The sequence below is a fragment of the Sinorhizobium sp. BJ1 genome, from assembly GCF_002531555.1.
Lineage (GTDB): Bacteria > Pseudomonadota > Alphaproteobacteria > Rhizobiales > Rhizobiaceae > Sinorhizobium > Sinorhizobium fredii_B.
This window is the reverse complement of record NZ_NWTH01000008.1, coordinates 1-113847: the sequence shown is the minus strand read 5'-3', so window position 1 is coordinate 113847 and position 113847 is coordinate 1. Positions and strand designations below refer to the sequence as shown.

Annotated in this window: 102 protein-coding genes, 1 pseudogene and 1 riboswitch (1 of these 104 only partly in view); of the genes and pseudogenes, 52 read left to right on the top strand and 51 right to left on the bottom strand. The window is 63.4% G+C overall.

The features are described 5' to 3' along the window. A protein-coding gene (asnB, locus tag CO676_RS13770) for an asparagine synthase (glutamine-hydrolyzing) (RefSeq protein WP_097521457.1) crosses the window boundary here: on the bottom strand, positions 1–1276 show its 5' portion. The gene continues 662 nt to the left of window position 1, outside the view; 1276 of the gene's 1938 nt are visible here — the first part of the coding sequence; the start codon lies at positions 1274–1276; its stop codon lies off the left edge, out of view. Between the two features lie 352 nt (positions 1277–1628). On the opposite strand from asnB, the gene CO676_RS36765 reads away from it, so the two are divergent. The 3 genes and pseudogenes from CO676_RS36765 to CO676_RS13755 all read left to right on the top strand — a co-directional run. Further along, positions 1629–1751 carry a hypothetical protein gene (locus CO676_RS36765; protein ID WP_014762241.1) on the top strand — a complete coding sequence of 41 codons (123 nt, stop codon included), beginning with the start codon at positions 1629–1631 and terminating at the stop codon, positions 1749–1751. 382 nt (positions 1752–2133) lie between these two features. Then, positions 2134–2313, top strand: coding sequence for a hypothetical protein (locus tag CO676_RS13760; RefSeq protein WP_179875485.1), 180 nt, complete (start codon positions 2134–2136; stop codon positions 2311–2313). A 201-nt stretch (positions 2314–2514) separates the two neighbouring features. Then, positions 2515–3040, top strand: a pseudogene (locus tag CO676_RS13755) (efflux RND transporter permease subunit); the annotation flags it as partial. On the opposite strand, the gene uxuA reads toward CO676_RS13755, so the two are convergent. The 11 genes from uxuA to CO676_RS13700 all read right to left on the bottom strand — a co-directional run bounded on the left by uxuA (position 3041) and on the right by CO676_RS13700 (position 14780). Then, a complete protein-coding gene (uxuA, locus tag CO676_RS13750) occupies positions 3041–4237 on the bottom strand; it encodes a mannonate dehydratase (RefSeq protein WP_097521455.1) in 1197 nt (398 codons plus the stop codon). Positions 4238–4300: 63 nt separating this feature from the next. Next, positions 4301–5365: an L-idonate 5-dehydrogenase gene (locus CO676_RS13745; RefSeq protein ID WP_097521588.1), complete on the bottom strand. Its 1065-nt coding sequence runs from the start codon at positions 5363–5365 to the stop codon at positions 4301–4303. Further along, positions 5365–6771, bottom strand: coding sequence for a TRAP transporter large permease (locus CO676_RS13740; RefSeq protein ID WP_097521454.1), 1407 nt, complete (start codon positions 6769–6771; stop codon positions 5365–5367). The genes CO676_RS13745 and CO676_RS13740 overlap by 1 nt, the downstream gene beginning before the upstream one ends. A 3-nt stretch (positions 6772–6774) precedes the next feature. Then, a complete protein-coding gene (locus CO676_RS13735) occupies positions 6775–7347 on the bottom strand; it encodes a TRAP transporter small permease (protein ID WP_041415011.1) in 573 nt (190 codons plus the stop codon). 63 nt (positions 7348–7410) lie between these two features. After that, positions 7411–8385: a sialic acid TRAP transporter substrate-binding protein SiaP gene (locus tag CO676_RS13730; protein ID WP_014762248.1), complete on the bottom strand. Its 975-nt coding sequence runs from the start codon at positions 8383–8385 to the stop codon at positions 7411–7413. 39 nt (positions 8386–8424) lie between these two features. Then, positions 8425–9165 (bottom strand): FadR/GntR family transcriptional regulator, encoded by a 741-nt coding sequence (locus CO676_RS13725; protein ID WP_097521453.1) that lies wholly within the window; start codon positions 9163–9165, stop codon positions 8425–8427. Between the two features lie 299 nt (positions 9166–9464). Continuing rightward, entirely contained in the window at positions 9465–10100 is a 636-nt protein-coding gene (gene ribB / locus CO676_RS13720) for a 3,4-dihydroxy-2-butanone-4-phosphate synthase (RefSeq protein ID WP_097521452.1), read from the bottom strand. A 113-nt stretch (positions 10101–10213) separates the two neighbouring features. After that, a riboswitch (FMN riboswitch) is annotated at positions 10214–10362 on the bottom strand. Positions 10363–10422: 60 nt separating this feature from the next. Next, on the bottom strand, positions 10423–11211 hold the full coding sequence (locus CO676_RS13715; protein ID WP_097521451.1) for an SDR family oxidoreductase: 789 nt from the start codon (positions 11209–11211) through the stop codon (positions 10423–10425). A gap of 17 nt (positions 11212–11228) precedes the next feature. Next, entirely contained in the window at positions 11229–12716 is a 1488-nt protein-coding gene (locus CO676_RS13710) for a sugar ABC transporter ATP-binding protein (protein WP_097521450.1), read from the bottom strand. A 29-nt stretch (positions 12717–12745) separates the two neighbouring features. Further along, on the bottom strand, positions 12746–13684 hold the full coding sequence (locus CO676_RS13705; RefSeq protein WP_097521587.1) for a substrate-binding domain-containing protein: 939 nt from the start codon (positions 13682–13684) through the stop codon (positions 12746–12748). 121 nt (positions 13685–13805) lie between these two features. Continuing rightward, a complete protein-coding gene (locus tag CO676_RS13700) occupies positions 13806–14780 on the bottom strand; it encodes an ABC transporter permease (RefSeq protein WP_097521449.1) in 975 nt (324 codons plus the stop codon). Between the two features lie 196 nt (positions 14781–14976). Here CO676_RS13700 and CO676_RS13695 point away from each other — a divergent pair, with 196 nt between their 5' ends. The 5 genes from CO676_RS13695 (at position 14977) to CO676_RS13675 (ending at position 20112) form a co-directional block, all read left to right on the top strand. Further along, a complete protein-coding gene (locus CO676_RS13695) occupies positions 14977–15786 on the top strand; it encodes a transketolase (protein WP_097521448.1) in 810 nt (269 codons plus the stop codon). After that, entirely contained in the window at positions 15786–16754 is a 969-nt protein-coding gene (locus tag CO676_RS13690; protein ID WP_014762256.1) for a transketolase family protein, read from the top strand. Before CO676_RS13695 ends, CO676_RS13690 begins: the two co-directional genes overlap by 1 nt. Positions 16755–16833: 79 nt before the next feature. Continuing rightward, positions 16834–18303 (top strand): FGGY-family carbohydrate kinase, encoded by a 1470-nt coding sequence (locus CO676_RS13685; RefSeq protein WP_097521447.1) that lies wholly within the window; start codon positions 16834–16836, stop codon positions 18301–18303. A 21-nt stretch (positions 18304–18324) separates the two neighbouring features. Continuing rightward, complete coding sequence (locus tag CO676_RS13680) at positions 18325–19275, top strand: sugar-binding transcriptional regulator (protein ID WP_097521446.1); 951 nt, start codon at positions 18325–18327, stop codon at positions 19273–19275. Between the two features lie 51 nt (positions 19276–19326). Further along, positions 19327–20112 carry an SDR family oxidoreductase gene (locus tag CO676_RS13675; protein WP_097521445.1) on the top strand — a complete coding sequence of 262 codons (786 nt, stop codon included), beginning with the start codon at positions 19327–19329 and terminating at the stop codon, positions 20110–20112. Positions 20113–20129: 17 nt separating this feature from the next. On the opposite strand, the gene CO676_RS13670 is transcribed toward CO676_RS13675, so the two are convergent. Continuing rightward, positions 20130–23105 (bottom strand): NAD(P)-dependent oxidoreductase, encoded by a 2976-nt coding sequence (locus CO676_RS13670; RefSeq protein ID WP_097521444.1) that lies wholly within the window; start codon positions 23103–23105, stop codon positions 20130–20132. A gap of 305 nt (positions 23106–23410) precedes the next feature. Here CO676_RS13670 and CO676_RS13665 point away from each other — a divergent pair, with 305 nt between their 5' ends. The 4 genes from CO676_RS13665 (at position 23411) to CO676_RS13650 (ending at position 26196) form a co-directional block, all read left to right on the top strand. Continuing rightward, entirely contained in the window at positions 23411–23821 is a 411-nt protein-coding gene (locus CO676_RS13665; RefSeq protein WP_097521443.1) for a hypothetical protein, read from the top strand. A gap of 166 nt (positions 23822–23987) precedes the next feature. After that, positions 23988–24470, top strand: a complete 483-nt coding sequence (locus tag CO676_RS13660; RefSeq protein WP_097521442.1) for a VOC family protein — start codon at positions 23988–23990, stop codon at positions 24468–24470. Positions 24471–24587: 117 nt separating this feature from the next. After that, positions 24588–25505, top strand: a complete 918-nt coding sequence (locus CO676_RS13655; RefSeq protein ID WP_097521441.1) for an aldo/keto reductase — start codon at positions 24588–24590, stop codon at positions 25503–25505. 31 nt (positions 25506–25536) lie between these two features. Then, complete coding sequence (locus tag CO676_RS13650) at positions 25537–26196, top strand: DUF6064 family protein (RefSeq protein WP_097521440.1); 660 nt, start codon at positions 25537–25539, stop codon at positions 26194–26196. Positions 26197–26214: 18 nt separating this feature from the next. On the opposite strand, the gene CO676_RS13645 is transcribed toward CO676_RS13650, so the two are convergent. The 9 genes from CO676_RS13645 to CO676_RS13605 all read right to left on the bottom strand — a co-directional run bounded on the left by CO676_RS13645 (position 26215) and on the right by CO676_RS13605 (position 35262). Next, a complete protein-coding gene (locus tag CO676_RS13645) occupies positions 26215–27114 on the bottom strand; it encodes a carbohydrate ABC transporter permease (RefSeq protein ID WP_014331333.1) in 900 nt (299 codons plus the stop codon). Positions 27115–27129: 15 nt separating this feature from the next. Beyond that, positions 27130–28062 (bottom strand): sugar ABC transporter permease, encoded by a 933-nt coding sequence (locus CO676_RS13640; RefSeq protein ID WP_014762265.1) that lies wholly within the window; start codon positions 28060–28062, stop codon positions 27130–27132. A 99-nt stretch (positions 28063–28161) separates the two neighbouring features. Beyond that, positions 28162–29478 (bottom strand): ABC transporter substrate-binding protein, encoded by a 1317-nt coding sequence (locus tag CO676_RS13635; RefSeq protein WP_097521586.1) that lies wholly within the window; start codon positions 29476–29478, stop codon positions 28162–28164. 148 nt (positions 29479–29626) lie between these two features. Next, on the bottom strand, positions 29627–30694 hold the full coding sequence (gene ugpC, locus CO676_RS13630) for a sn-glycerol-3-phosphate ABC transporter ATP-binding protein UgpC (protein ID WP_097521439.1): 1068 nt from the start codon (positions 30692–30694) through the stop codon (positions 29627–29629). A gap of 68 nt (positions 30695–30762) precedes the next feature. After that, positions 30763–31539, bottom strand: a complete 777-nt coding sequence (locus CO676_RS13625) for an SDR family oxidoreductase (RefSeq protein ID WP_097521438.1) — start codon at positions 31537–31539, stop codon at positions 30763–30765. Position 31540: 1 nt separating this feature from the next. After that, positions 31541–32524 carry a D-erythronate dehydrogenase gene (gene denD / locus CO676_RS13620; RefSeq protein ID WP_097521437.1) on the bottom strand — a complete coding sequence of 328 codons (984 nt, stop codon included), beginning with the start codon at positions 32522–32524 and terminating at the stop codon, positions 31541–31543. A gap of 35 nt (positions 32525–32559) precedes the next feature. Then, positions 32560–33336, bottom strand: a complete 777-nt coding sequence (locus tag CO676_RS13615) for a FadR/GntR family transcriptional regulator (protein ID WP_097521436.1) — start codon at positions 33334–33336, stop codon at positions 32560–32562. 227 nt (positions 33337–33563) lie between these two features. Continuing rightward, positions 33564–34241, bottom strand: a complete 678-nt coding sequence (locus CO676_RS13610; protein WP_097521435.1) for an aldolase — start codon at positions 34239–34241, stop codon at positions 33564–33566. A gap of 16 nt (positions 34242–34257) precedes the next feature. Further along, positions 34258–35262, bottom strand: coding sequence for a LacI family DNA-binding transcriptional regulator (locus CO676_RS13605; RefSeq protein ID WP_097521434.1), 1005 nt, complete (start codon positions 35260–35262; stop codon positions 34258–34260). A 223-nt stretch (positions 35263–35485) separates the two neighbouring features. Here CO676_RS13605 and CO676_RS13600 point away from each other — a divergent pair, with 223 nt between their 5' ends. The 4 genes from CO676_RS13600 to otnK all read left to right on the top strand — a co-directional run bounded on the left by CO676_RS13600 (position 35486) and on the right by otnK (position 39876). After that, positions 35486–36802: an MFS transporter gene (locus CO676_RS13600; protein ID WP_097521433.1), complete on the top strand. Its 1317-nt coding sequence runs from the start codon at positions 35486–35488 to the stop codon at positions 36800–36802. 68 nt (positions 36803–36870) lie between these two features. After that, positions 36871–37803: an L-threonate dehydrogenase gene (gene ltnD / locus CO676_RS13595; protein ID WP_097521432.1), complete on the top strand. Its 933-nt coding sequence runs from the start codon at positions 36871–36873 to the stop codon at positions 37801–37803. A gap of 12 nt (positions 37804–37815) precedes the next feature. After that, on the top strand, positions 37816–38592 hold the full coding sequence (gene otnI / locus CO676_RS13590) for a 2-oxo-tetronate isomerase (RefSeq protein ID WP_097521431.1): 777 nt from the start codon (positions 37816–37818) through the stop codon (positions 38590–38592). 3 nt (positions 38593–38595) lie between these two features. Continuing rightward, positions 38596–39876, top strand: coding sequence for a 3-oxo-tetronate kinase (otnK, locus tag CO676_RS13585; RefSeq protein WP_097521430.1), 1281 nt, complete (start codon positions 38596–38598; stop codon positions 39874–39876). A 20-nt stretch (positions 39877–39896) separates the two neighbouring features. Here the strand turns inward: otnK and CO676_RS13580 are convergent, their stop codons facing one another. The 6 genes from CO676_RS13580 to gcl form a co-directional block, all read right to left on the bottom strand. Then, positions 39897–40829 (bottom strand): DUF930 domain-containing protein, encoded by a 933-nt coding sequence (locus CO676_RS13580; RefSeq protein WP_097521429.1) that lies wholly within the window; start codon positions 40827–40829, stop codon positions 39897–39899. A gap of 80 nt (positions 40830–40909) precedes the next feature. After that, on the bottom strand, positions 40910–41401 hold the full coding sequence (locus CO676_RS13575; protein ID WP_097521428.1) for an ureidoglycolate lyase: 492 nt from the start codon (positions 41399–41401) through the stop codon (positions 40910–40912). 40 nt (positions 41402–41441) lie between these two features. After that, positions 41442–42710, bottom strand: coding sequence for a glycerate kinase (locus CO676_RS13570; protein ID WP_097521427.1), 1269 nt, complete (start codon positions 42708–42710; stop codon positions 41442–41444). Between the two features lie 224 nt (positions 42711–42934). Continuing rightward, complete coding sequence (gene glxR, locus CO676_RS13565) at positions 42935–43819, bottom strand: 2-hydroxy-3-oxopropionate reductase (protein ID WP_097521426.1); 885 nt, start codon at positions 43817–43819, stop codon at positions 42935–42937. Between the two features lie 5 nt (positions 43820–43824). Continuing rightward, positions 43825–44640 (bottom strand): hydroxypyruvate isomerase, encoded by an 816-nt coding sequence (gene hyi, locus CO676_RS13560; RefSeq protein ID WP_097521425.1) that lies wholly within the window; start codon positions 44638–44640, stop codon positions 43825–43827. Between the two features lie 27 nt (positions 44641–44667). Further along, on the bottom strand, positions 44668–46452 hold the full coding sequence (gcl, locus tag CO676_RS13555) for a glyoxylate carboligase (RefSeq protein WP_097521424.1): 1785 nt from the start codon (positions 46450–46452) through the stop codon (positions 44668–44670). Between the two features lie 174 nt (positions 46453–46626). Here gcl and CO676_RS13550 point away from each other — a divergent pair, with 174 nt between their 5' ends. Next, a complete protein-coding gene (locus CO676_RS13550; protein WP_179875484.1) occupies positions 46627–47457 on the top strand; it encodes an IclR family transcriptional regulator in 831 nt (276 codons plus the stop codon). Between the two features lie 7 nt (positions 47458–47464). On the opposite strand, the gene CO676_RS13545 is transcribed toward CO676_RS13550, so the two are convergent. Continuing rightward, positions 47465–48340, bottom strand: a complete 876-nt coding sequence (locus CO676_RS13545; RefSeq protein ID WP_097521423.1) for a LysR substrate-binding domain-containing protein — start codon at positions 48338–48340, stop codon at positions 47465–47467. A 233-nt stretch (positions 48341–48573) separates the two neighbouring features. Here CO676_RS13545 and CO676_RS13540 point away from each other — a divergent pair, with 233 nt between their 5' ends. From CO676_RS13540 to CO676_RS35210, 13 genes are all read left to right on the top strand, one after another. After that, positions 48574–49932 carry a C4-dicarboxylate transporter DctA gene (locus CO676_RS13540; RefSeq protein ID WP_097521422.1) on the top strand — a complete coding sequence of 453 codons (1359 nt, stop codon included), beginning with the start codon at positions 48574–48576 and terminating at the stop codon, positions 49930–49932. Positions 49933–49976: 44 nt separating this feature from the next. Further along, on the top strand, positions 49977–50813 hold the full coding sequence (locus CO676_RS13535; RefSeq protein ID WP_097521421.1) for a bifunctional allantoicase/(S)-ureidoglycine aminohydrolase: 837 nt from the start codon (positions 49977–49979) through the stop codon (positions 50811–50813). 88 nt (positions 50814–50901) lie between these two features. Next, the gene (gene ligD, locus CO676_RS13530) at positions 50902–53364 is read left to right on the top strand and encodes a DNA ligase D (protein WP_097521420.1); all 2463 of its coding nucleotides are present in this window, start codon (positions 50902–50904) and stop codon (positions 53362–53364) included. Positions 53365–53393: 29 nt separating this feature from the next. After that, positions 53394–54275, top strand: a complete 882-nt coding sequence (locus CO676_RS13525) for a Ku protein (RefSeq protein ID WP_097521419.1) — start codon at positions 53394–53396, stop codon at positions 54273–54275. Further along, positions 54275–55363, top strand: a complete 1089-nt coding sequence (locus tag CO676_RS13520; RefSeq protein ID WP_014762289.1) for a tetratricopeptide repeat protein — start codon at positions 54275–54277, stop codon at positions 55361–55363. The genes CO676_RS13525 and CO676_RS13520 overlap by 1 nt, the downstream gene beginning before the upstream one ends. A 98-nt stretch (positions 55364–55461) precedes the next feature. Then, positions 55462–56100 carry an alpha/beta family hydrolase gene (locus tag CO676_RS13515; protein ID WP_014762290.1) on the top strand — a complete coding sequence of 213 codons (639 nt, stop codon included), beginning with the start codon at positions 55462–55464 and terminating at the stop codon, positions 56098–56100. A 7-nt stretch (positions 56101–56107) separates the two neighbouring features. Beyond that, positions 56108–56881: an exodeoxyribonuclease III gene (gene xth / locus CO676_RS13510; RefSeq protein ID WP_097521418.1), complete on the top strand. Its 774-nt coding sequence runs from the start codon at positions 56108–56110 to the stop codon at positions 56879–56881. A 79-nt stretch (positions 56882–56960) separates the two neighbouring features. After that, complete coding sequence (locus CO676_RS13505; RefSeq protein ID WP_014762292.1) at positions 56961–57848, top strand: NAD(P)-dependent oxidoreductase; 888 nt, start codon at positions 56961–56963, stop codon at positions 57846–57848. Between the two features lie 247 nt (positions 57849–58095). Further along, on the top strand, positions 58096–58905 hold the full coding sequence (locus tag CO676_RS13500) for a TIM barrel protein (RefSeq protein WP_097521417.1): 810 nt from the start codon (positions 58096–58098) through the stop codon (positions 58903–58905). Positions 58906–59140: 235 nt separating this feature from the next. Then, on the top strand, positions 59141–60070 hold the full coding sequence (locus tag CO676_RS13495) for a sugar ABC transporter substrate-binding protein (RefSeq protein WP_014762294.1): 930 nt from the start codon (positions 59141–59143) through the stop codon (positions 60068–60070). A gap of 143 nt (positions 60071–60213) precedes the next feature. Continuing rightward, positions 60214–61755 carry a sugar ABC transporter ATP-binding protein gene (locus CO676_RS13490; RefSeq protein WP_097521416.1) on the top strand — a complete coding sequence of 514 codons (1542 nt, stop codon included), beginning with the start codon at positions 60214–60216 and terminating at the stop codon, positions 61753–61755. A 35-nt stretch (positions 61756–61790) separates the two neighbouring features. After that, positions 61791–62816, top strand: coding sequence for an ABC transporter permease (locus tag CO676_RS13485; protein WP_014762296.1), 1026 nt, complete (start codon positions 61791–61793; stop codon positions 62814–62816). A gap of 201 nt (positions 62817–63017) precedes the next feature. Next, positions 63018–63161, top strand: coding sequence for a hypothetical protein (locus CO676_RS35210; protein ID WP_162832915.1), 144 nt, complete (start codon positions 63018–63020; stop codon positions 63159–63161). Between the two features lie 66 nt (positions 63162–63227). Here the strand turns inward: CO676_RS35210 and CO676_RS13480 are convergent, their stop codons facing one another. Both CO676_RS13480 and CO676_RS13475 read right to left on the bottom strand, forming a co-directional pair. After that, the gene (locus CO676_RS13480) at positions 63228–64604 is read right to left on the bottom strand and encodes a sensor histidine kinase (protein ID WP_014762298.1); all 1377 of its coding nucleotides are present in this window, start codon (positions 64602–64604) and stop codon (positions 63228–63230) included. Then, the gene (locus CO676_RS13475; protein WP_014762299.1) at positions 64601–65278 is read right to left on the bottom strand and encodes a response regulator transcription factor; all 678 of its coding nucleotides are present in this window, start codon (positions 65276–65278) and stop codon (positions 64601–64603) included. The genes CO676_RS13480 and CO676_RS13475 overlap by 4 nt, the downstream gene beginning before the upstream one ends. A 77-nt stretch (positions 65279–65355) precedes the next feature. On the opposite strand from CO676_RS13475, the gene CO676_RS13470 reads away from it, so the two are divergent. From CO676_RS13470 to CO676_RS13445, 5 genes are all read left to right on the top strand, one after another. Beyond that, positions 65356–66423, top strand: a complete 1068-nt coding sequence (locus CO676_RS13470; RefSeq protein ID WP_097521415.1) for an ABC transporter substrate-binding protein — start codon at positions 65356–65358, stop codon at positions 66421–66423. 235 nt (positions 66424–66658) lie between these two features. After that, the gene (locus CO676_RS13465; protein WP_014762302.1) at positions 66659–67603 is read left to right on the top strand and encodes a tripartite tricarboxylate transporter substrate binding protein; all 945 of its coding nucleotides are present in this window, start codon (positions 66659–66661) and stop codon (positions 67601–67603) included. Continuing rightward, a complete protein-coding gene (locus CO676_RS13460; protein ID WP_014762303.1) occupies positions 67600–68091 on the top strand; it encodes a tripartite tricarboxylate transporter TctB family protein in 492 nt (163 codons plus the stop codon). Before CO676_RS13465 ends, CO676_RS13460 begins: the two co-directional genes overlap by 4 nt. Before the next feature lie 14 nt (positions 68092–68105). Then, positions 68106–69623, top strand: a complete 1518-nt coding sequence (locus CO676_RS13455) for a tripartite tricarboxylate transporter permease (RefSeq protein ID WP_014762304.1) — start codon at positions 68106–68108, stop codon at positions 69621–69623. A gap of 200 nt (positions 69624–69823) precedes the next feature. Further along, on the top strand, positions 69824–69988 hold the full coding sequence (locus tag CO676_RS13445) for a hypothetical protein (protein ID WP_097521414.1): 165 nt from the start codon (positions 69824–69826) through the stop codon (positions 69986–69988). Between the two features lie 47 nt (positions 69989–70035). On the opposite strand, the gene CO676_RS13440 is transcribed toward CO676_RS13445, so the two are convergent. Continuing rightward, a complete protein-coding gene (locus CO676_RS13440) occupies positions 70036–73740 on the bottom strand; it encodes a FecR domain-containing protein (RefSeq protein ID WP_245424317.1) in 3705 nt (1234 codons plus the stop codon). Between the two features lie 126 nt (positions 73741–73866). Here CO676_RS13440 and CO676_RS13435 point away from each other — a divergent pair, with 126 nt between their 5' ends. Next, complete coding sequence (locus tag CO676_RS13435; RefSeq protein WP_097521413.1) at positions 73867–74646, top strand: TIGR01458 family HAD-type hydrolase; 780 nt, start codon at positions 73867–73869, stop codon at positions 74644–74646. A 50-nt stretch (positions 74647–74696) separates the two neighbouring features. On the opposite strand, the gene CO676_RS13430 is transcribed toward CO676_RS13435, so the two are convergent. Next, the gene (locus tag CO676_RS13430; protein ID WP_014762308.1) at positions 74697–75731 is read right to left on the bottom strand and encodes a glutamine synthetase beta-grasp domain-containing protein; all 1035 of its coding nucleotides are present in this window, start codon (positions 75729–75731) and stop codon (positions 74697–74699) included. A 507-nt stretch (positions 75732–76238) separates the two neighbouring features. Between CO676_RS13430 and CO676_RS13425 the strand changes: the two genes are divergently transcribed. Continuing rightward, a complete protein-coding gene (locus CO676_RS13425; protein ID WP_014762309.1) occupies positions 76239–76433 on the top strand; it encodes a DUF2735 domain-containing protein in 195 nt (64 codons plus the stop codon). A 43-nt stretch (positions 76434–76476) separates the two neighbouring features. Here the strand turns inward: CO676_RS13425 and CO676_RS13420 are convergent, their stop codons facing one another. From CO676_RS13420 to CO676_RS13380, 8 genes are all read right to left on the bottom strand, one after another. Then, positions 76477–77472: a ScyD/ScyE family protein gene (locus tag CO676_RS13420; protein ID WP_097521411.1), complete on the bottom strand. Its 996-nt coding sequence runs from the start codon at positions 77470–77472 to the stop codon at positions 76477–76479. Beyond that, a complete protein-coding gene (locus CO676_RS13415) occupies positions 77451–78176 on the bottom strand; it encodes an SUMF1/EgtB/PvdO family nonheme iron enzyme (RefSeq protein WP_041413983.1) in 726 nt (241 codons plus the stop codon). The genes CO676_RS13420 and CO676_RS13415 overlap by 22 nt, the downstream gene beginning before the upstream one ends. A 277-nt stretch (positions 78177–78453) precedes the next feature. Beyond that, positions 78454–79527, bottom strand: coding sequence for a sn-glycerol-3-phosphate ABC transporter ATP-binding protein UgpC (gene ugpC / locus CO676_RS13405; protein ID WP_097521409.1), 1074 nt, complete (start codon positions 79525–79527; stop codon positions 78454–78456). A 5-nt stretch (positions 79528–79532) separates the two neighbouring features. Continuing rightward, positions 79533–80393, bottom strand: coding sequence for a carbohydrate ABC transporter permease (locus tag CO676_RS13400; RefSeq protein ID WP_014762313.1), 861 nt, complete (start codon positions 80391–80393; stop codon positions 79533–79535). 4 nt (positions 80394–80397) lie between these two features. Then, on the bottom strand, positions 80398–81321 hold the full coding sequence (locus CO676_RS13395; protein WP_014762314.1) for a sugar ABC transporter permease: 924 nt from the start codon (positions 81319–81321) through the stop codon (positions 80398–80400). A 106-nt stretch (positions 81322–81427) separates the two neighbouring features. Beyond that, a complete protein-coding gene (locus tag CO676_RS13390; protein ID WP_097521408.1) occupies positions 81428–82687 on the bottom strand; it encodes an ABC transporter substrate-binding protein in 1260 nt (419 codons plus the stop codon). A 249-nt stretch (positions 82688–82936) separates the two neighbouring features. After that, positions 82937–84001, bottom strand: coding sequence for a glycosyltransferase family A protein (locus CO676_RS13385; RefSeq protein WP_097521407.1), 1065 nt, complete (start codon positions 83999–84001; stop codon positions 82937–82939). A 259-nt stretch (positions 84002–84260) separates the two neighbouring features. After that, on the bottom strand, positions 84261–84992 hold the full coding sequence (locus CO676_RS13380; protein WP_245424310.1) for a GntR family transcriptional regulator: 732 nt from the start codon (positions 84990–84992) through the stop codon (positions 84261–84263). Positions 84993–85046: 54 nt separating this feature from the next. On the opposite strand from CO676_RS13380, the gene CO676_RS13375 reads away from it, so the two are divergent. Beyond that, a complete protein-coding gene (locus tag CO676_RS13375) occupies positions 85047–86510 on the top strand; it encodes a mannitol dehydrogenase family protein (RefSeq protein ID WP_097521405.1) in 1464 nt (487 codons plus the stop codon). A gap of 76 nt (positions 86511–86586) precedes the next feature. On the opposite strand, the gene CO676_RS13370 is transcribed toward CO676_RS13375, so the two are convergent. The 3 genes from CO676_RS13370 to CO676_RS13360 all read right to left on the bottom strand — a co-directional run bounded on the left by CO676_RS13370 (position 86587) and on the right by CO676_RS13360 (position 91021). Next, complete coding sequence (locus CO676_RS13370) at positions 86587–87420, bottom strand: ATP-binding cassette domain-containing protein (RefSeq protein ID WP_097521404.1); 834 nt, start codon at positions 87418–87420, stop codon at positions 86587–86589. Then, the gene (locus tag CO676_RS13365; RefSeq protein WP_179875483.1) at positions 87413–89683 is read right to left on the bottom strand and encodes an ABC transporter permease; all 2271 of its coding nucleotides are present in this window, start codon (positions 89681–89683) and stop codon (positions 87413–87415) included. Before CO676_RS13365 ends, CO676_RS13370 begins: the two co-directional genes overlap by 8 nt. A 255-nt stretch (positions 89684–89938) precedes the next feature. After that, positions 89939–91021, bottom strand: coding sequence for a substrate-binding domain-containing protein (locus tag CO676_RS13360; RefSeq protein ID WP_097521403.1), 1083 nt, complete (start codon positions 91019–91021; stop codon positions 89939–89941). A gap of 417 nt (positions 91022–91438) precedes the next feature. On the opposite strand from CO676_RS13360, the gene CO676_RS13355 reads away from it, so the two are divergent. Together CO676_RS13355 and CO676_RS13350 are read left to right on the top strand one after the other, a co-directional pair. Then, entirely contained in the window at positions 91439–92188 is a 750-nt protein-coding gene (locus CO676_RS13355; RefSeq protein ID WP_097521402.1) for a carbonic anhydrase, read from the top strand. Positions 92189–92351: 163 nt separating this feature from the next. After that, positions 92352–93101, top strand: a complete 750-nt coding sequence (locus CO676_RS13350; RefSeq protein WP_014762324.1) for an SDR family oxidoreductase — start codon at positions 92352–92354, stop codon at positions 93099–93101. Positions 93102–93421: 320 nt separating this feature from the next. On the opposite strand, the gene mmsB is transcribed toward CO676_RS13350, so the two are convergent. From mmsB to CO676_RS13330, 4 genes are all read right to left on the bottom strand, one after another. Further along, positions 93422–94318 (bottom strand): 3-hydroxyisobutyrate dehydrogenase, encoded by an 897-nt coding sequence (gene mmsB, locus CO676_RS13345; protein ID WP_014762325.1) that lies wholly within the window; start codon positions 94316–94318, stop codon positions 93422–93424. 61 nt (positions 94319–94379) lie between these two features. Next, positions 94380–95447 (bottom strand): enoyl-CoA hydratase/isomerase family protein, encoded by a 1068-nt coding sequence (locus CO676_RS13340; RefSeq protein WP_097521401.1) that lies wholly within the window; start codon positions 95445–95447, stop codon positions 94380–94382. A 12-nt stretch (positions 95448–95459) separates the two neighbouring features. Beyond that, on the bottom strand, positions 95460–96602 hold the full coding sequence (locus CO676_RS13335) for an isobutyryl-CoA dehydrogenase (RefSeq protein ID WP_179875482.1): 1143 nt from the start codon (positions 96600–96602) through the stop codon (positions 95460–95462). A 127-nt stretch (positions 96603–96729) separates the two neighbouring features. Further along, positions 96730–98148, bottom strand: coding sequence for an XRE family transcriptional regulator (locus CO676_RS13330; protein WP_097521399.1), 1419 nt, complete (start codon positions 98146–98148; stop codon positions 96730–96732). 245 nt (positions 98149–98393) lie between these two features. On the opposite strand from CO676_RS13330, the gene CO676_RS13325 reads away from it, so the two are divergent. From CO676_RS13325 to CO676_RS13285, 8 genes are all read left to right on the top strand, one after another. Then, positions 98394–99926, top strand: a complete 1533-nt coding sequence (locus tag CO676_RS13325; protein WP_097521398.1) for an acyl-CoA carboxylase subunit beta — start codon at positions 98394–98396, stop codon at positions 99924–99926. Between the two features lie 8 nt (positions 99927–99934). Then, positions 99935–100219: a hypothetical protein gene (locus CO676_RS13320; protein WP_097521581.1), complete on the top strand. Its 285-nt coding sequence runs from the start codon at positions 99935–99937 to the stop codon at positions 100217–100219. A 29-nt stretch (positions 100220–100248) separates the two neighbouring features. After that, on the top strand, positions 100249–102252 hold the full coding sequence (locus tag CO676_RS13315) for an acetyl/propionyl/methylcrotonyl-CoA carboxylase subunit alpha (protein WP_179875481.1): 2004 nt from the start codon (positions 100249–100251) through the stop codon (positions 102250–102252). Between the two features lie 259 nt (positions 102253–102511). Then, positions 102512–104650: a methylmalonyl-CoA mutase gene (gene scpA / locus CO676_RS13305; protein ID WP_097521395.1), complete on the top strand. Its 2139-nt coding sequence runs from the start codon at positions 102512–102514 to the stop codon at positions 104648–104650. A 174-nt stretch (positions 104651–104824) separates the two neighbouring features. Continuing rightward, the gene (locus CO676_RS13300) at positions 104825–105616 is read left to right on the top strand and encodes a citryl-CoA lyase (protein ID WP_097521394.1); all 792 of its coding nucleotides are present in this window, start codon (positions 104825–104827) and stop codon (positions 105614–105616) included. Positions 105617–105618: 2 nt separating this feature from the next. Then, positions 105619–106929: an AMP-binding protein gene (locus tag CO676_RS13295; RefSeq protein WP_179875480.1), complete on the top strand. Its 1311-nt coding sequence runs from the start codon at positions 105619–105621 to the stop codon at positions 106927–106929. Between the two features lie 53 nt (positions 106930–106982). Then, positions 106983–107573 (top strand): VOC family protein, encoded by a 591-nt coding sequence (locus CO676_RS13290; RefSeq protein ID WP_097521579.1) that lies wholly within the window; start codon positions 106983–106985, stop codon positions 107571–107573. A gap of 48 nt (positions 107574–107621) precedes the next feature. Next, on the top strand, positions 107622–108308 hold the full coding sequence (locus tag CO676_RS13285; RefSeq protein WP_097521393.1) for a glutathione S-transferase family protein: 687 nt from the start codon (positions 107622–107624) through the stop codon (positions 108306–108308). Between the two features lie 9 nt (positions 108309–108317). On the opposite strand, the gene CO676_RS13280 is transcribed toward CO676_RS13285, so the two are convergent. Continuing rightward, on the bottom strand, positions 108318–108935 hold the full coding sequence (locus tag CO676_RS13280) for a hypothetical protein (protein WP_097521578.1): 618 nt from the start codon (positions 108933–108935) through the stop codon (positions 108318–108320). Positions 108936–108963: 28 nt separating this feature from the next. After that, the gene (locus CO676_RS13275) at positions 108964–110358 is read right to left on the bottom strand and encodes a selenium-binding family protein (protein ID WP_014762338.1); all 1395 of its coding nucleotides are present in this window, start codon (positions 110356–110358) and stop codon (positions 108964–108966) included. Positions 110359–110384: 26 nt separating this feature from the next. On the opposite strand from CO676_RS13275, the gene CO676_RS13270 reads away from it, so the two are divergent. After that, positions 110385–110786, top strand: a complete 402-nt coding sequence (locus tag CO676_RS13270; RefSeq protein ID WP_245424309.1) for a DUF1905 domain-containing protein — start codon at positions 110385–110387, stop codon at positions 110784–110786. Here the strand turns inward: CO676_RS13270 and phnF are convergent. Continuing rightward, positions 110783–111529: a phosphonate metabolism transcriptional regulator PhnF gene (phnF, locus tag CO676_RS13265; protein ID WP_097521577.1), complete on the bottom strand. Its 747-nt coding sequence runs from the start codon at positions 111527–111529 to the stop codon at positions 110783–110785. The two genes, CO676_RS13270 and phnF, sit on opposite strands and share 4 nt — an antisense overlap. An 88-nt stretch (positions 111530–111617) precedes the next feature. On the opposite strand from phnF, the gene phnG reads away from it, so the two are divergent. Genes phnG through CO676_RS13250 form a run of 3 tightly spaced genes read left to right on the top strand, consistent with a single transcriptional unit; the run spans position 111618 to position 113801 of the window. Next, on the top strand, positions 111618–112088 hold the full coding sequence (gene phnG / locus CO676_RS13260) for a phosphonate C-P lyase system protein PhnG (protein ID WP_097521392.1): 471 nt from the start codon (positions 111618–111620) through the stop codon (positions 112086–112088). Then, the gene (gene phnH, locus CO676_RS13255; RefSeq protein ID WP_097521391.1) at positions 112088–112690 is read left to right on the top strand and encodes a phosphonate C-P lyase system protein PhnH; all 603 of its coding nucleotides are present in this window, start codon (positions 112088–112090) and stop codon (positions 112688–112690) included. The genes phnG and phnH overlap by 1 nt, the downstream gene beginning before the upstream one ends. Positions 112691–112694: 4 nt before the next feature. Beyond that, positions 112695–113801, top strand: a complete 1107-nt coding sequence (locus tag CO676_RS13250) for a carbon-phosphorus lyase complex subunit PhnI (RefSeq protein WP_097521390.1) — start codon at positions 112695–112697, stop codon at positions 113799–113801. The last annotated feature ends 46 nt before the right edge of the window (positions 113802–113847 follow it).

Genomic DNA, 113847 nt, shown 5'->3' with positions numbered 1-113847 from the left:
CGTCGCCGGCGCCGAAAAAGGCGGCGAGATACTCCGGCGATTGCTGCTTGAGGCCCGGCAGATAGGGATAGAGCTTGCGGAAGAGATGCGGTCTGATGCGCGAGCCTGGCTGCCGTCCGCAGAAGCGGCGCACCCGGGCTTCCTTGAAGATGTCGTAGCCGGCGAACACCTCGTCGGCGCCCTCGCCGGTCAGCACGACCTTGAGCCCCGCCTCCCGAACCAGCCCGGACAATTGATAGAGGGGGGCCGGCGCCGTGCGGATGATCGGCCTCTCGGTGAAGCGGATGACGTCCGGAAAGGATTTTGCGATGTCGCCGGTGCGGCAAGCGATCGCGCTATGCTGCGTGCCGAGCGCCGCAGCCATTTCCAGCTGGAAGGCGCTTTCGTCGTGCTCGGCGCTGTCGAAGGTAACCGAGAAGGTCCGAAGCCGCTGCGGCGTCATGCCGGCGGCCAGCGCCGAGACGATCGAGGAATCGAGCCCGCCGGACAGATAGGCGCCGACCGGTACGTCGGCCCGCATGCGGATACGGGTCGCGTCGGTCAAGAGGGCGCGCAACTCCTCTGCGGCACTTCCTTCGTCCACGTAGACGGGCGGCTGATCCCGGTCCGGATATTGCAGTTGCCAGTAAGGTCTCGTCGTGACGCCATGCTGATCGACGATCATCAGGTGCGCCGGTTCAAGCTCGAGGATGTTGCGGAACGGCGTGCGCGGCGCGATCGGAGCCCAGAGGGTGAAGATCTGGTCGAGCGCGATCGGGTCGATCTCCGCCGAAACGCCAGGCACCTGAAGGAGCGCCTTGACCTCGGAAGCGAAGTAGAACGTGCCGCCATACGCGGTATAGAAAAGCGGGCGCACACCCATGCGGTCGCGCGCCAGTATCATCCGGCGGCAACGGGCATCCCAGATGGCGAAGGCGAAATCGCCGTTGAGCAACGACACGCACTCCTCGCCCATCTCGGCATAAAGGTGGAGGATGACTTCGGTGTCGCTCGCGGTGCGGAAGCGGCGGCCCTTGGCGCGAAGTTCGTCCCTGAGCTCCACATAGTTGAAGATTTCGCCGTTGAAGGCGATCGTCAGCTCGCCGCTCGCATCAGACATCGGCTGCTGGCCGTCGCCGAGCCCGACTATGGAAAGCCGCACATGGCCCAGCCCTGCTTCGGGCGCAATGAAAATGCCCTGCTCATCCGGCCCCCGATGCGCAATCGCGGCCGTCATGCTTTCGAGAAGCGCCCTTCCGTCCCGTATCGAACCAAAATAGCCGCTGAAACCACACATATGAAAATCGCTCTCACGCCCGCAACCGCGTTGAATGTATAGACGGAATGCGCGGAGCAAGAGTTAACCCGCTCTAGATTTCTCCAATGATGGTAAATAAATCAACTGGAGGCACATCGAATATTGATGATGGAGGAATTGTAATTCCGAGACTTCCCCGAGTATATAAATTTAACATTTATAGGTTTTTTGCTAAATTTATACTTAAAACGCCCCAGATGAACTGCGCACGATCAAGCCCCTTGATTCCATGGGCACCCGACGGAGCGCCGACGAAGAACGTGGTTTCCTTTTTATTAAGAAATTCGGTCCAATTTTCGCAGTCGAAGCGCAATATCGTTCGGAGCGCATGATGAGCTACGATTGGACCGGCGAACGCACGCGCCGGATGAAGATGATGAAATACGGCATCGCCATTGTGCTGACGGTTGGCCTGATTCTTGCTGCCACATCCTGGACCTTGCAGTCCATCTGACGATAGTGCCTCGCGCTCCCGCTGGCCTGATAGCAAGACACGGGCTTGGATATCTTTCTGTCTGTCCGATGTAACCTGTAGCTCGAATTATGTAAGTTCTAAACCTTGACGAGAGCCCCCTCCGGGAGTGGAATCCTGTCTGAGGCACACTGCCTGAGGCCGTCGAATCCGCACTCGCTGCGCGGCGGCCTCCCCAGTTCGAGGGGGCGATAGGTGGACCCGCCGCATAACCGATCAGCAGCTGCGTGGTTCACCTATTTGCCCCGGAATTGCAGCGGCGCGGCGCCACTGGCGTTCGGTAACAATTATCGGCCGCATCCGCAAATGGCACGGAACCAACAATAGCGTTTGCGTGTTTCCTGACGCAGCGCGAGGAGGTCATATGCAGCCAAGATTCATGTCGACGGAGGTGTTCCTGCGCTTCGAGAAGGAATGGCAGCACCTCCGTCGCGCCGTGCACAAGTTGGAGATCGAGGCCAATCGGCCTGATGAGCAAAATATTGACGACACGGCCGGCTCCGAACTTGCCGACCCGCTCGCGGGCCGGACAAAATCTTCGTAACCTATTGCAATAACACTAGACGCGCGCCCCGCTTCTTCTAGATGCTTGTTGCGCCATCGGTAGCCTCGTAGGTCTCCGATGCGCGCAGGAACGAGATCACCACGATCCCACTTCCGCGAAAGGAGCGCCGCCGATGTCTAGCCGGGTCCTCATCGCTACGGTTGCTGTGAGCTGCACGTTGGCCGGCATTGCCATGGCACCTGGCTTATCCTCGGCGCGATCCTGACGATTTATATCGTGCTTGGCATTCTCTACGAGAGCTTCATCCACCCGCTGACGATCCTTTCCGGCCTGCCGTTGGCAGCATGCGGGGCGCTCCTGGCGATCAGCCTTGGCGGCTTCGACCTTTCGATCATCGCAGTCATCGGGCTGTTGATGCTGATCGGCATCGTCAAGAAGAATGCGATCATGATGTTCGACGTAGCGCTCTCGCTGCAGCGCGACGGCCTCACTCCCCGAAATGCGATCCACCGGGCTTGCCTGATGCGGTTGCGGGCAGATCCTGATGACGTCCCTCGCCGCGCTGATGGGCACGCTACCTATCGCGCTCGGCAGCGGCGCCAGCGCAGAACTGCGCCAGCCGCTGGGCGTCGCCGTCGTCGGCGGCCTGCTCGTCTCGCCGCTGACGCTGTTCGTGACGCCGGTGATCTACCTCTACATGGAGGCCCTCGCGCGCGGCATCAAACGGCTGTTCGGGCCGCGAAGGCCGCAGACGGCCGTTTCGTGATCAGGACAGTCCGTGGGTGGCATGCGACAGGGCCCGTTCGATGCCGCGCAGTTCCGCCAGCCCCTTCAGCCGGCCGATCGCCGGGTAGCCGGGCTGGGCGCCGCGGGAGAGATCGTCGAGAATCTCCTGACCATGATCCGGCCGCATCGGAATCTGGTGATCCGCCCGTCCGGCGGCGCGCCGGCGCTTCTCCTCGACGAGCAGTTCGGCGATCACCGCCACCATGTCGGTGTCCCCCTCCAGATGCTCGTCCTCATAGAACGAACACGGCGTCCGCTCCTCCTCGCGGCGAACATTTCGGAGATGAGTGAAATGGATGCGTGGCGCGAACTGGCGGACCATCGCCGGCAGGTTGTTGGCGGCGCGAGCGCCGAGCGAGCCGGTGCAGAAGGTGACGCCATTGGCCGGGCTGTCGACCTCCCGCAGCATGAAGGCATAGTCCTCGGCGGTCGAGAGAATGCGCGGCAGGCCGAGCAGCGGCCATGGCGGATCATCGGGATGGGCGCAGATATTGATGCCGACCCGTTCGGCGACCGGCGTCACTTCGGCAAGGAAATCGACGAAGTGCCGTTGCAGCTTGTCACGGCCGACGCCGGCGTAGGTCTCTAAGTGCTCCCGAAGCTGCGGCAGGCTGTAGCCATCGGCGGAGCCCGGAAGCCCCGCGCCGATATTGCGGGAGAGGCCAAGCCGCCGCTCCTCGGTCATCTCGCGGAAGCGCCGCTCCGCTTCTTCGCGCGTTGCCGCGTCATAGTCTTCGACGGCGCCCGGCCGCTGCAGCAGATAGAGGTCGAAGGCGACAAAATCGATCCGGTCGAAGCGCATGGCCTTGGCGCCGTGACGGGTGGTCCAGCGCAGGTCGGTGCGCGTCCAATCGAGCACCGGCATGAAATTGTAGCAGACGGTACGAATACGGGCCGCCGCGAGGCGGCGCAATGTCTCCTGCCAATTGGCGACGTGCTCGCGCCAGGGACCGGTCTGCGTCTTGATGCTTTCCGACACCGGGACGCTTTCGACCACCTCCCACTCCAGGCCGCCCTCGCGCACCTCTCGCTGCCGCTTTTCGATCTCCTCGACCGGCCAGACGTCGCCGGTCGGGATGTGATGCAGGGCGCTGACGATGCCCTGCGCGCCGGCCTGCGCCGCGTCCTGGACACTCACCCGGTCGACCGGTCCGAACCACCGCCACGTATGTCGCATATGAACTCCTTCCGAGCGGGACGAAGTAAAGTGCGAGCGGTTTTCCGCCTGCATCCCGCTCTCTTAGAACCAGGACAGAAAAGTCAGTTGCACCTTGCAGGCTGCCGTGCGGTCGCCGGCCTGCTCGAAGGCGTGGACCGCCTGATCGATCGGGAACGCATGGGAAATGATCGGCCGGACATCGATTGTTCGGTCGGAGATGAGCGCGACGGCCTGAGCGAATTCATCGTGGAACCGCTGCGATCCAATCCACCGCAACTCCTTGCCGACGAGTGCATTGAGCGGCACGGTGATGTCGCCCGTGACCCCGACCTGTACGATCAGGCCGCGCGGCCGGACGGCAGCGATCGCCCCGCGCAGCGCCGGCTCGGCGGCGGAGCACTCGAAGACGACGTCGAACTGGCCCTTGTCGATCTCATATTCGGCCAGACCCGCCGGCTCGCGGCCGACGTTGACTACCCGCGTGGCGCCCATGGCGCTTGCGCGCCCGAGCGCCGCATCGGCGAGGTCGGTGACGACGATCGCCTCCGCTCCCGCGTGGCGGGCGGCCGCGACGACGAGCGCACCGATCGGCCCGGCCCCGGTAACGAGCACCTGTTTGCCGGTGAGGTCACCCGCCTGCGCAACCGCGTGAAGGCAGACGGCCAGCGGTTCCGCGCAGGCCGCCTCGCCGGCACTGACAAGAATCCCCGCCGCAAAACACTGGCGGGCCGGGACGATAAGCCAGTCACGGAACATGCCCTGCGTATGCGGCAAGCGCATCGCGCTGCCCATAAACTGCATGTTCAGGCAATGGATTGTCAGTCCTTCCTGGCAATAGCGGCAGGTGCCGCAGGGCTGGCTCGGATTGACCGCTACCAGCTCGCCGATCATGAGCCCGGAGACGCCAGCCCCGAGCGCTGCGACACGGCCCGCTGCTTCATGACCGGGGATGATCGGCTCCCGCACCCGGACGGGGCCGAAGCCGCCGTCCTGATAATAGTGCAGATCGGAGCCGCAAATGCCGCCGGTCGCCGTCTTCAAGAGGACCTCGCCTTCGCCGGGCTCGGCGACCTCCGTGACCTCCATTCGCAGGTCGCGCCGGCCGTAGAGCCGGGCGACACGCGCCTGCCTGATTGCTCCCACCATCATCGGATCAGCCCGACTGCACCAGGTAGCCACAGCGTGACCGCCGGGACGAAGGTGATCAGGATGAGTGCGATGAAGAGCGGCAGGAGCCAGGGCAGGATCGCCATGGTCGTCCGCTCGACCGAAAGCTTGGCCACCCGCGACAGCACGAAAAGCACCATGCCGAGCGGCGGGTGAAGCAGGCCAATCATCAGGTTGAGGGTCATTATCAGACCGAAATGCACCGGATCGATGCCGAATTGAGCCGTCAAGGGCAAGAGGATCGGCACGAGGATGGTGATCGCCGCGATCGTGTCCAGGAAGCAGCCGACGAACAGCATCAAGAGGTTCACCAGGATCAGGAACACCCACTTGTTGTCGGTGATGGTCAGGATCGCACCCGAGAGCAACTGGGCCGCCTGGCTGACGGTGAGCAGCCAGGCGAAGATCGAGGCGGCGGTGACGATGAACAGCACGGATGCGGTCGTCTCGATCGTGTCGAAGGTCGCCCGGGCAAGCGTCGACATCGTCATCGTCCGGTAGCGAACCAGACCGAGGAACAGCGACCAGAGAACGGCGGCCACGGCCGCTTCCGTCGGCGTGAACCAGCCCATCGTCATGCCGCCGATCAGGATGACCGGGGTCATCAGCGCCATGACCGCGGAGAAATCGAAGTACCAATCAAGCGCGAGGAGCGCGAGAAGGGCGAGGCCGACGGCGGCGTTCAACGAGAGGCCGGCCGACATCAGGAGATAGATGACGACAGGCACCGCAAGCACGACGACCACTTCGAGCGAAGCCGACAGCAGGCGCGTGATCTCGAAAGGCGTGTCCGAACCCCATCCTCGTTTGTAGGCAAAGACCGCCACCGTCAGCATCATCAGCACGGTCATCACCACGCCGGGCACGATGCCGGCCATGAACAGCGCGCCGATCGAGACGTTCGCCATCATGCCGTAGATGACGAAGGGCAGCGACGGCGGAAAGATCGGACCGAGCGTCGCCGACGCGGCGGTGACCCCGACGGCGGTTTCCACCGGATAGCCGTGATCTTTCATCGCCTTGATCTCGATCGTACCGATGCCGGCGGCATCGGCAAGCGCCGTGCCCGACATGCCGGAAAAGATCACCGAGCCGATGATGTTGACCTGCGCCAGCCCACCCTTCATCCAGCCGACGAGCGCAACGGCGAAGGAATAGATGCGGCCGGTGACGCCGGCTGAATTCATCAGGTTGCCGGCCAGGATGAAGAACGGCACCGCCAAGAGCGGAAAGCTCTCGACGCCGGCGATCATCCGCTGTGCCGCGATGATGTCGGGCGCGACATTGTAGAAGACCAGATAGAGCACCGACGCCACGGCCATGGAGATGGCGACGGGCACACCGACCACCATCAGCACCAGAAACGAACCAACGAGCAGGAGCATGGATCAGCCCTCGACCTTCTGGAATTCCTCGGGCTTTTCGAGAACCGAATAGCCGCGGCGTTGATTGGCGACGAAGACCTGGATCGAGCGGACCAGCATCATCACGAAGCCGGCCATCACGCTGTAGAAGACGATGTTGCGCGGCAGATCGACCGTCACCATGCGTTCATGGGCGACGATCGACACGTAGCGCCACATCAGCCAGCAGCCATAGGCAAAGAAGCCTATGCGCACGAGATCGACGAAGATCGCCATCGCCCGCGCCACCGGCCCCGGTAAATAGTGATAGAGCACGTCGACCTGGATGTGCCGCGAGACGCGCACGCACATGACGGAGCCCAGGAACACGACGCCGATCAGGCAATTGGTAGCGATCTCCTCCGTCCAGGCGTAGGAATCATTGAGCACGTAACGGGTGAAGAATTGCAGGAACACGCACCCCGTCATTATCCAGAAGATGGCGAGCGTCACCCAATCCTCGAAGGCATAGCTCGAAATATCCGCGGCGGGCGGGGCCTCGTCGAAGGAATGGGCAATTTCCTCCGGCGTCACTTGCAAGTGGACTTCCTGGGACATGGCGATCATCCGGCAAAGGGTTGGCGGATGCCGGCCGCATGGCGTGCGGCCGGCATCTAGGATTCACTTGACGGCGCGGATGGCCTCCCAGTCTTCCTTCTTGTAGCCGAAGTCCTCCAGCGCCACCTTCTCCATCACTGTCGACTCGAAATCAGCCTTGTCGACTTCGCTCACGTCGATGCCGCGCTCCTTGAAGGTCTTGACGAGAGCGTTCTCACGCTCCTCGATGATCTTGGTGCCGCGCTCGGCAGCCTCCTGCATCACCTCGGTGAAAATCTGCTTGTCGGCATCGGAAAGCTGCGACCACAGCGACTTCGAGACGACCGTGTTCAGGTGGTCGACAATGTGGCCGGTCAGGACGATATGCTTCTGCACTTCGAAGAACTTCTTCGCCTCGATCGTCGTCAGCGGATTTTCCTGGGCTTCGACCGTGCCATTCTGCAAAGCCAGATAGACCTCGGCGAACGCGATCGGCGTCGTATTGGCGCCGCAGGCCCGCGGCATGGCGAGATAGGCCGGGACATCGGGCACGCGCATCTTCAGGCCCTGCATGTCGGCGCATTTGGCGATCGGCCGGTTCGATGTGGTCTGGCGCGTGCCGTAATAGGTGACCGCGGTGATGTGGTTGCCGGAGGCCTCCTCGTAGCCCGCTGCCAGGCGCTTGAAGACATCGCTCTTGGTATAGGCGATCAGATGGGCGGGGTCGCGGAACGTATAGGGGAAATAGGTGACGCCGATCGGCGCATATTCGCGCGCCGCGAAACTCGAACCGGAAATGATGATATCGACCGTGCCGAGCTTCAAACCCTGGTTCAGATCCGCTTCCTTGCCGAGCTGCGAGGCCGGATAGACATCGACCTTGTAACGTCCCTCGGTGCGCTTGCCGATCTCCTCGGCGGCCCAGACCGATTCGGTATGGAACGGCTCAGAGGTCTCGTAGACATGCGCCCACTTGAGCACGGTCTGGGCCTGTGCGGCGAGGGCCGAACCAAGGATGGCGGCGGTTGCGCCGAATAGCGTTAATAGTCTGGCCTTCATCTTCTTTCTCCTCCCAAAGTGAAATCAATGCATGCTTTACTAATTTTCGGCACGCCTCCATGCGGCCGGTATCGTGCTGTCGGACGACTCCTCCCCGAAGCTGGCCGACAGGCGAAGCTGAGATTGATCGAGATGCGCGCGCATCGCGGCCCGTGCGGCAGCCGGATCGCCCGCGGCGATCGCATCGCGGATGGCGCGATGCTCCTCCATCGCGGCCCGCCAGGTCCCGGTGTTCTCGAAATAGCTGGCGAGCTTCTCGAAATAGGGCGTCATGCGCATGTCGTGGATGCTGCCGACGAAGCGGTTCAGCGTCTGATTGGCGATGATGCTCGAGACGATGACATGGAACTCGCGATCGATGGCGAGCGCCTGGCGCCGATCTTCGAGCGCGGCGGCCATCCGCGCGAGGTTGTCGTCGAGGACTTCGATATGTTCGGCGCGCGCCAGTCGGGCCGCCTCCTCGGCGATTGCGCATTCGACCACGGCCCGGGCCCTCAGCAATTCGAACGGACCCTCGAAATCCTCCGGCGGCACATCGGCCGAGGGGGCATGCCGCGCCGTGACATAGATGCCCGACCCCATGCGGATATCGATGAAGCCTTCGACCTCGAGCACGATCAGTGCTTCCCGAACGGTCGGGCGGGACACCCCCAGCTTCTGCGCAAGCTCCCGCTCAGCCGGAAGCCGGGAACCAGGCGCCAGTTCACCCCGTTCGATCAGGCCTCGCATCTGGTCCGCCACCTGCCGATACAGGCGGCGCGATTCCACGGCAGAGAACATCGCATCCTCGCTGCAGGCCACACGGCAGGTTCGCGGCTGGTGGCCAAGTGGTCATACCAATTGGCATAGAATACGCGCGGCGTTTCTAAAGTCAATTGTTGTTGTTGTTGTTCAAAACAACGGGGTTCGGCTCACTGCAGCGAAAAGGGCATCACCACGATTCCTGCCACTCCGGCGGGCATATGTGAGCTCGTTCCGCCAGATCGGCAAGCCGCGCGTGAGCCCGCGCCGCCGCTTGGCGGAGGATCCTTTGAACCGTTGGAGGTAGTGATTGCCTCCAAGGTGAACGCTGACCCGGATTACGCAGCCTGCGCCGCGTCAGCCGGCTGCTGGCCTCCAATATAGGCGATCAGGTCCCTGATGGTGATCAAGGGAAGCCGGTGCGTTTCAGTGAACAGGACGAGCTCGGGAAGCCGAGCCATCGTTCCATCGTCGTTGGCAACTTCGCAAATGACGCCCGATGGGGACCTGCCGGCGAGGCGTGCCAGGTCCACTGCGGCCTCCGTATGCCCCGGCCGGCCGCGCACACCCCTGGGATGCGCCCGCAACGGGAAGATATGCCCAGGCCGGGCGAAATCCGCCGGACGCGCAGCGGGATTCATGAGGGCTTGAACCGTCGCGGCCCGATCGGCTGCGGAAATCCCGGTGGTGGTTCCGGGCAGATAATCAACGGAGACTGTGAATGCAGTTTTATGCAGCTCGGTGTTTTGCGGAACCATGAGGGGAATTTCGAGCGCATCAAGACGCTCTCCTTCCATCGCAACGCAGATCAACCCACGGGCGTGCTTCATCATGAAAGCGATCGTTCCAGCCGTTACCGCGTCCGATGCCACGATGATGTCGCCTTCATTCTCCCGGTCCTCGTCATCGACGACGACGATTATGCCGCCGCGCGCCAGTGCCGCGATTGCGTCTTCAATTTTCGAGATTGCCATTCCATTTGCCTTTCAAGGGTAGCCAGCATTGGCGTTAAACCGCGGCGTTTCAGCCGCTATTCATCCCTTGGGCGAACAAGCCCGCGCCGCCCGGTAAGGAGCGGTTTTGCAGGCATTGTCCTCTTCCATCCGGACTGTAACCGTCGGCCCCGGCCTCTCACCGGGTCTGCTGACCCTCCACTATCTGTGGAAGCGCTGGCGGGCTCCCGGATCGCTCCGGATATCCGCCGGTGGGGATTTTCACCCCGCCCTGAGTACAAACGTAGATACGGAATTCCTGCGGTAAAAAGCAAGAGGCCGGCTCCGGCCGGCCTCGCGATATTTACCAGCAGCAGAAGCCACCATCGACCAGAAGGTCGACGCCGGTAACGAACGTCGCCGCATCCGAAAGAAGAAAAACGGCGGGCCCGACCATCTCGTCGACAGTCGCCATGCGCCGCATCGGCGTCTGCTCCTCGAAGAGCTTGGTCTGATGCACCATTTCCGGCCGCGTGTTCATCGGCGTGGCCGTGTAGCCGGGGCTGATCGTGTTCACGCGGATGCCGCGGCCCACCCATTCCATCGCCATCGATTTCGTCATATGGATGACGCCGGCCTTGGAGGCGTTGTAGTGGCATTGGTTCAGGCCACGGTTGACGATCACGCCGGACATCGAGGCGATGTTGACGATCGACCCGCGGCCGTTCTTCAGCATCGCCCTGGCTTCCGCCTGGCAGGACAGGAAAACGCCTTTCAAGTTGACGTCCATCATCGTCTGGAACTGGCTTTCCTCCATTTCCTCAGCCGGATTGGCATTGGCGATGCCGGCAGCGTTGACGGCGAGAGTGAGCGCGCCCAGCTCGACTTCCGTGCGGGCGACCGCCTCGTTGAGCGCCGCACCACTGGTCACGTCGGCGGCGATCTGGATGCTGCGGCACCCCGTGCTGGCGATGAATTCCGCCGTCTTCGCGAGCCCATCGTCGGTGCGGCGATCGAGCAGAGCAACCTCCGCCCCTAACTGCGCCAGCCCCATAGCGATGCGTTGGCCGATGCCGCTGCCAGCGCCCGTCACGAGGGCGACGTTTCCGGAGAGATCGAATAGCTTGGGCGCGTTGAGCGTGATTTCGGACATGATGACGTATTCCTCGTTTAGATGGTTGCCAGTTCCATGACCGAGACGTCGTTTGCCTCCTTGCGGTCGAGGATACCGGTCTGTCTGCCCTGTGCCATGACCATGATTCGATTTGAGACCCCGAGAACCTCTTCGAGATCGGAACTGACCACGATCACAGCGACGCCCTGGTGGGCGAGATCCATGACGAGATCGTAGATCGACGATCGAGCGCCGACGTCGATGCCGCGCGTCGGTTCGTCGAGCACCACGACCTGCGGCTTGCGCGCAAGCCATTTGGCGAGCACCACTTTCTGCTGGTTGCCGCCGGAAAGCTCGCCCGCGTTCTGGTGACCACGGCCTTTCACGCCGAACTTCCTGATGTACTCGTCGGCGAACTGGTGGAGACGGCGCGAGGAAATCCAGCCCTTGCGAGCGATTTCTCCGAAGTTGGCGTAGCCAATGTTCTCCGCGATCGAATGATCGAGCACCACGCCCTGAAGCTTGCGGTCCTCCGGCACGAGAACGATCCCATTGCGGATCGCGTCGATGGGCGAGCGGGGCGTGACGGCCTTGCCATGCAGGAGAACCTCGCCACCGGAAATCGGATCGGCGCCGGTCAAGGCGCGCACGAGTTCGGTGCGGCCGGCGCCCATGAGGCCGGCGATGCCGAACACTTCGCCCTTGCGGACTGAAAAGCTGATATTCCGGAATGCATTCGTCGGCGAGGTGAGGTTGCGCACGTCAAGCGTCACCTCTTCCTGAGGCGCCGGCAGGGCGGGGAACATGCGCTCGAGCGAACGCCCGACCATTGCCTCGACTATGGTGCGGATTGGCACATCGCCGCTGTCGAATTCCTTCACCTTGGCACCGTCACGCATCACCACGATGCGATCGGCGATCTGGCGGATTTCCTCCAGCCTGTGCGATATGTAGACGAGGCCCACACCTTCCGACTTCAGCCGTGCGATCTGCTGGAAGAGGAGTTGGGTTTCTTCGCCGCCAAGCGCGGCGGTCGGCTCGTCCAGGATCAAAAGGCGGGCATTGAGCGTCAACGCCTTGGCAATTTCGATGAGTTGCTGCTTGCCGGTCGAAAGGCCCTCGACGAGGCGGTCGGGCGAGACATCGAGACCGAGCCGCTTGAGTCCGCTGCGCGCCCGTTCCTCCATGGCCCTGCGGTCGACCCGACCCGCCTTCATCGGATAGCGGCCTACGAAAACGTTCTCCGCGATGGACAGCTTCGGGAGCAGTTTCAGCTCCTGATGGATCATCCCGACCCCCTCGTCCATCGCAGCACGGGGATTGGCGGGAGCATAGGCTGCCCCAAGCCAGGACATTTCACCGGCGGACGGCTGCACGGTGCCGGAAATAATGTTCGACAGGGTCGACTTTCCGGCACCGTTTTCACCGAGTAGCGCCACGACCTCTCCCGGATAAATGTCGAGGTCGACACCGTGCAGGACCTCGATCGCACCGTAGGACTTCTGGATTCCACGGAGCGACAGGATAGGAGAGCGGGTTGTCATGGCGCTTCAGCCTTTCGTATCGAGACAGGTTACGGGTGACTCTTCACGAATTCCGGAGCGTTCTCGCAGGTCGTCAGCACGGCGTTCGGGGTCTGTCGCTCTTCCACCTTCTGGCCGGCGGCCACGGCAAGCGCGGATTCAACGGCAAGAACGCCCATCTTCTGCGTGCTCTGCGTGGCAGTGGCGATGAACGGACCCTTGCACTTGGCAAGATATTCGAGAGCAGAGACGTCGCCGTCATAGCCGCCGATGATGACCTTGTCGGAGAGATTGGCAACGTCCACGGCTTTGGCCGCACCCATCGCCAGGCCGTCCGCCTGGCCGAAGATGATCTTGATGTCGGGGTTTGCCTGCAGCATGTTCTGCGCGATCGAGAAGCCCTCGTCCGCCGACCACATGTTGCTCCACTGCTGGGAGACGAGTTCCACGCTCGGATTCTCATCGATGGCGCGCTTGCAGCCCGTGAAGCGGTCGACTTCCGGCGTCGTGCCCTTCTGGCCGTGGATGATCGCCATCTTGCCCGATCCGCCAGCCTTTTCGATGATGTGCTTGCAGACGGCATAGGCGGAATCAACGCTCTCGCCGGCGATGAAGGTATCGCCCGGCGCTCCCTCCGGAACGCGGTCGACATTGATCACGGGGATGCCGGCTTCACGGGCAAGGCGGGTCGGCACGGCAGCAGCGGCCGCACCGGCCGGAATGTAGATGAACGCGTTGATGTCCTGCGTCATCAGGTCCTGCACCTGGCTGACTTGCGTGGCCGTGTCGTTCTTCGCATCGACCACAACGACGTCGATGCCCTTTTCCTTCGCGTATTTCTCGACGCCGAGCTTGATCTGGTTGAAGAAGTCCGCCTGAAGGTTCGGAACGGCGAGGCCGATCTTCTTGACCTCCGCGGCAGATGCACCGAGCGGGGACATCAGGACCGCAGCGGTGGTTGCCGCCAGCAGCAGTTTGGTCAATTTCATGGTTTCTCCTCCTTTGGTGGATTTCCCGGCTTTGCAGGAGGCCACCTCCCTTTTGCCGGCCCGCACCATTGCGGACCGTTTTCACTGCCCCGCCTTCGACTTCGCGAACGGGGCGAACAGACTATTTCCGCTTGCGATAGGTCTCGGCGGTGACCGCCAGGACGATGACGCCGCCGATGATCACCTGCTGCATGAACGGGGATACGCTCAGCAGGTTGAGTCCGTTGCGCAGAATGCCGATGATGAGCACGCCAATGATGGTGCCGCCGATTCCGCCCGTGCCGCCGGACAGCGACGTGCCGCCGATGACGACCGCGGCGATGGCGTCGAGCTCGTAAGAGACGCCGGATGAGGGCTGGACCGAGTCCAGGCGCGCCGCCAGAACCATGCCGGACAGCCCCGCCAGGAAGCTGCACACAACGTAGACAAGCACGGTCGCCCGCTGAACGTTGATGCCGGCAAGCCGCGCCACTTCGGCATTGCCGCCGATGGCGTAGAGGGTGCGCCCGCCGTGGCGATAGCGTTGGTAGAGCAAGCCGACAACGAAGACCACCAGCATCACCGCCACCGTCAGCGTCAGGAAGCCGCCGAAGCGCACGATGGCCATCGTGTTGAACCAGGCCGGAAAACCGATGATCTGCTGGCCGTCGGTGATCATGTTTGCAAGGCCGCGGGCAATCGACATTATGGCAAGCGTCGCGATGAAGGCGGGCACGTTGAAGCGCGTAATGAGAACGCCCGCGACCAGGCCGTTCAGCGAAGCGGACAGCAGAGCGAGCGGAATGGCCAGCCACATCGGCACGCCGGCAACGACGTTCAGATAGCCGAGGACCATCATCGCAAGCGCCATGACCGAACCGACGGCAAGGTCAATGCCGCCGATCAGGATGACCAAGGTCATGCCAACGGCCATGATGCCCAATACGGTGATCTGATCGAGCACGTTGAGGAAGTTCCTGATCGAAAGGAACTTGTCGCTCGCGAAGGTGAGAAACAGACACAGGACGATGAGACCGATCAGCGGACCCGTGGCCCCTCTCATCGAGGCAAACATCCCGCCTGCGAACCCTTGTCTTTGCGTCGCTGTCGCAAGCATGGCGCCCTCCTCTCCTACTTCGGCCTCCTCAAAGCAGCTTAAGCATAAATATTCATGGCCGTCTGTAAATGCGTACACGATTGAAACGTGTTGTGTCAAATTGTTTCGCTGTCGCTAGTCGCGCTTTCCCACTTGACATGCCGCCATAGCGTGTAAATATATATACCTCTGTATATTTATTCGCTACGAGGAATTCATGCAGCCGAACGATCTCGACCGCATCGCTCGACAGATCCGACTTCGCGATCTGCAGGCGGTTTTCGAAGCCGGCGCTGGCCATATCGGCGGGGAAATGTCCGCCATCGACATTCTGACGGCGCTCTATTTCCGCGTGCTGCGAATCTGGCCCGATCAGCCGAAGCATCCGGACCGTGACCGTTTCGTGCTGTCGAAAGGCCATGTGGCGCTGGCGCTCTATGTGACGCTCGCCAAGCGCGGCTTTCTGCCCGAGGAAGAGATCAGTACGTTTCTGAAGCCGCATTCGCGACTGAACGGACATCCGAACTGCAACAAGGTTCCGGGCGTCGAGACCAATACCGGGCCGCTTGGCCACGGACTGCCAGTCGCGGTTGGCATGGCGAAGGCCGCCAAGCTGACCGACGCCAAGTACCGCACCTATGTCATGACCGGCGACGGCGAGATGCAGGAAGGATCGAACTGGGAGGCCATCGCCGCAGCGGCCCAGTTCGGCCTCGACAATCTGACGCTGATCATCGATCACAACCGCTTTCAGCAGGGCGCCACGCTGAAGGACACCAACGATCTCGCCCCCTTCCCCGCCAAGCTCAAAGCCTTCGGCTGGGATGTCACCGAGATCAACGGCAACGCCATGGATGAGATCGTTCCGGCGCTGGAATCGCGCAGCAACCGCCCGCACTGCATTGTCGCTCACACAAACAAGGGCCACGGCATTTCCTTCATGCAGGACAAGGTCGACTGGCACCACAAGGTGCCCAACGCCGAACAATACGAGATGGCCGTCGCTGAGCTTTCGGAGGTCCTGTGATGAAAGACGTGATGAGCTCTCCCAAGCTGCACGACTGCCGCGATGCCTTCGTTGCCGTGCTGGAACGCCTTGGCGCCGACGATTCCAGGATCGTGGCCGTCTGCAACGACTCCGTCGGCTCCTCCAAGCTCGGAGGGTTCAAGTCCAAGTGGCCGGAGCGACTGGTCAATGTCGGCATCGCCGAACAGAACATGGTGGGCGTCGGCGCCGGCCTTGCCAATGGCGGGCTTCTGCCCTTCGTCTGCGGCGCCTCCTGTTTCCTGACCGGCCGGTCGCTGGAGCAGATCAAGGCCGACATCGCCTATTCCAACGCCAATGTGAAGCTGATCGGTATTTCCTCCGGCATGGCCTATGGCGAGCTTGGCCCCACGCACCATTCCATCGAGGATTTCGCCTGGACGCGCGTGCTGCCGAACCTGCCGGTGATCGCGCCCTGCGACGCGATCGAAACGGCCGCGGCCGTCGAATGGGCTGCCCACTACGACGGGCCGGTATTCCTCCGCCTGTCGCGGGTCGGGGTCCCGGACGTGCTGCCGGCCGGACACAGGTTCGAACTGGGCAAGGCCAACCGGCTGCGCGACGGCGACGCGATCACCCTCGTCGCCAACGGCACGCTGACCCACCGCATGCTGAAAGCGGCCAACCTCTTGGCGGAGCAAGGGATCGAGGCGCGTGTGCTGAACATGGCGACGGTCCGCCCGATCGACGTCGAGGCGGTGGTGGCCGCTGCCCGCGAAACCGGCGCCATCCTGACGGCGGAAGAACATTCCATCATCGGCGGCCTCGGTTCGGCCATTGCCGAATTCGTAGTGGCCGAAGCGCCCGTGCCGATGAAGATCCTCGGCGTTCCGGGCATCTTCGCCCCCACCGGCTCGGCCGAGTTCCTGCTCGACGAATTCGGCATGTCCCCCGCCGCCATTGCCGAAGCGGCCGTGGCGCTGATCGCACGGAAGTCTTCACGCGTCTGATATTGCCCGTTTAGAGTTCGTGCCGGGCGCCGCGGCAAAGCCTCCCTGTCGCCGCGCCCCCATTTCTTCCGGAGCCGCCATGACGACCGCCATTCTCGCCATCGACCAGGGCACAACGAATTCAAAGGCCGTGCTCGTTTCGACGAGCGGAGAAATCCTGTCGCGCGGTTCGTCTTCGGTCGGCATCGAGCACCCGCAGCCCGGCTGGGTGGAGCAGAGCCCGCTGCGCATATGGGAATCGGTGCAGGAGGCGATTGCCGCCTGTCTGCAGGCCGGGCCTGCCGTCGACGTCCTGGGCATCGCGATTTCCAACCAGCGCGAGTCGGTCACCGTTTGGGATGCCGCAACGGGCAAGCCGCTCGGCCCGGTGGTGAGCTGGCAATGCCGCCGCAGCGCGCCGGCCTGCGCCGAACTGATCGCGGCGGGCCATGCCGCCCGCGTCCAGGCGCTCACCGGCCTCCCCATCGACCCGATGTTCCCCGGCCCCAAGATGAAATGGCTGCTCGATCGCGTCCCCGCCGGACACGAGGTCCGGCTGGGTACGATCGACGCCTGGCTGATCCATTGCTTCACGGATGGCGCGGTGCATGCCTGCGACGCCGCCAATGCCGCCCGCAGCCAGCTTTACGATCTCAACCGTCAGGCCTGGAGCGACGAGCTCTGCGACCTGTTCGGCGTGCCTAAATCCACTCTGCCCGAGGTGCGCGACAGCGCGTCCCGCTTCGGCGTGACCAGAAATGTGCCCGGGCTCCCGGATGGTATTCCGATCGCCTCGGCCATCGGCGACAGCCATGCAGCGCTCTTCGGGCACGGTGCCTTCAATCCCGGCGACGGCAAGGTGACCTTCGGAACCGGCTCGTCGATCATGACGACGCTGCCCCGCTTCGTCGCGCCGCACCAGGGCATCACTACGACAATCGCCTGGTCGATCGGCGGCCAGCCGACCTATGCCTTCGAAGGCAATATCCTCGTCTCGGCCGCAGCTCTGCCATGGATGGTCGAGATGCTCGGCCTGCCGGATGTGCAAGCCCTGACCGATCTTGCCGCAACGGCTGAGCCCGGCGGCCCCGGCTTCGTGCCGGCCTTCGTGGGCCTCGGCGCACCCTATTGGCAGGCGGATGCACGGGCGCTGTTCTCCGGCATCACCTTCAACACGACCCGCGCCCAGATGGCCCGCGCTGTGACGGATTCGATGGCCTTTCAGGTCCATGATGTCTTCAAGGTCATCTCGGCGCAGTCGCCGACGCCGCTCGGTCACCTCTATGCGGATGGCGGGCCGAGCAAGAACACCTTCCTGATGCAGTGCGTGGCCGATACTCTGAACCACGTCATTACCCAGTGCGACGCGCCCGAGGCCTCCGCCCTCGGCGCGGCCTATCTGGCGGGTCTTTCACTGGACGTCTGGCCCGATCTTGCCGCCATTGCCGCGCTGCCGCGCGCCGGCAATGCCCTTGTTCCGCGTGCTTGCGACGCCACGGAAAGGCTTCTGGTCTGGCAGGACGCAATCTACCGCTCGACCCTTTCCGCGCCTTCAACTATGAGTGAATAAAAATTCACCCTGGAGGACCCGATGGGACGGCTCAACGAGCTGCGACTGATCGCCCGAGTTGCGCAGATGTATCATGTCGAAGGCAAACGGCAGGCAGACATTGCCGAGATCATGCACATGTCGCAGGCGACCGTTTCGCGCATGCTGAAGCGGGCCGAGCAGGAAGATATCGTCCGCACCACCGTCATTCCGCCGCCCGGCACTTTCGCCGAACTTGAAACCGCGCTGCGTGACCGATACGGCCTGACCGAGGCGATCGTCATCGACTGTTCCGAGGACCGCGACGGCGCAATCATGGCGCGAATCGGCGAGGCAGCCGCTCATTTCGTCGAAGTTACCCTGCAGCAGGACGAGATCATCGGCGTCTCGAGCTGGAGCCAGACAATCCTGCGCATGGTGGACAACATCCACCCGCTGAAGAACGCCAAAGCCAAATACATCGTGCAAATCCTGGGCGGCATGGGGGACGCGTCGGTCCAGACTCACGCCACGCAGCTGACGGCGCGTCTTGCGAGACTGACCGGCGGCGAGCCGCGGCTGCTGCTCGTTCAGGGCATCACCTCCTCGCGCGAGGCAAAACTCGTCATGCTGGCCGACCCGGTCGTGCGCGAGACGATGGACCTATTCGGCCGCCTCAGCCTTGCGATCGTCGGCATCGGTGCGGTGGAGCCGTCCGAACTCCTCGCCCGCTCCGGCAACGTCTTCTCCCGTCAGGAACTGGCCATGCTGAACGAGGCCGGCGCCGTCGGCGAAATTTCCTTCCGCTTTTACGACAGGGACGGAAAGCCGGTCGAAACGCCGCTCAACGAGCGGGTAATCGGGATTTCGCTCGAAGATCTCAGGAAAGCCGACCGCGTCATGGCATTGGCGGGCGGCGAATCGAAAACCAAGGCCATCGCAGGCGCCCTGAAACTGGGCGTTGTCGATGTGCTCGTCACCGACAAGTTCACCGCAGCAAGGCTGACGGCCTGATCTTACCCGAGATCAGCCCTTGGCCTGCTTGCGCATTATGGAGGAAAGACCATGAGACGTTTTGCAGGCCAGACGGTTTTCGTCACCGGCGGCAACAAAGGAATCGGCCGCGGCATCGCCAAGCGCTTTGCCGGTGAAGGCGCCAAGGTCGCGATCGCTGCGATCGAGAACGACACGCCGGCGGCCGCCGAGGCGCTCGCGCAGGAAACCGGCGCAGACGTGATCGGCCTCGTGCTGGACGTGACCGACGCCAAGGCCGTGCAGGACGCCTACGGCGCGGCCGAGTCGAATCTCGGCCCCATCGCCGTTTCGGTGCAGAATGCCGGCGTCATCACCATCGCCAAGGTCGAAGACCTCACCGAGCACGAATGGGACCTGAACCTCGACGTCAACACCAAGGGCGTGTTCCTGTGCTGCCAGGAGGCGATCCGCCGCTTCCGCGCCAGCGGCACGAAGGGCCGCCTGATCAACACCGCCTCCGGCCAGGCCCGCCAGGGTTTCATCTACACCCCGCACTACGCCGCCTCGAAGTTTGGCGTCGTCGGTCTGACGCAAAGCCTTGCCAAGGAGCTCGCCCGCGAAGGCATCACCGCCAACGCGATCTGCCCCGGCATCATCCACACCGAGATGTGGGACTATAATGACCGGGTCTGGGGCGAAATGCTCGGCGAATACGGCCCGGGCGAACTTATGGCCGAATGGGTCCGCGGCATTCCGATGGGCAGGGCGGGAACGCCTGCCGAAGTCGGCGCCCTCGTCGCTTTCCTGGCGTCGGAAGATGCCGCTTACATTACCGGACAGACAATCAACGTCGATGGTGGATTGATCATGTCCTGAGCTTGGGTCAACAGGTCTCACGCCTCCGCCGGACCATAGAGGCCGAGTTGGTCGAGCAGCGCCCGCTGCCGGTCGGCACTTTCGACCAACAGGCCGGTGTAGCGATCGATGATCCGGCCGCGATGGTCCGGATCGGATACGGCGGAGAGCGCGCCGACGATCGCCGCGACCTTTTCCGAGGTTTGCCGCAGTTCCTTCAGGAGCTCCGCCTTGCCACCGACCTCGGTGACCGCCTGCTTCGTCACCCGGCCGATGCCGGCGGGCGTACGGCTGCCGGCCGACACGTAGCCCTCCGGCAGGTCACCCTTGAGATTGGTGACCGACTTGAAGCGGATGACGTCGAAGATCTGGTCGACCGCCTGCTTCGCACCGGTCACCCGCGAAGGATGGTCGGTGTCGGCTGCCGCATGCGGCAGCAGCTCCAGCTTGCCCTTGTGACGCTCTTCGAGCGGCAGGTAAGGCAGCATTGGTCCGCTGAGCCTGCCGGTCGCGGCGTCCTTGAAGAGGTCGGCGTCAATCGCCGCATGCACGATCTTGCCGGACGTCAACGCCGCGTCGAGTGCGGCGGCATCGACGACCTCGCCCCGGTCGTAGTTGACCAGCACCGCGCCGTCGTTCATTGCGGCGAGCACCGTCCCATCGACGGTTCCGGCGTTGGAATAGATCCCGGTCGCCGCATCCAGGCGTCCAAGACCGATATGGACGGAGAGCACGTCGGCGCCGCTCGCCGCTGCAACCGGATTGGCGGCATATTCGAAGCCTTCCGCCTCGATCCAGCGCTTGTGATGCTCGCGGGCGTAGACCGCCACCTTCATGCCGAAGGCCTTGGCGAGCTTGGCGACTTCGCGGCCGATATTACCGTAGCCGAGAATGGCAATCTTTCGCCCCTCGAGCTTGGCGGTCGGAAAATCCTTGAGCTGACGGCCGGTGTCGAAGTCGCCATCCACGACCATCCGGTGCAGCCTGTCGACCGGCAGGTCGGGAACGACCCTCAGGATCGCCTTCATCGCCATCTGGGCGGTCGCCCGGCTGTTGATGCCCGGCGTGTTCATCAGCGGCGCGTCGCCCCCCTCGCCGTTGCCACCACCCCAGGAGGCCGAGCCCATGTTGCCGGTGCCGGCGCCGATGCGCACGCCGCCGAGCGGGAAGACGGAGGCCTTCGGGATGAAGGTCGCAGCCGCGATCAGCGCGTCGTACTGGCCCTCGTCGGTCTGCGGCAGGATCTCCGTTTCGGTGCTGAGGTTCGGCTGGTAGAAGAAGTGGATGCGGCCCTTCTCGAGCGCCGACCGGTCGCCGAGCGGCCCGAGATGGAAGACGCCGCCCTTTTCCTCGATATAGGCCTTGATTTCGCTGTGATCCGGCTGGCCGTCGGTGCCGAAGCGCAGGCCGACCAGATCGGCGATCAGCACCGTATAGGCGCGCGCCGGATCGTCCTTGCGGACAGGCCCGTTCACCTTGGCCGGCGCCTCGAAAGTGACGCCGTTCTTCGCCAGTTCCTCTTCGAGTACGACGATCTTGGCGCGCAGATAGGCGTATTGCAGGTTCTCCAGCAGCGCCACGACATCTTCCGGCTCGCGGATGCCACCAACCCAGGCGCGGTAGTCGCCGGGTGTTCCCGGGAAGGCATTGACGTAGCGGGCCGCGTCGAGGCCAGGCTCGTATTCGCCGTTCGGATGGGTAATGCCCTCATAGCCGAGCAACTGCTTCGAACGGGCGATGATGCGGGCGTGAATGTCGGGATCGGTGATGCCCTCGTCTTCGACCTTCAGCAGCGTCACCGCCGCGCCGCGCCGCTCAGCATCGGTGACGGTCAGCGACAGAAGCGGATGCGACCTGACCCACTCGTCGATCACCTTGCGATTGGCGGCAGAGCGGCGGTTGAGCTCGACGACAGAGCCGACTCGAGCCTCCGACTGCAAAAGGCCGAAGGTGGTCTCGGCAAAGGCGAGCGCGCTGTAGGTGTTGATGACGCCGCCCAGCATGCGGTCTTCGGCGGCATCATAGAATGGCCCGGCATCGACGGAGCGCCTGGCCGAAAGCGGCTGCCGGGGATCGACCGGCGGCGCAATCTTCAGCTGGCGCGGGATCGCCCAGGCAGGGTCCTGCTGGTTCTTCTCGATCAGGGCCAGGGCATGCGGCGTGAAGGACGCGACAAAATACCCGGACACGCCGCCGATCGCCTTCTGGAACGGCATGAACAGGCAGCACTTCGCCATCACGGCTTCGACCAGTTCGGGCTCCCACGGCATCGCGCCGAGCATCGAGGTGGCATCGAACACCGCATGGCGGTTTGCCGGATCGCCGTCGAGCCAGTTCAAAAGCTCGCGGACCTCGTCGCTGGTATAGGCATTGGCCCCGGTCGTCTCGTGGCCGACACCGACGAAGATCGAAACGCCGAGGGCGGAGAGCTCGGCTGCCGTCGGGATCACGCCTTCGGAGCCGGCGAAATGGATGCGGCTCTCGCAGCCCTTTTCGGCGAAGCGCTGCATCTCGATCAGCTGGGTGGCCCAGGACTGGCGGAAGAAGCCGGCGGCCTTCGACGGATCGCTCTCTGGCTGCGGCGTATCGACATAGACGCGTTGGGAGGCGTCATTGGCGTTCATCAGGTGCTGGACGCAGACGGTGTAGCCGCTGTGGCCACCGCCGAGCCCCACTGCCATGCGGTTCGTCTTCGGAAAGCCGAAATAGCGATGGATCGCCCGCATCATGTCGGTCAGGATCTTATCTGCCGGATAGCCGCGGTGCATGCTGCGGGAAATCTCGGCGGTGGTGAAGCCGCCGATGTCGTTGCCCCTGTCGTCGAACTTGCGATAGGTCTTCTCGATCCAGGCATCGAAGGCTATGCGCCGCAGGCGGCTGTCCACTTCGTCGGTGGTCGCATCGGTAATCGGGCCGACGCCGAAGAACGGGTTCGACGGCAGCCTCGGCGCGCCATTCCGGGTCAGTTGGAGTGCCGTCAGTCGCTGTTCCTGCATCTGCGCGATATTCGTCATGATCTGCCTTCTGTTTTCGAGGCGTGAGAATGCGCGGATAGTGGATCGAACACGTCAGAAAAAAGACCCCATATGCGTCGAACAGCACGCGGAATGCGTCATCGGCGCGCGCCTGTTTTGAAGGATTGCTGCCGCGCCGGCGCTGGCAGCTCTCGAACGCAGGCACGATCCACGGCGGAGTGCAGCACCATGGCGCGGATTCCGCACGCAGCCGGGCCACCGGTCCATACAAAGGAACTCCAAAGGCCGGTCGCCGTTTTCCTCTCGGGGACCACCTCACGGGCCCAGAAATGGAGGATCAGCAAATGGCACAGGAAAAACCAATCGGCTCCGCTGTCCCGCGCGGCGTCGTCGATACCAAGACCGGCACGGTCGGAGCTCCCAATCAAAAGAGCATGGAAGAGGAAGTCCGGTGGCTTCGTGATCAGGTCGATGCGCTGAAAGACACGCTCGCCGATCTCGGCATCCCCTCCGGCAGGGCGGTCGCCAATACGGTCAGGGACACGGGCCGCAGGGCCGGTGAGATGGCAAGGGAGCATCCGGCCTGGACTGCCATCGCCTTGGTTGGCCTCATCGGCTTGATCCTGGCAAGCACCAGCCGTCCGTCCTGGTACGCACGGCGCTCCTCGCGCATCGAGGACGTGATCTCCGACATCGAGGATCGTTTGAGCGAGTTGAAGGAGCGCTACTGGTCGAGTGGCTGGCGACCCTGGTAACAGGGCCGCTTCCGGGGATCGGGAAGGATCGACAATTCGCCAGCGCACGAGGCTAAAACAGCGACAGCCGCGGCTTGGCTTCACGTGCGTTTTTTGAGCCAAGCTGTCGGTTTCCAGCAGGCCGGCACGTCTTCATGGCATTGGACATGTCAGAGGAGATTGTTCGATGCCCAGGATTGTTTCTCATCTCTGGTTCGCCAAGGAAGCTCGCGAAGCGGTGGATTTCTACGTCTCGCTCATTCCGAAGTCAGCCATTTCGGGCGAGACGAGCGTGCCCGCCGAGACGCCGAGTGGGCCTCCCGGCAGCGTCAAGGTGATCGAGTTCACCTTGGACGAGCAGAATTTCATCGCGCTGGAAGCCGGACCTCTCGATCCCTTCAACCACGCCTTCTCGATCCTGGTCGAGTGCGACAGTCAGGAGGAGATCGACCGCATCTGGAACGCCTTCCTCGCCCATGGCGGCGAGGCGGAGCAATGCGGCTGGCTGAAGGACCGCTGGGGTCTCTCCTGGCAGATCGCGCCGCGGGTTCTCGGCGAGATGATGTCCAGTCCCGATCGCGACCGGGCCAAACGCGCAACCGAAGCCATGCTCGGCATGGTGAAGCTCGACATTGCCGCGCTCGAGCGCGCCTTTAGGGTACCGGACTAAGCGCTGGCTTCTGGGTGGTCGGGTCGGTTCAATCACGAATTCGTGGCTTCAGCGCCGCTGCAAGCAGGTTCATTATCCGCCCGATCACTCCCGCAAAGGCAATGAGGAGGCCGACCGATGGCGTTCACTCGGCGCGCGACCATTCAGGGGCTCGGTCTCGGCATATTGCTGCCGCTCGCGCCGCGGCTGGCTTTTGGCCAGTCGGCCGGCATCCTCACGAGGCCGATTCCGTCAACGAAAGAACCGATGCCGCTGGTCGGTCTCGGTACCTGGATCACCTTCAACGTCGGCGACGATCCGGTGCTCAAGGACGAATGCGCCGACGTGATCGCCGCCTTCTTCGAGGGCGGCGGTCGGATGATCGATTCCTCGCCTATGTACAGCTCTTCCCAGCCAACGATCGGCTACGGGCTTCGCAAGCTCGGCTATCCGAAGCACCTGTTTTCCGCAGAGAAGGTCTGGATATCGGATCCGGAACAGGGAGGCCCGCAGATCGAGGCGTCGCGCGCCTACTGGGGCGTCGACAAATTCGACCTCATGCAAGTCCACAACCTCGTGTCCTGGGAAGAACACCTGCCGGCTCTCATTGAAATGAAGGCCGCGGGAAAATTGCGCTATGTCGGCATCACGACATCGGAGGAGCGCAGACATGGCGAGATCGAAAGGATCATGGCAAGCCAGCCGATCGATTTCGTCCAGGCCACCTACAATATTCTCGACCGCAAGGTCGAGGACCGCATCCTGCCGCTGGCGCAGGAAAAAGGCATCGCCGTCATCGTCAACCGGCCGTTCCGGCAGGGCGAGCTGATCCGCCAACTCGAGGACGAGCCGTTGCCGGACTGGCTCGCCGAGACGGGCGCCCGCAACTGGGCGCAGTTCCTGCTTAAATTCATCATCTCCCATCCGGCGGTGACCTGCGCGATTCCGGCAACCACCCGCGTCGACCACGTACGCGGGAACCTCGAGGCCGCAAGCGGCAACCTGCCGGACGAGAAGATGCGCCGGCGCATGATCGACTATGTGGAAGCGCTGTGAGCAGCCTTCCGACTGACAGGGACGCTGGCTGATGTCGCAATGGGCGACCTACACGCTCTCCGACTTGCTGATGTTCTCGCCGCGCGTCTATTTCCGTCTTATCGAACGCTACAATCAGGACTTCTGGCCGCTGCAGCTTGTCTTCGTCGCCGGCGCATTTCTTGTCCTGGTATCGGCAGCGACGCGCGTGCCGCGTGCCCGTGTCGCGATCTTTCCGCTGCTCGCTGCAGCCTGGCTGTTCTGCGCCTGGCAGTTTCTCTGGCTGCGCTACGCGGCGATCCATTGGGGCATGTCCTATGCGGCAGCCGCATTCCTGTTACAGGCCGGATTGATGGCCCTGCAGCCCGGCGCGGCGGGACAGGCCGGCCCCCCCGTAAGCCGGCTGCGGCACCGCGGCGGCATCGGCGTCATGCTTTTTGGCTCGCTCGTCTATCCTTGCCTCGCCCTGTTGGCGGGGCGCTCCCTCGCCTCGGCCGAGACATTCGCGATGATGCCGGATCCGACGGCGACGACGACGCTCGGCACCGTGTTGGCGATCTCCAGTAAGCGGAGCTGGCTGCTTCTGCCGATCCCGCTTGTCTGGTGCGCCTTCAGCGGCCTGACCCTCCTTGCACTGGAGGATGCCGGCGCCTGGGCGCCGTTCGCCGCCATCATCGCAACCCTCGTCCTCCTGCTGGCGGGACGGCGCTGACGATATTGGCGCGGATGGTCACTCCTTGACCGCGCCCGTCATCGAGGAGACGTAGTAGTCAACGAAGAACGAATAGAGGATGACCACCGGCAGCGAGCCGAACAGCGCGCCGGCCATCAGCGCGCCCCACTCGAACACGTCGCCGCGCACCAGTTCCGTGAGCACGCCAACCGGCACGGTTTTGTTCTCCGACGACTGGATGAATGTCAGCGCGTAGATGAACTCGTTCCAGGACAGTGTGAAGGCGAAGATGCCGGCCGATATCAGTCCCGGCACGGCGAGCGGCAGGATGATCCGGACAAGAATCTGCCAGCGTGTCGCTCCGTCCACCAGCGCGCTTTCCTCCAGTTCGAACGGGATCGAGCGGAAATAGCCCATCAGCAGCCAGGTGCAGAACGGAATGAGGAAGGTCGGATAGGTGAAGATCAGCGCCAGCTTGGAATCGTAGATGCCGAACTTGAAGACGATGAAGGCGAGTGGAATGAACAGGATCGACGGCGGGACGAGATAGGCGAGGAAGATCATCAGCCCGACAGGCCGCGAGCCGGTGAAGCGCACCCGCTCGATCGCATAGGCCGCGAAGATCGACGCCCCCAGCGAAAGGATCGTCGAACCGAGGGCGACGAGCATCGTGTTCCACAGCCAGCCGGGATAGGAGGTCTCGAAGAGCAGATACTTGATGTGATCGAGCGTCGGGCCGACCACCCAGAAGGGGCTGTAATTGTTGTAGTCGGTGAGCTGCGAATTCGGCTTCACCGCCGTGATAGCCATCCAGTAGAACGGGAAGAGCAGCACGAATACGAAGACCGCCATCGGCAGGTAGAGCGTGACGATCCGGCGCGGCAGGCGGTTGAGATAGCTCATGCCCTCGGCGGTATCGGTGAGGACCTCGTCTTGCATTTTCGTGGTCGTGTTCATCTTATCCTCCCGATCTCAATCCTGGCCACCCTGCTGCCATTTGCGGCGCTGCAGGCCGAAGAAGCTGAACATGATGGCGGCGAGCAGGAAGGGCACCATGGCGACGGCGATCGCCGCCCCTTCGCCGAGCTGCCCGCCCGGAATGCCGCGCTGGAAGGAAAGCGTCGCCATCAAATGGGTGGCGTTGACCGGCCCGCCCTTGGTCAGCACGTAGATGAGCTGGAAATCGGTGAAGGTGAAGAGCACCGAGAAGGTCATCACGACGGCAATGATCGGCGTCAGCATCGGCAGGGTGACGTAGCGGAAGCGCTGCCAGCTGGTGGCGCCGTCGAGCGAGGCCGCCTCCTGCAGCGACGCCGGGATCGTCTGCAGCCCGGCAAGCAGCGAGATCGCCACGAAGGGAATGCCGCGCCAGACATTGGCGGCAATCACCGAGGCACGCGCGTTGGTCGGGTCACCGAGGAAATTGATCGGTCCGTCGATAAGTCCGAGCTGCATCAGCGACCAGGATATGATCGAGAATTGGGAGTCGTAGATCCACCAGAAGGCGAGCGCCGAAAGCACCGTCGGCACCACCCAGGGAAGAAGCACGATGGCGCGGAAGAAGGATTTGAACGGCAGGTTTTCGTTGAGCAGCAGCGCCAGCCACAGGCCGAGCGCGAACTTGAGGATCGACGCCACGAAAGTATAGAGCAGCGTATTGAAGACCGAGAGCCAGAAGACCGAATCCCGTGCCAGGAACGCGTAGTTCTCTAGGCCGATGAAGATGCCATCGCGGCCGATGCGGGTGTCGGTGAAGCCGAGCCAGACGCCGAGCCCCAGCGGATAGGTGAGGAAGCAGATGAGAAAGACGGCGGCCGGCAGCATGAACAGCAGGCCGAGCACATTGTTGTTCTGCATCAGCGAAGCCATGGCAGATGGCGGCTTTCCGGACGACGTGATGGACATCGAATTTCTCCGGCCAGGAAATGAGTTCAGAAGCAGAGCCGGCGGCCTCGCCGCCGGCGTCATCGGTGGTCGCGGCGGCCGACAGGCCGCCACGAGGGATCAGACGCGATAGTAGCGGTTCGCCCGTCGTTCGGCCTCGACGACGGCGTCCTCGGGCGTCATCTGGCCGGTCACTGCGGCTGCGAACATGTCGACCAGGACGTAATCCGCCATAACGCCTGCCGAGGCATAGCCGAGCGGACCGGCATAGCCATTCGGCCGAAGGGTCTCGGAGGCCTTGGCATAGGGCGCATGGATCGGGTCGGAGGTCCAGACCGGGTTGTTGGCGAAGGCCTTCAGCGGCTGGCAGCAATAGGCACTCGAACCCTGTATCCAGGCATTCATCTGGTCGGCCTCCATCATGAACTTGATGTAGGCCTTGGCCGCTTCCGGATATTGGCTGTGGCTGAAGAGCAGAATCGAGCTCGTCTGGTGCAGTTCGACGCTCTGGCCGACCGGCCCGATCGGGAAGTTGGTGGTCCGGATATCCGCCGCCAGCTCGGCGAGCGCCGCGTCCTTCTTGGCAGCATAGTAGAGCGAGACGCCGTTCGCCGTCAGCGATACCTGGCCGGCGAGGAAGGCGCGGTTGTTGTTGATGTCGAGCCAGCTTTCCGTGCCCGGAATGAAGGTCTCGTAGAGCTGCTTGGCGTAGTTGATCGCCGCCAGCGTCTCGGGGCTGTTGATGGTGACCTTGCCGCCTTCGTCGACCATCCTGCCGCCGTGGCTCCAGAGCAGCCAGTGGGCGTAGTTGTTGCCGTCGCCGACCGCCTTGCCGTGCGGGAAGCCGGCCGGCGTGCCCTTGGCCTTCATCGCCTTGCAGAGCTCGAGGAAGCCTGCCGTGTCCTTGGGGAATTCACTGAAGCCCGCCGCTTTCATATGACTGTCGCGGTAGCAGACGGCGTTGCCGATCGCCGTCAGCGGCATGGCGATGAACTTGTCGTCACGAGTCGCATAGCCCTTCACGCCGTCGTACCAGCCGCCATATTTGTTGCCGAGGTAATTGGCGAGTTCGGTGACGTCGACGAGCTTGTCCGGATATTGATGCGCATCGTCGAACCAGCACATCACCATGTCCGGGCCGGAGCCGACATTCGCCGCGACGGCCGCCTTCGGGCGAATGTCTTCCCAGCTTTCCTTGTCAATGCGGACGTCGACGCCGGTTGCCTCGGTGAACTTCTTGGTGTTGGCAAGCCAGGCGTCCTCGTCGCCCTTGACGAAGGGCGTCCACCTCAGAAGCCTGAGGCTTGCGCCTTCTTCCGGCTTGTAGCTCGGCTCGGCGGCTTGCGCGAAGGATGGGCGGATCCCGAGCGGCGAAAGCCCCGTTATACCGGCAATCGCCGCGGAACCTGCGAGAAAGTCACGTCTCTTTATCGGCATTTGGTACTCCTCCTTAAAACAGCGGGAGCATTTCTTCCGCCATTCGCCGTCCCGCTTGGCGAATGCGGCGACCCCGATGCCTGGCATTGCCTGGCATCACCCGCGCGGCATCGAGGAAGGCTCCTCCCCTTCCCCGTCCGCTCGGGCATCAGTCGAATAGTCGCCGTCCGGTTTCGGCGTCGAACAGGTGAACATGGGCGCCATCGATCCCCAGGCGGATCGTTTCGCCGGGCTTGGCAGTCACCCGCTCACGAAACACACAGGTCACCTCGTGGCCGCCGAGCCTGGCGATCATCTGAGTTTCGTAGCCGGTCGGCTCGATCACCACGACCTCGGCCGGAAGACCGTTCGGGTCGAGCGACATGTATTCGGGCCTGAGGCCATAAACGAGATCGCGGCCGCGGGCGGCCGCAGCAGGCCGGGCGACGGGAAGCGCCGTGCCGTCGGCGGTCATGAAGGCCGTCGGGTCTTCGGGGTGAAGCCGGCCGCGAATCATGTTCATTGCCGGCGAACCGATGAAGCCGGCGACGAAAAGATTGGTCGGATGGTCGTAGAGCTCGAGGGGTGCGCCGATCTGCTCGACGATGCCGTCATGCATGACGACGATCTTGTCGGCCATGGTCATCGCCTCGATCTGGTCATGGGTGACATAGACCGTCGTCGTCTTCAGCCGCTGGTGCAATTCCTTGATCTCGGCGCGCATGGCGACGCGCAGCTTCGCGTCGAGGTTTGAGAGCGGTTCATCGAACAGGAACACCTGCGGATCGCGCACGATCGCCCGGCCCATGGCGACGCGCTGACGCTGGCCGCCGGAAAGCTGGCGCGGAAAGCGGTCGAGCAACTTCGAGAGGCCTAGAATATCCGCCGCCACGCCGACCCGCTTGTCGATCTCGGCCTTCGGCCTGCTTGCCAGCATCAACGAGAAGGCCATGTTGTCGGCGACCGTCATATGCGGATAGAGTGCGTAGTTCTGGAACACCATGGCGATGTCGCGATCTTTCGGCGGCAGCCGGTTGACGACGCGGTCGCCGATGCGGATTTCGCCGGCAGTGATGTTCTCGAGACCCGCCAGCATTCGCAGCAAGGTCGATTTTCCGCAGCCGGACGGACCGACGAGAATGACGAACTCGCCGTCCTCGATTTCGATGTTCACGCCCTTGATGATGGGAATAGCCCCGAAGGATTTCCGGACATCGACAAAATCCACGCCTGCCATTCGCGTTCCTCCCAGAACTCAATCCTGCTCTGCCTCCATCCCTCAGTGGACGGGCAAAGGCTTTGATCCTATCCGCGACCGACCAGCGGCATCTTCGTTGCCATTACCGTCATCGTCAGCACGTTCGCCGTGAGCGGCAGGCTCGCCATGTAGACGACGGCGTCGGCGACATGATCGACCGGAATGGTCGGCTCCGCCGCGATCTCACCATTGGCCTGCAGCACGCCGCTGCTCATCCTCTGCGTCATGTCGGTTGCGGCATTGCCGATATCGATTTGCCCGCAGGCGATGTCGAAAGGCCGCCCGTCGAGCGCCGTCGACTTGGTAAGCCCGGTGATCGCGTGCTTGGTCGACGTGTAGGGTGCCGAGTTGGGCCGGGGCGTCGTCGCCGAAATCGAGCCGTTGTTGATGATCCGGCCGCCGCGCGGATCCTGCGTCTTCATCAAACGGAACGCCTGCTGGGTGCAGAGAAAGGCGCCGGTCAGGTTCGCTGCAACAATTCCGCTCCACTGCTCGAACGTCACCTCTTCGAGCGGCACCGGCGGCACGGTCGAACCGGCATTGTTGACAAGCAGGTCGAGCCGCCCGAACTCTGCCCGGACCGCATCGAAAAGCGCTGCAACCTGGCCGGGATCGCCGACATCGCAGGCGATCGCCCGGACAATGCCGCCGGTTTGCGCGGCGATTTCCCCCGCCGCGCGCTGCAACACATCCGCACGACGCCCGGTGATGACGAGGAGGTAGCCCTCGGCGCTCAGTCCCGTGGCGATGCCGCGCCCGACGCCGGAACCTCCGCCTGTCACCAGCGCGATCTTTCCCTCGCCCGATCTCTTGCCCTGCGTCATGTCAGATCTTCCCTCCGAGTTCGTCCTCGATATGGATCCGGATGATCTCGTCGAAGCTGCTTTCGGCCGTAAAGCCCAGTTCGCGCGCACGGCGCGCATCGAAATTCGTCGGCCAGCCGGCGACGATCGCGCCGATGACCGGGTCCGGCTCACGGCGGATGAGGCTCGCGGCCTTTGGGCCGGCAATGCGCTTCAGCGCCTCGATCTCCTCCCCGACCAGCGCGGACAATCCCGGCATCGTCAGGTTGCGCCGCGGGCCGATCCGGCCTGTATCCATTCGCGCCGCGTGGACGAAGAAGCCGACGGCCGAGCGCGGGCTTGCGAACCAGTGGCGAACGTTTTCGTCGACCGGTAGAATAGCCTCCTGCCCGGCAAGCGGCTCGCGCAGGATGTTGGAGAAGAAGCCGGACGCCGCCTTGTTCGGCTTGCCCGGCCGGATGCAGATGGTCGGCAGGCGGATGCCAATGCCGTCGAAAAAGGCGCGCCGCGAATAATCGGCAAGCAGCAATTCGCAGATCGCCTTCTGGGTGCCATAGCTCGTCAGCGGCGTCGTGAAGAACTCGTCACCGATCTTTTCCGGAAACGGCTGTCCGAAGACGGCAATCGAGGAGGCGAAAACGAGACGCGGGCAATAGCGCTCGCGTTGACCCTCGCGGCGGATGGCCTCGAAGAGCGACCGCGTCCCCTCGAGATTGACGCGATAGCCCTTGTCGAAATCCGCCTCCGCCTCGCCCGAAACAATTGCCGCGAGGTGAAAGATGACGTCCGGCCGCGTCGCGACCAGCTGCTCGGCGCTGCCGTCCGATGACAGATCGAGCGCCAGCGCCGTCGAGATTGCGGAAAACGCCGCAGGAACCGGCGGTTCGATCACATCCACCAGCGTCAGCCGCGCGATTTCGTAGCCGAGGGCGCCCGGCTCGGATGCCAGTTTGTCGACGAGTTTCCGGCCGATCATGCCGGCCGCACCTATGATCATGACATGCATTCGCGGCGAACCTCCTCCGTTCGGCCACACCCGGATCACTCCGGGTTGCGCGTGCTTTTGTGCTTCTGTTTCCTGCCGTTCGCGTCGACGAGCAATTCCTTCGTCGTCTGATAGATGCGCATCAGGTGTTGGTGAAAGGCTGCGACGACCGCCTCGCGGTCGTGCCGCCGCAGCGCCTCGACGATTTCGCTGTGATCCTTGTAACTGGCCTCGATCGCCCCGGGGCGCGACATGGCGCTGCGCCGGTAGTCCATCATGTAAGTATACAGGTCCGTGACGAAGTCCGAGAGCAGCGGATTGCCGCAGGCCCGGTAGATCGCCACGTGGAATTCGCGGTCGCAGATGAGGAAACGCATCGCGTCGTCGCCGCCGAGCCTCTGAGCGTCGAGCAGGCTTTCGAGCTTCTTCAGCGCTTCCTCGTCGATGTTTTCGGCAGCGTCACCGACCACCTTCAGCTCCAGGTGCAGCCGAGCGGCATGGACGTCCTCGAGACCATAGCTGTCGATGGCGTTCGGCGAAGCGATAGTCACCGTCACGTCGCTGAGATCGACATCGGCAACGCGGCTTCGGCTTCCTTGCGACACCTCGATGATGCCGCGCGCCGCAAGCGTCTGAATTGCACCGCGCACCGTCTCGCGGCTGACATGGAGGACGTTGGCGAGCTCCCGTTCGCCCGGCAGTTCATCCCCAGGTCTCAGCATGTTCGTCGCCACCAGCACCATCAGCTTGTCGGCAATCACCTCACGCGCCGTACGACGGTCGAGGCTGCGCCCCACCTTCGGCATCTGCGTGAGTATCGGACTGCCAGTCATCGGCGCCACTCCTTCACTGATCCACTGGTTGGTCCAGCAGATCAGTAATACGAATAGAGGTCGTCATCGAGCCTCCGGTCAAGGCCAGTTCGTCGCCGCACTGCACCAAAAATGCACGTATCTCGTGTGCGGCGCACCATGAGCTGCCCGCTGTGGCCGCGAAGGAACGGCGCCTCAACCGGCTGTTTCAGCGATTTAGAGGACTTGTCGCCCGCGGCTATCAGGCCTCAACCGTGGTCATGGCCATCATGCTCGTGATGTGAGGGCAGATCGAGACCGAAGGTGTTGACGAGATCGGCCACCTGATCCGGGCTGAGGTAACGCGGGTTGAGGTTGCGCAGAAGCAGATAGAGCTTCGCCGTTTCCTCCAGTTCCTCCGTGGCGAAGACCGCCGCTTCGAGGCTGTCTCCCGCCACCACCGGCCCATGATTAGCAAGGAGCACGGAAGAATATTTGCCGGCGAGCCCGCGGATCGCATCGGCGACTGCCGGGTCGCCGGGGCGGTAGTAGGGTACCAGCGCCGTCTCGCCGGCGCGCATGAGATAATAGGGCGTCAGCGGCGGCAGCGCTGCGCGCGGATCGATCTCCGGCAGCATGGTGAGCGCAACCGCGTGGGTCGAATGGAGATGGACGATGGCACGGGCGCTGCCGCGTGACTCATAAAGGGCCGTGTGCAGCGGCATCTCTTTCGTCGGCTTGTCGCCTGAGACGAGCCGCCCCTCGGCATCGAGCCGCGCGATGCGGGCCGGGTCGAGAAAGCCGAGCGATGCGTTGGTGGGCGTTACCAACCAGCCGCCGTCGTCGAGCCTGAGCGAGATGTTGCCGGAGGAGCCCGGCGTCAGCCCTCGCTCGAACAGCGATCGTCCGTAACGGCAGATTTCCTCGCGCAGTCGGCTCTCGGACATTGCAGATCCTTTCAATTCAGGCGGTTGCGCCTTCGACCAGCTCGAAGCCGAGATCGACCACCTGGGGCGGCGCGTTGGTGACGACGAGTTCGGCCGCCAATTGCCCCGTCGCAACGCGAGGGGTGCGAATGGTCGACAACGGCTGCGGCGTCACCCGGCCGATATCGAGGCCGTTGTAGCCGAAGATCGCCAGTTGCGAGGGAATCGAAATCCCGCGCGCCAGGCAGTGAAAGTAGCCGCCGATCGCCATATCGTCGTTGGAAAAGTAGACCGCATCGAGATCGACATATCTGGCGAGCAGCCGCTCCAGGCCCAGCCGTCCGCTTTCCACGGACGACGCGCCGGAGCAAATCTCGCGATCAACAAGCGGAGAACCGGCAGCGGCGAGCGTTTCGCAGAAGGCGGCAAAGCGCTTGCCGGCGCGGGTATCGCGATCGAGGTCGTGCCCGACATAGCCGATCCGGCGATAGCCGCGCTTCAGCAGGAACTCGGCACTGGCGCGCCCGGCCGCGCGATTGGAAAAGCCGACGGCCAGATCGACCGCCGTGCCATCGACATCGAGCACTTCGACGACCCGGCAGCCGCTGGCGCGCAGCATCTTCAGCGTGCCTTCGGTGTGTTCGAAGCCAGCGAGCATGACCGCCGTCGGCCGCCAGGCGAGCATCGCGGCGACAAGCGCCTCCTCGCGCTGTGGATCGTAATCGGTGACGGAAAAGACGGCCTGATGCCTGTTCTTCTCCAAAACGCCGCTAGCGCCGCGCAGCACGTCGGGGAAGACGATATTGGAGAGCGAAGGGATCACGAAGGCGACAAGGCGCGAACCGGCGGAAGCGAGCGTCCCCGCGATCCGGTTCGGCACATAGCCGAGCCGCTCGACGGCCTCCATCACCCGCTCCCTGGCCTTGCGCGAAAACGACCCCTCGTTTCTGAGCACGCGCGATACCGTGCTCTCGCCGACACCGGCGGCTTCGGCGACCTCCGCAAGCGTGACCGCGCTCTGCTGCTTGAAATCGAAATCCACGTTAGACCTGACTCTCTGACGGCGGTCGGCCCACCGCAACGTTCCCCGGCGCCGGCGCATCGCCGTCGAATCCAGATACGCCATTTTTTTTGGCAGCGCTACCAATTTTGGCTTGGCAGCGCTGCCAAAGTGCGTTACAGCAGAGTGGCAGCGCTGCCATTTATGCCGCACCGTCGGAGCAGTTTGCGAGGAGCCCCGGCGAAAATTTCTGGAGGAGGAAATCATGACCCTGGAAACCACGGCGCCAATCGAGGGCGTCTATTCGGACCGGTCGGCGGAGGATCGCGCCTATAGCAAGGTGTTTTGGAGAATTATCCCGTTCCTGATGCTGTGCTACGTGATCGCCTATCTTGATCGCGTCAATGTCGGTTTCGCCAAACTGCAGATGTCGAGCGAGCTTGGCCTTTCGGATGCGGCCTACGGCATCGGTGCCGGTATTTTCTTCATCGGCTATTTTCTGTTCGAGGTGCCAAGCAACGTCATCCTCAACAAGGTCGGGGCCCGGGTGTGGATCGCCCGCATCATGATCACCTGGGGCGTCATCTCCGCCGCTTTCATGTTCACCAGCTCGGAAACCGTCTTCTACATCCTGCGCTTCCTGCTGGGTGTCGCCGAGGCAGGGTTCTTCCCCGGAATCATCCTTTATCTGACGACCTGGTATCCGGCGCATCGGCGCGCCAAGATCATCACCACCTTCATGTCGGCGATCCCGATCTCGTCCATATTAGGCAATCCGCTTTCCGGCCTGCTGATGGACAGTTTCCACGGAACGCATGGCCTTTCCGGCTGGCAGTGGATGTTCTTGATCGAAGCGGTTCCTGCGATCCTTTTCGGTGTGGCCACCTTCTTCTACCTTGACGACACCATTGGGCACGCAAAGTGGCTGACAAGGGAGGAAAAGAAGCTGCTGGCCGCCAATATTGACGCCGAGAACCGGACCAAATCGTCGAGCCCGCACAGCATCACCGGAACCCTGACCGACCCGCGCGTCTGGCTCATGTGCCTCATCTATTTCTGCTTCGTACTCGGACAATACGGCCTGAATTTCTGGATGCCGACACTCGTGAAGGCGACCGGGGTGACCGGGAACCTGAATATCGGCCTGATTTCCGCAATCCCCTATATTTGCACCTTCGTCGCCATGCTGGCGCTCGGGCGCTCCTCGGACCGGTTCCGCGAACGGCGTTGGCACCTCGTCGCCCCGGCTGTCATCGCCGCCGGCGGCTTTATCGCGGCGACCATGGCAACGAGCACCACGCTGGCGATCGTCTGCCTGTCGCTTGCTGCCGCCGGCGCCATCAGTTGCGCACCGCTCTTCTGGTCGCTGCCGACGGCTTTTCTTGCCGGGACAGGTGCCGCGGCCGGCATCGCCTGGATCAACTCGGTCGGAAATCTCGCCGGTTTCCTCGGGCCATTCCTGGTGGGCTATCTCAAGGACTTCACCGGCAACAACAGCGCGGGCATGTATCTCCTCGCCGCGGCTCTCGTCATCGGTTCGCTGGCGGTGCTGGCGGTTCCCGCAAGGACCGTGAACCGGTAAGCTTCCAAATCGGCGCCGCCGGATCCGGCGGCGCTCCCTTTGCCCCATAAGAGCTGGAGAATCTCCGCATGTCATCGAACGCTGAAAGTCCGGGACGCGCCGTCGCAGCGGCTGTGATCGGTCTCGGTTCCATGGGCTTCGGAATGGCCCAGTCCATGAAACGCGCCGGCCTCGACGTCGTCGGCTACGACATCACTCCGGCAGCCGTCGATCGCTTCGCCGCAGAAGGCGGTCGTGGCGCGGAGACCCCCGCCGGAGCGGTTCAAGATGCCGACGTCGTCGTTTCCGTCGTGGTCAATGCCGCGCAGACCGAAACGATCCTGTTCGGGCCGGGCGGTGTCGCGGCGGCCATGAAGCCCGGCGCCGTCTTCGTCTCGTCGGCTACCATGGATCCGGCAATTGCACGGCGCCTCTGCGAGCAGGTCGAGGCCCTCGGCCTCCACTATCTCGACGCGCCGATCTCCGGCGGCGCCGCGCGGGCCGCGAAGGGCGAACTGACGATCATGGCGTCGGGCTCGGCCAAGGCCTTCGCCGCCGCCCGTCCGGCGCTCGACGCGATGGCCGCCAAGGTCTACGAACTTGGCGACGCCGCCGGAACCGGTGCGGCCTTCAAGATGATCAACCAGCTTCTTGCTGGCGTCCACATCGCCGCCGCCTGCGAAGCGATCACCTTCGCTGCCAAGCAGGGGCTCGATCTCGACAAGGTCTACGAGGTGATCACCGCCTCGGCCGGCAATTCCTGGATGTTCGAGAATCGCGTCCCGCATGTGCTCGCCGGCGACTACACGCCGCTCAGCGCCATCGAGATCTTCGTCAAGGATCTCGGCATCGTCCAGGACATGGCGCGGGCCGAGCGCTATCCTGTGCCGCTGGTAGCGGCCGCCCTGCAGATGTATCTCGCCGCTTCGGGTTCCGGCATGGGGCGCGACGACGATTCTTCGCTCGCGCGGCTCTACGCCCAGCTTTCCGGCGCCGAGTTGCCCGGCACAAACAAGGCGTAAAGGACGCTTCCCATGCCAGTTTTCGCCGCCAACCTGACAATGATGTTCAACGAGTGGTCGTTCCTCGACCGCTTCGACGCCGCCGCGGAAGCGGGTTTCGCGGCCGTCGAATATCTCTTCCCCTATGAGGCGCCGCCGGAGGCTATCGCCGAACGGCTCGCGCGCAACAAGCTGCAGCAGGCGCTTTTCAATCTGCCGCCGGGCGACTGGTCGGCGGGCGAGCGCGGCATTGCCGCCCTTCCCGGCCGCTTCGATGCATTGAAAGCCGATGTCGAGCGCGCACTCGATTATGCGGCCGCAACTGGTGTGAAGCGCCTGCATCTGATGGCGGGTCTGGCCGCTTCCTCCGATCCCGAGGCGGCAAACTGCTACCGGCGCGCCGTCACCTACACCGCCGGGCGCCTCGCCGAGAAGGAGATCGGCCTCCTGATCGAGCCGATCAACGGCCGCAACGTGCCTGGCTATTTCCTCAATGACTTCGGCACCGCCGAGCGTCTGATCGCCGAACTGGGGCTTGCCAACCTGAAGCTCCAGTTCGACATCTACCATCGCCAGATCATTCATGGCGACGTCACGATGGCGCTCCGCCACCTCATGCCGATTACCGGCCATATCCAGATCGCCAGCGTGCCTTCGCGGCAGGAGCCGGATGGCGAAGAGCTGAACTTTTCCTATCTCTTCGCCGAGATCGACCGCCTCGGCTACGCCGGTTTCGTCGGCTGCGAATATTCGCCGCGCGGCCGCACGCTCGACGGTCTTGCCTGGTTCAAACCCTTTCTCCGGAGCTGACCCATGACAATCCTGCTCGGATCGATCGCCGACGACTACACAGGCGCCTCCGACCTTGCCAATACGCTGACGAAAAACGGCCTGCGGACCGTGCAGACGGTCGGTGTTCCCGACCCGTCGCTCGCCTTGCCTGAGGTCGACGCGGTGGTCGTTTCGCTGAAGATCCGCTCGATAGCCGCCGATGAAGCCGTCGCTGCTGCAAGCAAGGCGGATCGATGGTTGCGCGATCGCGGTGCCGCCCACGTGCTCTACAAGATCTGCTCGACCTTCGATTCCACCGATCAAGGCAATATCGGCCCGGTGACAGAAGCGCTGAGCCGAGCCGCCGGCGGCGGCATCGTGCTCGTCACTCCGGCCTTTCCGGAAACCGGGCGGACGGTCTATCTCGGCCACCTTTTCGTCAACGGTCAGCCGCTCAACGAAAGCCCGCTCAAGGATCACCCGCTCAATCCGATGCACGACGCCAATCTGGTGCGGGTCATGGCCCGGCAGTCGCAGGGAAGCGTCGGCCTCATCGACCTGCCGACCGTCACAGCCGGACCCGCTGCGGTCAAGGCGCGGCTCGATGCCTTGCGCGGCGAGGGCATGACCGCGGCGATCGCCGATGCGACCTCAGAGCGCGACCTTGAAACGCTCGGCGAGGTGGCGCTACGGACGCCGGTGTCAACCGGCGCGTCCGGCCTCGGCCTCGGCCTCGCGCGCGCAATCGCGCGCTCCGGTCGCGCCTCTTCAGCAGGCGCCGCCACGTCGGACGCGGTTCGACCCGTCGGAGGGCTTGCTGCGATCGTCGCCGGCAGCTGCTCGGCGGCAACGCTCCGGCAGCTCGACGTGGCCGAAGCGGCTATGCCGGTGCTGAGGCTCGACACCGAGAAGTTGCTCAAGGGATCCAACGAGATTTCCGCGGCGATTGCCTGGGCCGGAGAGCGGGTCTTGAAGGGCCCGGTTGCCATTGCCGCTAGCGCCTCGCCCGATGTGGTGTCACGTCTGCAATCGCAATACGGGCGGGAGGCGTCCGGTCACGCCATCGAGACCGCGACCGCGACGATTGCCAGCGAACTGGTGGCGCGCGGCGTCAAGCGCCTCGTCGTCGCCGGCGGCGAGACCTCAGGTGCTACGGTCGACAGGCTCGCCATCCCCGCCTTCCTGATCGGCCCCGAGATCGCCCCCGGCGTGCCGGTCCTTCGTACGGTCGGCAACGCCCAGGGCGACATGCTGCTGGCGCTCAAATCCGGCAATTTCGGCGGCGAGGATTTCTTCGCCGCGGCGCTGGCAATGATGCACTGAGGTCCGAAATCTTCGCGCGCTCACTCTGTCGGCAGCTGGCGCGCGCTCCATTCGCTTTTCGGAATGGCCTTGCCGAGGGCAAAGCTGAAGGAGACGACCGACGTCGTCTCCGAATTGACCTCGCATTTGAAGTCGATCGCGTACCATTTCGACCGGCTGCGGAAGGCGCCACCGCTGGCGGTGAGACCGGAAGCCGAAACCAACCCGCCGACGGGGCCGAACGGAACAAGCATGTCCGGGAAGGCATCGGGCCTCTGGCGGCGCACCTGTTCGAGCGCCTCGATGGTGCAAAGCTGCACGACGCGCCTCTTCGGCGGCAGCCTGCCGATCGCCTGCTTGACGCGCGGGTCGGACAGGGCATCTTGCGAATAGAGTTCCTTCGCTTCAACGAGCTCGTCCGACTGAAGCTCGGAGGCGGCCTCCGCCGATTTTTGCCCCACATCCGCCTTCGCTTCCTCCGTCACTGGCTTCTCCCGGGGGGCGGGCACGCTTTGCGGCGCCGGTCCGGCATCCTCCGCCTTGTTCACTGCTTCCTCGGCGTCGACGCGCAACTCCGCTAATGCCGTCTTCGTTTCCGACGGCTTGACGGCGCTCTCCGTCCTGGCGGCGGGACTCGCTTGCGCAGGTTCTTGTTCCGGCGTCTCGGCCCTCGGCGCCGCGGGCGGCAATTGCGGCTGCGGGGGCTTCTCCTTGTCAACCTCAGCCGAAGCGGATTCGAAGACCTGCGGCTGTGAACCGGACTGTTCCTTGCTCACCTCTTTCGGCTTTTGCAGAGGCTTTTCCTCGCGCTTCGGCGGTGGAACGAGCTCTACATTGATGCTCTCATCCTTAGCCGGCGGGGAATGCTCGGGCAGCCTCACCAGCAGCAGGAAGGCCAGCGCGAGATGCAGGGCGACCGAGGTCGGTACACCCCACCCGGTTTCGCCCCACATTTTCCTGGCCGACTGCAGCATTGCTCAATAGATCACGGACTCGATGGCCCGAAACTAAGAGCTTGATGGTCTCGCAACAAGTGCGGAGGCGATCATGGCGGTCAGGCATATTCGACCCGGTAGGGCGTATCGAAGAAGTGTTCCTCCAGATTGCAGCCTTCACCGCCGCGATCGACGACGACGAAATCGGATACTCCGTGCAGCGGCGTCAGAATGCCGTGCCAGACGTTGCGGGCGATATTGACCCCCTGGCCAGGCGCGGTCTCGAAGGCGATCGGCTCGCCCGGCCTGCAGCCCTCATCCGGAGCGACGACCACAAGAAAAGAGTTTTCCGTCAACGGCACGAAGGCCTGACTGCCGAGCGGATGGCGCTCCACCATCTTGAGCGGCAGCGGAATTTCATAGGGCTCGCCGCGCAGCAGGCTGATCAGGGCGCGCGCCTGCGGGCCGGTCGTTTCGACCGTTGCGAGATCGTGGTAGCGGATGCATTTGCCGGCGTTGATGGCGAAGCTTTTTGCCTCGTCGAGTTCGATCACATCGCCGAAGGGGGCGAATTCGGCCCGCGACAGGGGCCGGATCGGCAGGGATTTCATCGCGTTTCCTTCCGTCTTTTGTCGTTAATCCCGGTTGCGCTCATTGGATCAGCATCGCCCGGAAGTCGTTGACGTTGGTGCCGGTCGGCCCTGGCTTGAAGATGTCGCCGAGCGCATCGAAGGCCGACCAGCTGTCGTTGCGCTGGAGCAGCGCCGCCGCGTCGATCCGCTGCCTGAGGAGCCGGGTGATCGTCGTGTCGTCGGCGAACGCGCCGGCATTGTCTTCCGAGCCGTCGATTCCGTCGGTGTCGGCCGCCAGCGCCGAAATCCCGCCGACGCCGTCAATGCCGAAGGCGAGCGACAACAGGAACTCGCTATTGCGGCCGCCTCTGCCGGCACCGTTTACCGTCACAGTGGTTTCGCCGCCCGAAAGCACGACGACCGGCTTCCTGAATGGACGGCTGCGGGTTGCCACCTCGCGCGCGATGGCGGCATGGACCAGCCCGACATCGCGTGCCTCGCCCTCGATCGAATCCGAAAGAATGATCGCTTCGACCCCGCCCGCCCGTGCCTTGGCCGCGGCAGCCTCCAGCGAGACGCCGGCCGACGCGATCAGCCGAACTTGATTTCGGGCAATACGTGGATCGTCGGGCCTCGGCGCATCCGCCGCCTCGCTCGCTAGCCACGTCAGCACACCTTCCGGCAGTGCCAGGCGATAGCGCTCGACGACCTTCAAGGCGTCCGCGCGCGTACTGTCGTCGGCGAGCGTCGGACCGGAGGCCACCAGCGCCGGATCGTCGCCCGGAATGTCGGAAACGACGAGCGACACGACCCGCGCCGGATAGGCTGCGGCGGCCAGCCGCCCGCCCTTGATGGTCGAGACGTGCTTGCGCACGGCATTCATCGCCCGGATCGGCGCACCGGACGCAAGCAGCGCGCGGTTGACGGCGATCTCGTCGTCGAGCGACAGCCCCGCCGGCGGCAACGGGAGCAGCGCCGAACCGCCGCCGCAGATCAGCGCCACGACAAGGTCGTCCTCTGTCAGGCCACTGACCTCGGCGAGCAGACGCTTCGAGGCCTGTAGTCCACTTTCGTCCGGCAAGGGATGAGAGGCTTCGAGCACTTCGATATGCCGGCAGGGAACGCCGAAGCCGTAACGCGTCACCACGGCGCCGCTGAGCGGCCCCGGCCACAGCGCCTCGAAGGCCTGCGCCATCTGCGCTGCACCCTTGCCGGCGCCGATGATGACGGTGCGGCCTTTCGGCCGCTCCGGCAGATTGGCGGCAAGGACGCGCGCCGGATTGGCGGCAGCAACCGCACAGGTGAACAAAGACTGCAGGAATTGACGCGGATCGGCGATGGCGACCATTTTTCCTCCCGTTCGCAAAAGCCCGGGCGGCGGCTCCTCCTTCCGCCGCCCGGGTGCATGATTGCCGTAGTGGATGGGGACGCCCCGCCCGGCGGATCATGCGCGTCTAGATCACGATGATGTTGGGTCGAAACGACCCAAGATCATAAACGGTGATCGATTCCAAAGATCAGAGCGGGATGCGGGCGGAAAACCGCACACACTTTTCCTCGTCCCGCGCAGCTTCAGGCGACCTCGTGGTTCGCCATCCGCTCGAGCGCCCGGACCAGACCGGAATGGTCGAGCCCGCCGTCGCCATTGGCGGCGCAGTTGTTGAAGAGTTCCTGGGTCGCCGCGGTGTTCGGCAGCGAGATGCCGAGGCTTTTCGCTCCCTGCAGCGCCAGATTCAGATCCTTCTGGTGCAGCGAGATGCGGAAGCCCGGCTCGAAGGTCCGCTTGATCATCCGCTCGCCATGCACCTCGAGTATTCGCGAGGAAGCAAAGCCGCCCATCAGCGCCTCGCGAACGCGCGCCGGGTCTGCTCCCGCCTTCGAGGCGAAGACCAGCGCTTCGGAAACCGCCTCGATCGTCAGCGCGACGATGATCTGGTTGGCAACTTTGGTGACCTGGCCGTCGCCGCAATCGCCGACGAGCGTGATATTCTTGCCCATCAGCTTGAAGAGCGGCAGGGCGCGTTCGAAGGATTCCTCCGTACCGCCCGCCATGATGCTGAGCGTGGCATTCTTGGCACCGACCTCGCCGCCCGAGACCGGCGCATCGATGTATTCCGCCCCCGTTTCGCGGATCTTCCTGGCAAATTCCTTCGTCTCGATCGGCGAGATCGAGCTCATGTCGATGACGAGCTTGCCCTTGCCGAGACCGTGGGAGACGCCGTTTTCGCCGAAGAGAACGTCCTTCACTTCCGGCGTGTCCGGCAGCATCAGGATGATCGTGTCGACGGTCTCGGCGAGCGCTTTCGGCGTCTCGACGAACCTGAGACCATGTTCAAGGAGCTCCTGGCGCGGCGCGATGGCGAATTTCGAGGTGATGATGGTGTGGCCGGCATCCTGCAGGTGGCGCGCCATCGGCGTGCCCATGATACCCAGTCCGATGAAACCGATAGTTGCCATTGTCCTTAGCTCCTGATCTTGATGATGTCTGCGGATTGCCGGCGCTTATGTTCAGTGCCGAGCCAGCCGAGCCCTTCCGCGGTGGTCGTGCGCGGCTTGTATTCGCAGCCGATCCAGCCCTGGTAGCCGGCGGCCTCCAGCGCGTCGAAGACGAAGGGATAGTTGATCTCGCCGGTGCCCGGCTCGTTGCGGCCGGGATTGTCGGCAAGCTGGACGTGGGCGATCCGCTCCGCATGGCGCTTGTAGGTGCCGATGAGTTCGCCCTCGGTGCGCTGCTGGTGATAGAGATCGTATTGGATGAACAGGTTGTCGCTGCCCACCTCCTCGATGATCGCGGCCGCCTCACCGACGGTGTTGAGATAGAAGCCCGGAATGTCGAAGCGGTTGATCGGCTCGATCAACAGGCGGATGCCGTGCTTGCCGAGCTCAGCAGCCGCGAGCTTCAGATTGGCGACAAGCGTCGTGCGCAGTGCGCTCTCCGGCACGCCGTCGGGTGCGATGCCGACGAGGCAGTTGACCTGTTTGCAGTCAAGCGCCGTCGCATAGTCGATGGCGCTCGCGACACCCCGGCGGAATTCGTCGATCCGATCCGGCAGGATGGCGATGCCGCGTTCACCCTTCGCCCAGTCGCCGGCGGGAAGATTATGAAGAACCTGAGTGAGACCGTGGCGCTCGAGGGCCGCACTCAGGGCCATCTTCTCGAACTCGTAGGGAAAGAGATATTCCACCCCTTCGAAACCGGCCTTCGCGGCGAGCGAAAAGCGATCAAGGAACGGCGCCTCGTTGAACAGCATGGTCAGGTTTGCTGCAAATCTCGGCATGCGGTTACTCCTCCGTTGGAAAATCATTCAGTCGAGCAGGGCGGCGATTGCGGTCGGCGCGTCCTCGCCGCGCGCGGCAAGCTCCTCGAACTCGACGACGGCGTTGATGTCGGCGCCCATGGCGATGTTGGTGACCCGCTCGAGGATGAATTCGAGGACGACCGGCACCTGATGTTCCTCCATCAGAGCCTGCGCCCGTTCGAAGGCATCGGCGAACTCATTGGGGCTGCGGACCCGGATAGCCTTGCAGCCGAGGCCCTCCGCGACGGCGACGTGATCGACGCCGTAACCCTTTTCCGCGTCGCCGCTCGCATTGATGTTGTCGAAGGCGAGGCTCACCTCGAAATCCATGTCGAAGCCGCGCTGGGCCTGGCGGATCAGGCCGAGGTAGGAATTGTTGACGACGACATGCAGGTAAGGGAGCTTGTGCTGCGCCCCGACGGCGAGTTCCTCGATCAGGAACTGGAAGTCGTAATCGCCGGAAAGCGCGACAATCGGCCGGTTGGGATCGGCAGCGCGTACGCCGAGCGCTGCCGGCAGGGTCCAGCCGAGCGGACCGGCCTGGCCGCAATTGATCCAGTTGCGCGGTCTGTAGACATGCAGGAACTGCGCGCCGGCGATCTGGCTGAGGCCGATGGTCGAAACGAAGCAGGTGTCGCGGCCGAAGGCCCTGTTCATCTCCTCGTAGACGCGCTGCGGTTTGAGCGGCGTCTGGTCGAAGTGGGTCTTGCGCAGCATGGTGCGCTTGCGCTCGCGGCATTCCTCCGCCCAGGCCGACCAATCGCGCAGCTTCCCGGCGGTCTTCCATTCGGTCGCGACGTCGAGGAAGAGCTTGAGTGCGGCCCCCGCATCCGAGACGATGCCGAAATCCGGCGCGAAGACGCGGCCGATCTGCGTCGGCTCGATATCGACATGGATGAACTTGCGCCCCTCCGTATAGGTCGGGACGTTACCGGTGTGGCGGTTGGCCCAACGGTTGCCGATGCCGAAGACGAAGTCGGAAGCAAGCAGCGTCGCATTGCCGTAGCGGTGCGAGGTCTGCAGGCCGCACATGCCAGCCATCAGCGGGTGGTCGTCGGGGATAGTTCCCCAGCCCATCAGGGTCGGGATGACCGGGACGCCGGTGATCTCGGCGAACTCGGTGAGCAGGTCCGACGCGTCCGCATTGATGATACCGCCGCCGGCAACGATCAGCGGCCGTTCCGCCGCGTTCAGCATGGCGATCGCCTTTTCGGCCTGGGCTCGGCTCGCGGCGGGCTTGTAGGGCGCGAGCGGCTCGTAGGTCTCCGGATCGAACTCGATCTCGGCCATTTGGACGTCGACCGGCAGATCGATGAGCACCGGCCCGGGCCGGCCCGAGCGCATCAGATGGAACGCCTTCTGGAAAACGAAAGGAACCAGCGCCGGCTCCATGACAGTGACCGCCCATTTCGTGACCGGCCCTGCGATCGCGGCGATGTCGATCGCCTGGAAATCCTCCTTGTCGAGGCGGGCGCGCGGCGCCTGGCCGGTGATGCAGAGGATCGGGATCGAGTCTGCCGAGGCCGAGTAGAGGCCGGTAATCATGTCGGTGCCGGCTGGCCCTGACGTGCCGATGCAGACGCCGATATTGCCGTGCTTCGCCCGGGTGTAACCCTCGGCCATGTGCGAGGCGCCTTCAACGTGGCGGGCAAGAATATGGCGGATCGAGCCGCGGGCTCTCAGCGCCGAATAGAGCGGATTGATCGCCGCCCCCGGAACGCCGAAGGCGCAATCGATCCCCTCCTTTTCCAGAACATGAACCGCTGCATCGACAGCACGCATCTTGGCCATGACAACTCCTCCTGTTTAATGGAAACATAATCCATAAATTGGCCTCGTCAACATAAAATTGGAATTAATTGCCATTATATGGAAATTGCAGGAAGCGAGATCTCTGCGCGGCACTGGTCAAAACCGCGCGTCGCCGCTATTGGCTAATGAGAGAGTCGTGACGGAGAATTCGCGGTGGCGGTGGTTTCGGAGCAAACAAAAGGCAAGCGGGGCCGGAAGGCGGGCGCCAATTCGACTCCGTCCTCCGTTCAGGTGCTCGACCGCAGCCTGGCGCTCTTCAGCCTCGTGGCAGATCGCGACGGTTCGACATTGACCGACCTGGCCGATGAGACGGGGCTCGCGCCATCGACGATCCACCGCCTGCTGACCTCGCTTTCGAGCCACGGCATGGTCGCGCATGATCCAGATACAGGCGAGTGGACGATTGGCGTGAGGGCCTTCGAGATCGGCAACGCCTTCCTGCGGTTCCGCAAGCTCGGCACGATCAGCCGGCCTTTCCTGAAGCGTCTGATGGACGAAACCGGCGAAACGGCCAATATCGGCATCGAGGACGATGGCGACGTCGTGTTTATCTCGCAGGTCGAAAGCCATGCGCCGATGCGTGCCTTCTTCCGCCCCGGACGGCGCGGACCGAGCCACGCCTCCGGTATCGGCAAGGCGATCCTTTCCACTTGGTCGGATACGGAAATCGCCAAGACGCTCGGCGGCAAGACGCTGACGCATTTCACCGACCGAACGCTCGATACGTTGCCGGGGCTGATCAGGAACATCCAGGATATCCGCAATCGCGGCTGGTCGATCGACGACGAGGAACACACGCTCGGCATGCGCTGCATCGCCGCTCCGCTGTTCAACGAATATGGCGAGGCGATCGGCGGCATCTCGATCTCCGGGCCGTCGGTCCGCATCGACGACAACAGGCTCGAAGCACTCGGCTCGCTCGTGCGCCGGACGGCTGACGAGCTGACCCGCGCCATCGGCGGCCACCGGCCGGGAGAGAGCTGAGGCGCGGCTACCCGAACATTGACTCGGTCGCCTCCAGGAAGCTCGCGACCACCGGACCGTGGTTTGGCCGGCTGAGGACGTAGACATCGGCTTCCGGTGCGGGATCCGCAAGCGGACGATAGACGACACCGGGACGCGAGAGATTCCGGATGCATTCCGGAACGAGCGCCACACCGAGACCTGCGGAGACCAGACTGGTCAGCGAATAGGATTCGACGACCTCATTGGTGATGTTCGGCACAAAGCCTGCCGCGACGCAGCAGTCGTGCAGATAGCGGGCGAAACGGGAGTCCGCCAGGCGGAGAAAGACGAAGTTTTCCTGCCGCAGTGCCGCGAGTTCGACCGTTTCATGGCGGGCGAGCGGGTGATGTGCCGGCAGTGCGACGCCTACTTTTTCGTGCCAGGCCACCTTACCGACGAGTTCGGCATTGTAGCGCGGCTTGCGCACGAAGCTGAGGTCGGTGCGGTGCGAAAGCAGTGCCAACTCCTGCGCCTGCGGGTCCATTTCATGAATGCGGACGAAGACCCCCGGCCAACGGTCGCGGAACCGCGCTATGAGGGTCGACAACTGACCGAGCAGGACCGAGCCGGTCGTGCCGATATTGAGCATGCCCACCTGGCCGGACCCGATGGCGCGCGCCTGATGCGTGGCATGTTCCACCTGCCCGAGGATCATCCGCGCTTGCTCGAGAAAACTGACGCCGGCCTCGGTGAGTTCGACATGCCGGCTCGTACGCTCGAAGAGGCGCGTGCCGACCTCTTCCTCCAGATCCTTGATCTGCTGGCTCAAGGGCGGCTGCGAGATGTTCAAGCTCTTTGCCGCCGCCGTAAAACTCGCCGCCTCGGCGACGGCGATGAAATAGCGCAAATGTCGTAGCTCCATCGCAACCTCCCACATTTGCGATATGATAAACTTCTTGATTAAGTTAAACAATATATTGGACATATCGGTTTCATTTTGTTCCCATCGCTATTGATAGGCAACGGGCGTCGCACGAGGAGGGTGCACGCCCTTGAAACGGCCCAAATCCATGAGCAGGCGGCGGCAGGCCGCGCAACGGCTTCCGCGATTGCTAGTCGCAGCGCCCGGCTCACAGCGTTTCTGGGAGGAAACAAATGTCCCGGTTTAGCAGGTCCTTGTTCGGACAAGTCATCATCGCGCTCGTCCTCGGTATCCTTGTCGGGGTCTTCTGGCCGCAATTTGCGGCGCAGCTGAAACCGCTGGGAGACGGCTTTATCAAACTGATCAAGATGGTGATTGCGCCTCTGGTCTTCGGCGTGGTCGTACACGGCATCGTCGGCGCCGGGGACCTTAGAAAGGTCGGGCGGGTCGGCCTCAAGTCGCTCATCTATTTCGAAGCCGTGACGACGCTGGCGCTCGCGCTGGGACTGATCGCGGCCTATGTCTTCGGCCCCGGCCACGGGATGAACGTCGATCCGACGACGCTCGATGCAAGCGCCCTGGGTGCCTACACCGAAAAGGTTTCTCAGGTCACCGGCACCGTCGACTTCCTGATGCGGGTCATCCCGACGACGATTGTCGACGCCTTCGCCAAGGGCGACGTCCTGCAGGTGCTGCTGATTGCGGTGCTCTTCGGATCGGCCCTTGCGCTCGTCGGCGAGCGCGGCAGGCAGGTTGCCGATCTGATCGATCAAACGACTCAGGTACTCTTCAAGGTGATCGGCTTCATCGTCCGGCTGGCGCCGATCGGCGTCTTCGGCGCGATCGCCTATACGGTCGGGAAATACGGCATCGGCTCGCTGCAGCAGCTCGGCTATCTGGTCGTTCTGCTCTATGCGACGATCCTGCTGTTCGTCTTCGGCGTCCTCGGCCTGATCATGCGGATTGCCGGGTTCAGCATCTTCAAGTTCCTCGGATACTTGCGCGAGGAGTTGATGATCGTGATGGCTACCGCCTCCTCCGACAGCGTTCTGCCGCAGATCATGCGCAAGCTCGAACGGCTCGGAATCAAGGATTCGACTGTCGGCCTGGTGATTCCCACCGGCTATTCGTTCAACCTCGACGCATTCTCGATCTATCTGACGCTCGCGGCCGTGTTCATCGCCCAGGCCACCAATACGCCGCTGGCATCTGGCGACCTGTTGCTGATCCTCGGCGTGGCGCTGCTGACCTCGAAGGGCGCGCACGGCATACCGGGCTCCGCCATCGTCGTGCTGGCGGCAACGCTTTCGGCCATTCCGGTCATCCCGGCCATCGGCCTGGTGCTGGTCCTGTCGGTTGACTGGTTCGTCGGCATTGCCCGAGCCCTCGGAAATTTGATAGGCAATTGCGTCGCCGCCGTGGTCATTGCCGTCTGGGAGGGCGACATAGATCGCGAGCAGGCGCACCGAGTGCTCAACGGCGATCAGCCCGCAAAACCAGGGCCTGCACCTGTGCTCCACACCCCCGCAGCCGGCATAAGTGATGTCGCCGTCCCGGCTTCGGCCATCGCCCATTCCATCAACGGCCGTTAGTGCCAAACCCGGTTCGAACAGACACTTCAACAGGTAACGAAAAAATGCAGAGCAACTATTATTTCCCCCAAGGCGGTCACCCGCCGCAATCGAACCTGCTGACGGATCGGGCGGTGTTCACCGAGGCCTATGCGATCATTCCGAAAGGCGTGATGCGCGACATCGTCACCAGCTATCTGCCGCACTGGACGAACACGCGTCTCTGGGTGCTTTCGCGGCCGCTGTCAGGCTTCGCCGAGACATTCTCGCAATACATCATGGAGGTCGGGCCCTCGGGAGGAAGCGATCGCCCCGAGAGTGACCCCCGCGCAGAAGCCGTGCTGTTCGTGGTTGACGGGGACTTCCGCCTGACGATCGGCGGTGAAACCCATCGGATGCAGCCCGGCGGCTATGCCTTCATCCCGCCCGGCGCCGAATGGAGCCTCCGCAATGATGGTTCCACGCCGACCCGGTTTCATTGGTTCCGCAAGGCCTACGAAAAGGTCGAGGGAATCCCCCTCCCCGAACCGATCGTCACCAACGAACGCGAAATCACTGCCACGCCGATGCCCGATACGGACGGTCGCTGGGCGACGACCCGCTTCGTCGATCCTTCGGACATGCGTCACGACATGCATGTGACGATCGTCACCTTCGAGCCGGGCGGCGTCATCCCCTTCATGGAAACCCATGTGATGGAGCACGGCCTCTACGTTCTCGAAGGCAAGGCGGTCTATCGCCTCAACGCCGACTGGGTCGAGGTCGAAGCCGGCGACTATATGTGGCTCAGGGCCTTCTGCCCGCAGGCCTGCTATGCCGGCGGACCGGGCAAGTTCCGTTACCTGCTCTACAAGGACGTCAACCGCCATATGGCGCTCGGCACGCCTGGCCGGTTCGCCTAAGGCTGGAGCCGCTCGAGCCGGGACGCTTCGTTTCCGGCTCGCATCAGCCGATATTGCGGGTTCGACGGATAGGCCATAGCTTGGTCGCATGGCGACGTCGAAGCTTGAGACCTATCGCAAGAAGCGGGATTTTTCGAAGACGCCGGAGCCGGTCGGCAGCCCCGCCGGCGGCGGCAACCGTTTCGTCGTGCACAAGCATCATGCGACAGCGGACCATTATGACCTGAGACTTGAGGTCGGCGGCGTGTTGAAGAGCTGGGCCGTGCCCAAGGGCCCCTCGCTCAACCCCGCCGACAAGCGTCTGGCGGTCGAGACCGAAGATCATCCGATCGAATATATCGACTTCGAGGGCGTCATCCCGGAGGGCGAATATGGCGCCGGCCCGATGATCGTCTGGGACACCGGCGTATGGGCGCCGATGGAGGACGTCCAGAAAAGCCTCCAGACCGGCGCCTTCAAGTTTCGCCTGGCCGGTGAAAAGCTGAACGGCGGCTGGATGCTGACGCGGCTGAAGCCCAGGCCGGGGGAAGAGAACCAGACTCACTGGCTTCTCTTCAAGGAACGCGATCCTGCCGCCGATCCCTCCACCGACATTCTCGCCGCCCGGCCGGAAAGCGTCAAATCCGGCCGGCGGATCGAGGAGCTTCTCGAAAAGGCGAAGCCAGCGGCCAAGGCGGTGAAGCTGAGGCCGGGCGCCCTTGCCGGTGCGACAAAGGCAACGGCACCGACACGCATCGAGCCGCAGCTTGCCATACAGACGGCGATTCCGCCTGGTAGTGCCCCCGAGCGCGAGGTCTGGCTGCATGAGATCAAGTTCGACGGCTACCGCACGATGGCGCATCTATCCGGCGACGAGGTGCGCATGATCACCCGCGGCGGCCTCGATTGGACAAGGCGCTATGGCGATGTGCCCGAAGCCATTCGGCGGCTGCCGTGCCGCGACGCTGTCATCGACGGCGAAATCGTCGCGCTCGACGAGGAAGGCATCAGCCGTTTCGCCCTTCTTCAGGAAGCGCTCTCCACCGGCGCCGACAACCGGCTGGTGTTCTATGCCTTCGACCTTGTCTATCTTGACGGCTGGAGCCTCGTGAATGTCCCGCTCGAGAAACGCAAGGCGCTGCTCAAACAATTGCTCGCCGCGCAACTGTCCAGCCGCTCGGCCATCCAGTTCAGCGATCACGTCGTCGGTGATGGACGCGCCTTTTACGAGCATGCGTCGGAACTGGGCCTCGAGGGGGTCATATCGAAACGTGCGACAGCTTTCTATCAGAGCGGGCGCTCCAAGACCTGGACCAAGACGAAGGCACTGAAGGCCGAAGACTTCGTGATCGCCGGCTATACCATGTCCGAGGCGGCCGAAGGAATCGCCGCGCTGGCGCTGGGCGAGTGGGTGGACGGCGAACTACAGTATCGCGGCAAGGTCGGCACGGGTTTCGACGCGGCCATGCTCAAGCAGTTGCTGGCACGATTGGAACCGCTGCGCGCCGGGGCCGCCAAGATCGAGGGGGCGCCGAAGGAGATCAACTGGGTCCGTCCGGTGCTGACGGCGCGCATTCACTATAGCAATCGCACGACAGACAACGCGCTCCGCCATCCCGTGTTCAAGGGGCTTCGCGAGGTCGAACTCACGGCTCCCGTTTCGGCCCAGCGAAAACGGCTGATTTCCGACGCGGACCTCGCCAGCATCTCGATCACCAACCCGACCCGTCGGCTGTTCGGGAAATCCGGGCCGACCAAGCTGGATCTCGCCGTCTACTACGCCATGGTCGGCGATTTCATGCTGCCGCATATCCTCGGACGCCCGGTTTCGCTCGTCCGCTGCCCGACGGGCAAGTTCGCGGACTGCTTCTTCCAGCGCCACCCCTTCACCGGCATGCCGCCTTCGGTGGTGAGCTTCGAAGCCATGAGTTCGGAGGGCGAGACGAAACGCTACCTTTCGGTCGAGGACGCCAAAGGCTACCTGGCACTGGCGCAATTCGGCGTGGTCGAATTCCATTCCTGGGGCTCGACACGGGCGCGGCTCGAGAGACCCGACCGGGTCGTCTTCGACCTCGATCCTGGCGAGGGCATCGGCTGGCGCGAAGTGGTCGAGGCGGCCGTTCACATAAAGGGGGAGCTCGAGGCGCTCGGCCTCATTCCTCTCGTCAAGACCTCGGGCGGCAAGGGCGTCCATGTCGTCGTGCCGATCCGCCCGAAGCTCGACTGGAAGAAAGTGCACAAGGCGACCGGCGATATTGCCACCCACCTCGCCTCAACGGCGCCCGAAAGCTTCATCACCACGATGAGCAAGGGCAAGCGCGTGAAGCGCATCTTCATCGACTTCCACCGCAACGCCCGCGGGCACACGGCAGCAGCACCCTATTCGCTTCGCGCCCGCACGAATCTGCCGGCCTCTACGCCCTTAAGCTGGACCGATCTTGAGACTATCGACGCTCCCGAGGATTTAAATTATTCTTCGTTACCTGGCCTGTTGGCCATGTCCGGCGATCCCTGGGCCGATATCGACGACTGTGCACGGGATTTGCCTATGCTTGCCAATGCGGAAAAGTAACCCGGTAGAGCACCGCGCAGGAGACACTTATGGCACCCAGGGCAAGTTGGAAGGGTTATCTGAGGCTCAGCCTCGTGAGCTGTCCCGTACGGCTCTATCCAGCCACGACCACCAGCGAGCGCATCACCTTCAACCAGCTTCACAAGGAGACGCACAACCGAATCAACATGAAGCCGGTCGATCCGGAGCTGGGCCTCGTCGAACGATCCGACCTGGTGAAGGGCTATGAATACGAGGACAAGAAATACATCGTCATCGACGAGGCCGACCTCGAAAGCGTCAAGATCGAATCCAACCACACGATGAACATCGAGGCCTTCGTCGACGAAGGCTCCGTCGACGTGATCTATCAGGACGCGCCATATTATCTTGCGCCGGACGGGGCGATGGCCGAGGAGACCTTCATCGTTTTGCGGGAAGCCTTGAGGCGGGCCGGCAAGCTCGCGATCGCGCGCCTCGTGCTTTCGAGCCGCGAACGGGTGATCGCCATCGGCGCACGCGAGACCGGCATGTTCGTCTGCACGCTCAGAAATCCCAATGAAGTGCGCGGCACGGCCGAATATTTCGGCAACATCCCGGTCGGCAGTCCCGATCCGGAAATGCTGCAGCTCGCCGAGGCGCTCATTCAGCAGAAGACGACGACCTTCGATCCGAAGAACTACGAGGATCGTTACGAAGCTGCGCTGATGCAGATGATCCGCGAGAAGCTCAAGGGCCACAAGCCGATCATCGCGGCCCCGCCTGAACGCGGCAACGTCATCAACCTCATGGATGCGCTGAAGGCGAGCCTGTCGCAGGCGAAGCCGCCGGCGAAAAGCAAGAGCAAGACGGAGCCTGCTGCCCAAACGGGGGCGAAGAGCACCCCGACCAAGCCCGCAGCAAAAAAGCCTAGCGCACAGAAGAAGGCCTGATGGCGGTCGCCGGCAAGACATTCGGCATCGTGGGGGCGCTTTCAGCCTATCCGCGGCGGCTGATCGCGCGAGAGGTTGAGCGCCAAGGGGGGCACTTGCGGCGCGGCGTCACGCGGCAGACCGCCTATGTGGTCTTCGGCCGCGGCTCGCTCACGAAGACGACCGATGCGGAGATCGAGGCTCGTTTCGAACGTGAGGCAGATTCCGGCCGGCGCCTGCTCAGCGAGAACGGCTTCCTTCGGCTGCTGGGCCTGGCAACAGCGTCCGAGACATCGGCGCTGCCGCGGCAATCGCTGATCGATCAAGCGAAGATCGCGCCTCGCTTCTTCGATCTCCTGTCGTTGTTCGACGCCTTCGAGCACGACAGCGAACCCTATTCGTTCCGCGACGTGATCCTCGCCCGCAAATATGCGGGACTGATCGCCAGTGGTGCCGGCTGGGGGGCGATCGCACGCTCCGTCCATCGCTCCAGCCACGTCGCCTCGCTGACGGCGCTGTCGCTACATCATGAGGGGTCGAAGACGATATACGCGCGACGCGCCGAGGGCTTGAGCGAGCTCGACGGGCAATTGCTGCTCGATCTCGGCGCAGTCGAGGAGGCGGAACTCGAGGAGCTTTTCGCGCAGGCGGAAGAGGCCGAAGAGACCGGCAACTACGATGATGCAGCCGCGATCTACCAGCGCTATCTTGCCATCGATCGCAGCGACTCGGTCGCCGCTTTCAACAGGGCCAACTGCCTGAGGGCCGCCGGCCGCGAACTGGAGGCGGCGCATGATTACGCCCGGGCGATCAAACTCGATCCCTCCTTCGCCGAGGCCTGGTTCAACCTCGCCGGGCTGATGAGCGAGCGAAGCCGCATCGACACCGCCCGCCGGCATCTCGAAAAAGCGATCGGCCTCGACGACGACTATGCGGATGCGATCTTCAACCTGGCAAAACTGGAGTTCGACGCCGGCAATCTAGCCGAAGCGCGCCACTGGTGGATGCGCTATCTGGAACTCGACAAGGACTCCCAGTGGGCCCGCACCGCCGAACGCGGCGTGCAGTTCGTGAACCTTCATCACTTTCCCAAGGCGCCGCACGTCTGATCAGGCGCGCGCAGGTCGCTGTGGCGCTTTGGATCGCCGCATGATCTTATCGCCGGATCGCCCCGTTTACGGAATCATGCAGAGGACGGCTGACTGCCATGGTCGGAAAATTCCTGTTCGACGGACCGGAGCATGCGCCGGTCACCATTCTTCTCGCGCACGGCGCAGGCGCACCGATGGATTCACTGTCTATGTCCGCAACCGCCAAGGCGCTCGGCGAAGCAGGCTTTCGCGTCGCCCGGTTCGAATTTGGCTACATGGCGGCGCGGCGCACGGACGAGCGCAAGCCCCCGCCCCGCGCCGAAACCCTCAATCCGGAATACCGGGCGGCCGTCGCCGAGCTCGGCGCGAAGGGTCCGCTTATCATCGGCGGTAAGTCGATGGGCGGGCGCGTCGCCAGCATGGTCGCTGACGAGCTTCATGCGAGCGGGGAGATCGCCGGGCTGCTCTGCCTCGGCTATCCCTTTCACCCACCGGCCAAGCCCGAGCAGCTTCGCACCAGGCATCTCGCCGACCTCCGAACACCAACACTGATCTGCCAGGGAACTCGCGACGAGTTCGGCACGAGGGACGAGGTTCAGGGTTACACGCTATCCGAAAAGATCGAATTCCTCTGGCTCGAGGACGGCGACCATGACCTGAAGCCGCGCAAGAGTATCTCCGGCTTCTCGGCCGCCGACCATCTGAAGACTCTGGCTGATACCGTTAAACGATGGACCGATGGCTTGGTCCCCTGAATCAGCCATGAAGATCGCCACCTTCAACATCAACGGCGTGAACAAGCGGCTCGACAACCTCCTGGCCTGGTTAGCTGCAGCCGAGGCTGACGTCGTCTGCCTGCAGGAGCTCAAGGCGACGGACGGGCAATTTCCAAAAGCCGCGATCGAGGCCGCGGGCTACGGCGCCGTCTGGCGCGGGCAGGCGGCCTGGAACGGCGTCGCGATTCTGGCGCGCGAAAGCGAACCGGTCTTGACGCGCGCGGAGCTCCCCGGTGATCCTTCCGATACGCAGAGCCGCTACATCGAGGCGGCGGTGAACGGCATTCTCATCGCCTCGCTCTACGCCCCGAACGGCAATCCGCAGCCAGGGCCGAAATTCTACTACAAGCTCGCCTGGCACCAGCGCCTTGCCAGCCACGCCGCGGAGCTGTTCGAGACCGGCCTACCAGTGGTGCTTGCCGGCGACTACAACGTCGTTCCCAAACCCCGCGACATCTACCCGACCCGCTCCTATGACGAAAACGCCCTCGTGCAGCCGGAAAGCCGCGCCGCCTTCCGGGAGCTGCTCGACCAGGGCTGGCTCGACGCGCTGCGAAAACTTTATCCCGAGGAGCAGCTCTTCACCTTCTGGGATTATCGGCGCAACCGCTGGCAGCGCGACGCGGGCCTGCGCCTCGACCATTTTCTCCTCAGCCGCAAACTCACCCGCCGCCTGACCGGCGCCGGCATCGACCGGGATGTCCGCGGGCAGGAAAACGCCAGCGATCACGCGCCCGTGTGGATCACCTTGAGAGACTAGCCGAGACCGACAGCCAGAATTTTGGTCTAGCGGTTCCCCGTTTATCGTGCACCATAGCTTCAACCACAGGGAGGCGAGCATGACCAAAGCGAATGTGGGTTTCATCGGGCTCGGGCTGATGGGCCAGGGCATGGCGACAAACATACTGAAAAAGGGCTGGCCGCTCTCGGTCATCGCGCACCGCAACCGGGCACCGGTCGAGGCGCTGGTCGCGGCAGGCGCGAAAGAGGTGAAGTCACCACGCGAAATGGCGGAACGGTGCGAGATCATCGTGCTCTGCGTTACCGGCTCGCCCGAAGTGCTTGCCGTCGTCGAAGGTGCGGACGGCATCACCGCTGCCGGCAAGCCGCTGACCATTATCGATTGCTCGACTTCCGATCCTTCGGTGACGACGAAGCTTGCGCAGGATCTCGCCCAAAAGGGCATTACCATCATCGATGCGCCGCTCAGCCGCACCCCGGCGGACGCCGCCGCCGGCACGCTCGACGTCATGGTCGGCGGTGCTGAAGACGACGTGCGCCGCGTCTGGCCGGTGCTCGAGTGCTTTGCGGGCCGCATCGTCCATACCGGCCCGACCGGGACCGGGCACACGATGAAGCTGCTCAACAACTTCCTGTCGATGGGCTACGCGGCGCTCTATTCCGAGGCACTGATGCTCGGGCAGAAGGCCGGCCTCACGCCGGAGATCTTCGACAGCGTCGTGCGCGGCGGTCGCATGGACTGCCCTTTCTACCAGACCTTCTTCCGCTGGGTGCTGGAGCGAGATCCGAACGCCCACAAGTTCGCCATCCGCAACGGCTTCAAGGACATGACCTATCTCGCCGCCTTCGCCAACGCCGCCGGGGTCGCCAATCCGATCGGCGCGGCAGTAAGAAACTCCTTCGCGCAGGCCGTCGGGGCCGGACGCGGAGAGGACTATGTGCCGATGCTGTCGGACTTCATCGCGCAGGCGAACGGGATCAAGTGAGCCTTTGAAACCAAGTTAACTGGCTCGACCGGGCTGCTCACCTCGAGCAACCCATTCGTCGCATCGCAAGCTCAATGACAGAATCCAATCATTGGGGAATTATATTTCTTGCAGGAATGCAATGCCGCGGCGTGACTAGCGCTTTGACTGTTCCCTCCTTCACGGTGAATGTGGTAACGACCGGAAATGGAACAAACGTTCCGAACCGCCGTGGCAACTATTCCAAATGTTCCTGGAGGACCCATCCATGACAACCCTTCCCTTCGCCCTCAACCACATGGCCGCGCCGGGCCTTCCGCTTGATGCCTTCTTTGCGCTGGCGAAGTCGCTCGGAATCTCGGCGGTGGAGATCCGCAACGACCTCTCCGGTAATGCCATCCTCGACGGAACGAAGCCTGAGGAGGTGAAGGCGCTTGCCGAAAAACACGGGCTGACGATCATCTCGATCAACGCTCTGCAGCGCTTCAACGAATGGAACGAGGCACGCCAGGCGGAAGCGCGCGAGCTCATCTCCTATGCGCGCGATTGCGGCGCCAAGGCGCTGGTACTGGTGCCGGTCAATGACGGCAGCGGTCAGAAGGACGGCGAGCGCCAGGCGAATCTGCGCATCGCCTTAAAAGCACTGAAGCCGCTGCTCGAAGCGGCCGGCCTCATCGGTCTTGTTGAGCCGCTCGGCTTTGAAATCTGCTCGCTGCGCTCGAAGAGCGAAGCCGCCGAGGCAATTCGGGACATCGGCGGAGCGACCTTCCGTCTGGTGCACGACACCTTCCACCATCATCTCGCGGACGAGGACGCATTTTTCCCGGACCTGACCGGTCTCGTGCATATTTCCGGCGTCAGCGACGAGGGTGTTGCCGTCTCCGAGATGCGCGATCCGCACCGGGTTCTGGTCGATGTCGCGGACCGGCTGGACAATGCGGGCCAGATACTTCGCCTGCGCGCGGAAGGTTATCAAGGGCCCTTCTCGTTCGAGCCTTTCGCGCCTTCCGTGCACGCCCTGAACGATCCGGCCAAGGCCCTTCTCGCGAGCATGGACTACCTGCAGTCCCGCACATGATCGCTTAGCGCGCGCGAAAGCGCGGAAATCCGCCCGGCACCGCAAGATGTACTTGACGGCGCCCGGATAAAATGGAATACATATTCCGTAATGACAAACCGCTGGTTTATTTATTCCGTTTCCTCGGAAGCGCAGCGGGAGTGCTGCTTCCGACCAGAATGAGCTCGATCAGAGAGTCGAGTTTCCGGCGAAAGAGAGGGTGTGGCCGGCACCAAAAGTGGAGGAGAAAGTACACATGAAGAAATTCATTTTGGGCACTGCGATGGCTGTCATGATGTCGACGGCCGCGCATGCGGAGACGATCGGCGTCTCGATGGCGCTCTTTGACGACAACTTCCTGACGGTTCTGCGCAACGGTATGCAGGACTACGCCAAGACGCTCAACGGCGTGGAGCTGCAGATCGAGGACGCACAGAACGACGTCGCCAAGCAGCAAAGCCAGATCCAGAACTTCATCGCCGCCGGCGTCGACGCCATCATCGTCAACCCGGTCGACACAGATGCGACCGCGGCCATGTCGAAGATCGCAGCGGACGCCGGCATTCCGCTCGTCTACGTCAACCGCGAACCGGTAAACATCGACACCTTGCCGGAAAAGCAGGCCTTCGTGGCTTCGAACGAAGTTGAATCCGGTACGCTCGAGACACAGGAAGTCTGCAAGCTGCTCGGTGGCAAGGGCAAGGCTGTCGTAATGATGGGCGAACTCTCCAACCAGGCCGCTCGCATGCGCACCAAGGACATACACGACGTTCTCGCCACCGACGCGTGCAAGGGCATCGAGATCGTCGAGGAGCAGACCGCCAACTGGTCTCGCACCCAGGGTGCCGACCTCATGACCAACTGGCTGTCCGCCGGCCTTGAGTTCGACGCCGTGATTGCCAACAACGACGAAATGGCGATCGGCGCCATCCAGGCGCTGAAGGCTGCCGGCCGGTCGATGGACTCGGTCGTCATCGGCGGTGTCGACGCCACGCAGGACGCGCTTGCGGCCATGGCTGCCGGCGACCTTGACGTGACCGTGTTCCAGAACGCCGCCGGCCAGGGTCAGGGCTCGGTCGATGCCGCACTGAAGCTCGCCAAGGGCGAAGCCATCGAGAAGAAGGTCTACATCCCCTTCGAACTCGTCACGAAAGACAACCTGGACAAATATCAGGCCAAGAACTGATCGTTCCTTCCGGGAGCGCGGCCGGAGCCGCGCTCCCATTCGAAACAAGTCCCGCCCGAGGCCTGGATGGGCCGATCAAAAGGCCTATTCCGCCCGCCGCGTGGACGTTCCGGCCAATGCCGGAAAATGGGGAGGCAATGAGAATGACGCTCAGTCCCACAACGATGGCAGCCGTGCGCGCCAGCGGTGCCATACCCAATGCCGAATATCTCCTGTCCGCCGAGGGTGTGCGCAAGGAATTCCCCGGCGTCGTCGCGCTCGATGACGTCCAGTTCAAACTGAAGCGCGGCACCGTGCACGCGCTGATGGGCGAAAACGGCGCCGGCAAGTCGACCCTGATGAAGATCCTCGCCGGCATCTACCACCCGGACCAGGGCGAGGTGAAGCTCAGGGGCGTCGACATCCAGCTGAAGTCGCCGCTCGACGCGCTCGAAAATGGCATCGCGATGATCCATCAGGAACTGAACCTGATGCCCTTCATGACGGTCGCCGAAAACATCTGGATCCGCCGCGAGCCGAAGAACCGCTTCGGCTTCGTCGACCATGGCGAGATGCGCCGCATGACCGCCAAGCTCTTCGAGCGGCTGAAGATCGATATCGACCCGGAGATCGAGGTACGCCACCTCTCCGTCGCCAGCCGGCAGATGGTGGAAATCGCCAAGGCGGTCTCCTACGAATCCGACGTCCTGATCATGGACGAGCCGACCTCGGCCTTGACCGAGCGCGAAGTCGCGCATCTCTTCGAGATCATCCGCGACCTGCGCTCGCAGGGCATCGGGATCGTCTACATCACTCACAAGATGAACGAGCTGTTCGAGATCGCCGACGAATTCTCGGTGTTCCGCGACGGGAAATATATCGGCACGCACGCGTCCAGCAATGTGACCCGCGACGACATCATCCGCATGATGGTCGGCCGTGAGATCACCCAGATGTTCCCCAAGGAAGACGTGCCGATCGGCGACGTCGTTCTTTCGGTCGAGAACCTGACGCTGAACGGCGTCTTTCATGACGTCTCCTTCGATGTGCGCGCTGGCGAAATCCTCGGCGTTGCCGGCCTCGTCGGCTCGGGCCGCTCGAACGTTGCCGAGACGCTCTTCGGCGTCACCCGGGCAAGTTCGGGCACGATTTCGATCGACGGCAAGCAAGTGGTGATCGACAATCCCAATACGGCGATCCGCAACCGCATGGCGTTCCTGACGGAGGACCGCAAGGACACCGGCTGCCTGCTGATCCTCGACATCCTGGAGAACATGCAGGTTGCCGTCCTCCAGGACCGGTTCGTCAAGCGCGGCTTCGTCTCCGAAAAGGAGATTACCGCGGCCTGCGAGGAGATGAGCCGCAAGCTGCGGGTGAAGACGCCGAACCTGCAGGAGCGCATCGAGAATCTCTCGGGCGGCAACCAGCAGAAAGTCCTCATCGGCCGCTGGTTGCTCACCAATCCGCACATTCTCATCCTGGACGAGCCTACCCGCGGCATCGACGTCGGCGCCAAGGCCGAGATTCACCGGCTGGTGACCGAGCTCGCCCGCAACGGCGTCGCGGTCATCATGATCTCGTCGGAAATGCCGGAAGTGCTCGGCATGAGCGACCGGATCATGGTTATGCATGAAGGCCGCGTCACCGGCTTCCTCGACAGGGCAGAAGCCACCCAAATCAAGGTCATGGAACTTGCCGCACGCTAGAGGCGCGCGAGCGCCGACCGCAGGGAGGAAAAACAATGGATACCAATATCGCTGCACATAGCGCGAGTTCGACCCCCGCCCGGTCGAGACGGCGCTTGCCGCCCGAGCTCAACATCTTCCTGGTGCTGATCGGGATCGCGCTCGTCTATGAGGTTCTCGGCTGGCTCTTCGTCGGCCAGAGCTTCCTCATGAATCCTCAGCGCCTGACGATCATGATCCTGCAGGTGTCGGTGATCGGCATCATCGCCGTCGGCGTGACACAGGTGATAATCACCGGCGGTATCGATCTTTCCTCGGGCTCCGTGGTCGGAATGACGGCGATGATCTCGGCGAGCGTCGCGCAAGCATCCACCTGGCCCCGCGCGCTCTATCCCTCGCTAACCGACATGCCGGCGATAGTGCCGATCGGACTTGGCCTCGGCATCGGCCTCCTTGCCGGGTTCATCAACGGACAATTGATCGCCAAGACGAAGATCCCGCCTTTCATCGCCACGCTCGGCATGATGGTATCGGCGCGCGGTATCTCCAAGTGGTACACCAAGGGACAGCCGGTCTCGGGCCTGACCGACCAGTTCAACTTCATCGGCACGGGCATCTGGCCGGTCATAGTCTTCCTCGTCGTCGCGCTCATCTTCCATATTGCCTTGCGCTATACCCGCTACGGCAAGTTCACCTATGCGATCGGCGCCAACGTCCAGGCGGCGCGCGTCTCCGGCATCAATGTCGAGGCGCATCTGATCAAGGTCTATGCCATCGCCGGCATGCTCGCGGGCCTTGCAGGCGTCGTCACCGCAGCCCGTGCCCAGACCGCACAGGCTGGTATGGGTGTCATGTACGAACTCGATGCGATCGCCGCGACCGTCATCGGCGGCACCTCGCTCACCGGCGGCGTCGGCCGTATCACCGGCACCGTGATCGGGACGATCATCCTCGGCGTGATGACCTCCGGCTTCACCTTCCTGAGGGTCGACGCCTACTACCAGGAGATCGTCAAGGGCTTGATCATCGTTGCCGCCGTGGTCGTCGACGTCTATCGCCAGAAGGGTCGCAAAAAGACGTAAGGAACACTGCTCTCCCAATGAAGTACCTGGCCGGGATGAAGAAATTCATCCCGGCATTTTTGTCTTCTCCTACCATATCCGGGCGATATTCTTGCCGCTCGACATATGCTTGCCTTGCAAGGCAGCTCCGTAGACTCCGCCGTGGCAATCGCATTGCCGATAGACTATATGAGCCGCATCCAAACCTATCGGAGAATTATCATGTCATCGCAGCGCAAGCTCGCGAACCAGATTCAATCGCGTTTCGCTCGTCAGCTCTGGAACGAGCTGCTGCGGGTTCAGACCCGCGACGCCGCATCTCTTCTCGAAGCCCGCGACCGCCAAGAGGGCGAGGATCGTTCGTAACGGCTTCGCGGCTGCCCGTCAGGCGGTCCACGTCTCGGCCGGCTGACCCGTGACTCGCCCGCCGCTTCAGCCCGCCGGAAATCTCACGGCGACCTTCAGGCCGCCGCCCTCGCCGTCCTCAAGCCGCATCGTTCCGCCGTAGAGCGCGGCGATCTCGTCGACGATCGGCAGCCCGAGCCCCGTGCCGGGCGCCTCGTTGCCGCCGCGCCGGAAGCGCTTCAGCACGGCCTCGCGGAGCTCCGGCCTGATGCCCGGTCCATTGTCCTCGACCTCGAGCACGACCTCCTTGTCCAGGCCTGAGACGCGCACCGTCACCTCCGCCCCTCGCCCCGCGTAGAGCAGCGCATTGCCGATGAGGTTCTTCAGGAGTTCTCCGACGAGCAGCGGCTCGGCCCGGATCCAATTCTCCCCCTCGCCGGCAAAACCAAGATCGATCCCGACCTCGCTGGCGGCCGGCACGTGCTCGGCGGTGACGCTGCGTGCCAGCTCGGCCAGTTCGATCCGCTCCGATCCGCGTGCCTCGTCCTTCGCCGCCGCATCGATCTTCGCCATCAGCAGCAATTGCGCGAGGATGCGCTCGGCATTGGCGACCGCCTCATCCGCCTTCGAAGCTGCAGCCAGCGCTTCCTCGACCGTCGCCGCCCGGCGGGCGAGCGCCAGCTGCGTCCGGATGATTGCCAGCGGCGTGCGCAACTGATGGCTGGCATTGCCGGTGAAATGGCGAAGCGCATCGAGCGCCGACTGCAGGCGCACCATGAAGGAATTGACCGTGTCGACCAGCTCCTGAACCTCGCTCGGCACCCGTTCACCGATCGGATGGAGGTCGTCGGGGCTGCGTTCGGCGATCGCGTCACCGAGCCGGTAGAGCGGCCTCAGCGAGAAGGTCACCGCCACCCAGACGATCAGGGCAGCACCGGCGATCATCAGTCCGAGGCGGAGCGCCGAGTGCAAGAGGATCGTCTGCGTGAGCTGGCGTCTGGCGATCGTCGTCTCGGCAACGGTGACGACGAAAGGAACGGAATTCACACCGGTGGAGGCGGAGCGGCGAAGCACTGCGAGACGGATGGGTTCGCCACGGAAGATCGCATCGGCAAAGCTCGTCGACTGGCCGGCGGCCTCGGGAAGCGACGGCAGGGTCTGGTAGCCGGTGATGAACGCGCCCGGCGGGCCGTCGACCCGGTAGAAGACCCGATCCTGCGCGGCCGAGGTCAGCATTTCCAGCGCGACATAGGGTATATCGACCTGAAGCGTGCCGTCCTCGGCGACGACCACCCGTTCGGCAATCGCCAACGCCGAGCCCGCGAGCACTCGATCCGAGACGACGTTCGCCGTCTTGACCGCTTCCCGATAGGTATCCATCAGCGCGATGACGCCGATCACCGCGGTCGAGATCAACAGCCAGCCGAGCAGCCTGCGCCGGAGCGAATAGACGACGGTCCTCATTCGGAGTTTGCCGCCTTGTCGAGATAGTAACCGATGCCGCGGGCGGTGCGGACCGTCAGGCCGTAGGGCGCCAGGCGCTTGCGCAGCCGGCTCACATATTGCTCGATCGCATTGGGGCTGAGGTCGTCATCGAGGCCGGTCAGCGATTGAACGATCGCGTCCTTGGCGACCACCTTGCCGGCGCGCATGAAGAGGAGCTCGAGGAGCCCGAGCTCGCGCGCCGGAATTTCGATCGGCACGCCGTCGGCGGAAAAACTGCGGGCATTGAGATCCAGCGAAACGTTGCCGTAGCTGACGATCGAACTGCGCAAACCGGCCTGGCGCCGGAGCAGCACCCGCACGCGGGCCTCGAACTCGCCGATGTCGAAAGGCTTGATCAGGTAGTCGTCGGCACCGAGATCGAGGCCCTTGATCCGTTCTTCGGGCGAGCCGCGCGCAGTCAGGATCAAGACGGCCGCGCGGTTCTGCCTAGCCCGCATGGAGCGCAGCACGTCGAGCCCGTCCATCTCCGGCAGGTTCAGGTCCAGGATCACCAGATCGAAGCTCTCGGCGGCGGCGACGGCATGCGCCGAGGTCCCGTCGTTCACCACGTCGACGGCATAGCCGCTGCCGCGCAAAAGGGTCGAGAGACCCTCTGCCAGAGCCTGATTGTCTTCAACGAGCAAGATTCGCAATTGTCGCTTCTCCCCGCCTCACCTTATCGGTCGCGACCTTGCTTGTGAACGGCGTCCAGCTAAGGCATTGTGCAAATATGCGCTTGTTGATTTCTTTCGCTTTTTGGTTGTTTTTCGCCCGGCTCGCGTGTGCCGCGCCGGTGTTCTTCCCGGCCGTTTCCCGCGATGCGGCCGCCCCCGTTCTCGTCGTCTATTCCTCGCTCGACGAGCCCTTGGCGCGACCGATGATCGTCGGCTTCCAGAAGGCCAATCCGGAAGTCGCGGTGCGCTACGAAGATATGCTGACCGGCGAGATCTACGATCGGATCGTCCAGGAGACCGATGCCGGTCAGAAGACGGCCGATTTTGCCTTTTCTTCCGCCATGGACCTGCAGGTGAAGCTCAGCAACGACGGTTATGCCCAGCGCAGCGACCTGCCGATGAGCAGCCGCTGGCCGGCATGGGCGAACTGGCGCAACACGGCCTATGCCTTGACCTTCGAGCCGGCGGTGTTCGTTTATCACAAGCCGAGTTTCGCGACGGAACGGCCGCCGGCGACGCGCGCCGAATTTGTCGAGTACCTGAAGCGCGAGGGAAGCGATGTCTTCGGCCGCATCGGCACCTATGATATCGAGCGCTCGGGCGTCGGCTTCCTCTTCATGGCCCGCGACCAGGAACAATTCGGCGACATCTGGAGCGTCATCCAGGCAATGGGTGCCGCAGGCGTCAAGCTCTATTCGACCAGCCAGGCGATTCTCGAGCGGGTTGCGGACGGACGCTTCGTGCTCGGCTACAATATTCTGGGCTCCTACGCCGCCGACTGGGCCTCGCGGCATCCCGATGTCGGCATCGTGCTGCCGAAGGACTATACCGTGGTGATGTCGCGAATCGGCCTCGTGCCGCAGGCGGCCGCCTCTCCCGATCTTGGTCGCCGCTACCTCGAATTCTTCATGTCGAAGGAAGGCCAGACGATCATGGCGCGTGAACTGCAGATCCCGGCCGTCAGCCCGGAGGTCGCCGGCGAGAACACGGCCAATACCATGCAGGAGATGCTTGGCGGGCAATTGAAGCCGGTGCCGGTCAGTCCCGGACTGATGGTCTATCTCGACCAGGTGAAACGCGCCCGGCTGATCGCCCGCTGGAACGAGATGCTCAGACTCCAGTGAATATTCCCGGAGCCGAAACAAACCGTTTACGAGCTAGCGGGTTGATGTCAGGTTAATGTCAGCTTTCTATGTTGGTTTAGGGCCGCTGGCAACCCGTGGAGGCGGAATGCCAGCAGCGCATCGGGAGGAAATCACCAATCCGGTCGGAGGTTGCCGCTTCTAGGTCAGCCGCCCGTTTCTCCCGTTCGCGAAAACAATCACCGCGCGGACGAACCGCGCCTACGGAGGACCGACCTTGAAACACTTCTTCCTCGCATCCATTCTCGCCGGCGCGCTGGCGCTTCCGGCCTATGCCGCCGACTACACGATCATCGCGCCGGCCAATCCCGGCGGCGGCTGGGACCAGACCGCTCGTTCGCTGCAGACCGTCATGCAGCAGGAAGGCATTTCCGGCAATGTGCAGGTGCAGAACGTGCCCGGCGCCGGCGGCACGATCGGCCTGGCGCAGTTCGCCAGCCAGCAGAAGGGGAACCCGAATGCGCTGCTCGTCGGCGGCTATGTCATGGTCGGCGCCATCCTCACCAACAATTCGCCGGTCACCCTCAACGACGTCACGCCGATCGCGCGCCTGACGGGCGAATACGAGGCGATCGTCGTTCCGGCCGCTTCCGAGATCAAGACGATGGCCGACCTCGTCGAAGCCCTGAAGAAGGACCCGGGCGCCGTTTCCTGGGGTGGCGGCTCGGCAGGCGGCACCGACCACATCGCCGTCGGCCTCATTGCCAAGGCCGCTGGCGTCGATCCGACCAAGATCAACTACATCGCCTATTCCGGCGGCGGTGAGGCGCTTGCTGCGATCCTCGGCAGCCAGGTGACGGCCGGCATATCCGGCTACGGCGAATTCGAGTCGCAGATCAAGGCCGGCACACTCCGACTGATCGCGGTCTCGAGCGCCGAGCGCCTTCCGGGTATCGACGCTCCGACGCTGAAGGAATCCGGCCTCGACGTCGTCGTCGAGAACTGGCGCATGGTCGCCGCCGCTCCGGGCCTCACCGACGAGCAGAAGGCTGCCGTTTCGGCGGACGTCGAGAAGCTCGCCAAGTCTGCCGGCTGGCAGGAGGTGCTGAAGACCAAGGGCTGGCAGGACACCTACCTCGCCGGGGACGCCTTCAAGGAACAGCTCGCCAAGGACGTTTCGGCAACCGAAGCGGTCCTCAAGGACATCGGACTGGTCAAATGAACAAGGGAGACAACCCTTCCGTCGAAACGCGCCGCCCTGATCGGGCGGCGCTGATCATCGCCGTCGTGCTGGCTGCGATTGCCGGCGTGATCTTCTGGGATGTTTCTCGCCTTACGGGGCTCGCCGGCTACTCGCAGGTGGGCCCTACCACCGTGCCTTACGCGATCGCCTGCTGTCTTATCGTGCTTGCCATCTGGACGGCTGTCGAGGGGCTGAGGGGTGACTTCGTCGAGCGTGAGCCGCAGCAGCTCGGGCCGGTCGCCTGGGTCGTCGGCGGGCTTGCAGCGCAGATGCTGCTGCTCAATACGCTCGGCTTCTCGATTGCGACCGGCATCCTCTTCGCCCTGACGGCGCGCGGCTTCGGGAAGCGGCAACTCTGGCTGACAATTCCCTTCGGGATCGTCGCCAGTTTCCTTGTGTGGACGATATTCGCCAAGCTCCTGCAACTGTCGCTGCCGGCAGGACCGCTTGAACGCCTGCTCTTCTAGAAAGGCAGACACTTATGGGTACTCTTGACTTCCTTTTGCAGGGGCTGCTGGTTGCTGCCCAACCGATGAACCTGCTCTATGCGTTGATCGGCGTCACACTCGGCACGGCTGTCGGCGTCCTGCCGGGCATCGGTCCCGCCCTGACGGTCGCGCTCCTGTTGCCTGTGACGTACCAGCTCGATCCTGGCGGATCGCTGATCATGTTCGCCGGCATCTACTACGGCGGGATGTATGGCGGTTCGACGACATCGATCCTGCTCAACACGCCCGGTGAAAGCTCCTCGATCGTCACCGCCCTCGAAGGCAACAAGATGGCGCGCGCCGGCCGTGGCGGCCCCGCATTGGCAACGGCGGCGATCGGCTCGTTCGTCGCTGGTCTCATTGCAACCCTGGGGCTCGCCTTCATCGCTCCCTATATCGTCAAGCTGGCACTCGTCTTCGGTCCGCGCGAGTATTTCGCCTTGATGGTGCTCGCCTTCGTCACCGTTTCCTCCGCTTTCGGCGACTCGACGCTGCGCGGCCTGACCTCGCTCTTTATCGGCCTGACGCTCGCCTGCATCGGCATCGACCAGCTGACCGGCCAGGCGCGGCTTTCCTTCGGGGTTCCGGATTTGCTCGACGGCATCGAGGTGACGACGCTCGCCGTTGCCATGTTCGCGATCGGCGAGACGCTCTACATCGCCGCGCAGGGGGACAAGGGCCCCGACAAGGTCGAGGCCGTTCGCGGCTCGGTCTGGATGAGCGCCACGGATTGGGCGCGTTCCTGGAAGGCATGGCTGCGCGGCACCTTCATCGGCTTCCCGATCGGCGCGATGCCGGCCGGCGGCGCCGAGATCGGCACCTTTCTCTCCTATGCGACCGAGAAGCGCCTGAGCAAACATCCGGAGGAGTTCGGCAATGGCGCGATCGAAGGCGTCGCCGGTCCGGAAGCCGCAAACAACGCGTCTGCGGCCGGCACGCTTGTGCCGCTCCTGACCCTCGGCCTGCCAACCTCGGCGACGGCGGCCATCATGCTTGCCGGTTTCCAGCAATATGGTCTTCAGCCCGGGCCGCTGCTCTTCGCGACCAATCCGCAGCTCGTCTGGGGCCTGATCGCCAGCCTGCTGATCGCCAACTTCATGCTGCTCGTCCTCAACCTGCCGCTGGTCGGCCTGTGGGTGAAGCTGCTGACGATCCCGAAGCCCTGGCTTTATGCCGGCATTCTCCTGTTCGCGACGCTCGGCACCATCGGCGCCAATCCCTCGGTCTTCGAACTTGGCATGCTGCTAGCCTTCGGCCTGCTCGGCTACATTATGCGGGTCTTCGGCTACCCGATCGCGCCGGTCGTCGTCGGCCTGATCCTCGGGCCGCTCGCCGAACAGCAGTTGCGCCGGGCGCTTTCGATCAGCCAGGGCGACATTACCGTGCTCTTCACCTCGCCGATCGCGGCGGTGCTGCTGGTGATCGCGACCTTGGCCTTTGTCGTGCCACTGATCTTGAGGGCCCGCGGTCGCGGCGAAGTTCTCGCTCAGCTTGCTGCCAGCGAAGACTGATCCCTTCCGCCTCCCAAGGCGCTTCGAGGAGCGGGACGAGGAGGGGCAGCCGCGCCCCGCTCAACACCAGGCCCGGTTGGCAGACCGCCAACCGGGCCTGCTTTCGTTGCATGGCTGGGGTGAGGTTTTGTGCATTGCAAAACAGCCCCGCCGGGCCCATCTTTTGCTCATCGAATTGAGAAAGAAAGTGAGCAAAGACAATGACTAGCAAGAACCGCATGGGCTTCATCGGCCGCGCCTTCGCCGTGCTCGGCGCAGCGAGCGCCGCAGCAGCTGCAGTCGAAGGTCACCGCCGCCCGAACGCCCGCGACCTCCACACCCTCGGCATCAATCCTGCCAACTTCCCGGATACCCGCCGCAGCTGATGCGGCGCCGCACAATTCGCTCTGGCGACTGAATATCTTGGTGGGCGTTAAAACCGCGCCCGCACGGTGGCGCGAATGGTCCGCCCAGGGGACGGGAGCCCCTCGGCCATGTCTATCTCGGTGTCGAATAGATTCAGCACTTGCGCTCCGAACTCCAGGTGACCGCTCGCCGATTTCCAACTGATTGCCGCGTCAGTTGTCTTGTAGGCCTCCAGTTCTGGTGCAACGGGATTGTCATCCTCGTCGTAGTACTGCGAGCCGACCCTTGGACCGACAAACGTCTCTGCGACAGTCACCGCTACGCGAGAGGGGTGCACGTAAGTCAGGCCGACCTGGGCCACGTAATCCGGTACGAGCGGCACCCTGTAGTCGGAATTCCAAAAGGGCGTGTTGTCTTTAGTCTCGTTCAGCGTTAGCGAGCCAAAGACCCCCAGGCCATCGCCGACCCAATAATTCGCGCTGAAATTCAACCGCTCGATCTCACCATCCGATGTAATAAAGGTCGTCATCAGATCCTCGGGTTCGAGAGTGAGGCCATTGAACCGCTGATGCTGGTATTCGACAGCCGTAAAAAAGCGCTCGCTCCACTCCGCATCCCAGCGAACGGCTGCCGTGCGCGTTTGTCCGCTCGAATAGAGAGACAGTTGAAGCGGGGCCAGGCCAACCGTCGTCACAGGTGATAGGGTGTGGTTGGTTAGGAACTGGGTGTCCTGCCGGTAGTAGCCCCGAAGCCAGTGCCCCTCGATGGGGGACCACGCGACGCCTACGCGCGGGTCGACTGGTCCCCAAATCCCGGTTTCGCCGTCGAACCGGGTGACGTACGCCCCGCCTTGGAACTGAAGATCCTGGGATACTTCCAGCATGCCGTCGAGATAGACGCGGGTCGCGTTGCTTTCTCCGGCAAATTCACTAAGATCTTCGACGCCACCCGAGCTCAAATTGGTCGCTGTCTGAGAGATCCAGAACTGAGAGTGCGCAGCCTCTGCACCGTAGCGAACGGTGAGTGGACCGATACCGAATAGATGACTTGCACCGTACGCAATGTCGTCATCTTCGTTCCTTTCGTTGATCCGGTAGACTATCCCGGCGTCAAAATCTGTTACCCGGAACTGTCTCCGAGTATCGACATCGCTCGTTACAGCGAAGGCTTGGATGACATTCCGGTCAGAGATGGTGTGGCTCCATGCACCGCCAATTGTATTGTCACGAATTCCGACGTCGTTGAATGGAGCCGGGTTCCATATTTGACCAGGATAACCGATCTCTTGCCGGAGATTGTTTCCAAACAGGAAGACACTATCGGCGAGGGTGGGTCGAAGACCGAGCTCAAAGAGGGCACCGTCGAAGTCGTCGGCATCGTTTTCGCGCTCGAACTCCGGGCGCGATATTTGGCCCTGTATGTAATAGCTCAGGGGAATGCCACTGTAGCTCGTGCCTTGAAGAAGGAAATCACTGCTCCAGCCAGGACCCGCACCACTGTCGAGGAGCGCGGACCCGATCGCGGCTTCAAAGAAGCTTCTCCGTTCGAGCGAATTGCGCTTACCCTCCGAAGCGACCGCCAGCGGATCAAAAAGAAGGCCTTGCATCTGCAAGGAAGTCGACGTTGCACCGAATGGGAACCGATCCAAGCCAGAAAGCGGTTCTCCGACGAAGGGGCTGAGCTGTCCGCTTGCCGCCTGGTCAATGTAGCTCGTTGATTTGAACGGATCGAAGGAGCGATCCGCGTAATACTGGCCCCATTCGCGCAGTCCGATATTTTCGAGGGTGACCCCAAGAAAGGATGCGGCCTGCCGGTTTGCGTCATAGCCGCTGTAGTACCCTCCGCGCGCCTGCCGGCGCCGAAGCGCCTCGCGGGCCTCGACGATCGCTTCGTCGGCGCGGTACTGGTCAATGGCTATGCCGGAGCGGATCAACGGGATTGACGGATTGTCCGGATCAAACCTGTCGGCATTATCGAGGGCCTGGGCCGCCTCCTCCTTCGCCCCCAGTTGATAACTGCCGATCGCCAGACCGATCAGGCTATCGCCGTAAGTCGGGTTCACAGCAGACGCTTCGAGCAGCGTCTTCTCGCCTTGCTCAGTCTTTCCGATCCGCAAGAGATATCGGCCCTTGGCCGCGAGGACCGCATAGGAATGAGGATCCAGCGCTTCCGCCTTGTCGATCTCCGCCTTTGCCGCCGCCAACTGGTCATTGTCCATCAGGAAGCGCGCATAGTTTGCGTGCAGGACGGCATTTTCCGGGTTCAACGCGATGGCCCGTCGATGCGCCGCGTCCGCTTCGACGATCGCGTTGCGGTCACTCTGCGTGATTCCCAGTTCATTCCAGACGGCATCATTGCCCGGCGCCACCTCCGCGGCGCGTTCCAGGTCGACGAGCGCGCCATCAAGGTCGCTCGAGACCGACGTACGGAAGCGAGCGCTGGTCAGGAGATAGGCGGGTTCATCCGGATCAATCGCTTTGGCGCGGGCAAGCGCCTCCCTTACTTCATCGCGGCGGTCGAGCTCAAAAGCGAGGTCTGCGCGCATCGCAGGCAACCGTGCATCATCAGGAAAACGGCGCTCGGCCGCTCTCAATATCTCGATCGCTTCGGCCGGACCAAGTGCGTGGGAAGCCGCCGCGGCCCGCATCAATGCCGCGGTGGGATCGTCGGCATAGGCGCCCTCTGCCGGCGGCGGGATTTGGCGATCGGGATTGGCCAAGGCCTCGGCGAACCAGCGACCGTAGATTGCCGATGCCTTACGATCTCGGGGTAGTGCGGGCAAGGCTGCGGCGAATAGCCGGCTCGCGTCGCCATAGCGCTGCTCCAGTCCGGCGATCATCGCTTCGACGAGCTTGGCCCGCGCTTCGAGATGAGTCGACAGGGGTCGCCGCAGTTCGCTCAGCGCCTGCTGGGCCGCTGCCCTGCCGTCATGCGTCAGCGCCGCTTCCGCGAGCGCGAGCCAGTCCTCATCGCTGCGTTGGACCCGCGGCTTGGCAAGGATGCGCTTGCGTTCGGCACGAGTCTCGGGGCCACCCAATCCGCTTGCCGGCAAGCCTGCGAAAACACCGCGCAGTTCCGAATAAAGCAGGACCTGCTCGCGCTCCTTGAGATTCACGAGTATATATTTGCGCGGCGCCTGGCCAATGGATGCAACCGCGCCCTCCCCCTGATTGACTGTCACGGAACCCTGGGCGTTCTTGAGTTCCACGCTGCCTTCCAGCACCGAGAGCGTGGTATCTCCATTGCCGCTTACGTTGAGCGTCCAGTCGGTCCCGCGGATTGCTGCGGCGGCCGAGGGCGTATCGACAGTGAGGCCGCTGCCGCCGCGCTTGGCCCGCGCCCAAACGACACCGGACGTGAGTTCAAGCTCGCTGCCGGAGTCCTCGCCAATCGTCTTGACGAGAAGCGTCGTATTGCGCCCCATGCGCATCTGGGTGTCGTCGGAAAAGAGCAGTGCAAGGCTGCCGGACGCATTCGTCCGCAGAATATCGCCTGCAAGCAGGTCCTGACTGACCTCCACGCTACGCCAGCCTTCGATGTCGATGAAGCGAATCTCCTCGCCGGACTTGCGGGAAATGACGGATCCCTCGGCGGACGTTGCGCGCGGCAATACCTCAGCCGCAGTTGGCAGCCCGCTTGCCAGCACCGCAAGTGCTGCAACCCACAGTCTCAACTTGTGCATCGGTAAACTATATGATGAATCCCCGCCTCTAAATGTTGGGGGAATGGGCTGATTGTCAACGGCTCGGTGAGTTGAGACTTCGAGAAACACAACCAATTTCGGGCACAAGTCTCCATCGGACCACCGGCGCTCAATACTTGGAGGCACCGGAACGCCGAGGGAGCAAGCCGCAATTGCGGAGCTTGACCCGCAGCACACCCGTGCCATCCTGCTCTGATGATCAATGCTGTGCTTCTGGATCTTGCCGGCGTCATCTACGACGGCGAGAAGGCCGTGCCCGGCGCGGCAGAGGCCGTCGCCCGTCTGCGGGCGGCCGGGCTCCCCATCCGCTTCGTCAGCAACACGACTCGTTCGAGCAAGCCAACGATCCTTGCCCGGCTCGCGAAACTGAGGCTTTCCGTGGAGGGGAACGAACTCTTCACGCCGGCCGAGGCCGCCTGCGACTGGCTTCGCGAGCACGGTCGAGCGGCGCATCTCCTCGTCCATCCCGATCTCGTTTCCGAGTTCCAGGATTTGCCGGCTGACGGCGGCATGGCGGTCGTCGTGGGCGACGCCGGCGATGCCTTCGATTATCCGGCGCTGAACGCGGCCTTCCGGAAGCTGGTCGACGGCGCCGAACTGCTGGCGCTTGCGCCGAACCGCAGCTTCAAGGATGCCGATGGGAAGTTGAGCCTCGATGCCGGAGCCTTCGTCGCGGCGTTGGAATTCGCCAGCCAGAGACAAGCAATCGTCCTCGGCAAGCCGGCGCCCGGCTTCTTTCACTCTGCTCTCGCAACCGTACCTTGCACGGCCGCGGAAGCCGTCATGGTCGGGGACGACGCGGAAACGGATGTTGCCGGTGCGCTAAGCGCCGGTCTGGGTCAGGCCCTGCTGGTGCGCACGGGAAAATACACGGAGGGGGATGAAGCGCGATTTGCGCCGTCGCCGACCGCAACGGTTGGCGACATCGTGGCAGCCGTCGAGTGGATTCTCGCGAGGCGGAGCGGCGCCACATAAAAAAGCATGGCGTCGACCTAGGGTCGACGCCATGTGAGGCTTGGGAGTAATCAGGCTACCTTGGAAACCTGCGTCGGAACGCTGGAAATCGTCTTCAGCACCTGGGACGCGATCTGGTAGGGGTCGCCCTGGGAGTTCGGGCGGCGATCTTCGAGGTAACCCTTGTAGCCGTTGTTGACGAAGCTGTGCGGAACGCGGATCGATGCGCCGCGGTCGGCAACGCCATAGCTGAACTTGTTCCACGGCGCCGTCTCATGCTTGCCGGTCAGGCGCATGTGGTTGTCCGGGCCGTAGACATCGATGTGGTCCTGCAGGTTCTTCTCGAAGGCAGCCATCAGCGCTTCGAAATAGTCCTTGCCGCCGACTTCACGCATGTAAGCGGTCGAGAAGTTGCAGTGCATGCCGGAGCCGTTCCAGTCCGTGTCGCCGAGCGGCTTGCAGTGGAACTCAATGTCGATGCCGTATTTTTCCGTCAGGCGCTGCAAGAGGTAGCGTGCCATCCAGACTTCATCGGCAGCCTTCTTGGAGCCCTTGCCGAAAACCTGGAATTCCCACTGACCCTTGGCCACTTCGGCATTGATGCCTTCATGGTTGATGCCGGCAGCCAGGCAGATGTCGAGGTGCTCCTCAACGATCTTGCGGGCGACATCACCGACATTCGAATAGCCGACGCCGGTGTAGTACGGGCCCTGCGGCGCCGGGTAGCCCGTTTCCGGGAAGCCGAGCGGGCGGCCGTTCTTGTAGAAGAAGTATTCCTGCTCGAAGCCGAACCAGGCGCCTTCGTCATCGAGGATCGTGGCGCGCGTGTTCGACGGATGCGGCGTCTTGCCGTCCGGCATCATGACCTCGCACATGACCAGCACGCCGTTGGTGCGGACCGGATCCGGATAAACCGCCACTGGCTTCAGCACGCAATCGGAGCTGCGGCCTTCGGCCTGATTCGTCGAGCTGCCGTCGAAGCCCCAGAGCGGAAGCTGCTCGAGCGTCGGGAACGCGTCGAAGTCCTTGATCTGCGTCTTGCCGCGGAGATTTGGTACGGGCGTGTAGCCATCGAGCCAGATGTACTCGAGCTTATACTTGGTCATTAGCGAATCTCTCTAACGTGGTGCTGCGAGGTTTGAGCAATTCCTGGTGCGGACTCGCACGGCAAACGTGCTCGACCACCAGGGATCGACTCCCCTCAAGCATTAAGCGTGCCAACTCGACGATCGGTAAGACTCTTTTTTCGGTCGGCAGAGATTCGGACGGGATTGCGAGGGACCGGCCGCAGGGGTAGTGGCGGGCGGCAAATTTCCGCTTGAGGCGCCGGTGTCTTGCCACCCCGTTGATTTTGCTGGATATCCCGCGCCCTCCTTGGGACCGGCCCTCCGGCGTCCGCATAGGGCGGCACGGGAGCAAACGCCGCAAAATGCGTCAGTTGCGCGCAGCTGCCTAAAAAATCGCACCGAGCACTCTCCCTCGAATGCAACCGGGCAAGAGTGCTTGCGATTCCGGCAGGCAATTGAACGAATTTTCGGCAATTCGCGTAAATGATGTGCAATTTCTGCCGCGGCGTACTATCTTTCTCGACAGAACTGACTGGAGACCAGAGCATGGCCACGAGTTTTCACGGCAAGACCGCGACGATCTTACAGTTCCCGACACGCATATCCCGGAAGGCCGAGGATCGCCATTTTGAGGCACAACGGAAGGCGGAGCTCGCTTCGTCGGACGTGTGCGCGGCTGCCATTGACGGCTGCTGGTACCACGAGGAAGCGGTTCGCGAGGAAACCAGCACCAAGCACTGAGCCGCGAGCTATTGTCATCGGCGCCCGCCGGCCGCGGTGTAGCCTAGTCACGCCGTAGGAAATGCAGGTTGCCGGCGAGGTCGGAAACGACGAGTTGCCTTTCGTCCCAGACGAGCACCGAAACCGGCCGTATCAGGCCATCGAGAATGGTGCTTCTGTTCTTCGTGGCCGCATTGATCCTCAGCAGTCGGCCACTGCCTTTTGCGAAGCCTTGCTTCTGATCGTAGGTCCCGTGCTCGAGCACGAGCATTGCTCCATCGCCCGCAAAGGCAATCGCCACCGGCGCATTGAGGCCGTCAGCCTCAAGCCGCGCTTCGGACGCGCCTCCGGTTGAGATCGAAACGACCTTCCCTGCCCCGGCAAGGAAGGGAAATCCGCCGAAGAGCGTGACATAGAGGCGTCCCTTATAGAGAGCGATGCCGGTTGGCACCGCATCGACCTCGTAGTCGCTGCCCGCCTCGAATTCCGTCGGCGAAAGGCGCTGCAGCGTATCTGCCGCCTGTGGCAATCGCCGGAAACTGATGAGCGTTTTCTTTCGTCCATCGGGCTCAACATGCTCAACGCTGTTGCGCGCCGCGTCGACGACATAGAAGCCCTGGTCGGCGGCGACGAAATCGAACGGGTTCCAGAAATCATTGCTGATGACCCGCGTCCTGCCCGCGGCATCGATCGCGACCAGGCTGTGGTCAAGCCGATCTTCATCGGCATCGGTCGGCTTCCACCCTTGGGCGACGATGAGCTCGCTATCGACACGCGCGGCACGGTACGGCCCAGTCGGGTCGCCGATCACGTCCGGCCCGTGGGGAAAGACGGGACCGAAAGCGACCAGTCCCCCGTTTTCGTCGCGGCGATATAGGCGACCACCCGCGAGATCGGTAACGAGCAGGCTCGCGCCATCACGCGCAAGGCCGGCAAATGCGGCACCGGGGACATGGACCGTCTTGAGCCGGTAGCCCGCCGTCGCCACGAGTTCGGCACCGGCACTCCCCGCCAGAAGCAGGACCGCGGCGGCGGCGATCAAGGCGAGGAGCGGACGCATCGGAAACCGCCATTCGCTGCGAAACGGAAGTCGGGATCATAGGCGAGCCGGTAGGTGGTCGACGTGTGGCGCGCGTCGCTATTCCACGACCCGCCGCGTAGCACGCGATGGTGCCGCACGGCGGTGGCAGATGCTCCCGTGTAAGGCGCATAAACGTCGCTGGTCCATTCCCAGACATTGCCTATAAGGTTGAGCACGCCGTCCGGGCTGGCGCCGCTGGCGAAGGCATCTGCCGGTGCCGTCATCGGATAGCCATCTCGGTCGTCACCGGAGCAGCAGACTTCGGCGCCGATGTTGGCCCGCGCCTCGTCGCGGTTCGGAGTGCCCCAAGGTAAAGCATTGCCGTCGACGCCCCGCGCCGCCCTCTCATATTGCTGCTCCGACGGCAACGCGAGGCCGTAGTGGCGGCAGAAGGCATCCGCATCGCTCCAGCTGACGCCGACGACCGGGCGGTCGGCGAGCCCGAGGATCGGATGGTCGGCATAGAAAGCGCGCCGGTGACCGGTCGCCGCGACGAAGGCTCCGTATTGCCGATTGGTTATTTCGGTGCGGTTGATCGCGAAGGCTCTGCCCTCGACCACACGGCGCGGGCGTTCGTTTTCCGGGCCGTCGTCGCTGCCGAAGACGAAGGGGCCGGCCGGAATTTCGACGAGGGGATTCCCGGCGATCGGTTCGTGACCAGTAGCGAGCGCGCCGGATGCCATGACGAAAGCGATTGCCGCTACCCCTGTTTGATAGCAGCGAAAACGACGTATCCGGCCACACCCCCCTCTGCCCTGCCGGGCATCTCTCCGACAAAGGGGGAGATTCGCAACAGGCACCACCGGTGCGTCACTTGCAACTCTCGCCGCATGACTGGCGCGGTGGGGGAGAGGAGCCCGGGGGGCCGCCTCAGGCCGATCTCCCCCCTTGTGGGGGAAATGCCCGGCAGGGCAGAGGGGGGTACGGGCGCCCGCCCTGTGCCCATCCACATCCAGCATCTCAACGATTAGACGGGAAATCGACACGTCGCTCCGTCTCCGCATCGAACAGGAACATGCGGTCTGTCTCGATCTTGACGCCGACGCGCTGGTCGATCTGGCCGGCGAAGTTCTTGTCGGCACGCAAGGTCATGAGCCGGCCGCCGAGCTGCAGGCTGACAAGGGTGTTCTCGCCGGTGAGTTCCACCGAGTAGATCGGCGCGACAAGGTTGACGTCCGGATTCTCCGCCGGAGTCACATGGACGTCTTCGGGGCGTATTCCGAGCACGGCACGCGGAATGCTGACGCGCCCCGCCCCGCCGACCCGCAAGCCGTCGTTGGCAAAGACTCCGTCCTTCACCTCGCCGGGAATGAGATTCATCGCCGGCGAGCCTATGAAGCCGGCGACGAAAAGGGTGCGCGGATCGTTATAGATTTCCCGCGGCGTTCCAAGCTGCTCGATCACGCCCCTGTTCATCACCGCGACACGATGGGCGAGCGTCATCGCCTCGATCTGGTCATGGGTCACGTAGATCGTCGTCACCTGCAACTCGTGCTGCAGATGCTTCAGTTCGGCGCGCATCTGGGTTCTGAGCTTGGCGTCGAGATTGGAGAGCGGCTCGTCCATCAGAAAGACGCGCGGAGTGCGGACGATGGCGCGCGCCAGCGCCACGCGCTGGCGCTGTCCGCCCGACAGTTCCTTCGGCAGGCGCTTGAGCATCGTATCGAGCTCGACCCGTCGCGCCACCTCGGTGATGCGGCGCGCGTATTCCTCCGGCGGCACTTTGCGGATCTTCAGCGGGTAGCCGATATTGTCTTCGACACTCATGTGCGGATAGAGCGCATAGGACTGAAAGACCATCGCGACGTCGCGATACTTCGGCAGCACGTCGTTGATGCGATCGGCGTCGATGTAAATATCGCCGGATGTCGCCTCCTCGAGACCGGCGACCATCCGCATCGTCGTCGTCTTGCCGCAGCCCGATGGGCCGAGCAGGACCAGAAATTCCTTGTCGCGGATCTCGAGATTGAAATCGTGGACGGCGACGAACTCGCCGAACTTTTTTGTCACATTGTCGAACCGGACGGACGCCATGGCCCTCAACCCTTGACCGCGCCCAGGGAGAGCCCCCGGACGAGGTGCTTCTGGACGATGAAGGCAAAGATGACGATCGGCACGCAGGCCATGAATCCGGCGGCGCTGATCTCCCCCCAGTAGGTGCTGTATTGCGTCACCCGCCCGGCAATCCCGATCGGCAGCGTCTGCGATTGCTCGGTCAGCGTGATGACGAGCGATAGCAGGAATTCGTTCCACGAGATAATCAGGCAGAATATGGCAGTCGCCGCGAGCCCGGGGCGAGCGAGCGGCAGCGCTACGTGCAGGAAAGCGCCCCAGCGCGTGTCGCCGTCGACGATCGCCGCCTCTTCCAGCTCGACCGGGAGATCCTGGAAATAGCTTTTCATCATCCAGGTCGCAAACGGCAGGTTGAAGGCGGTATAGGCGATGATGAGCGCCGACTTCGTGTTGAGCATGTCGAAATAGTTGAAGAACAGGTAGAGCGGGATGATGCTGACGATCGGCGGCATCATCCGCGTCGAAAGAATCCAGAACGAGATCTGCTTGCGCCACTGCCAGGGGTAGCTGAAGCGCGCCAGCGCATAACCGGCCATGGTGCCGAAGGTCACGGAGATGGCGGTCGTGCCGACGGCGACGAGGAAGCTGTTCAGCGCATAGCGCAGGAAGGGGCGCTGGATGAAGGCTTCGTCGTAATGCTTCAGCGTCGGGTTGCGCGGTACCCATTCCGGCGGCACGGCGAAAATGTCGATGTCGAACTTGAAGGAGTTGGCCGCGATCCAGTAGACGGGAAAGAGGGTCGCGACCAGCGCGACGAGGATCGCCAGGTAGGCGGCAAGACGGAGTAGGGTCTCTCGGGTGCGGCTGCGTGTCCTGATCGTCGCCATCGTCTCACTCCGCCAGACGCATGCGTTTCATGAACCAGGTGCTGAGCAGGATCGTGACGAACAGCACGAAGAGCGATATCGCCGCCGCATAGCCGGGATCGGCGAAGCGATAGGCGACCTGGTAGATATAGAGGCTCAGGACCTTGGTCCGGTCTGCCGGGCCTCCGCCTGTCAGGATGAAGACGAGGTCGAAAAGGCGCAGCGCATCCATGACGCGCAGGAGCAGCGCAATGGCGATCACCGGCTTCAGGAAGGGCAGCGTCAGGTCCCAGAATTGCCGCCAGGACGAGGCGCCGTCGAGTGCTGCCGCCTCGTAGGGCTCGACCGGCAGGCTTGCCAGGCCCGCCAGCATCAGCAGGAAGATGAACGGCGTCCACTGCCAGACATCGGCGACGATGATCGAGAACATGGCAAGGTTCACGTCGCCGGCCCAGGCCTGGAGGGGAAGGCCGAGCTGGAACATGATCTCGTTCAGGACGCCGAATTGCGGCTCGTAGATGAGCTTCCAGGTGATTGCGACGGCGATCGGCGGCAGCATCATCGGGATCATCAGCACCGTCTTCAGGAAGCTGAGCCGCCGGATGAACCTGTCGAGGAGAAGCGCCAGGCCGAGGCCGAGAAGGAATTCGAGCGCCACCGCGACGATCGTGAACACCAAGGTGTTGCGGAGCGCCACGTGGAATTGCGGGTCGGAAAGCAGCCGGGCGAAATTGCCGATGCCGACGAATTCCCAGGGCAGGTCGGGATTGGGGCTGATCCGGTGCACCGCCGCATAGAACATGTAGACACTGGGAAAGATCGTCAGGGCCAGCAGGATGAGCACGGTCGGCGCGAGCATCAGATAGCGCAGATGACGCTCCCTCCAACGCTCCAGACCCCCTCCCGGTCGGAGCGACTTGGCGAACGTGCCCTTGTCAGCCCTCAACATCGGCCCTCCCCTGACACCTTCCGTACCTATTTCAGCTCCGGCCGCACCGCAGAAAATTTCACCGATCACATGAGCGGGGCGGAGCCCCGCTCATGTCGACAATTGCCTATTTTAGACCGGTTATCTGCTCGACTGCGGCCTGCGAACTCTTCAGCGCCTCCTCCGGCGAGATCGTCCCGGCGACCGCCTTCGAAAGCTCGATGCCGAAGGCATTCTCGATCTCCGGCCACTTCGGATGGCGCGGGCGCGGCGTCGACGCCTGGATCGCCTCCATGAGCACCGGATAGTGGCGGAACTGCTCCTGCTTGGTCAGTTCCGCATCGGTGAAGACCGAGGTCCGAACCGGCGGATTGCCGCGTTCGGCTGAGATCTTGATCTGCTCGGCCGTGGTCGCCCACATCATGAAGTCGAAGGCTTCCTGCTTGTTCTTGGACGCCGCCATGATCCCCATCGTCCAGTGACCGATCTCCGAGCTACCCGGCTGCGTGCCGGCGGGAATCGGGCTGTAGGAAATCTTGCCGACCATCTTCGACTGGCTCGGGTCTTCGAAGGTCGCTACCCAGTTCGGCCAGTTGATCGACGACGCTGCGGTGCCGGCGGCAAGGGCGGTGCCGACCTCGTTGGCATTATAGCTCTCGACGCCCTTCGGCGACACGTCGCGCAAGGCCATGAACGTCTTCATCGCGGCGGCGCCCTCGGGCGTGTCGATCGTCACCTTGGTGCGGTCCGCGTTGAACATGTCGGCACCGTAGGACCAGAAGATCGGCATGAAGTCGGCAACGACCGGGTTACCCTGGCCGCCGCGGAAGACATAGCCGAAATAGCGCCCGCCGCCCTGCTCGGTCAGAGCCTTGGCGGCCTTCAGCACGTCGTCCCAGGTCTTCGGGGACTCGACGCCGGCTTCCTTGAACTTGGCCGCGTCATAGAAGAACATCTGGGCGTTGCCCACATAAGGCAGGCACACATAAGGCCCCGAGTTATAGGGGTTGCGACAGATCGCCAGCGACTTCGACAGGAAGTCGTTGTCCGGCCCTTCCACCCCGGCGGCCTTGAAGTAAGGCGTCAGGTCCTCGAGGTGACCGTTTTCCGCAAAGAACGGTATCCACGGATCGTCCATCAGGATGATGTCGAATACGCCGGACTTGGTTGCCCCGGCATTCGCACCCTGTTCGAAAACGTTGGCATAGGGCGCCTGCACCGTCTCCACTTTCGTGTTTTTCAGCTTCGCGTAGTCGGCCGCCGCGGCCCTGAGACCGTCGCCTTCACTGCCGGAAGGCACGAGAATCGTGATATCGGCCCAGGCAGACGCACTGATCGCGAGCGCAGAGGCCGCGACAGCCAGGGCCAGACAGAATTTGCGCACCATTGAACACCTCCCAATCCGAGCTCTTCACGAGACCACCTCATGGGGTCCCGATCGATCCGGCTTGGCGGAGAGGCTGTTGCAACGTTCATGAAATCCGGCCCACAACGGGTCCGGCTGTCATCGGGCTTCTCCACAAGCCGACGTTGCTCCCGACGCAAATCTACCACATTGCGCGCAATTAAGAGAGGGTCGTATTAGCTACCGCTTTTGTTGCAGCTTGCCAGCCTTGCGTTCGGCGGAAGAGGCGGACTATCCCATCACATAGCGAATGGTTTTGGATATCCGGGCGAGAACGGGAGGCCTCGAAGAGGCGACAAGCTTCCACGACAGCACCGCCTGCGCCATGCGCTGCGGCAGGACCCCCACCGACAGGAACCAGGCCGCCAGCATGGCTCGGCGGCGCAGCGAGACGTTCATTTCCATGCTGGCCGCGGCGCCGGCCGCAGCCAGCGAAAGCCTCGAATCCTCCGCCACCGGATGTCGCTCACGGTCCACGCAGAGCGAAGCCAGACGTTCCTCGATATGCGTCGGATCGCGCAGATTGGCGTCCGGGGGCACCTCCAGCCCAACCTCCTCGGCCTGGTGCGCAAGGGCTTGCAGCCGGTGAAAATCGTGTTCGACGCGCCATCTGGCCCTCTGGCCAAGCTTCTCGGCGAAAATCGAATGGTTGTTACCGTGCATGCGGTAGGCACCGAGGCAAGTCTCGATCGACTTCACCTTCCCGTAAAGCGGTGCCAGGGTGACCAGATAGCCGTCTGCTCCCTGTCGGAATTCGTGCTCCGGCACCGGCATGACGCTCTCCAGCGCCGAACGGGCAAAAGCCAGCCCGCTGGTGACCGTGGTCTGGTAGCGCGCCCGGCGCAACAGGTGCGGGGTGACATCGCCAGAGTCGAACGGCACTTCGGGCGGCGGGAATACGTCATTGACGTGCTCACACTGGTCGACGATATGCAATCTGAATTGCATCTGGGCAGTATCGTCATCCCACTGAGCGACGATTTCGGACACAGCGTTCGGGTAGAGGTAATCGTCCGCATCGAGGAACAGGACAATCGCGCCGCGACTTGCCGCAAAACCGGCGTTGAACGCTGCACCGTGACCGCCATTCGCCTTTTTCATGCACGGCTTAATCCGAGGTCCATAGGAAGCGAGAACTTCGGCGGAATGATCGGTCGAAGCGTCGTCGACGACGATCACCTCCACGTTACCGTAGCTTTGGTCGAGTGCGCTATCGATCGCCCGGCTCACGAATTGCGCATAGTTATAGTTCGCAATGATGATGGAGACCGGAAGACGGTCTTGGATGGAATGCATCGCATTGAACCTCGCAGATCTGCTTTGGTCGCGGCGAACCTTCTCATTCAGGTCCTTGGGGAGATGCCCGTTCTGGAGTGCAGCCAATCTGGATGCGACAGAGCATTGGCCTGAAGCATTGGCCAACGGGCGGCGAAGATCGTCCTTGATCTAAGTTCGAGGGTCGTCAGTTTTGTGGCAATTGAATGACCTTCAAAGCCGGACGCCATGTCCGACTGCTGCGCGGACGCCTGAATCCGGGCGGCCCTTCGAAGAATCTTCAAGTGAAATGATCCGGATGGTGCTGCCGAAGAGCCTCGACATCGGGGATGACCGCGCCGAGGTGGCGCATCATCGCCGCCGAGGCACGGTCCACGTCATGTGCCGCTATCGCGTCGCGGATCGCCACGTGTTCGTCCACGACGGTTGTCATGCGACCGGGTACAGGCAGTGTCAGCCGGCGGGCGCGGTCAATCTGCAGCTTGACCGTTTTGACAAGGGTCCAGATGCCGGGATAGCCGGCGATCGCGGAAATGGCCCCGTGGAACGCCTCGTCCTCTTCGTAAAAACGTGAAGCCTCGCCCAGGGCTGCATGGGCGCGCTGGCGGGCGATGATCCTATCGAGACGGTCGAGATCCTCAGCCGTGGCTATTTGCGCCGCACGTTCGACGGTCGTGCGCTCCAGCGATTTGCGAATGACGACGGCCTCGGGAATGGCCGAGAGCGGAATTGGCGAGACGAAGGTGCCCGATTGCGGGAAGATCTCGACGAGGCCCATTTCCGCGAGCCGCAGAAGCGCCTCGCGCACCGGCGTCCGGCTGACGCCGAATTCCTCCGCAATGCGCTTTTCCTGCAGCGGCATTCCCGGCTTCAACTCAAGGGACACGATGGCCGCATGGAGCCGCTGATAAATGACGGCCGCCGTCGTCACCCGGCGCAGCCTAATCTCATTCGACCGATCGGAATCCTGATGCCGCAACCCGCACCCGCCGCATTTGACACGATTTAGCATACTAGTATATCAATTTGCCCGTGCTGCCAATCGGACGCGGGGAGGAAGAGCACCATGCGGCTTTCACGACGGACGCTCGACCGCCTGCCGCAAGGCGTAAAAAAGCCTGACTACGATCCGGCGCGTGTGACCATTGGCATTGTGCATCTCGGTATCGGCGCCTTTCACCGCGCCCACCAGGCGGTCTTCACCGAGACGATCCTTGCGAGGGATCCCTCCTGGGGCATCTCAGGCGTCTCGCTCCGCAGCCCCGATACGCGTGATGCTCTTCAGCCGCAGGACGGACTCTACACCCTCAAGATTCAGGACGGCGAAAGCGAACAGCTGCAGGTGATCGGCAGCGTCGTTGAGCTGCTGTTCGCACCGGAGGATCCTGAAGCCGTTCTAAGCCGGATGGCCGATCCCGCTACGCGCGTCGTTTCGCTGACGATCACCGAGAAGGGCTATTGTCACAACCCAGCGACCGGCACACTGGACGAAACGCATCCCGACATCGTCCATGATCTTGAGGACCCGCGGCAGCCGCGCTCGGCGATCGGCTTCATCGTCGAGGCGCTTGCCAGGAGGGCAACGGCCGGCGTCGCTCCGTTCACCCTGCTTTCCTGCGACAATCTCCCATCCAACGGCCAAGTGTTGAATCGTGTGGTGACGCGCTTCGCGGAACTGCGGGACCCGGCTCTTGGCAAGCTGGCGCGAAGCGTCGCTTCGCCTTCCACCATGGTCGATCGGATCGTGCCGGCGACCACTGACAGCGACCGGGACACCATCGCGACGGCGCTTGGGCTCGAGGACGCCTGGCCCATCATGACCGAGCCATTCCGGCAATGGGTGATCGAGGACGATTTCACGCTCGGCCGCCCGGCTTGGGAAAAGGCGGGAGCCGTCTTCGTAGACGACGTCGCCCTGTTCGAGATGATGAAGCTTCGGCTGCTCAACGGCAGCCATTCGACGCTCGCCTATCTCGGCTATCTGGCCGGTGCGGAGACGGTGGCCGAAGCCATGGCGCTTCCCGGGATGGAGCCGCTCATCGAGGGGCTGATGCGTGAGGAAGCCACGCCGACCCTGCCGCCCCTTCAGGGTTTCGACCTCGCCGCCTACCGCAGCGACCTCCTCCGGCGGTTCCGCAATCCAAAGCTCAGGCACCGGACCTGGCAGATCGCCATGGACGGCTCGCAAAAGCTGCCGCAACGCCTTCTCGGCACGATCCGCGACCGCTCGATGGCAGGCGCCGGTTACGAGCGGCTGGCGCTCGGCGTCGCCGCCTGGATGCGGTACGCGCGAGGGCTGGACGAGGCGGGCAATCCGATCGACGTCCGCGATCCGCATGCGGCGCGCATCGCCGGACTCGTCCGGGACATCGCCGAACCGGAGCAGATCGTCGACGCCTATCTGACGATGCGGGACGTGTTCGATGCCGATCTGGCGACCAGCGCTCCACTCCGCCTCGCACTCGTCAAGGCTTTGACGCGGCTCTTCGAAGAAGGCTCGGCGGCGATACTCCGCGCGTACGCGCGGTAGCGAAGCAAGAGGGGCCTCACGACGGTCGCGCGGTCGGAAATCCAGTCTTCACCCCGGTCTGCACCGGCCGCGGGTGCTAAGTCCCTCCCCCTTGTGGCGACGAGTTGGGGAGGGGCGAACTTTGGGGTCGGCGCCGGCTTGCTTCGTCGGCTGTAAGCGCCGTCTCGCGGGTGCCGGAGACGATGATCTCCAGCACCTCGTGCTCGTCGGTGTTCCTGATATAACGGTCGCCGACATATTCGCCGCGCTTCAGCACCATGACCCGGTCGCCGACGGCGAAGATGTCGACGAGTCGGTGCGAGATGATGATCTGGGCAACGCCTTGCCTCTTCAACTCGAGCATCGTCTCGAGCAATCGTTCGGTCGCCATCACCGAAAGGTTGGCGGTTGGTTCGTCGAGGATAACGACGCGCGGCTCGAACGAGATGGCGCGGGCGATCGCCACGGACTGCTGGCGCCCGCCCGAGAGGCTTTCGACCTTTTGGTAGACCGAGTTCACGTCGACCTTGAGCCGCTTCAGCACCCGATCGGCCTCCGCATACATCGCCCGCCGGTCGACGAAGGGGCCTTTCAGCGGCCAGCGGCCGAGGAAGATGTTCTGGCCGACATCCATGTTTCCGCAGAGCGCGAAGTCCTGGTAGATCATCTCGATGCCGGCGTCGCGGCTCTCATGCGGGCTCTTGAACTGCACCGGCCGTCCGGCAACGAGGATCTCGCCCGTATCGCGCTGATAGGCGCCCGTCAGGATTTTCATGAGCGTCGACTTGCCGGCCGAGTTGTCGCCGACGAGGCCGAGAATTTCGCCGGGATAGAGGACGAGGTCGACCTTGCGCAGCGCCTGTACGGCGCCGAAGGCCTTTTCGATCCCGCGCATTTCGACGATCGGCGGCGGCGATTGCGTATCAACCATGGCTGCCCGCTCCTGTTGTCGCCCGCCTCGCCAAGCGCGCACGCAACGTTCCGAGGATGTTGGCCTGGCGCACCCATATGTCGATCAGCACGGCGACGATCAGGATGACGCCGATGAAGACGTTAATCCAATGCTGCGGCATGGTGAATCCCTGGACGTTGAGTTGCAGCAGCGCCCGGATCAGGGTGATCACGGCCGCTCCGGCGAGCGCGCCGATCATGGTCCCGTGGCCGCCGAAGATCGACCCGCCGCCGATGATCACCGAGGCGATGGCGTCGAGTTCCCGGAACTGGCCGGCAACCGGGTTGAAGCTGCGGAAATAGGCGACGTTGATGAGCCCGGCCATGGTCGCGCAGAGCGCCGCCAGCATCAGCGAGAGGAAGCGTATGCGGCTGGTGTTGATGCCGGCATAGGCCGCCGCCCGGAGGTTGCCGCCGGTGGCGCAGACCTTGAGTCCGAACGGCGTATAGGCGAGCACGATGCCGGCGACCACGGCGACGAAGAACATCCACACTGTCTGGACGCTGACGACCTCGGTGACAGTGCGGACGATACCTGGCGGCAGCAAGACGCCGAAATAAAGGAGGACGTCGCTCAGCTTGCGGCCGATGAGATTGTAGGCTTCGGTCCAGCCGGTCAATTGCTGCCCGGCAACGAACCAGGCTGCCAAGCCGCGGGCGATGTAGAACATGCCGAGGGTGGCGATGAAGGAGGGCAATTTGAACCCGACGGTCACGGTGGCGTTGACGAGCCCCGCGACCATGCCGGCGACGAGGCCCATTGCGATCGCCGTCATCGGATCCGCGCCCATCACTTTCAAGAAATATGCCGCCGTGCTGCCGGCAAGCGCGAGTACCGCACCGACCGAGAGATCGATGTCTCCGGCCGCGATCACGTAGGTAAGCCCGATCGTGATCAGCGCCAGCTCCGTATAGTTCAGCAGGATGGCGAATGTATTGGAGAGGTTCCACCAATAGTCCGGCCGAAGCACAAGTCCCGTCAGCCACAGAACGGCGGCCAGAATGATGGCGAGCGCATCGCGCCGGGCCAGGAATTTGCCTAACCCCGTGGTCGACAGCGCCATGTCCGCCGCCATCGCTCCCTTGGTCTGGACGCCCTCGAGGGCAACGCCACCCATTTCCATGGCCGCAGGCGGCGGCCGCCTGCGCAGCCAGGCCCAGAAGCGGCCCAGCACCTGCCGGCGAATGAGATAGGGTTCGATGAGCACGGCGACGACGAGGAGAAGGCCGAGGAAGACCAGGACTGCGCCTGCCGGCAGCGTATAGCGGGCGCCGACCGCAATGCTCTCGCCGTCAATGACGACGGTGCGCGTGATCGGCCAGCCCTCGCGCAGCACCTTGTCGATGAGCACGACCAGTCCCGCGCCAAGGCAGGATCCGACGACCCGGCCGCGGCCGCCGAGGATCGAGGCGCCGCCGATGATGACCGAGGCGATCACGGTGAGTTCCCAGCTGACGCCGTAGAGCGGGGTCACCCCCTTGTCCTGGGCGGCCGCCAGGAGCGCGGCGACAGTCGCCGAGAGCGAAGAGATTAGATAGGCGCGGATACGCACCCAGTTCGCCGGGATTCCGGCATAGACCGCCGCCTGTTCGTTGCCGCCGGTAGCGAAGGTCTCATAGCCCCATCGCGTCTTGGCAAGCACGATCGCCCCGGCCACAGCGGCGATCGCGAAAATGGCGATCTGGTTGTTGAAGCCGAGGACATTCGTCTCCCCGAGGTGATAGAAAGACGGGTATTCCCTGGCCTTGCCCGAATAGTAGATCGCCTGGCCATGCGTCAACGCCAGCACGAATCCGCGGCCGATGAACAACATTGTCAGCGTGGCGATGAAGGCGGGGACTTTCAGGATCGTGACGAGCACGCCGTTGAGGAGGCCGATTGCAGCGCCGAGCAACAGGCAGAGGATGATGGTGGCGGCGATGCCTAAATCGAGAAAGCTCGGCGCGAAAAGCCGCGCGAAAACGACCGCGATCAGCCCGTAGGTGGAGCCGACGGAGAGATCAAGATCCTTGTTGACAATGACGAAGGTCATACCGACAGCGATGATCCCGACGCGGGAAGTGTCGCGAAGCAGCGCGTGGAGGCCCTCGGTCGAACCGAAAAAGGTCGGGTTGACGACTGCTCCGGCCAGGTACAGCAGCGCAATGAAAACGAGGAGCCCGCCCTCCCAGCTGCCGGCGAGTTGGGAGGGAGCCCGGCCGAGCGATGCCGCCATGGTCGGTGTCAACGTGGTCGGTGTCATGTGGACGTCTTCCGCTTGCTAATCGCACGATGAGTCCGATCGGTTCGTGGCGGAAGCGGACGCCCTACCCCCTCTGGCCTGCCGGCCATCTCCCCCACACGGGGGGAGAATGCGTGTGGCGACGCCCAATGCCCGACACGCTCTGCGTCGCCAAACCTTTCTGTGGGGGCGATGAGCATGCCGCGAATCCTCAGTGCCGGCAGGCCAGAGGGGGCAGAGCTGGTCGCCATCATCGCTCTCGCTGCATTTCGGCCTTCAGTTCTCGAACCGTTTGCCGACCTTGGCGACGTTCTCCTTCGTCACAAGCTGGGCGCGCGTGTCGAGGTTGGCGGCCGAGATGCCGCGGTCGATCTGCAGGTAGAGCTGCATGACCGGCCAGAAGCCCTGCAGGAAAGGTTGTTGGCCGAGCGAGCCGGTCAGGTTGCCGGCGGCGATACCTTCCTGCTGTGCCGGGCCGAGGTCGAAGCCGAAGGCGCAGAACTTGCCCGTCCAGCCCATCTGCTCCACCGCCTTGACGAGCGGCGGCGTGAAGACGTTGTTGGCCGTGAACGCGCCGACCACGTCGCCGCGCGATTCGAAGAGCGTCACCAGCGCGCTGACCGGATCGTTCGGGTTGGTGTCGATGCCGACATTCTCAGGCCCGGCATCGACCTTGAAGGCTTCGAGCTTGCCGGCGTCCTTCAGCGTCTTGACGATCGCATTGAAGGCGGCGGTGACGCGGTTGTTCACCTCGATGTTGCCCATGGCGGTCGATGACGGCAGCAGGATCGAGCCGCTGGTCTTCCCGCTGTCGAGCACGCATTTGGCGAGCGCCTCGCCGCCGATAGCCGCTGCCGAGGCATCCTGGCCGGTATGGCTGATGCCGCTGCGGTTGAGTATCGTCTCATCAAAGGAGTTCGTCGTGGCAACCGGTATGCCGGCCGCTTCGGCCGCCTTGACGATGTCGTTGTAGGCGCCGACCTGCGGCGTCGTCATGATGATGCCGTCGATTTTCGGATCGCGGACGATCTGGTTGAGGATCTCTATTTCGCGCGCCGGGTCGTCCACCGGCGATTCCGAGCCGAGCAGCAGGATCTCGGCGCCGATCATGTTGCCGGCAACCTTCGCCCCGACATAGACCGGATCGAAGAAACCGTTGCCGGCCGTGTGGGTCACGATCGCGAAGGTCAGATGACCGTCGGCGGAATGGAAGTCTTTAGTTTCCGGGGCTTCCTTGGCGGCGTCTTCGAAATTGTAGCCGCCGACGGCTTTTTCGACGCTTCCCGATTGCGCAAATGCAGATGTGACGCCAACTGATAACGCCGCGGCGGAGACCGCGGAGAGCAAAATTCGCCTCATGGCTTTCCTCCCTCGGATCACGCCAGTGCTGGTCTTGACAACCGGAGCCTGCGTGATCGCTTCCCAATGGCTAGAGTGGGATACGGGTGAAAAACCGCGTACACTTTGCCCCCTCCCGCTCTCAGTATCAGCGGGCGAAAGCGGTTCGAGCGCAGTCGTCGAGAGGTGCGTCGAAGGCTTCCTCCCATTCGCCTATATTCTGCGCAGTTCGAGCACAAGTAAATGGCGACTTTTCGGGCGGCTAAGCGGGCCGCCCTCCGCCGTTTTTTCCCGGACAGGCGAATCCCGCAGGCGATATCCGTTTCACGCAGCCTTTTTTGAACTCCGCCATTCCGGACAGTTGATGGACAGGTTTAGAAGCACAACATCCCGTCCCCGCGAGCGCTATCTGCTCGCGATCATTCGAAAGGGATATGAATGGAACGGCGTGAATTCCTCCGGGGCCTGGCCTTGCTTGCCGCTTGCCCGCTGTGCGTCAAGACGGCTTACGCCGCCGAAGGCGTGCATTGGAGCTATGAAGGCGAAGAGGGCCCGGAGCATTGGGGCACCTTGAGCAAGGAGAACAGTGCCTGTTCGGCCGGCTCGCAGCAATCGCCGATCGACATCACGGGCGCGATCAAGGCCGACATCCCGGATCTCGCGACCGACTGGAAGAGCGGCGGCACGATCCTCAACAACGGTCATACGATCCAGGTGAAGGCCGCCGGCGGCACGTTCAAGCGCGGCGACAAGACCTACGATCTGGTGCAGTACCATTTCCACGCGCCGAGCGAGCATCTGGTCGACGGCAAGAGCTTCCCGATGGAAGTGCATTTCGTCCACAAGAATGCCGAAACCGGTGCGCTGGGCGTACTCGGTGTTTTCCTTGTCCCCGGTGTGGCGAATTCGACCTTCGCGAGCCTCGCGGCGAAGTTCCCGCAAGAGGCCGGCGAAGAGGTTGCACTCGACGCCGTCGACCCGAAGGGCCTCCTTCCTTCCTCGCTCAAATACTGGGCCTATGAGGGATCGCTCACCACACCGCCCTGCAGCGAGATCGTCGACTGGATGGTGGCTATGGAACCGATCGAGGTCGACCAGGCCGACATCAAGAAGTTTACAGCGCTCTATTCGATGAATGCACGGCCGGCTGTCGCCGGCAACCGCCGTTACGTTCTGAGCTCCAGCTGATCAGCGCTTTCAGCGGCCGTCGCTTCTCCTGACGGCCGCCGGCCCACCCCGGCAGGCTTGCCTTGCCGGGGTGGTTTCCTTTCCCGCCCTCAGCGATGCTTGCGAAACGCGCCCTTCGCTGCAAATGTCCTCCTGGACGAAAAGAGCCAGCAACGAGGGCATAATGTTCGATCTTAACGGCAAGACTGCGCTGGTCACGGGCGGCGGACGCGGGCTCGGCCTGGAAATGGCAAAGGCGCTCGCCAAGGCCGGCGCCTGGACGGTGATCAACGGCCGCAACCGGCAAAGTCTCGCAGAGGCGCGCGAGCGGCTTGCCAGCGACGGTGTTGCGGTCGGCATCGCGCCTGGCGATATCACCCGGGATGTCGGAGCGATCCTCGCCGAGGCGACCGCGAGGACCGGCCAGCTCGATATTCTCATTCATGCGGTTGGCGAGCGGGACAGGCGAGGCACCGATGCGATGGAGCCGGAGGATTTTGCGCAGCTCCTGAACACCGATCTGACCGCGGCCTATGCCGTCGCGAGGACCGCCCTTCCGCATCTGCAGCGTTCCACGGCCGGCCGGCTGATCTTCGTCACGTCGATCGCCGCCGTCGCCGCCCGGGCCGGCGACCCGGCCTATACGGCGGCCAAAGGCGGATTGTCGGCGCTGACGCGCTCGCTTGCGGTCGAGCTCGGCGCCGACAATCTGACGGTCAACGCCATCGCGCCCGGCTGGTTCGCGACCGAGACCAACGCGCATCTCGCCGCCGACCCGGCACTCCAGGCCTTCGTCGAGGTGCGCATTCCGCTGAAACGCTGGGGACGCCCCGAGGAGATTGCGCCTGCCGCCGTCTTCCTCGCCTCACCGGCGGCAAGCTTCGTCAACGGCATTACACTTACCGTGGATGGGGGCATGACCGTGCAGATGTGAGGCCGTCCCCACCAACCCTGAGCTGATGCGTTGGTTTGCGGCGACCCCCGCTATCGCGGAACAACAACTGCGAGCTGCGTGGGGCAGCACCCCCCTCTGCCCTGCCGGGCATCTCCCCACAAGAGGGAGATCGGCTGGAAGCACCGCCCCGCTTGACACTTAAATCGCAAATGCCACGTCATAAAGTCTAGCGGTTGGGTTGAAGGGCAATTGTTGAACGAGAGGTTGCTGCTTGCCAATCTCCCTCTTGTGGAAGAGATGCCCGGCAGGGAAGAGGGGTATCAACACCGCCTACGCGCTTTGGACGCGCAAGCGCACGCCTACCCGCCCTTGACCTCCTCATGGCCGCGCAGCATGCGGATCAGGCCGGAGAAATCCTCTCCGCCATGACCGAGCTTGTCGAAGAGGCTGTAGAGCTGCGCCGCCTGCGCGCCCATCGGCGTCGTCGCACCGCTGGCGCTTGCCGCTTGCTGCGCCAGCATCAGGTCCTTGAGCATCAGGCTCGCCATGAAGCCAGGCTTGTAGTCGTTGTTGGCCGGCGAGGCCGGCACGGGGCCTGGCACCGGGCAATAGGACGTCAGCGACCAGCACTGGCCGGACGAGGTGGATGCCACATCGAAGAGCGCCTGGTGCGACAGGCCGAGGCGTTCGGCGAGCACGAAGGCTTCGCAGACTGCCGCCATCGACACGCCGAGTATCATGTTGTTGCAGATCTTGGCGGCCTGCCCGGCACCGGCATCGCCGCAATGAACGATCTTCTTGCCCATCGCTTCGAGCAGGTGCTTGCCGCGGGAAAAGGCACCGTCGCTGCCGCCCACCATGAAGGTGAGCGTAGCAGCGGCGGCACCCGCTGTACCGCCGGATACCGGCGCATCGAGCGACGGGCAGCCGGCCTTGTCGGCGAAGCCGTGGACCTTGCGCGCACTTTCGACGTCGATCGTCGAACTGTCGATGATCAGCGTGCCCGGATCGACGAAGCCGAGCAATTCGTCCCAGACATAGATGACGTGCGATCCCGCCGGCAGCATGGTGATGACGCATTCGGTTTCGCGCACCGCCTGGGAGATCGATCCGGCGACGGAAACGCCCGACTTGGCGGCCGCGTTACGCGAGGCTTCCGACAGGTCGAAGCCGCTGACTGCGTGGCCCGCCTTCACCAGATTGGCGGCCATCGGGCCGCCCATATTGCCAAGCCCGATAAAGGCGATCTTCGTCATCTTGCCTCTCCTCCTCCACTCACATCTTGCGTCCAGGGCGCGCTCCGAGGCGCCGTCGTGCTCAGGCGCCGGCAAAAAGCGGCGCGCCGTTATAGCGTTCGAAGCGCGCGAGCATTTGCGGCGTGACCTCATGAAGCCCGACCGACCATTTCGGATTGCGATCCTTGTTGATCACCGCGGCGCGCACGCCCTCGTAAAAGTCCGGGTTCGACAGCATGGCGACGCAGCCCGCATATTCGCGCTCGAGGCACGCGTTCAGCGTCGCGCTGTCGCGTCCGGCTCTCAGCAGCGACAGGGTGAGCTTCAGGCTGATGGCCGAGCGGGTCTTGAGGAGTTCGACCGTCTCACGCGCGAAGTCCGAGCCGTCCTCTTCGAGAGCCGCGAAGATTTCCTCGACCGTCTCGTAGGCGAAGCAGCGATCGATGAGCGCAACATGATCAAGCAGAGCCGAGGCCGGCGCCTCCCCAGAGACGGCGCGAATCGCCGCGGAAACATCCTCCGCGGTCGCCGACGGCGGCAGATCGACAAGCGACGCTATGAGCGCGTCGACGTTCTCGGACAGGACGAAGCTGTCGGCGAGCCGCGCGTAGATAGCCGCCGCAGCACCGACATCGCGGCCGGTGAGACCGAGGTAGGTGCCGAACTCGCCCGGCGCGCGCGGCAGGAGCCAGGTCGCCCCCACGTCGGTGAAATAGCCGATCCCCGTTTCCGGCATGGCGAACCGCGTTCTCTCGGTGACGATGCGGTGGCTGCCATGTGAGGAAATACCGACGCCGCCGCCCATGACGATGCCGTCCATGATGGCGATATAGGGCTTGCCATAAGCAGCAATGCGGCTGTTGACGATGAACTCCTCGCGCCAGAATTGCGCCCCTTCCTCGGGCCGTTCGCGGCCGCTTTCGTAGATCATGCGGATATCGCCGCCGGCGCAAAGGCCACGCTCGCCCTCGCCCGTCACGAGGACGGCGGCAATCGACGGGTCGCGCTCGAATTCGGTGAGCGCCGCGTCGATCGCCCGGATCATTGCCTGGTTGAGGCTGTTCAGCGCGCGCGGCCGGTTGAGCCGGAGCCTGCCGATCGCGCCTTGGCGTTCGACGATGACGTCCGGTAGAGCGGTCTGCATCTCCATGGAGTGCCCTTCCTATTTCCGTCCCATGACGGCGCGCGACACGATCAGCCGCATGATCTCGTTGGTGCCTTCGAGTATCTGGTGCACCCTCAGGTCCCTGACAATCTTTTCGACGCCGTAATCGGCGAGATAGCCATAGCCGCCATGCAATTGCAGCGCGTCGTTGGCGACGGCGAAGCAGCGGTCGGTGACAAAGCGCTTGGCCATGGCGCAGAGCTTGGTCGCCTCCGGATCCGCGGCATCGAGCGCTGCGGCCGCCCTCCAGAGGAAGGTGCGGGCGATCTCGAGATCGGTCGCCATGTCGGCAAGCCGGAACTGCAGCGCCTGGAATTCGCCGATCGCTCTGCCGAAGGCGTGGCGCTCCTGGACATAGGCGAGCGCCTTGTCGAAGGCGGCCTGGGCACCGCCGAGCGAGGCGGCCGCGATGTTCAGCCGGCCGCCGTCGAGGCCAGCCATGGCGATCCTGAAGCCTTCGCCCTCGGCCCCCAGCCGGTTCTCCGCCGGCACGCGGACATTGTCGAGCATCACCGCCCGCGTCGGCTGGGCATGCCAGCCCATTTTCTTCTCGTTGGCTCCGAAGGTGAGGCCGGCCATGTCCTTGTCGACGACGAAGGCGGAAATGCCCTTCGGGCCCTCCTCGCCGGTGCGGGCCATGACGATGTAGCGGCCGGATTCGCCGGCCCCGGAAATGAACTGCTTCTGACCGGTGATGAGGTAGGCGTCGCCGTCGCGCACGGCCTTGGTCTTCAGCGCCGCCGCGTCCGAGCCGGAACTCGGCTCGGTCAGGCAGTAGCTCGCCAGGATCTCCATGGTGAGGAGCGGCGGCAGTAACCGCTGGCGCTGCTCTTCCGTCCCGTAGCGGTCGATCATGCCGGCGCACATGTTGTGGATCGATACGAAGGAAGCGATTGCCGGGCAGCCGGTCGCCAGCGCCTCGATGATCATCGCAGCGTCGAGGCGGGCCAGCCCCGTCCCCCCGACGTCGTCGCTGACATAAATGCCCGCCATGCCGAGGGCGGCGGCGGAGCGCAGCGTCTCCACCGGAAAATGCTTCTGCTGGTCCCAGTCGATGGCATGGGGCGCGAGCTCGTCCCGCGCAAAATCGAGCGCCATCGCGCGGATGGCTTCCTGCTCTTCCGACAGGCGAAAATCCATATGCATGTCCTCCCTGACCCGCATAGTGACGAGGTGGCGCTGTAGTTACACCAAATCTCGAACAGGCACAGACGCAAATTCTCACAGTATCTGTTCAAAAACGAACAGGCCGCGAGAACGAGGCAGCTTAGTTCTCACTCAGACGATACGGCAGAGAGCCGCGCATGTCATGGTCGACGATCAGCTTGCGTTTCAGCGGCGGCACGGCGCGGCTGGCGCAATTGCTGCGCTCGCAGATGCGGCAGGAAATGCCGATCGGATCGAAGGCGGCGCGGTTGCCGAGGTCCATATCGTCGGCATAGACGAAGGCGTCGGCGTAGGAGATTTCGCAGCCGAGCGCCAGCGCATAGCGTGGATGCGCGGCGCGGTAACCGCCGCCGCCCTTGGTGATCTGGGTCGCGAGACAGAGATAGCGCACGCCGTCCGGCGTCTCGGCGAGCTGGCGGATGATGCGGCCCGGCGTCTCGAAGGCCTGGTGCACGTTCCAGAGCGGGCAGGCCGCGCCGAAGCGGGCGAATTGCAGCTTGGCGGCACTGTGTCGCTTGGTGATGTTGCCGGCCCGGTCGATGCGCGCGAAGAAGATGGGGATGCCCTTCTGCCCGGGCCGCTGCAGCGTCGACAGGCGGTGGCAGACCTGCTCCAGCGAGGCACCGAAGCGGGCGGCGATGAGCTCGATGTCGTGGCGGAGTTCCCGCGCCGCCTTGAGGAAGGGCTGATAGGGCAGGATGAGCGCGCCGGCGAAATAGTTCTGCAGGCCGATGCGACAGATCTCGTGGGCTTCCTCGGTGCGGAAGCCGGCGCTGCCGGCAATCCGGTCGATTTCCTCGCAGGCGTGTAGCTGGGCGATCTGCAGCGCCAACTGGAAGTCGCGGGTCGGCGCCGGCGCGTAGGGGTTCAAGGTCAGGATCCGGGCGCGCGGATCGAAGCGGCGTATCGCCTCGTCGCCGACCGCACCGCGCACGACACGCACGCCGTGCCGCTGTTCGAGATAGCCAGTCAGTGCGGCGTGATTGTCGCCCTCCCCGAGGACGAGCTCGCCCGCCAGCCGCTCGGCCAGCGTATCGATTTCGTGGATGTAGTTGTCGACGAAATGGAAGAAGTCGCGAACCTCCTCGTAAGGCGTCGTCTCGACGAAGGAGGCGTCGCGGCCGATCGTATCGTCAATGCTCGCGAGCTGTTCGCTGTTGCGGCGATAGGCCTGGTGGCACTTGATCAGCGCATGCGCCAGCCCCGGCGCGTTCTGCGTGACGAGCTTCAGCTCCTGCAGGCTCGGCAGATAGGTCTCGAAGAGCGGATCGCTCAGCGCCTCCGAGAGGGCCGAGAGCAGCCGGTCGCCCTCGCCGGTGGAAAGCTCGGCGATGTCGATCTGGAACTTTTCCGCAAGCGCAAGCAGCACCGCCGCCGAGACCGGACGCTGGTTGTTTTCGATCTGGTTGAGGTAGCTGGTCGAGATGCCGATGCGCTCGGCAAATTGTCCCTGCGTCGCGCGGTTTGCTTCTCTGACTTCCCTGACCTTGCGGCCGATATAGAGCTTGCCGATCGCCATCTTCGCAACTTTGCAAATTACATATCGCAATATTCTATATTCCACATTTGCACATGATCGACCGTTTTGAAAGTCGGCCTTCGGCGCTATTGCGATCCTACAGCGCCGCGCGTCTGATCAGACGCGCAAAGGTCGCTGTAGCACTTTTGAATTGCTGCATGTTTTTTTCCTTAAATCGGCTACGATTTAAGGAAACATGCAGCACCGAAGCCTCTGCACAATCAGCAAAAAATGGGAGGAGAGCGATGCGCGCCATACTTGAACAAGTCGAGGCCCGGCGGGCCGAGGCAAAGGCCGGCGGCGGCGAGCGCCGCGTCGCTGCGCAGCACGGCAAGGGCAAGCTGACCGCCCGGGAACGCATCGACGTCCTGCTCGACGAGGGTTCCTTCGAAGAATACGACATGTATGTGACGCATCGCTGCGTCGACTTCGGCATGGAAAGCCAGAAGGTGCCGGGCGACGGCGTCGTCACCGGCTGGGGCACGATCAACGGCCGGCAGGTCTATGTGTTTTCGCAGGACTTCACCGTGCTCGGCGGCTCGCTTTCCGAGACGCACGCGCAGAAGATCTGCAAGATCATGGACATGGCTGCCCGCAACGGCGCCCCGGTGATCGGCCTCAACGACTCCGGCGGCGCACGCATCCAGGAAGGAGTCTCCTCGCTTGCCGGCTATGCCGAGGTCTTCCGCCGCAACGCCGAGGTATCCGGCGTCATCCCGCAGATCTCGGTGATCATGGGTCCCTGCGCCGGCGGCGCGGTCTATTCGCCGGCGATGACCGACTTCATCTTCATGGTGCGTGACAGTTCCTACATGTTCGTAACCGGCCCGGACGTGGTGAAGACGGTGACGAACGAGATCGTCACGGCGGAAGAGCTTGGCGGCGCCCGCACCCATACGAGCAAGTCCTCGGTCGCCGATGGCGCCTATGAGAACGACATCGAGGCGCTCGAACAGGTGCGCCTGCTCTTCGATTTCCTGCCGCTCAACAACCGCGAAAAGCCGCCGGTCCGGTCCTTCCATGACGACCCCGCACGCCTCGAGATGCGTCTCGACAGCCTCATCCCGGAAAGCGCCGCCAAGCCCTACGACATGAAGGAACTGATCCTCGCCGTGGCCGACGAAGGCGACTTCTTCGAGCTGCAGGCGGATTTCGCCCGCAACATCATCACCGGCTTCATCCGCATCGAGGGCCAGACGGTCGGCGTCGTCGCCAACCAGCCGATGGTGCTCGCCGGCTGCCTGGACATCGACTCGTCGCGCAAGGCGGCCCGCTTCGTGCGCTTCTGCGACGCCTTCTCGATCCCGATCCTGACGCTTGTCGACGTGCCCGGCTTCCTGCCCGGCACCGCCCAGGAATATGGCGGCGTCATCAAGCACGGCGCCAAGCTGCTCTTCGCTTACAGCCAGGCGACCGTGCCGATGGTGACGCTGATCACCCGCAAGGCCTATGGCGGCGCCTATGACGTCATGGCCTCGAAGCACATCGGCGCCGACGTCAACTATGCCTGGCCGACGGCCGAGATCGCCGTAATGGGCGCCAAGGGCGCGACCGAGATCCTCTACCGCTCCGAACTCGGCGACCCGGAGAAGATCGCCGCCCGCACCAAGGAATACGAGGAGCGCTTCGCCAATCCCTTCGTCGCCGCCGAGCGCGGCTTTATCGACGAGGTGATCATGCCGCACTCCTCCCGCCGCCGCATCGCCCGCGCCTTCGCCTCGCTTCGCAACAAGCAGCTCGAGACGCGCTGGCGCAAGCACGACACAATTCCGCTGTGATGGAAATCATGGGACCGAAGCCGCCATTTCGGATCATGCCTGAAGCCGCCAACAGCGATCACCGGCCGGTGCTGCGGCACTTGGTGATGACTGCCCTCTCCGGCGTGCTCGCCGGGGCGATTGCCGCCGGGGCGCTGATGATGCTCGACGTCGGCTCCGTCGGAACCCTGGTGGCGCGCTCGACCGACCCGTTGCGTGCCGCTGCGACGGTGGTTGTGCCCTTCGCCCTTATCGGCGCGGCTGCGGGCGCCACGATTGGCTTGCTGCCCTATTTGCGAAAACTCCGGCGATGACGCGACAGAAAGAACTCAAAGAGAAGCGTATGTTCAAGAAAATCCTCATCGCCAATCGCGGCGAAATCGCCTGCCGCGTCATCCGCACCGCCAAAAAGCTCGGCATTGCGACCGTCGCCGTCTATTCGGATGCCGACCGCGACGCCATGCATATGCGCCTGGCGGACGAGGCCGTGCATATCGGCCCGTCGCCCTCCAGCCAGTCCTACATCGTCATCGACAAGCTCCTCGAGGCAATTCGCAAGACCGGTGCTGATGCCGTCCATCCGGGCTACGGCTTCTTGTCCGAAAACGCCGCCTTTGCCGAGACGCTGGAGAAGGAAGGCATCACCTTCATCGGGCCGCCGGTTGGCGCGATAAAGGCGATGGGCGACAAGATCACCTCGAAGAAGATCGCCGCCGAAGCGGATGTCTCGACCGTTCCCGGCCACATGGGGCTGATCGACGATGCGGACGAGGCCGTGCGGATCGCCTCGGCCATCGGCTATCCGGTGATGATCAAGGCGTCGGCCGGCGGTGGTGGCAAGGGCATGCGGATCGCCTGGAACGAGCGGGAGGCACGCGAGGGCTTCCAGTCGTCGAAGAACGAGGCGATGAGCTCCTTCGGCGACGACCGCATCTTCATCGAGAAATTCGTCACGGAGCCGCGCCATATCGAGATCCAGGTGCTCGGCGACATGCACGGCAACACACTTTATCTCGGCGAGCGCGAATGCTCGATCCAGCGGCGGAACCAGAAGGTCATCGAGGAGGCGCCCTCGCCGTTTCTCGACAAGAAGACGCGGCGCGCCATGGGCGAGCAGGCCGTCGCGCTCGCCAAGGCCGTCGGCTATCACTCGGCCGGCACCGTCGAATTCATCGTCGATGCCGACCGCAACTTCTACTTCCTCGAGATGAACACCCGCCTGCAGGTCGAGCATCCGGTGACGGAGCTTGTCACCGGCCTCGATCTCGTCGAGCAGATGATCCGGATCGCCGCCGGCGAGAAACTCGCCTTCCGTCAGGACGACGTCAAGCTCGACGGCTGGGCGATCGAAAGCCGGCTCTATGCGGAGGACCCCTGCCGCAACTTCCTGCCGTCGATCGGCCGGTTGACGCGCTACCGCCCGCCCGAGGAGGGCCGGCAGGACGACGGCACGATCATCCGCAACGACACCGGCGTGTTCGAAGGCGGCGAGATATCGATGTATTACGACCCGATGATCGCCAAGCTCTGCAGTTGGGCACCGGATCGGGCGACGGCCGTCGAGGCGATGGCGGATGCGCTCGACGCGTTCGAAGTCGAGGGCATCGGCCACAACCTGCCCTTCTTGTCCGCGGTGATGCAGCAGCAGCGGTTCCGAGAGGGGCGGCTGACAACAGCCTATATCGCCGAAGAATTCGCTGAAGGCTTCCGGGGCGTCGCGCCGGACGAGGCATCGGCGATAAAACTCGCCGCCGTAGCGGTCGTCATCAACCAGGCCCTGCAGGAACGCGCCAGCCAGATTTCCGGGACGATCGGCAACCATCGTCGGGTCGTCGGCCAGGAGTGGGTGGTGAACTTTGCCGAGCGCGAATTCCAGGTGACGGCCGGCGTCTCGGCCGACGGCGCCCATGTCCGCTTCGCCGATGAAAGGGCGATTTCCGTCGCCACCGACTGGGTACCCGGCCGCACCCTCGCCACCTTCAACATCGACAATCAGCCGATGGCGGTGAAGGTCGACCTCGCAGGAACCGGGATCCGCTTGCGCTGGCGCGGCATCGATGTGGTCGCTCGGGTGAGAAGCCCTCGGGTCGCCGAGCTTGCCCGGCTGATGCCCAAGAAGCTGCCGCCGGACACCTCGAAGATGCTGCTCTGCCCGATGCCCGGCGTCGTGACGTCGATCTCCGTCAAGGCCGGCGAGACGGTCGAGGCCGGCCAGTCGCTCGCCGTCGTCGAGGCGATGAAGATGGAAAACATCTTGCGCGCGGAGCGGCGCGCCAAGGTGAAACGCGTCGCGATTGACGCCGGCGCGAGTTTGGCGGTGGACGAGTTGATCATGGAGTTCGAGTGATGGCGGCGGTGCGGGCGGAAATTGCGTTTGCGGGGTCGATACCCCCCTCTGCCCTGCCAATCTCCCCCACGAGGGGGGAGATTGGCAGGAAGCAAGCTACCCCATTCCTCGATTTGACAACGTCGGCCGCATCGGAACAGTTTAAAGTGGCGCAATACCGCGCCTCCCCTATCTCCCACCTTGGCGGGGAGATGCCCGGCAGGGCCGAGAGGGGTGCCGCCGACTCCGACGAAATACGCGAATGGATGGAGTGGCGTCGATGACTGACAAGACCCGCAAGGACTGGGAAACCCTCGCCGAGAAGGAGCTGAAAACCTCCCCCGAAAACCTCGTCTGGCACACGCCGGAAGGCATCGAGGTCAAGCCGCTCTACACGCGCGATGACCTTGAAGGCATCGGCCCGCTCGACTCCCTGCCCGGCTTCGAGCCCTTCCTGCGCGGTCCCCGCGCCACCATGTATGCCGGCCGGCCCTGGACGATCCGGCAATATGCCGGCTTCTCGACGGCGGAAGCATCCAACGCCTTCTACCGCAGGAACCTTGCCGCCGGCCAGCAGGGCGTTTCGGTTGCCTTCGATCTCGCCACCCATCGCGGCTATGACAGCGATCACCCGCGCGTCGAGGGCGACGTCGGCAAGGCGGGCGTGGCGATCGACTCGGTCGAGGACATGAAGATCCTGTTCGACGGCATTCCGCTCGAGAAGATCTCGGTATCGATGACCATGAACGGCGCGGTGATCCCGATCCTCGCCTCCTTCATCGTCGCCGGCGAGGAACAGGGCGTCTCCCGCGACAAGCTATCCGGGACCATCCAGAACGACATCCTCAAGGAGTTCATGGTCCGCAACACCTATATCTACCCACCGGAACCGTCGATGCGGATCGTCGCCGATATCATCGAATATACGGCGAAGGAGATGCCGAAGTTCAATTCGATCTCGATCTCCGGCTATCACATGCAGGAGGCCGGCGCGACGCTGGTGCAGGAGCTTGCCTTCACGCTGGCTGATGGGCGCGAATATGTGCGCGCCGCGCTTGCCAAGGGGCTGAACGTCGACGACTTCGCCGGGCGGCTGTCCTTTTTCTTTGCGATCGGCATGAATTTCTTCATGGAGGCGGCAAAACTGCGCGCCGCGCGGCTGCTCTGGACGCGGATCATGAAGGAGTTCGAGCCGAAAAAGGCATCGTCGCTGATGCTCAGGACCCACTGCCAGACCTCCGGCGTGTCGCTCGCCGAGCAGGATCCCTATAACAACATCATCCGCACCGCCTTCGAGGCGATGTCGGCGGTGCTCGGCGGCACGCAATCGCTGCACACCAATTCCTTCGACGAGGCGCTCGCGCTGCCGACCGAGTTTTCCGCCCGCATCGCCCGCAACACGCAGTTGATTCTCCAGCACGAGACCGGGGTGACGAAGGTCGTCGATCCGCTGGCCGGCTCCTATTACGTCGAGAGCCTGACGAACGAGCTTGCCGAAAAAGCCTGGGCGCTGATCGAGGAGGTGGAAGCGCTCGGAGGCATGACCAAGGCGGTCAATGCCGGCCTGCCGAAGCGACAGATCGAGGAGGCCGCGACCCGACGACAGGCGGCGGTCGATCGGGGCGACGAGGTCATCGTCGGTGTCAACAAGTATAGGCTCGAGAACGAAGAGCCAATCGATATCCTCGAGATCGACAATTCGGCCGTCCGCACGGCGCAGATCAAGCGGATCGAGGAGACCAAACGCCGCCGGGATTCGCGCGAAGTGACGGAGGCGCTGGGCGCGCTCGCCGAGGCGGCGCGGAGCGGCAAGGGCAATCTGCTCGCCGCTGCGGTCGAAGCCGCCCGGGCGCGCGCCACCGTCGGCGAAATCTCCGATGCGATGCGGCAGGCCTTCGGCGATTACACCGCTATTCCCGAAGTCGTCACCGACATCTACGGCAAAGCCTATGAGGGCGACCCGGAGCTTGGCGTCCTTTCCGGGCGGCTCGGCGAGGTCACGAAGCGCCTCGGCCACAAGCCGAAGATCATGGTCGCCAAGCTCGGCCAGGACGGGCACGACCGCGGCGCCAAGGTGATCGCCTCGGCCTTCGGCGATATCGGCTTCGACGTCGTCGCCGGCCCCCTGTTCCAGACGCCGGACGAGGCGGCCGAGCTGGCGCTCGCCGAGGAGGTCACCGTCGTCGGCGTCTCCTCGCTCGCCGCCGGCCACAAGACGCTGATGCCGCAGCTGGCGCAAGCGCTAAACAGACGCGGTGGCGAAGACATCATCGTCGTCTGCGGCGGCGTCATTCCGCGGCAGGACTATCAGTATCTGATGGACAACGGCGTCTCCGCCGTCTTCGGCCCCGGAACCCACGTGCTCGATGCGGCGCGCGCGGTGCTCGATCTGATCGAAGGCAAGCGCCGCAACGTTTGAAGACGACAGATGCAGGGCAATCCCAGCAGCGCTCGCCGCGAGGCGAGGACCGTGATCTGCACGCGCCGGTCGGGATCCCGCCGACTTGGCCCGCTTTACCTCGGCCCGTTTTGAACTACTATCATCGCTGTAGCGGATAACTGCGTCCGCAAAGGCTACCGCCAGAGGGAACGCATGCATATCGGCAAACCCCAAGTGGCGATCACCCGCATTTGCCATGCAACTGCGGACAGCGTCGAGGTGCGCGGCCAAGATCTCTGCCGCGACCTGATGGGACGGCTGAGCTTTACCGAGTATTTCTACCTGCTGCTGACCGGCCGGGAACCTACGGACAATCAGCGCTACTTTCTCGATCTGCTGCTCATTGCCATCGCCGAACACGGCATGATGCCGACGGTTCAAGCGGCGCGGATGACGCTCGCCGCCGAACCGGACTCGCTGCAGGGCGCCTTGGCGGCAGGACTGCTCGGCTGCGGCCCTGTGCTGGTCGGAACGTCGGAGCGATGCGGCAAGCTGCTGGCGCAGGCGCAGGCTCGCGTCTCGGCCGGCAACGACCCCAAGGCGGTCGCGGTCGAAATGCTGCAGGACATCCGCAAGGCCGGCGGCAAGCTGCCGGGCTTCGGCCATCCGGTGCATCGCCCGACCGATCCGCGCGCCGAACGTATTCTCGAGCTCGCCGACGCGCGCGGCATCAGCGGACCGCATGTGCGCATGGCGCGGGACCTCCGCGCCGTGGCTGCCGAGGTTTGGGGAAAGCCCCTGGTGATGAACGTTTCGATGCCGATCGCCGCCGTGCTTCTGGATCTCGAGTTTCCCGTTGCGATGATCAAGGCGGTGCCGTTGCTGGCCCGTGCGGGCGGTCTTCTCGCCCACCTCGCCGAGGAACAGCAAAACCCCATCGGTTTCACCTTGGCGGCGCATGCGGAAGCGGCAGTCAGCTATCAGAACGACGAGGGCGGCGGCTGATCATGCTCGAGCCCGATGTCGAGACGCTCCCCTGGCGCGACCAGATCCGGTCGGATGACGCGCTTTACCGAAACCAAGTCGCATACCTCATGGCGCACTCGCGCTTCTATCAACTGAAGCTCCGGGAGGCAGGCTTCGACACGGCCGAAAAGATCGGCGGACTTGATGCGATCGCCGACCTTCCCCTGACCGAGAAAAGCGAGATCCGGGCGAGTTGCAGTGAAGCCGAGCCGATGGGGACGCATGTAGCAACGTCGATGGACCGGATTGTCCGCATCTTCTCGACAAGTGGAACGACAGGGACGCCGAGCTATATTCCGTTGACGGCGCAGGATCTCGACAATTGGGTGACGACATCCACCCGCAGCTATTCGGCCTCGGGGATCGCTCAAGGAGAGGCGATCGTTTCGACCTACAATGCCGGGCCCTTCGTTGCCGGCGCAGCGCTCGGCGCCTTCGACCGGCTGGGCATGTGCCATATCCCGGTCGGCACGGGCAACACCGAGCGGCTGATGGCCGCCATTCGGCTGTTAAAACCCTCGGCAGCGGTGATGACGCCATCCTACGCGGCCTATCTCGCCGAATGGGCCGCCGATCGCGGCTTCGATCTCAAAGGCTCAAGCGTCCGTCGGCTGCTTGTCGCCGGCGAACCCGGCGGCGGCGAGCCGAAACTGCGGGCGCGCCTTGAAGAAACATGGGGCGCAAAGGTCACGGAGGCCATGGGCATCGGCGACATCGGTGTGTCGCTGTGGGGCGAATGCGAGGAACAATGCGGCATGCATCTTGCCGCCCGCGGCTTTGTTCATGCGGAACTGATAGATCCCGAAACCGAAGCGCCGATCGCCCTTGAAGATGGCGCGAAAGGCGAGCTGGTCCTCACCCATCTTCGCCATCAGGCCGCGCCGATGCTGAGGTTTCGCACGCGTGACCATGTCGAGATCTGGACATCGACCTGCCGGTGCGGGCGTACCGCGCCGCGCGTGCGCTGCATCGGCCGGACGGACGACTTGCTGATCGTCCGTGGCGTGAATGTCTTTCCTTCAGCTATCCGGGACGTGGTGAACGAGTTTGCGCCGACCGTCAGCGGCGTCATCCTGATAACGCCCGCCGCCGCCGGCGCCAGACAGGAGCCGCCCTTGCCTGTTTCGGTGGAACTCGCCAGCGATTGCCAAGGCGCCCCGGAGCTTGCCGCCAGGATCCAGAAGCGCATCCGCGACGTGCTCGTCGTTTCCACGCGGATAGACATCGTACCCTGGGGAACGCTCAATCGGAGCGAATACAAGTCGAAACTCGTTCAGCATCAATCGGGATAAGGAACAGCGGAGCGGCTTTCCGCCCGCTGGAAAGAAGAATGGGAGGCTGGCAAATGCGAAAGCTTCAATCGCAGGGGGTCCATCACATCACGCTTGTCGGCGCGGACCGGCAGACATCGATCGACTTCTGGGAGGGCATTCTCGGCATGCCCTTCATTTTCGAGCAGCCGAACCTCGACAGGGCGTCCGAAAGCCATCTCTACTTCGACCCGGGCGACGGGCGGCTCATCACCGTCTTCACCGACGAGAACCGCAGGCCCGATCCGAAACGCACATCGACGGATATCGGCTGCGTCCACCACATCGCCTTCGCCGTCTCGCGCGCGACATTCCACCAGGCCGTCGAGCGCCTCGACGAGCGGACCATCAAGCACAGCGGCGTGAAAGATCGCGGTTTCATGGACTCGATCTATTTCGAGGACCCGCTCGGCCTCTTGGTCGAACTCGCCTCCTATCGCTTCGAGCCGCCGGCCGGCCACACCCATGCCGATGTGCTGATGGAGGCGCACAGCATCAGGCTGGCGCGCGGCGACTACGCCATCGCCGAAGTGCACCTCGCCGATGCGATCGAGGCGCTGGTCGAGAGCGCGCGGCCGACGCTGTCGGCTGACCGCGCACCGAAGGACCCATACGGATCATCATGATCGCGGCAGTGTTCGATACAACCTACGGAAACAGAGGGAGGAACGCAGATGGCAACGACAAAGCTCAACGTGATCAAGCCCAGCGTCAACAACATGACGGTGCGGGTGTTTCTGAGAGCGGCAAAGCTCGACTTTACCGAACATGATGTCTACGGGCAGACGCGCTCCGCCGAATATCTGGCGCGGGCGCCTTCGCACCTGACGCCGATGATCGAAACGGCGGACCTGCCCAAGGGCGCGCTCTGGGAAAGCTGCGCGATCATGCAGTATCTCTGCAACAAGCACGGGCTCGACCAGTTCTATCCGAAAGACCCCGAAGCGCGCGCGATGATCGACAGCGCCATGTTCTACCTGATCGGCACCTTCTATCCCTATCTCGCACGGGCGACCTACCCGGCTCTGAATTTCCCCCAATATCCGGGCGAAGTCGGCTTCAGCGACGCGGACGCCGAAACCAAGGAACGGGCACGCACGGCCGCCGCGGAGGCGCTCGCCGAACCGCTCGAGGTTTTCCGCGTCTTCTATATGGGCGACAAGCCGTTCATCGGCGGCGACAGGCCGTCGATCGCGGATATAAGGCTTGCCTCAACGCTCGAGTTCCTGGCGGCGATCGATTACGCTCTGCCGGACTGGGCGAAGACTTATGTATCGGCGATGGAAAAGTCGCTTGGCGAAGCTTACAGCGAGCCGGCCGCCGACGTCCGCGGCTATATCGACTATGTAAAGTCATTGTAGGTATGCACTTCACCAGACGAGGAGGATTATGCCGGTTGCGCCGAGCGCCAGTGTCCAGAGGCGATCGAAATTGATCCATGCGGAGCGCAAGCCGGCGAGGCCGAGCCAGCTAAAGACGACCAAGGCAATTGCCGCGATCACGGTGAGCATGGCGCCTGTATGGACCGCCACGGCCGCAAGCGAAACGGAAAGCGAGCCGGCCATGCCGGCCTGATCCGCAAGGCACAGGCTCAGGACCGAGGGCACCAGCATCAGTCCGGCGCCATGGCTCGTCGCCATCAGGAAGGACCAGGCCGCAAGCCCGGCCATGCCGGCGCGCATGCCGACCCTGACGCGGTGGCGGTGTCCGTAGATTGCCAGATAGCCGGTGAAAGCCAGGATGAAGGCGGCGGCGACAAGCTGCAGGCTGCGCAGATCCATGACTGCCCCGAATGCGACCATCACCGCGAGCACCGTCGCGATGGACGCGGCATGGCCGACGGCGATCGGCAGAAGAGACAGCCAAACGGTCCGCGCACTTTGCCGATGCAGCCCGAGCGCCACGGCGAAAAGCCAGCCCATCGCCGGGTTGGCGCCGTGAAACGCCCCGAGACCGGCCAAGGATAGCCAGGGCCAGAAATCCATTATCCACTCCGGCGGGACATAGTTCTGCTCCTCAGGGATAGCAGTAGGAATCGGAGGAGCAGTCGCCACCTTCGAGCCGAACCTGATGCGGGCGGTGGCCCTTTGGCCAATCCACGAAGAAGGCGTCGTCGAAGGAAATGCCGCCATTGTCGCCGACATCCAGTTTCACCATCCAGCCGTCGATACCCTCCGGATAGAATTGCGGATCGATGGCGCCGTAGAGCGAATTGGTGAAATAGACCCGCTTGCCGTCGCGGCTGATCTCCACCATCTGCGGTCCACCGTTCAGGGCGCCGTTCGATGCCTTCGGGTGGGTTGAGCGCGAGACGATCCCGCCGATCCGCACCCGGCCGGTCTCTTTCGGCGCAAGAGGATCGGAAACATCGTACTGGATCATGTCGCCGGTGCCCCAGCATGACACGTAGAGGAAACGGTCATCCATCGAGAGATCGATATCGGTCACCAGCGGCGCGACCGCATTGAAGCCCTTGAGCACGGGTGGCAGAAGATCCGGATCGGCGGGCTCCGCCGGGATTTCGATCACTTTCTTGACGGCCCACTGGTTGCCCTCGCGATACCAGGTCCAGATCGACGCGGAGAGGTCCTTGAGGCTGATGACGCAGCCGACGAAGCCGTAGGCCTTGGTCGGATCATGGGCCGGGCGCAATTCGAAGACGAGCTGATGCTCCTCGCCGAAATCGATCTCCTGCAGGTGCTTGCGCGTATGCAAATCCCAGAAATGCAGCCTGCGGCCGTACTGCGAGCCGAGAAGCACTTCCGGAACGAGACCATTCTCGAAGGTATCGGGCGTCCCCCATTCGCTGGTGATCAGCGTGTCGTGACCGAGATGCCACCAGAAGTCATAGGCGAGCTTCTGCGGACCGCGGTCCATTTCCCATTGCCCAAGCACGTCGAAACTGTCGTGGTCGAGCAGGAAGATGCCGCCGGGCGCCTTGCCGTCTCGATCCGCGAGCGCATTGACGTAGATGCCCTCGGGCCCGCAATGGGTCGTATGCAGCCGCGAATAATTGGCCCGTTCGGCGATCTCCGCCGGCTCGATGACGCGGACGATCTGCGGGTTCCGAGGATCGGGCTTTGTATCGATGATGTGCAGCCGCGACGATCTCAAGCCCGGCACGACGAGATAGCGGCGCTCGACATGCGGATGCGGCGCGTTCGGACACAGGCAGGACGAGCAGGCATTCCAGCCGAAATGGTGAAGCTCGTCGCCGACATTCGGCATGTCCACCTGCCCGACGATCTGAGAATAGCTCGACGATGCCGGGTCGACGTCGACGACGGCGATCGCGTCCGGTCGTTGCCGCTCGGGATCGAAGGCGGCGACATAGGCAAGCGTCTCTTTCGGCGCCTTTGCGGCCATGCGCGGAGATGGATAGAAGGAGGGATCGGGTCGCCACGTCGTCATTTCGTTTCTCCCCAGGGAGACAATGCATGGATCCTGATGCAAGCTTAGTAGATGCGGCAGAAAGTCGTCGTAAATGCGGCGTCTTTGCCTTACTTGGGATCGCGGTGAGCGGAGGCAAAGCAAGACAGATGGAAGAATTCGAATTCGACGCGGAGCTCTGGCTCTATCCGGGCAAGGGCGGCTGGCATTTCGTCACGCTGCCGGCAGACATTGCCGGGCAGATCAAGTTCTTGGCCGAACCGAAAAAGCGCGGATGGCGGAGCGAAGCTGTGAACGTTAGTACGGGCAGGACCGAATGGACGACGTCGATCTTCCCGGACAAGGCCTCGGGTTCCTTTCTCCTGCCGGTGAAGGCGGAGGTTCGGCAGAAAGAGAAACTGGCCGCCGGCCAATCCATTCGGATCAAGCTGTCGTTGGACGACGCTTAAGTCTCGATCCGGAGCTTCATCCGGTCGGCGGCAAAGCGGCTACGGGCGTATTCGACCGGCCGACCGTCGAGGTCGGCGTTGACCGAACGGGCTTCCAGGACGATCGCTCCCGGTGAAAGCTGGAGCAGCGCAAGTTCGTCTGCATCGGCGTGCCGCGCGACGATCTCCGTCGAGGCGCGGACATAGTCGCTGAGCCCCTGGGCGGCGAAGGCCTTGGTGACGGAGCCGAGGCGGGCATATTCCTCGGCCATCCGGGGGAAACGATCTGCGGGAAAATAACTGATCGACACCGAGAGCGGGCGGCCGTCGCCGCTGCTGACGGTACGCAATTCGACGAGCGGCGTGCCGGGTGAAAGGCCAAGCGCCGCAGCAATCTCGCCACTCGCCGGCACCTGGCCGTGCGCCAAGAGGCGGGTGCCGATTTCCTTTACCTGCCGACCAAGCCCCTGCGAGAAGCGGGTGCGGCGGGAGATCGGATAGGTGACCCTCTCCTTGCGCTCGATCAGCGTGCCGCGGCCCTGCACGGCACGCACCAAGCCCTCGTCGGCAAGCGCCGCCAGCGCGGTGCGCACCGTGTGGCGGTTGACGCCGAACTCCTGCGCCAGTGCCGTCTCGGGCGGCACCATGCCTATCGCGTCGTAGTCGCCAGTGCTGATTGCCAGCCGTATGCGGTCGGCGATCTGCCTCCAGAGCGCTACGCCCGTCTGCCGCTCGACCGTCTTTCTGACTGCCACTTTTGCCACCGATGTCACAAGCCTGTCATTTCCGAACGCTAGGGAATGGTATAAGATGTATAGTTGTCTAGATCAATAGACATTTTAGGTGAAGCGAATGGACGCGAAGCAGAAACATGATACCCCGCCGGAAGCCGCGGATCGCAAGGAAGGGATGCGGCTTCTGGCCCGCGCCACTCTTGCGGAATTGTCCGCCGCCTGGCAGGCGATCTCCGACAAGCCGGAGGTGGCGCCGGTGCGCGGCCCGGAGACGGGGCTCGTCATGGTGCGCGGCCGCATTGGCGGCGGCGGCGATCCCTTCAATCTCGGCGAGGCGACGGTGTCGCGCGCCACGATTCGGCTTTCGACCGGCGAGGTCGGCCACGGCCAACTGCTCGGCACCGACAAGGAGCACGCCCGCTATGCGGCAATCTTCGACGCACTCCTTCAGAACGAGGCTCGCCGCCCGGCGGTCGAAGCGCTGCACCGGCTGATCGCCGCCCGTCTCGAGGTCGAAGACCGACAGAAAGCCGAGGAAACGGCGGCGACCCGTGTGGACTTTTTCACCATGGTGCGGGGAGAGGATTGATGACCCCACATTCGCAAATCTACGCCGGCGCCTTCGCCGACCCGGTATTCGCGGCGCAATCCGTCTTCCGCTCGCTGATGGACAGTTTTGCCCGACCGGGCAGCCTCGGCCGCCTGCCGGCTTCGGCCTTACCGCCCTCGCCTCTTGGTAACGCGAGCGGCGCGGTGGCACTGACGCTCTGCGACCACGACACCCCTGTCTGGCTCTCGCCGGCGCTCACCAAATCCGCCGTCCCGCAGTGGATCGCCTTCCATACCGGCGCAGGCATAGCCGAGGCCAAGGACGAGGCGCACTTCGCCTTCGTCGAGAAGGGGGCAGCGGTCCCTGGCTTCGACCAGTTCGCCCTCGGCACGCAGGAATATCCCGACCGCTCGACGACGCTGGTCGTCGAGGTCGAGGCACTGACTGGCGGTGCGCCGCTGGTCGCCCGTGGACCGGGTATCAAGACGGAGACAGTCGTCGCGCCAATTGGGCTGCCGGACGTCTTTCTCGATTTCTGGACTGCCAACCGGGCGATCTTCCCGCGCGGCATCGACTTGATCCTGACGGCGGAGGACGCGGTGCTCTGCCTGCCGCGCACGGCCAAACTCGAGCGGGAGTAAGAGCATGTACGTAGCCGTCAAAGGCGGGGAAGCCGCCATTGCCAACGCCCACCGCCTGCTTGCCGACCGCCGCCGCGGCGACCGGTCGCTGCCGTCGATCACCATCGAGCAGGTGGTCGAGCAACTCGGCCTTGCCGTCGACCGCGTCATGGCCGAAGCCTCGCTCTACGACCGCGCCCTTGCGGCTCTTGCCGTGCGCCAGGCCCGCGGCGATATGATCGAGGCGATCTTCATCCTGCGCGCCTACCGCACGACGCTGCCCCGCTTCGGCTATTCCGAGCCGGTCGACACCGCGAACATGAAGGTCGAACGGCGCGTCTCGGCGACCTACAAGGATCTGCCCGGCGGCCAGCTTCTTGGCCCCACCTTCGACTATACCCACCGCCTGCTCGATCCATCGCTGATCGGTGAAGAGCCGGTCGCGGCACCGGCCGTGAAGGAGCCCGGCGAACACGTCATGCGCGTCTCGGACATTCTCGATGGCGAGGGTCTGATCGAAGGCGACGGAGAGATGCCGTACGGTCACATGGCCGGCGACCTGACACGCGAGCCGATGGAGTTCCCGATGCCGCGCGACCTGCGCCTGCAGGCGCTTGCCCGCGGCGACGAAGGTTTCCTGCTGGCGCTTGCCTATTCCACCCAGCGCGGTTACGGCCGCACACATCCCTTCGTCGGCGAGGTGCGGATCGGCGAGGTCGAGGTGGAACTCGATCTGCCGGAATTGGGTTTTGCCGTTTCGCTTGGGGTCATCCGTGTCACCGAATGTCAGATGGTCAACCAGTTCAAGGGTTCGGCCAAGCAGCCGCCGCAGTTCACCCGCGGCTACGGCCTCGTCTTCGGCCAGAGCGAGCGGAAAGCCATGTCGATGTCGCTCGTCGACCGGGCGCTCAGGACGGACGAGTTCAGCGAGGACATCGTCGCCCCGGCACAGGACCAGGAATTCGTCATCTCGCACGCCGACAACGTCCAGGCGACCGGCTTCGTCGAGCACCTGAAGCTGCCGCATTATGTCGACTTCCAAGCCGAGCTCGACCTGGTCAGGCGCATGCGCCGCGAATATGAAGCCGCCCGCGTCGGCGGCGGGGACGGCATGAAGGAGGCCGCTGAGTAATGGAAAAGTCAAGCCGCTTTTCGGTTGGGATCGAATGCCTGTCTGG

Bases quoted from the DNA above. Each gene is read 5' to 3' on its own strand.
- CO676_RS13460 (WP_014762303.1), top strand. From the start codon at position 67,600: ATGAACAAGGGAGACAACCCTTCCGTCGAAACGCGCCGCCCTGATCGG.
- CO676_RS36765 (WP_014762241.1), top strand. From the start codon at position 1,629: ATGAGCTACGATTGGACCGGCGAACGCACGCGCCGGATGAAGATGATG.
- xth (WP_097521418.1), top strand. From the start codon at position 56,108: ATGAAGATCGCCACCTTCAACATCAACGGCGTGAACAAGCGGCTCGAC.
- CO676_RS13670 (WP_097521444.1), bottom strand. From the start codon at position 23,105: ATGACGAATATCGCGCAGATGCAGGAACAGCGACTGACGGCACTCCAA.
- CO676_RS13575 (WP_097521428.1), bottom strand. From the start codon at position 41,401: ATGAAATCCCTGCCGATCCGGCCCCTGTCGCGGGCCGAATTCGCCCCC.
- CO676_RS13385 (WP_097521407.1), bottom strand. From the start codon at position 84,001: ATGCATTCCATCCAAGACCGTCTTCCGGTCTCCATCATCATTGCGAAC.
- ugpC (WP_097521439.1), bottom strand. From the start codon at position 30,694: ATGGCAGGCGTGGATTTTGTCGATGTCCGGAAATCCTTCGGGGCTATT.
- CO676_RS13725 (WP_097521453.1), bottom strand. From the start codon at position 9,165: ATGTTCTCTGCCGTGGAATCGCGCCGCCTGTATCGGCAGGTGGCGGAC.
- CO676_RS13285 (WP_097521393.1), top strand. From the start codon at position 107,622: ATGGCAACGACAAAGCTCAACGTGATCAAGCCCAGCGTCAACAACATG.
- CO676_RS13425 (WP_014762309.1), top strand. From the start codon at position 76,239: ATGGCCACGAGTTTTCACGGCAAGACCGCGACGATCTTACAGTTCCCG.
- CO676_RS13435 (WP_097521413.1), top strand. From the start codon at position 73,867: ATGATCAATGCTGTGCTTCTGGATCTTGCCGGCGTCATCTACGACGGC.
- CO676_RS13640 (WP_014762265.1), bottom strand. From the start codon at position 28,062: ATGTCCATCACGTCGTCCGGAAAGCCGCCATCTGCCATGGCTTCGCTG.
- CO676_RS13400 (WP_014762313.1), bottom strand. From the start codon at position 80,393: ATGGCGACGATCAGGACACGCAGCCGCACCCGAGAGACCCTACTCCGT.
- CO676_RS13680 (WP_097521446.1), top strand. From the start codon at position 18,325: ATGGGACGGCTCAACGAGCTGCGACTGATCGCCCGAGTTGCGCAGATG.
- CO676_RS13325 (WP_097521398.1), top strand. From the start codon at position 98,394: ATGCGCGCCATACTTGAACAAGTCGAGGCCCGGCGGGCCGAGGCAAAG.
- CO676_RS13420 (WP_097521411.1), bottom strand. From the start codon at position 77,472: ATGCGTCCGCTCCTCGCCTTGATCGCCGCCGCCGCGGTCCTGCTTCTG.
- CO676_RS13415 (WP_041413983.1), bottom strand. From the start codon at position 78,176: ATGGCATCCGGCGCGCTCGCTACTGGTCACGAACCGATCGCCGGGAAT.
- CO676_RS13515 (WP_014762290.1), top strand. From the start codon at position 55,462: ATGGTCGGAAAATTCCTGTTCGACGGACCGGAGCATGCGCCGGTCACC.
- CO676_RS13250 (WP_097521390.1), top strand. From the start codon at position 112,695: ATGTACGTAGCCGTCAAAGGCGGGGAAGCCGCCATTGCCAACGCCCAC.
- gcl (WP_097521424.1), bottom strand. From the start codon at position 46,452: ATGGCCAAGATGCGTGCTGTCGATGCAGCGGTTCATGTTCTGGAAAAG.
- CO676_RS13315 (WP_179875481.1), top strand. From the start codon at position 100,249: ATGTTCAAGAAAATCCTCATCGCCAATCGCGGCGAAATCGCCTGCCGC.
- CO676_RS13695 (WP_097521448.1), top strand. From the start codon at position 14,977: ATGCAGCCGAACGATCTCGACCGCATCGCTCGACAGATCCGACTTCGC.
- CO676_RS13710 (WP_097521450.1), bottom strand. From the start codon at position 12,716: ATGACAACCCGCTCTCCTATCCTGTCGCTCCGTGGAATCCAGAAGTCC.
- CO676_RS13535 (WP_097521421.1), top strand. From the start codon at position 49,977: ATGCAGAGCAACTATTATTTCCCCCAAGGCGGTCACCCGCCGCAATCG.
- CO676_RS13520 (WP_014762289.1), top strand. From the start codon at position 54,275: ATGGCGGTCGCCGGCAAGACATTCGGCATCGTGGGGGCGCTTTCAGCC.
- glxR (WP_097521426.1), bottom strand. From the start codon at position 43,819: ATGGCAACTATCGGTTTCATCGGACTGGGTATCATGGGCACGCCGATG.
- ribB (WP_097521452.1), bottom strand. From the start codon at position 10,100: ATGGCAATCTCGAAAATTGAAGACGCAATCGCGGCACTGGCGCGCGGC.
- CO676_RS13735 (WP_041415011.1), bottom strand. From the start codon at position 7,347: ATGTCCCAGGAAGTCCACTTGCAAGTGACGCCGGAGGAAATTGCCCAT.
- CO676_RS13355 (WP_097521402.1), top strand. From the start codon at position 91,439: ATGGAACGGCGTGAATTCCTCCGGGGCCTGGCCTTGCTTGCCGCTTGC.
- CO676_RS13485 (WP_014762296.1), top strand. From the start codon at position 61,791: ATGGATACCAATATCGCTGCACATAGCGCGAGTTCGACCCCCGCCCGG.
- CO676_RS13300 (WP_097521394.1), top strand. From the start codon at position 104,825: ATGCATATCGGCAAACCCCAAGTGGCGATCACCCGCATTTGCCATGCA.
- CO676_RS13745 (WP_097521588.1), bottom strand. From the start codon at position 5,365: ATGGTGGGAGCAATCAGGCAGGCGCGTGTCGCCCGGCTCTACGGCCGG.
- CO676_RS13365 (WP_179875483.1), bottom strand. From the start codon at position 89,683: ATGACACCGACCACGTTGACACCGACCATGGCGGCATCGCTCGGCCGG.
- CO676_RS13570 (WP_097521427.1), bottom strand. From the start codon at position 42,710: ATGGTCGCCATCGCCGATCCGCGTCAATTCCTGCAGTCTTTGTTCACC.
- CO676_RS13545 (WP_097521423.1), bottom strand. From the start codon at position 48,340: ATGGAGCTACGACATTTGCGCTATTTCATCGCCGTCGCCGAGGCGGCG.
- CO676_RS13295 (WP_179875480.1), top strand. From the start codon at position 105,619: ATGCTCGAGCCCGATGTCGAGACGCTCCCCTGGCGCGACCAGATCCGG.
- CO676_RS13395 (WP_014762314.1), bottom strand. From the start codon at position 81,321: ATGTTGAGGGCTGACAAGGGCACGTTCGCCAAGTCGCTCCGACCGGGA.
- CO676_RS13610 (WP_097521435.1), bottom strand. From the start codon at position 34,241: ATGTCCGAGAGCCGACTGCGCGAGGAAATCTGCCGTTACGGACGATCG.
- ligD (WP_097521420.1), top strand. From the start codon at position 50,902: ATGGCGACGTCGAAGCTTGAGACCTATCGCAAGAAGCGGGATTTTTCG.
- CO676_RS13625 (WP_097521438.1), bottom strand. From the start codon at position 31,539: ATGACGCAGGGCAAGAGATCGGGCGAGGGAAAGATCGCGCTGGTGACA.
- CO676_RS13455 (WP_014762304.1), top strand. From the start codon at position 68,106: ATGGGTACTCTTGACTTCCTTTTGCAGGGGCTGCTGGTTGCTGCCCAA.
- CO676_RS35210 (WP_162832915.1), top strand. From the start codon at position 63,018: ATGTCATCGCAGCGCAAGCTCGCGAACCAGATTCAATCGCGTTTCGCT.
- CO676_RS13390 (WP_097521408.1), bottom strand. From the start codon at position 82,687: ATGGTGCGCAAATTCTGTCTGGCCCTGGCTGTCGCGGCCTCTGCGCTC.
- CO676_RS13445 (WP_097521414.1), top strand. From the start codon at position 69,824: ATGACTAGCAAGAACCGCATGGGCTTCATCGGCCGCGCCTTCGCCGTG.
- CO676_RS13740 (WP_097521454.1), bottom strand. From the start codon at position 6,771: ATGCTCCTGCTCGTTGGTTCGTTTCTGGTGCTGATGGTGGTCGGTGTG.
- CO676_RS13320 (WP_097521581.1), top strand. From the start codon at position 99,935: ATGGGACCGAAGCCGCCATTTCGGATCATGCCTGAAGCCGCCAACAGC.
- CO676_RS13370 (WP_097521404.1), bottom strand. From the start codon at position 87,420: ATGGTTGATACGCAATCGCCGCCGCCGATCGTCGAAATGCGCGGGATC.
- CO676_RS13675 (WP_097521445.1), top strand. From the start codon at position 19,327: ATGAGACGTTTTGCAGGCCAGACGGTTTTCGTCACCGGCGGCAACAAA.
- CO676_RS13635 (WP_097521586.1), bottom strand. From the start codon at position 29,478: ATGCCGATAAAGAGACGTGACTTTCTCGCAGGTTCCGCGGCGATTGCC.
- CO676_RS13600 (WP_097521433.1), top strand. From the start codon at position 35,486: ATGACCCTGGAAACCACGGCGCCAATCGAGGGCGTCTATTCGGACCGG.
- CO676_RS13540 (WP_097521422.1), top strand. From the start codon at position 48,574: ATGTCCCGGTTTAGCAGGTCCTTGTTCGGACAAGTCATCATCGCGCTC.
- CO676_RS13490 (WP_097521416.1), top strand. From the start codon at position 60,214: ATGACGCTCAGTCCCACAACGATGGCAGCCGTGCGCGCCAGCGGTGCC.
- otnK (WP_097521430.1), top strand. From the start codon at position 38,596: ATGACAATCCTGCTCGGATCGATCGCCGACGACTACACAGGCGCCTCC.
- CO676_RS13335 (WP_179875482.1), bottom strand. From the start codon at position 96,602: ATGGATTTTCGCCTGTCGGAAGAGCAGGAAGCCATCCGCGCGATGGCG.
- CO676_RS13685 (WP_097521447.1), top strand. From the start codon at position 16,834: ATGACGACCGCCATTCTCGCCATCGACCAGGGCACAACGAATTCAAAG.
- CO676_RS13580 (WP_097521429.1), bottom strand. From the start codon at position 40,829: ATGCTGCAGTCGGCCAGGAAAATGTGGGGCGAAACCGGGTGGGGTGTA.
- CO676_RS13760 (WP_179875485.1), top strand. From the start codon at position 2,134: ATGCAGCCAAGATTCATGTCGACGGAGGTGTTCCTGCGCTTCGAGAAG.
- scpA (WP_097521395.1), top strand. From the start codon at position 102,512: ATGACTGACAAGACCCGCAAGGACTGGGAAACCCTCGCCGAGAAGGAG.
- CO676_RS13375 (WP_097521405.1), top strand. From the start codon at position 85,047: ATGCGGCTTTCACGACGGACGCTCGACCGCCTGCCGCAAGGCGTAAAA.
- CO676_RS13645 (WP_014331333.1), bottom strand. From the start codon at position 27,114: ATGAACACGACCACGAAAATGCAAGACGAGGTCCTCACCGATACCGCC.
- CO676_RS13715 (WP_097521451.1), bottom strand. From the start codon at position 11,211: ATGTCCGAAATCACGCTCAACGCGCCCAAGCTATTCGATCTCTCCGGA.
- CO676_RS13430 (WP_014762308.1), bottom strand. From the start codon at position 75,731: ATGACCAAGTATAAGCTCGAGTACATCTGGCTCGATGGCTACACGCCC.
- CO676_RS13330 (WP_097521399.1), bottom strand. From the start codon at position 98,148: ATGGCGATCGGCAAGCTCTATATCGGCCGCAAGGTCAGGGAAGTCAGA.
- ltnD (WP_097521432.1), top strand. From the start codon at position 36,871: ATGTCATCGAACGCTGAAAGTCCGGGACGCGCCGTCGCAGCGGCTGTG.
- phnG (WP_097521392.1), top strand. From the start codon at position 111,618: ATGGACGCGAAGCAGAAACATGATACCCCGCCGGAAGCCGCGGATCGC.
- CO676_RS13350 (WP_014762324.1), top strand. From the start codon at position 92,352: ATGTTCGATCTTAACGGCAAGACTGCGCTGGTCACGGGCGGCGGACGC.
- phnH (WP_097521391.1), top strand. From the start codon at position 112,088: ATGACCCCACATTCGCAAATCTACGCCGGCGCCTTCGCCGACCCGGTA.
- CO676_RS13690 (WP_014762256.1), top strand. From the start codon at position 15,786: ATGAAAGACGTGATGAGCTCTCCCAAGCTGCACGACTGCCGCGATGCC.
- CO676_RS13505 (WP_014762292.1), top strand. From the start codon at position 56,961: ATGACCAAAGCGAATGTGGGTTTCATCGGGCTCGGGCTGATGGGCCAG.
- CO676_RS13470 (WP_097521415.1), top strand. From the start codon at position 65,356: ATGCGCTTGTTGATTTCTTTCGCTTTTTGGTTGTTTTTCGCCCGGCTC.
- CO676_RS13700 (WP_097521449.1), bottom strand. From the start codon at position 14,780: ATGCTTGCGACAGCGACGCAAAGACAAGGGTTCGCAGGCGGGATGTTT.
- CO676_RS13495 (WP_014762294.1), top strand. From the start codon at position 59,141: ATGAAGAAATTCATTTTGGGCACTGCGATGGCTGTCATGATGTCGACG.
- CO676_RS13360 (WP_097521403.1), bottom strand. From the start codon at position 91,021: ATGAGGCGAATTTTGCTCTCCGCGGTCTCCGCCGCGGCGTTATCAGTT.
- CO676_RS13500 (WP_097521417.1), top strand. From the start codon at position 58,096: ATGACAACCCTTCCCTTCGCCCTCAACCACATGGCCGCGCCGGGCCTT.
- CO676_RS13665 (WP_097521443.1), top strand. From the start codon at position 23,411: ATGGCACAGGAAAAACCAATCGGCTCCGCTGTCCCGCGCGGCGTCGTC.
- uxuA (WP_097521455.1), bottom strand. From the start codon at position 4,237: ATGCGACATACGTGGCGGTGGTTCGGACCGGTCGACCGGGTGAGTGTC.
- CO676_RS13655 (WP_097521441.1), top strand. From the start codon at position 24,588: ATGGCGTTCACTCGGCGCGCGACCATTCAGGGGCTCGGTCTCGGCATA.
- mmsB (WP_014762325.1), bottom strand. From the start codon at position 94,318: ATGACGAAGATCGCCTTTATCGGGCTTGGCAATATGGGCGGCCCGATG.
- CO676_RS13275 (WP_014762338.1), bottom strand. From the start codon at position 110,358: ATGACGACGTGGCGACCCGATCCCTCCTTCTATCCATCTCCGCGCATG.
- CO676_RS13525 (WP_097521419.1), top strand. From the start codon at position 53,394: ATGGCACCCAGGGCAAGTTGGAAGGGTTATCTGAGGCTCAGCCTCGTG.
- CO676_RS13615 (WP_097521436.1), bottom strand. From the start codon at position 33,336: ATGACTGGCAGTCCGATACTCACGCAGATGCCGAAGGTGGGGCGCAGC.
- CO676_RS13730 (WP_014762248.1), bottom strand. From the start codon at position 8,385: ATGAAGGCCAGACTATTAACGCTATTCGGCGCAACCGCCGCCATCCTT.
- ugpC (WP_097521409.1), bottom strand. From the start codon at position 79,527: ATGGCGTCCGTCCGGTTCGACAATGTGACAAAAAAGTTCGGCGAGTTC.
- CO676_RS13480 (WP_014762298.1), bottom strand. From the start codon at position 64,604: ATGAGGACCGTCGTCTATTCGCTCCGGCGCAGGCTGCTCGGCTGGCTG.
- CO676_RS13650 (WP_097521440.1), top strand. From the start codon at position 25,537: ATGTCGCAATGGGCGACCTACACGCTCTCCGACTTGCTGATGTTCTCG.
- CO676_RS13290 (WP_097521579.1), top strand. From the start codon at position 106,983: ATGCGAAAGCTTCAATCGCAGGGGGTCCATCACATCACGCTTGTCGGC.
- CO676_RS13380 (WP_245424310.1), bottom strand. From the start codon at position 84,992: ATGCTAAATCGTGTCAAATGCGGCGGGTGCGGGTTGCGGCATCAGGAT.
- CO676_RS13660 (WP_097521442.1), top strand. From the start codon at position 23,988: ATGCCCAGGATTGTTTCTCATCTCTGGTTCGCCAAGGAAGCTCGCGAA.
- denD (WP_097521437.1), bottom strand. From the start codon at position 32,524: ATGCATGTCATGATCATAGGTGCGGCCGGCATGATCGGCCGGAAACTC.
- CO676_RS13705 (WP_097521587.1), bottom strand. From the start codon at position 13,684: ATGAAATTGACCAAACTGCTGCTGGCGGCAACCACCGCTGCGGTCCTG.
- otnI (WP_097521431.1), top strand. From the start codon at position 37,816: ATGCCAGTTTTCGCCGCCAACCTGACAATGATGTTCAACGAGTGGTCG.
- CO676_RS13340 (WP_097521401.1), bottom strand. From the start codon at position 95,447: ATGGAGATGCAGACCGCTCTACCGGACGTCATCGTCGAACGCCAAGGC.
- hyi (WP_097521425.1), bottom strand. From the start codon at position 44,640: ATGCCGAGATTTGCAGCAAACCTGACCATGCTGTTCAACGAGGCGCCG.
- CO676_RS13270 (WP_245424309.1), top strand. From the start codon at position 110,385: ATGGATCCTGATGCAAGCTTAGTAGATGCGGCAGAAAGTCGTCGTAAA.